Annotated in this window: 111 protein-coding genes, 3 pseudogenes and 2 riboswitches (1 of these 116 cut by a window edge); of the genes and pseudogenes, 76 read left to right on the top strand and 38 right to left on the bottom strand. The window is 54.8% G+C overall.

Annotation, left to right across the window (positions count from 1 at the left end; translation table 11 throughout):
* A protein-coding gene (locus ACT3UM_RS09520; RefSeq protein WP_498898193.1) for an MFS transporter crosses the window boundary here: on the top strand, positions 1-984 show its 3' portion. It extends 219 nt beyond the left edge of the window; 984 of the gene's 1203 nt are visible here — the last part of the coding sequence; the start codon falls outside the window, past its left edge; its stop codon occupies positions 982-984.
* Positions 985-1058: 74 nt separating this feature from the next.
* Here ACT3UM_RS09520 and thiC read toward each other — a convergent pair whose 3' ends face one another.
* The 4 genes from thiC to ACT3UM_RS09540 all read right to left on the bottom strand — a co-directional run bounded on the left by thiC (position 1059) and on the right by ACT3UM_RS09540 (position 5606).
* A complete protein-coding gene (gene thiC, locus ACT3UM_RS09525) occupies positions 1059-2963 on the bottom strand; it encodes a phosphomethylpyrimidine synthase ThiC (RefSeq protein WP_498898195.1) in 1905 nt (634 codons plus the stop codon).
* Between the two features lie 32 nt (positions 2964-2995).
* Positions 2996-3694, bottom strand: a complete 699-nt coding sequence (gene tenA / locus ACT3UM_RS09530) for a thiaminase II (RefSeq protein WP_498898197.1) — start codon at positions 3692-3694, stop codon at positions 2996-2998.
* Positions 3695-3772: 78 nt separating this feature from the next.
* Positions 3773-3934, bottom strand: a riboswitch (TPP riboswitch).
* A gap of 289 nt (positions 3935-4223) precedes the next feature.
* The gene (locus ACT3UM_RS09535) at positions 4224-4526 is read right to left on the bottom strand and encodes a putative quinol monooxygenase (protein WP_498898199.1); all 303 of its coding nucleotides are present in this window, start codon (positions 4524-4526) and stop codon (positions 4224-4226) included.
* 60 nt (positions 4527-4586) lie between these two features.
* A complete protein-coding gene (locus ACT3UM_RS09540; protein WP_498898201.1) occupies positions 4587-5606 on the bottom strand; it encodes an NADP-dependent oxidoreductase in 1020 nt (339 codons plus the stop codon).
* A 107-nt stretch (positions 5607-5713) separates the two neighbouring features.
* Between ACT3UM_RS09540 and ACT3UM_RS09545 the strand changes: the two genes are divergently transcribed.
* On the top strand, positions 5714-6598 hold the full coding sequence (locus tag ACT3UM_RS09545; protein ID WP_498898203.1) for a LysR family transcriptional regulator: 885 nt from the start codon (positions 5714-5716) through the stop codon (positions 6596-6598).
* A 99-nt stretch (positions 6599-6697) separates the two neighbouring features.
* Here ACT3UM_RS09545 and ACT3UM_RS09550 read toward each other — a convergent pair whose 3' ends face one another.
* The gene (locus ACT3UM_RS09550) at positions 6698-6916 is read right to left on the bottom strand and encodes a hypothetical protein (protein WP_498898205.1); all 219 of its coding nucleotides are present in this window, start codon (positions 6914-6916) and stop codon (positions 6698-6700) included.
* A riboswitch (TPP riboswitch) is annotated at positions 6913-7071 on the bottom strand. It overlaps the preceding gene by 4 nt.
* A gap of 205 nt (positions 7072-7276) precedes the next feature.
* Between ACT3UM_RS09550 and ACT3UM_RS09555 the strand changes: the two genes are divergently transcribed.
* From ACT3UM_RS09555 to ACT3UM_RS09565, 3 genes are all read left to right on the top strand, one after another.
* Positions 7277-7465, top strand: coding sequence for a tautomerase family protein (locus ACT3UM_RS09555; protein ID WP_035577320.1), 189 nt, complete (start codon positions 7277-7279; stop codon positions 7463-7465).
* A gap of 289 nt (positions 7466-7754) precedes the next feature.
* Positions 7755-8117 (top strand): DUF1304 domain-containing protein, encoded by a 363-nt coding sequence (locus tag ACT3UM_RS09560; RefSeq protein WP_498898208.1) that lies wholly within the window; start codon positions 7755-7757, stop codon positions 8115-8117.
* 118 nt (positions 8118-8235) lie between these two features.
* Positions 8236-8820 (top strand): HD domain-containing protein, encoded by a 585-nt coding sequence (locus tag ACT3UM_RS09565; RefSeq protein WP_498898210.1) that lies wholly within the window; start codon positions 8236-8238, stop codon positions 8818-8820.
* A 65-nt stretch (positions 8821-8885) separates the two neighbouring features.
* On the opposite strand, the gene ACT3UM_RS09570 is transcribed toward ACT3UM_RS09565, so the two are convergent.
* Positions 8886-9137 carry a type II toxin-antitoxin system Phd/YefM family antitoxin gene (locus ACT3UM_RS09570; RefSeq protein WP_498898212.1) on the bottom strand — a complete coding sequence of 84 codons (252 nt, stop codon included), beginning with the start codon at positions 9135-9137 and terminating at the stop codon, positions 8886-8888.
* A 208-nt stretch (positions 9138-9345) separates the two neighbouring features.
* Between ACT3UM_RS09570 and ACT3UM_RS09575 the strand changes: the two genes are divergently transcribed.
* Complete coding sequence (locus ACT3UM_RS09575) at positions 9346-9771, top strand: GNAT family N-acetyltransferase (protein WP_498898214.1); 426 nt, start codon at positions 9346-9348, stop codon at positions 9769-9771.
* 288 nt (positions 9772-10059) lie between these two features.
* Positions 10060-10644, top strand: coding sequence for a hypothetical protein (locus ACT3UM_RS09580; protein ID WP_498898216.1), 585 nt, complete (start codon positions 10060-10062; stop codon positions 10642-10644).
* 662 nt (positions 10645-11306) lie between these two features.
* On the opposite strand, the gene ACT3UM_RS09585 is transcribed toward ACT3UM_RS09580, so the two are convergent.
* A complete protein-coding gene (locus ACT3UM_RS09585; RefSeq protein ID WP_035577335.1) occupies positions 11307-12311 on the bottom strand; it encodes a LacI family DNA-binding transcriptional regulator in 1005 nt (334 codons plus the stop codon).
* Positions 12312-12580: 269 nt separating this feature from the next.
* Between ACT3UM_RS09585 and ACT3UM_RS09590 the strand changes: the two genes are divergently transcribed.
* The 4 genes and pseudogenes from ACT3UM_RS09590 to ACT3UM_RS09605 all read left to right on the top strand — a co-directional run bounded on the left by ACT3UM_RS09590 (position 12581) and on the right by ACT3UM_RS09605 (position 16998).
* Positions 12581-13498, top strand: coding sequence for a dihydrodipicolinate synthase family protein (locus ACT3UM_RS09590; protein WP_009287219.1), 918 nt, complete (start codon positions 12581-12583; stop codon positions 13496-13498).
* A gap of 101 nt (positions 13499-13599) precedes the next feature.
* Positions 13600-14871, top strand: coding sequence for an Nramp family divalent metal transporter (locus ACT3UM_RS09595; RefSeq protein ID WP_498898219.1), 1272 nt, complete (start codon positions 13600-13602; stop codon positions 14869-14871).
* Between the two features lie 38 nt (positions 14872-14909).
* Positions 14910-16121, top strand: a complete 1212-nt coding sequence (locus tag ACT3UM_RS09600) for a DcaP family trimeric outer membrane transporter (RefSeq protein ID WP_498898221.1) — start codon at positions 14910-14912, stop codon at positions 16119-16121.
* A 347-nt stretch (positions 16122-16468) separates the two neighbouring features.
* Positions 16469-16998: pseudogene (locus ACT3UM_RS09605) on the top strand (AAA family ATPase).
* 229 nt (positions 16999-17227) lie between these two features.
* Here ACT3UM_RS09605 and ACT3UM_RS09610 read toward each other — a convergent pair.
* The 4 genes from ACT3UM_RS09610 to ACT3UM_RS09625 form a co-directional block, all read right to left on the bottom strand.
* Positions 17228-17899 carry a DUF6064 family protein gene (locus ACT3UM_RS09610; RefSeq protein WP_498898223.1) on the bottom strand — a complete coding sequence of 224 codons (672 nt, stop codon included), beginning with the start codon at positions 17897-17899 and terminating at the stop codon, positions 17228-17230.
* Positions 17896-18771 carry an aldo/keto reductase gene (locus ACT3UM_RS09615; protein ID WP_498898225.1) on the bottom strand — a complete coding sequence of 292 codons (876 nt, stop codon included), beginning with the start codon at positions 18769-18771 and terminating at the stop codon, positions 17896-17898. Before ACT3UM_RS09615 ends, ACT3UM_RS09610 begins: the two co-directional genes overlap by 4 nt.
* Positions 18772-18839: 68 nt before the next feature.
* Positions 18840-19253, bottom strand: a complete 414-nt coding sequence (locus ACT3UM_RS09620) for a hypothetical protein (RefSeq protein ID WP_498898227.1) — start codon at positions 19251-19253, stop codon at positions 18840-18842.
* 37 nt (positions 19254-19290) lie between these two features.
* The gene (locus ACT3UM_RS09625) at positions 19291-20112 is read right to left on the bottom strand and encodes an aldo/keto reductase (protein ID WP_498898229.1); all 822 of its coding nucleotides are present in this window, start codon (positions 20110-20112) and stop codon (positions 19291-19293) included.
* A gap of 135 nt (positions 20113-20247) precedes the next feature.
* Between ACT3UM_RS09625 and ACT3UM_RS09630 the strand changes: the two genes are divergently transcribed.
* From ACT3UM_RS09630 to ACT3UM_RS09640, 3 genes are all read left to right on the top strand, one after another.
* On the top strand, positions 20248-21039 hold the full coding sequence (locus ACT3UM_RS09630) for an alpha/beta hydrolase (RefSeq protein WP_498898231.1): 792 nt from the start codon (positions 20248-20250) through the stop codon (positions 21037-21039).
* 125 nt (positions 21040-21164) lie between these two features.
* Entirely contained in the window at positions 21165-21842 is a 678-nt protein-coding gene (locus ACT3UM_RS09635; RefSeq protein WP_498898233.1) for a TVP38/TMEM64 family protein, read from the top strand.
* A 167-nt stretch (positions 21843-22009) separates the two neighbouring features.
* Positions 22010-22693, top strand: coding sequence for a DUF899 domain-containing protein (locus ACT3UM_RS09640; RefSeq protein WP_498898235.1), 684 nt, complete (start codon positions 22010-22012; stop codon positions 22691-22693).
* A 126-nt stretch (positions 22694-22819) separates the two neighbouring features.
* Here the strand turns inward: ACT3UM_RS09640 and ACT3UM_RS09645 are convergent, their stop codons facing one another.
* On the bottom strand, positions 22820-23707 hold the full coding sequence (locus ACT3UM_RS09645; RefSeq protein ID WP_230804514.1) for a LysR family transcriptional regulator: 888 nt from the start codon (positions 23705-23707) through the stop codon (positions 22820-22822).
* Between the two features lie 150 nt (positions 23708-23857).
* Between ACT3UM_RS09645 and ACT3UM_RS09650 the strand changes: the two genes are divergently transcribed.
* Positions 23858-25066: an MFS transporter gene (locus tag ACT3UM_RS09650; RefSeq protein ID WP_230804513.1), complete on the top strand. Its 1209-nt coding sequence runs from the start codon at positions 23858-23860 to the stop codon at positions 25064-25066.
* Between the two features lie 109 nt (positions 25067-25175).
* Here ACT3UM_RS09650 and ACT3UM_RS09655 read toward each other — a convergent pair whose 3' ends face one another.
* Positions 25176-26099 (bottom strand): LysR family transcriptional regulator, encoded by a 924-nt coding sequence (locus ACT3UM_RS09655; RefSeq protein WP_230804512.1) that lies wholly within the window; start codon positions 26097-26099, stop codon positions 25176-25178.
* 109 nt (positions 26100-26208) lie between these two features.
* Between ACT3UM_RS09655 and ACT3UM_RS09660 the strand changes: the two genes are divergently transcribed.
* From ACT3UM_RS09660 to ACT3UM_RS09675, 4 genes and pseudogenes are all read left to right on the top strand, one after another.
* Complete coding sequence (locus ACT3UM_RS09660; RefSeq protein WP_498898239.1) at positions 26209-27423, top strand: MFS transporter; 1215 nt, start codon at positions 26209-26211, stop codon at positions 27421-27423.
* A 5-nt stretch (positions 27424-27428) separates the two neighbouring features.
* Positions 27429-28460: an aldo/keto reductase gene (locus ACT3UM_RS09665; protein WP_498898241.1), complete on the top strand. Its 1032-nt coding sequence runs from the start codon at positions 27429-27431 to the stop codon at positions 28458-28460.
* Between the two features lie 94 nt (positions 28461-28554).
* Positions 28555-28812: pseudogene (locus ACT3UM_RS09670) on the top strand (type II toxin-antitoxin system Phd/YefM family antitoxin).
* Positions 28800-29105 (top strand): type II toxin-antitoxin system RelE/ParE family toxin, encoded by a 306-nt coding sequence (locus ACT3UM_RS09675; RefSeq protein ID WP_498898243.1) that lies wholly within the window; start codon positions 28800-28802, stop codon positions 29103-29105. The pseudogene ACT3UM_RS09670 and the gene ACT3UM_RS09675 overlap by 13 nt, the downstream one beginning before the upstream one ends.
* Positions 29106-29396: 291 nt before the next feature.
* On the opposite strand, the gene ACT3UM_RS09680 is transcribed toward ACT3UM_RS09675, so the two are convergent.
* Positions 29397-30278 carry a helix-turn-helix domain-containing protein gene (locus tag ACT3UM_RS09680; RefSeq protein WP_498898245.1) on the bottom strand — a complete coding sequence of 294 codons (882 nt, stop codon included), beginning with the start codon at positions 30276-30278 and terminating at the stop codon, positions 29397-29399.
* 168 nt (positions 30279-30446) lie between these two features.
* Between ACT3UM_RS09680 and ACT3UM_RS09685 the strand changes: the two genes are divergently transcribed.
* The 8 genes from ACT3UM_RS09685 (at position 30447) to ACT3UM_RS09720 (ending at position 39556) form a co-directional block, all read left to right on the top strand.
* Entirely contained in the window at positions 30447-31346 is a 900-nt protein-coding gene (locus ACT3UM_RS09685; protein WP_498898247.1) for a DMT family transporter, read from the top strand.
* Between the two features lie 584 nt (positions 31347-31930).
* Complete coding sequence (locus ACT3UM_RS09690) at positions 31931-33037, top strand: oxidoreductase (protein WP_498898249.1); 1107 nt, start codon at positions 31931-31933, stop codon at positions 33035-33037.
* Positions 33038-33855: 818 nt separating this feature from the next.
* Positions 33856-34824 carry an AraC-like transcriptional regulator QhpR gene (gene qhpR, locus ACT3UM_RS09695; protein WP_498898251.1) on the top strand — a complete coding sequence of 323 codons (969 nt, stop codon included), beginning with the start codon at positions 33856-33858 and terminating at the stop codon, positions 34822-34824.
* Between the two features lie 125 nt (positions 34825-34949).
* Positions 34950-36332, top strand: coding sequence for a type III glutamate--ammonia ligase (gene glnT / locus ACT3UM_RS09700; RefSeq protein ID WP_498898253.1), 1383 nt, complete (start codon positions 34950-34952; stop codon positions 36330-36332).
* A 59-nt stretch (positions 36333-36391) separates the two neighbouring features.
* A complete protein-coding gene (locus ACT3UM_RS09705) occupies positions 36392-37252 on the top strand; it encodes a phytanoyl-CoA dioxygenase family protein (RefSeq protein WP_498898256.1) in 861 nt (286 codons plus the stop codon).
* Positions 37252-37986: a type 1 glutamine amidotransferase gene (locus ACT3UM_RS09710; RefSeq protein WP_498898258.1), complete on the top strand. Its 735-nt coding sequence runs from the start codon at positions 37252-37254 to the stop codon at positions 37984-37986. Before ACT3UM_RS09705 ends, ACT3UM_RS09710 begins: the two co-directional genes overlap by 1 nt.
* Positions 37987-37996: 10 nt before the next feature.
* Positions 37997-39352, top strand: a complete 1356-nt coding sequence (locus tag ACT3UM_RS09715) for an ammonium transporter (protein ID WP_498898260.1) — start codon at positions 37997-37999, stop codon at positions 39350-39352.
* A gap of 15 nt (positions 39353-39367) precedes the next feature.
* Positions 39368-39556, top strand: coding sequence for a hypothetical protein (locus ACT3UM_RS09720; RefSeq protein ID WP_498898262.1), 189 nt, complete (start codon positions 39368-39370; stop codon positions 39554-39556).
* 146 nt (positions 39557-39702) lie between these two features.
* On the opposite strand, the gene ACT3UM_RS09725 is transcribed toward ACT3UM_RS09720, so the two are convergent.
* The 3 genes from ACT3UM_RS09725 to ACT3UM_RS09735 all read right to left on the bottom strand — a co-directional run bounded on the left by ACT3UM_RS09725 (position 39703) and on the right by ACT3UM_RS09735 (position 42751).
* Positions 39703-39834 (bottom strand): putative transporter small subunit, encoded by a 132-nt coding sequence (locus tag ACT3UM_RS09725; RefSeq protein WP_022520569.1) that lies wholly within the window; start codon positions 39832-39834, stop codon positions 39703-39705.
* Between the two features lie 72 nt (positions 39835-39906).
* On the bottom strand, positions 39907-41559 hold the full coding sequence (locus tag ACT3UM_RS09730) for a sodium:solute symporter family protein (RefSeq protein WP_498898265.1): 1653 nt from the start codon (positions 41557-41559) through the stop codon (positions 39907-39909).
* Between the two features lie 592 nt (positions 41560-42151).
* Complete coding sequence (locus ACT3UM_RS09735; RefSeq protein ID WP_498898267.1) at positions 42152-42751, bottom strand: manganese efflux pump MntP; 600 nt, start codon at positions 42749-42751, stop codon at positions 42152-42154.
* A 508-nt stretch (positions 42752-43259) separates the two neighbouring features.
* Between ACT3UM_RS09735 and ACT3UM_RS09740 the strand changes: the two genes are divergently transcribed.
* Positions 43260-44111 (top strand): diguanylate cyclase domain-containing protein, encoded by an 852-nt coding sequence (locus ACT3UM_RS09740; RefSeq protein ID WP_498898268.1) that lies wholly within the window; start codon positions 43260-43262, stop codon positions 44109-44111.
* Between the two features lie 190 nt (positions 44112-44301).
* Positions 44302-45657: a diguanylate cyclase domain-containing protein gene (locus ACT3UM_RS09745; protein ID WP_498898270.1), complete on the top strand. Its 1356-nt coding sequence runs from the start codon at positions 44302-44304 to the stop codon at positions 45655-45657.
* Positions 45658-45711: 54 nt separating this feature from the next.
* Here the strand turns inward: ACT3UM_RS09745 and ACT3UM_RS09750 are convergent, their stop codons facing one another.
* The gene (locus tag ACT3UM_RS09750) at positions 45712-46671 is read right to left on the bottom strand and encodes an AraC family transcriptional regulator (protein WP_498898272.1); all 960 of its coding nucleotides are present in this window, start codon (positions 46669-46671) and stop codon (positions 45712-45714) included.
* A gap of 509 nt (positions 46672-47180) precedes the next feature.
* Between ACT3UM_RS09750 and ACT3UM_RS09755 the strand changes: the two genes are divergently transcribed.
* The 4 genes from ACT3UM_RS09755 to ACT3UM_RS09770 all read left to right on the top strand — a co-directional run bounded on the left by ACT3UM_RS09755 (position 47181) and on the right by ACT3UM_RS09770 (position 53895).
* Positions 47181-48266, top strand: coding sequence for an efflux RND transporter periplasmic adaptor subunit (locus ACT3UM_RS09755; protein ID WP_498898274.1), 1086 nt, complete (start codon positions 47181-47183; stop codon positions 48264-48266).
* 6 nt (positions 48267-48272) lie between these two features.
* Positions 48273-51458: an efflux RND transporter permease subunit gene (locus ACT3UM_RS09760; protein WP_498898276.1), complete on the top strand. Its 3186-nt coding sequence runs from the start codon at positions 48273-48275 to the stop codon at positions 51456-51458.
* 324 nt (positions 51459-51782) lie between these two features.
* Positions 51783-52250: an Lrp/AsnC family transcriptional regulator gene (locus ACT3UM_RS09765; protein WP_197671946.1), complete on the top strand. Its 468-nt coding sequence runs from the start codon at positions 51783-51785 to the stop codon at positions 52248-52250.
* Positions 52251-52254: 4 nt separating this feature from the next.
* Complete coding sequence (locus tag ACT3UM_RS09770) at positions 52255-53895, top strand: aminotransferase class V-fold PLP-dependent enzyme (RefSeq protein ID WP_498898279.1); 1641 nt, start codon at positions 52255-52257, stop codon at positions 53893-53895.
* A gap of 49 nt (positions 53896-53944) precedes the next feature.
* On the opposite strand, the gene ACT3UM_RS09775 is transcribed toward ACT3UM_RS09770, so the two are convergent.
* Complete coding sequence (locus ACT3UM_RS09775) at positions 53945-54886, bottom strand: sodium-dependent bicarbonate transport family permease (protein WP_035577409.1); 942 nt, start codon at positions 54884-54886, stop codon at positions 53945-53947.
* 109 nt (positions 54887-54995) lie between these two features.
* On the opposite strand from ACT3UM_RS09775, the gene ACT3UM_RS09780 reads away from it, so the two are divergent.
* The 4 genes from ACT3UM_RS09780 (at position 54996) to ACT3UM_RS09795 (ending at position 57713) form a co-directional block, all read left to right on the top strand.
* Positions 54996-55955 (top strand): LysR family transcriptional regulator, encoded by a 960-nt coding sequence (locus ACT3UM_RS09780; protein ID WP_498898281.1) that lies wholly within the window; start codon positions 54996-54998, stop codon positions 55953-55955.
* A 175-nt stretch (positions 55956-56130) separates the two neighbouring features.
* Complete coding sequence (locus ACT3UM_RS09785; RefSeq protein ID WP_498898283.1) at positions 56131-56601, top strand: GFA family protein; 471 nt, start codon at positions 56131-56133, stop codon at positions 56599-56601.
* Between the two features lie 143 nt (positions 56602-56744).
* Positions 56745-57074: a four-helix bundle copper-binding protein gene (locus ACT3UM_RS09790; RefSeq protein WP_035577415.1), complete on the top strand. Its 330-nt coding sequence runs from the start codon at positions 56745-56747 to the stop codon at positions 57072-57074.
* A gap of 252 nt (positions 57075-57326) precedes the next feature.
* Positions 57327-57713: a cupin domain-containing protein gene (locus tag ACT3UM_RS09795; protein ID WP_035577416.1), complete on the top strand. Its 387-nt coding sequence runs from the start codon at positions 57327-57329 to the stop codon at positions 57711-57713.
* A 194-nt stretch (positions 57714-57907) separates the two neighbouring features.
* On the opposite strand, the gene ACT3UM_RS09800 is transcribed toward ACT3UM_RS09795, so the two are convergent.
* On the bottom strand, positions 57908-58633 hold the full coding sequence (locus ACT3UM_RS09800; RefSeq protein WP_498898286.1) for a CDP-alcohol phosphatidyltransferase family protein: 726 nt from the start codon (positions 58631-58633) through the stop codon (positions 57908-57910).
* 363 nt (positions 58634-58996) lie between these two features.
* Here ACT3UM_RS09800 and ACT3UM_RS09805 point away from each other — a divergent pair, with 363 nt between their 5' ends.
* The 4 genes and pseudogenes from ACT3UM_RS09805 to ACT3UM_RS09820 all read left to right on the top strand — a co-directional run.
* Positions 58997-60016, top strand: coding sequence for a zinc-dependent alcohol dehydrogenase (locus ACT3UM_RS09805; RefSeq protein ID WP_498898288.1), 1020 nt, complete (start codon positions 58997-58999; stop codon positions 60014-60016).
* A 27-nt stretch (positions 60017-60043) separates the two neighbouring features.
* On the top strand, positions 60044-60442 hold the full coding sequence (locus tag ACT3UM_RS09810; RefSeq protein ID WP_498898290.1) for a 6-pyruvoyl trahydropterin synthase family protein: 399 nt from the start codon (positions 60044-60046) through the stop codon (positions 60440-60442).
* Complete coding sequence (locus ACT3UM_RS09815) at positions 60439-62391, top strand: glycosyltransferase (RefSeq protein WP_498898292.1); 1953 nt, start codon at positions 60439-60441, stop codon at positions 62389-62391. The genes ACT3UM_RS09810 and ACT3UM_RS09815 overlap by 4 nt, the downstream gene beginning before the upstream one ends.
* An 85-nt stretch (positions 62392-62476) precedes the next feature.
* Positions 62477-63307, top strand: a pseudogene (locus ACT3UM_RS09820) (lysylphosphatidylglycerol synthase transmembrane domain-containing protein); the annotation flags it as partial.
* Between the two features lie 60 nt (positions 63308-63367).
* On the opposite strand, the gene ACT3UM_RS09825 reads toward ACT3UM_RS09820, so the two are convergent.
* Positions 63368-64210 carry a RibD family protein gene (locus ACT3UM_RS09825; RefSeq protein WP_498898409.1) on the bottom strand — a complete coding sequence of 281 codons (843 nt, stop codon included), beginning with the start codon at positions 64208-64210 and terminating at the stop codon, positions 63368-63370.
* Between the two features lie 148 nt (positions 64211-64358).
* On the opposite strand from ACT3UM_RS09825, the gene ribA reads away from it, so the two are divergent.
* Positions 64359-65462 (top strand): GTP cyclohydrolase II RibA, encoded by a 1104-nt coding sequence (ribA, locus tag ACT3UM_RS09830; RefSeq protein WP_035577426.1) that lies wholly within the window; start codon positions 64359-64361, stop codon positions 65460-65462.
* A gap of 48 nt (positions 65463-65510) precedes the next feature.
* On the opposite strand, the gene ACT3UM_RS09835 is transcribed toward ribA, so the two are convergent.
* The 3 genes from ACT3UM_RS09835 to ACT3UM_RS09845 form a co-directional block, all read right to left on the bottom strand.
* On the bottom strand, positions 65511-66284 hold the full coding sequence (locus ACT3UM_RS09835) for a creatininase family protein (protein WP_498898295.1): 774 nt from the start codon (positions 66282-66284) through the stop codon (positions 65511-65513).
* A 33-nt stretch (positions 66285-66317) separates the two neighbouring features.
* The gene (locus ACT3UM_RS09840; RefSeq protein ID WP_498898297.1) at positions 66318-67100 is read right to left on the bottom strand and encodes an FkbM family methyltransferase; all 783 of its coding nucleotides are present in this window, start codon (positions 67098-67100) and stop codon (positions 66318-66320) included.
* A gap of 72 nt (positions 67101-67172) precedes the next feature.
* Positions 67173-68618 (bottom strand): OpgD/OpgG family glucan biosynthesis protein, encoded by a 1446-nt coding sequence (locus tag ACT3UM_RS09845; protein ID WP_498898299.1) that lies wholly within the window; start codon positions 68616-68618, stop codon positions 67173-67175.
* Positions 68619-68975: 357 nt separating this feature from the next.
* On the opposite strand from ACT3UM_RS09845, the gene ACT3UM_RS09850 reads away from it, so the two are divergent.
* Positions 68976-70580, top strand: coding sequence for a sulfatase-like hydrolase/transferase (locus tag ACT3UM_RS09850; protein WP_498898301.1), 1605 nt, complete (start codon positions 68976-68978; stop codon positions 70578-70580).
* Between the two features lie 8 nt (positions 70581-70588).
* Here ACT3UM_RS09850 and ACT3UM_RS09855 read toward each other — a convergent pair whose 3' ends face one another.
* From ACT3UM_RS09855 to ACT3UM_RS09870, 4 genes are all read right to left on the bottom strand, one after another.
* A complete protein-coding gene (locus ACT3UM_RS09855) occupies positions 70589-70939 on the bottom strand; it encodes a DUF4870 family protein (protein ID WP_498898411.1) in 351 nt (116 codons plus the stop codon).
* Positions 70940-70952: 13 nt separating this feature from the next.
* Positions 70953-71888: a lysophospholipid acyltransferase family protein gene (locus ACT3UM_RS09860; RefSeq protein WP_498898303.1), complete on the bottom strand. Its 936-nt coding sequence runs from the start codon at positions 71886-71888 to the stop codon at positions 70953-70955.
* A 2-nt stretch (positions 71889-71890) separates the two neighbouring features.
* On the bottom strand, positions 71891-72280 hold the full coding sequence (locus tag ACT3UM_RS09865; protein ID WP_498898305.1) for a DUF4870 family protein: 390 nt from the start codon (positions 72278-72280) through the stop codon (positions 71891-71893).
* Positions 72281-72389: 109 nt separating this feature from the next.
* Positions 72390-72773: a VOC family protein gene (locus ACT3UM_RS09870; protein WP_280106077.1), complete on the bottom strand. Its 384-nt coding sequence runs from the start codon at positions 72771-72773 to the stop codon at positions 72390-72392.
* A gap of 40 nt (positions 72774-72813) precedes the next feature.
* Here ACT3UM_RS09870 and ACT3UM_RS09875 point away from each other — a divergent pair, with 40 nt between their 5' ends.
* From ACT3UM_RS09875 to ACT3UM_RS09925, 11 genes are all read left to right on the top strand, one after another.
* A complete protein-coding gene (locus ACT3UM_RS09875) occupies positions 72814-73458 on the top strand; it encodes a class I SAM-dependent methyltransferase (RefSeq protein WP_498898307.1) in 645 nt (214 codons plus the stop codon).
* Positions 73459-73639: 181 nt separating this feature from the next.
* Complete coding sequence (locus ACT3UM_RS09880) at positions 73640-75013, top strand: MFS transporter (RefSeq protein WP_498898309.1); 1374 nt, start codon at positions 73640-73642, stop codon at positions 75011-75013.
* A gap of 123 nt (positions 75014-75136) precedes the next feature.
* Positions 75137-76924 (top strand): acyl-CoA dehydrogenase, encoded by a 1788-nt coding sequence (locus tag ACT3UM_RS09885; protein ID WP_498898311.1) that lies wholly within the window; start codon positions 75137-75139, stop codon positions 76922-76924.
* 123 nt (positions 76925-77047) lie between these two features.
* Entirely contained in the window at positions 77048-78679 is a 1632-nt protein-coding gene (locus ACT3UM_RS09890; protein WP_498898313.1) for an acyl-CoA synthetase, read from the top strand.
* 36 nt (positions 78680-78715) lie between these two features.
* Positions 78716-79564, top strand: a complete 849-nt coding sequence (locus tag ACT3UM_RS09895) for a 3-hydroxybutyryl-CoA dehydrogenase (RefSeq protein WP_498898315.1) — start codon at positions 78716-78718, stop codon at positions 79562-79564.
* Between the two features lie 116 nt (positions 79565-79680).
* A complete protein-coding gene (locus ACT3UM_RS09900; protein ID WP_035577456.1) occupies positions 79681-80454 on the top strand; it encodes an enoyl-CoA hydratase/isomerase family protein in 774 nt (257 codons plus the stop codon).
* 118 nt (positions 80455-80572) lie between these two features.
* A complete protein-coding gene (locus ACT3UM_RS09905) occupies positions 80573-81190 on the top strand; it encodes a LysE family translocator (RefSeq protein ID WP_498898317.1) in 618 nt (205 codons plus the stop codon).
* Between the two features lie 51 nt (positions 81191-81241).
* A complete protein-coding gene (locus tag ACT3UM_RS09910) occupies positions 81242-81931 on the top strand; it encodes a glutathione S-transferase family protein (RefSeq protein WP_498898319.1) in 690 nt (229 codons plus the stop codon).
* A 69-nt stretch (positions 81932-82000) separates the two neighbouring features.
* The gene (locus tag ACT3UM_RS09915; protein ID WP_035559495.1) at positions 82001-82540 is read left to right on the top strand and encodes a YaeQ family protein; all 540 of its coding nucleotides are present in this window, start codon (positions 82001-82003) and stop codon (positions 82538-82540) included.
* A gap of 250 nt (positions 82541-82790) precedes the next feature.
* Positions 82791-83780, top strand: a complete 990-nt coding sequence (locus tag ACT3UM_RS09920) for a lipid A deacylase LpxR family protein (protein ID WP_498898320.1) — start codon at positions 82791-82793, stop codon at positions 83778-83780.
* 110 nt (positions 83781-83890) lie between these two features.
* Positions 83891-84208 (top strand): DUF6693 family protein, encoded by a 318-nt coding sequence (locus ACT3UM_RS09925; RefSeq protein WP_498898322.1) that lies wholly within the window; start codon positions 83891-83893, stop codon positions 84206-84208.
* A 99-nt stretch (positions 84209-84307) separates the two neighbouring features.
* Here ACT3UM_RS09925 and yghU read toward each other — a convergent pair whose 3' ends face one another.
* Positions 84308-85180, bottom strand: coding sequence for a glutathione-dependent disulfide-bond oxidoreductase (gene yghU / locus ACT3UM_RS09930; RefSeq protein ID WP_498898324.1), 873 nt, complete (start codon positions 85178-85180; stop codon positions 84308-84310).
* 105 nt (positions 85181-85285) lie between these two features.
* On the opposite strand from yghU, the gene ACT3UM_RS09935 reads away from it, so the two are divergent.
* Positions 85286-85981 carry an aspartate/glutamate racemase family protein gene (locus ACT3UM_RS09935; RefSeq protein WP_498898326.1) on the top strand — a complete coding sequence of 232 codons (696 nt, stop codon included), beginning with the start codon at positions 85286-85288 and terminating at the stop codon, positions 85979-85981.
* A 15-nt stretch (positions 85982-85996) separates the two neighbouring features.
* Here the strand turns inward: ACT3UM_RS09935 and ACT3UM_RS09940 are convergent, their stop codons facing one another.
* Together ACT3UM_RS09940 and ACT3UM_RS09945 are read right to left on the bottom strand one after the other, a co-directional pair.
* The gene (locus tag ACT3UM_RS09940) at positions 85997-86431 is read right to left on the bottom strand and encodes an organic hydroperoxide resistance protein (protein WP_498898328.1); all 435 of its coding nucleotides are present in this window, start codon (positions 86429-86431) and stop codon (positions 85997-85999) included.
* A gap of 119 nt (positions 86432-86550) precedes the next feature.
* Positions 86551-86994 (bottom strand): MarR family winged helix-turn-helix transcriptional regulator, encoded by a 444-nt coding sequence (locus ACT3UM_RS09945; protein ID WP_064234615.1) that lies wholly within the window; start codon positions 86992-86994, stop codon positions 86551-86553.
* 205 nt (positions 86995-87199) lie between these two features.
* Between ACT3UM_RS09945 and ACT3UM_RS09950 the strand changes: the two genes are divergently transcribed.
* The 6 genes from ACT3UM_RS09950 to ACT3UM_RS09975 all read left to right on the top strand — a co-directional run bounded on the left by ACT3UM_RS09950 (position 87200) and on the right by ACT3UM_RS09975 (position 92822).
* Positions 87200-88273 (top strand): TRAP transporter substrate-binding protein, encoded by a 1074-nt coding sequence (locus ACT3UM_RS09950; RefSeq protein ID WP_498898331.1) that lies wholly within the window; start codon positions 87200-87202, stop codon positions 88271-88273.
* 71 nt (positions 88274-88344) lie between these two features.
* Positions 88345-88938, top strand: coding sequence for a TRAP transporter small permease (locus tag ACT3UM_RS09955; protein ID WP_498898333.1), 594 nt, complete (start codon positions 88345-88347; stop codon positions 88936-88938).
* Between the two features lie 2 nt (positions 88939-88940).
* Positions 88941-90221 (top strand): TRAP transporter large permease, encoded by a 1281-nt coding sequence (locus tag ACT3UM_RS09960; protein ID WP_498898335.1) that lies wholly within the window; start codon positions 88941-88943, stop codon positions 90219-90221.
* A gap of 17 nt (positions 90222-90238) precedes the next feature.
* The gene (locus ACT3UM_RS09965; RefSeq protein ID WP_035577477.1) at positions 90239-90766 is read left to right on the top strand and encodes a gluconokinase; all 528 of its coding nucleotides are present in this window, start codon (positions 90239-90241) and stop codon (positions 90764-90766) included.
* A gap of 120 nt (positions 90767-90886) precedes the next feature.
* Entirely contained in the window at positions 90887-91882 is a 996-nt protein-coding gene (gene gntR / locus ACT3UM_RS09970; protein ID WP_035577479.1) for a gluconate operon transcriptional repressor GntR, read from the top strand.
* A 91-nt stretch (positions 91883-91973) separates the two neighbouring features.
* The gene (locus tag ACT3UM_RS09975; protein ID WP_498898338.1) at positions 91974-92822 is read left to right on the top strand and encodes an MOSC domain-containing protein; all 849 of its coding nucleotides are present in this window, start codon (positions 91974-91976) and stop codon (positions 92820-92822) included.
* Here the strand turns inward: ACT3UM_RS09975 and ACT3UM_RS09980 are convergent.
* On the bottom strand, positions 92776-93681 hold the full coding sequence (locus tag ACT3UM_RS09980) for a DMT family transporter (RefSeq protein WP_498898340.1): 906 nt from the start codon (positions 93679-93681) through the stop codon (positions 92776-92778). The two genes, ACT3UM_RS09975 and ACT3UM_RS09980, sit on opposite strands and share 47 nt — an antisense overlap.
* Positions 93682-93878: 197 nt before the next feature.
* Here ACT3UM_RS09980 and ACT3UM_RS09985 point away from each other — a divergent pair, with 197 nt between their 5' ends.
* Positions 93879-94301, top strand: a complete 423-nt coding sequence (locus ACT3UM_RS09985; protein WP_498898342.1) for an OsmC family protein — start codon at positions 93879-93881, stop codon at positions 94299-94301.
* Positions 94302-94472: 171 nt separating this feature from the next.
* Here ACT3UM_RS09985 and ACT3UM_RS09990 read toward each other — a convergent pair whose 3' ends face one another.
* Positions 94473-94904: a PRC-barrel domain-containing protein gene (locus ACT3UM_RS09990; protein WP_498898344.1), complete on the bottom strand. Its 432-nt coding sequence runs from the start codon at positions 94902-94904 to the stop codon at positions 94473-94475.
* Positions 94905-95367: 463 nt separating this feature from the next.
* Here ACT3UM_RS09990 and ACT3UM_RS09995 point away from each other — a divergent pair, with 463 nt between their 5' ends.
* Positions 95368-96324 (top strand): L,D-transpeptidase family protein, encoded by a 957-nt coding sequence (locus ACT3UM_RS09995; RefSeq protein WP_498898346.1) that lies wholly within the window; start codon positions 95368-95370, stop codon positions 96322-96324.
* Positions 96325-96358: 34 nt separating this feature from the next.
* Here ACT3UM_RS09995 and ACT3UM_RS10000 read toward each other — a convergent pair whose 3' ends face one another.
* Together ACT3UM_RS10000 and ACT3UM_RS10005 are read right to left on the bottom strand one after the other, a co-directional pair.
* A complete protein-coding gene (locus tag ACT3UM_RS10000) occupies positions 96359-97027 on the bottom strand; it encodes a 2OG-Fe(II) oxygenase (RefSeq protein ID WP_498898348.1) in 669 nt (222 codons plus the stop codon).
* The gene (locus tag ACT3UM_RS10005; protein WP_498898350.1) at positions 97024-97695 is read right to left on the bottom strand and encodes a CoA pyrophosphatase; all 672 of its coding nucleotides are present in this window, start codon (positions 97693-97695) and stop codon (positions 97024-97026) included. The genes ACT3UM_RS10000 and ACT3UM_RS10005 overlap by 4 nt, the downstream gene beginning before the upstream one ends.
* Positions 97696-97789: 94 nt before the next feature.
* On the opposite strand from ACT3UM_RS10005, the gene ACT3UM_RS10010 reads away from it, so the two are divergent.
* Positions 97790-98347, top strand: coding sequence for an NUDIX hydrolase (locus tag ACT3UM_RS10010; RefSeq protein WP_498898352.1), 558 nt, complete (start codon positions 97790-97792; stop codon positions 98345-98347).
* A gap of 16 nt (positions 98348-98363) precedes the next feature.
* Here ACT3UM_RS10010 and ACT3UM_RS10015 read toward each other — a convergent pair whose 3' ends face one another.
* Positions 98364-98675 (bottom strand): NGG1p interacting factor NIF3, encoded by a 312-nt coding sequence (locus ACT3UM_RS10015; RefSeq protein ID WP_498898354.1) that lies wholly within the window; start codon positions 98673-98675, stop codon positions 98364-98366.
* Positions 98676-98802: 127 nt separating this feature from the next.
* On the opposite strand from ACT3UM_RS10015, the gene ACT3UM_RS10020 reads away from it, so the two are divergent.
* From ACT3UM_RS10020 to ACT3UM_RS10075, 12 genes are all read left to right on the top strand, one after another.
* The gene (locus ACT3UM_RS10020) at positions 98803-99753 is read left to right on the top strand and encodes a sugar-binding transcriptional regulator (RefSeq protein WP_498898355.1); all 951 of its coding nucleotides are present in this window, start codon (positions 98803-98805) and stop codon (positions 99751-99753) included.
* Between the two features lie 181 nt (positions 99754-99934).
* On the top strand, positions 99935-101257 hold the full coding sequence (locus ACT3UM_RS10025) for an ABC transporter substrate-binding protein (RefSeq protein WP_498898357.1): 1323 nt from the start codon (positions 99935-99937) through the stop codon (positions 101255-101257).
* A 109-nt stretch (positions 101258-101366) separates the two neighbouring features.
* Positions 101367-102257: a carbohydrate ABC transporter permease gene (locus tag ACT3UM_RS10030; RefSeq protein ID WP_498898359.1), complete on the top strand. Its 891-nt coding sequence runs from the start codon at positions 101367-101369 to the stop codon at positions 102255-102257.
* Positions 102258-102286: 29 nt separating this feature from the next.
* Positions 102287-103153, top strand: coding sequence for a carbohydrate ABC transporter permease (locus ACT3UM_RS10035; protein WP_498898361.1), 867 nt, complete (start codon positions 102287-102289; stop codon positions 103151-103153).
* 12 nt (positions 103154-103165) lie between these two features.
* Entirely contained in the window at positions 103166-104317 is a 1152-nt protein-coding gene (locus ACT3UM_RS10040; RefSeq protein ID WP_498898363.1) for an ABC transporter ATP-binding protein, read from the top strand.
* Positions 104314-104994: an HAD family hydrolase gene (locus ACT3UM_RS10045; RefSeq protein WP_498898366.1), complete on the top strand. Its 681-nt coding sequence runs from the start codon at positions 104314-104316 to the stop codon at positions 104992-104994. The genes ACT3UM_RS10040 and ACT3UM_RS10045 overlap by 4 nt, the downstream gene beginning before the upstream one ends.
* Before the next feature lie 48 nt (positions 104995-105042).
* Entirely contained in the window at positions 105043-105828 is a 786-nt protein-coding gene (locus ACT3UM_RS10050; RefSeq protein ID WP_498898368.1) for an L-iditol 2-dehydrogenase, read from the top strand.
* Positions 105829-105835: 7 nt separating this feature from the next.
* Positions 105836-106456 carry a nucleoside/nucleotide kinase family protein gene (locus ACT3UM_RS10055; RefSeq protein ID WP_498898370.1) on the top strand — a complete coding sequence of 207 codons (621 nt, stop codon included), beginning with the start codon at positions 105836-105838 and terminating at the stop codon, positions 106454-106456.
* Between the two features lie 86 nt (positions 106457-106542).
* Positions 106543-108048 (top strand): mannitol dehydrogenase family protein, encoded by a 1506-nt coding sequence (locus ACT3UM_RS10060; RefSeq protein WP_498898372.1) that lies wholly within the window; start codon positions 106543-106545, stop codon positions 108046-108048.
* Positions 108048-109538, top strand: coding sequence for a xylulokinase (gene xylB / locus ACT3UM_RS10065; protein WP_498898374.1), 1491 nt, complete (start codon positions 108048-108050; stop codon positions 109536-109538). The genes ACT3UM_RS10060 and xylB overlap by 1 nt, the downstream gene beginning before the upstream one ends.
* 34 nt (positions 109539-109572) lie before the next feature.
* A complete protein-coding gene (gene tal / locus ACT3UM_RS10070; RefSeq protein ID WP_035577517.1) occupies positions 109573-110526 on the top strand; it encodes a transaldolase in 954 nt (317 codons plus the stop codon).
* A gap of 47 nt (positions 110527-110573) precedes the next feature.
* Positions 110574-111416 carry a fructosamine kinase family protein gene (locus ACT3UM_RS10075; RefSeq protein ID WP_498898377.1) on the top strand — a complete coding sequence of 281 codons (843 nt, stop codon included), beginning with the start codon at positions 110574-110576 and terminating at the stop codon, positions 111414-111416.
* 18 nt (positions 111417-111434) lie between these two features.
* On the opposite strand, the gene cynS is transcribed toward ACT3UM_RS10075, so the two are convergent.
* Positions 111435-111875, bottom strand: a complete 441-nt coding sequence (cynS, locus tag ACT3UM_RS10080) for a cyanase (RefSeq protein WP_498898379.1) — start codon at positions 111873-111875, stop codon at positions 111435-111437.
* Positions 111876-111933: 58 nt separating this feature from the next.
* On the bottom strand, positions 111934-112746 hold the full coding sequence (locus ACT3UM_RS10085) for a formate/nitrite transporter family protein (RefSeq protein WP_498898381.1): 813 nt from the start codon (positions 112744-112746) through the stop codon (positions 111934-111936).
* Between the last annotated feature and the right edge of the window lie 234 nt (positions 112747-112980).

Consider the following 112980-nt stretch of genomic DNA (forward strand, 5'->3'; position numbering starts at 1 on the left):
GTTCGCCATTTTAATCCGCGTATGCCGATTATATTGGGCGGCATGACCGCAACGCTGGGTATGCTGTTGGTCGCGCTGGCGGGTAACCCGGTATGGTTAGCATTGGGGGTGACGCTTGCCGGTTGTAGCCCAGGCCTGGCGTATCCACCGCTTTCTGATGCTATCAAGCAACTCTGTCTCGCTGAAAAGCAAAGCCGCTATTACGCCATTATCAATTCCGGCACCAGTTTTGGGGTGATGGTTTCTGGCCCATTGGCCCTTATTGCGGGTCCTCAATGGCAACTGGCTTGGTTGTGCTTTGCATTTATCGCGCTGATCGCCACGCTATGGAATTTTTTTATAATGCCGGGCAATGCACCTAACCATGAGCTCTCAAACAGAGTGAAGTCGGGTGCCTCCCAGGAGCCTATGTTTACCCTTGTGAGACGCAAGTTGAAAGATAGTTCGGTGCGTCGCCTACTGCTGGGTGCGCTTCTATTCGGGCTGGTAACCTCAATCTATTGGACGTTTTCGGTTGAGTTGATCGCGGGAGAGAAGAGCCTTTCTGATACCGGCCGGGTGATCTTCTGGATTGTCGTGGGCATTGCCGGTGTGGCGGGTGGTTTGGCCGGAGAACTGGTGACTCGCTTTGGACTGACCAAGGCATTGAAGTGGGCGACGCTGGCCATAGCTGCCTCGATAGCCTTACTCACCATTGCGAGTGACGGGATACTGATGCTAACGCTATCGGCGGTTTTGTTTGGCGCTACGTTTATTCTTATTACGGCGTTATACGGTATTTGGAGTGTCAGTTGCTTTCCAGAAGCTCCGTCCACTGGCTTTGGTCTAACCTTCTTTCTTATTTCTGCAGGACAACTGATATCGCCCACCCTCGCCGGGCTTGGTGCAGAGATTTGGCAATTGACAGCGGTGTTTCAGGTCACCGCGATACTCTGTTTAGGTATCTTGTGGCTACTCCCGACCCAGGATGTATGGAGTATGTGACCAATAGCCTAAGCCCGTTACCCCAGCACCCCGTCATCTCGACGGGGTGCTGGTTTGATAGCGAGAGGCGAAGTTTAAACCTCCTGATACAGCTCGCTACCTTTCTGGCGAAACTTCTCCGCCTGCTCTTCCATGCCCTTCATAACCGCTTCCTGATCGCCGTTTAGCCCGTGCTCATTAGCATAGTCACGCACCTCCTGGCTGATCTTCATGGAGCAGAACTTCGGCCCGCACATGGAGCAGAAGTGGGCTACCTTGGCGGAGTCCTTGGGCAGGGTTTCGTCGTGGTACTCCCGGGCAGTATCCGGGTCTAGCCCCAGGTTGAACTGGTCTTCCCAGCGGAATTCAAAGCGCGCCTTGGATAGTGCATTATCGCGCCGCTGTGCTGCCGGGTGGCCCTTGGCGAGATCCGCCGCGTGGGCAGCAATCTTGTAGGTAATGATGCCGGTTTTGACGTCGTCTTTATTGGGCAGGCCCAGGTGCTCTTTGGGGGTGACGTAGCAGAGCATGGCGCAGCCAAACCAGCCGATCATCGCCGCCCCAATGCCGGAAGTAATGTGGTCATAGCCGGGGGCAATATCCGTTACCAGCGGCCCTAATGTATAGAAGGGCGCTTCGTCGCAGTATTCCAACTGCTTATCCATGTTCTCTTTCACCAGGTGCATGGGCACATGGCCGGGGCCTTCGATCATCACCTGCACATCGTGCTTCCAGGCGATATGGGTCAGCTCGCCCAGGGTCTTGAGTTCGGCCATTTGCGCTTCGTCGTTGGCATCGGCCACCGAGCCGGGGCGCAGGCCATCGCCGAGTGAGAATGCCACGTCATACTGCTTGCAGATCTCGCAGATGTCTTCGAAGTGGGTGTACAGGAAGCTCTCCTGGTGATGGTACAAACACCACTTGGCCATGATCGAGCCGCCGCGGCTAACAATACCGGTGACCCGCTTGGCGGTGAGCGGCACATAGCGTAGCAGTACGCCCGCGTGAATGGTGAAGTAGTCCACCCCCTGTTCGGCCTGCTCGATCAGCGTATCGCGGAAGACTTCCCAGGTGAGGTCTTCGGCCACGCCTTTAACCTTTTCCAGCGCCTGATAGATAGGCACCGTGCCAATCGGCACCGGCGAGTTGCGCAGTATCCACTCGCGGGTTTCGTGGATGTTCTGCCCAGTGGAGAGATCCATGATGGTGTCCGCGCCCCAGCGGATGCCCCAGGTCATCTTATCCACCTCTTCTTCGATAGAAGAAGTCACCGCTGAGTTACCCAGATTACCGTTAATTTTGACCAGGAAATTACGGCCAATAATCATCGGCTCGCTTTCTGGGTGGTTGATGTTATTGGGAATAATCGCCCGCCCTTTGGCGACTTCATCACGCACAAACTCAGGGGTGATTTCTTCCGGCAGGCTGGCGCCAAAGCTCTGGCCTTTGTGCTGATGGCCCAGAATGCGCTCTACTTCAGCGGTACCTAGCGCTTGACGGCGCTGGTTTTCGCGTAAGGCAATAAACTCCATTTCCGGAGTGATGATGCCTTGGCGGGCATAGTAAAGCTGAGTAACATTTTTCCCAGGCTTGGCCCTGCGTGGAGTACGAGTTAAATCAAAACGCAGCTGGGCAAGGGTGGGGTCGTTAGCGCGGCGCTTGCCGTAATCAGAGGTGTGGCCTTCCAAAAACTCGGTGTCATCGCGCTCTTCGATCCAGGCACGGCGTAGGGCAGGCAAGCCTTTGCGTAAATCATTGATGGCATCTGGATCTGTGTAGGGGCCGGAGGTGTCGTACACCAGCAGCGGCGGGTTCTCTTCATCGATGCCGGTGGTTTTAGTCGGCGACAGGGAGATCTCCCGAAACGGCACGCGGATATCCGGTCGCGAACCTTCAATATAAACCTTACGCGAGCCGGGCAGTGGCGCGATGGCAGCGGCATCGACCTGGGCGGTTTCGGCTAAAAAGTGACTGGTTCTATTGTTGACGGACTTAGTCATTATGGTCTCCAAACGATTGTTGTTTTGCAGGGTTAGTGAGTGCGGGTTTCGTCTTTTAGGTCTTGGTCTATCAGCGCTAAGCCCATCTGCCAGAAATCGATTTCCAGGCGGGTGGCATCGCGGAAGATTTTGCTCAGTTCGGCAAAGCGGGCGGGGGTGACATCGGCAAGGCGAGCGTTGAGCCACTCAAGCTCCGCCTGCATGGCGGCCTGAAACTCCTCGCCTTCGTACATGGCAATCCAGGCGTCATATGGGTTTTGGCTGCCGCGCAGGGTAGAAGGCTGGGCGTTCAGCCAATTGGCGATTTCGCCGTAGCCCACCAGGCAGGGGGCCAGCGCCACGTGCAGATCCAGCAGGTCGCCGCGGCTGCCGGTATCCAATACATAGCGGGTATAGGCCAGCGTGGCCCTGGCTTCGGGAAGCTCTGAAAGCTCTTGTTCGGAAATTCCCCACTCCTGACAAAAGCCCACATGTAGGCCCAACTCCACATCCACAATGGCTTTCAAGCCTTCATGGGCCTGGCGAAGATCGGCGAGGGTGGGGCTTTTATAAGCAGCCAGCGCGTAGGCGCGGGCGAAGTGAATCAAAAACAGGTAGTCCTGCTTCAGGTAGTGGCGAAACGACGCCTCAGGCAGCGTGGCATTGCCCAACTGACGCACGAAATCGTGCTCAATATAGGCGCGCCAATCTTGCTGGCAGGCGGTGGTGAGATCAGTAAAGCGGTAGCCCATGATGCCTCCGGTGGTAATGATCCGGAGGGTGGGCGAATAAGATCGAGGAAATGGCGCGGAAGGTGGCGTGAAATGAAGCCGTGGCCATCGCTTGATCCCTACGCCGGTACCCGCGCTGCGACTTGTGTAAGTAGCAGCGCATTAGCCGGATCAGGTTCAGCGGGACCAGCGCTCGGCAGCATTAATTGCTACGCCCTGCGCCATCTCAGCCGGATTTCACCGGCACCCCGTCAAGCTGTTCGTTGGTGGAGTGTAGGAGGCGGGTGGGCGAGATGCAAGGGGCTGGCTATTGCTCTTGGGTAAAGGTGGAAGTTGATGTGATAGTGGTAGGCCGTCGCTATGCTGAGGCTATAGCGCCTAGCCCTATGGCTGCAGAAGGCGGACTGGAGCGCGCTTGCGACAACGGAGAAGAGGTTCGTTAAATTTGCTTAACGAGCTGCAATGCACCACAAACACTTCTTAGTCGGGCTGCTTCACAGGTGTAACGGATATAGTCCAGCTATGCGCGAAGGCTTTGTTTACAGAGTTTCTAATCCTCCCTGAGGCCACGTTCATTCAATGCATCGTACTTGCGGATATCAGCGCGCATCCTCCCGCTCCATTGATGGACAAACTGTACGGTCTTGTCGGCGTTTAGGTGGGCAGTCAGTGCGGCTTGATCAACCCAACGCTCCGAAACTATCAATCGCCCGGCGTCCGCGTCATCCACTGCAGCGTCATAAGAAATGTTGCCATCACGCCGCCGCGTGATGGCGGCAAGTACTTTTAGGTGGGTCATAAATCGCGCTAATTCAGCCGGGGCGACGTATAAATATCCGGTAACGATGAGCATGTTTTATTCCTCATAATACCGCCGCTGGAGCAAGGAATTGCTTTGATCAGCGGCAACAATTTACTGCTTAACGATAAGCACGACCGTACCTTGAACGCCGCCTTGCATAGCTCTCTGATGCGCAGCCGATGCTTCTGCCAACGAATAGGTACTGTCGATCACGACCCGAATGGTACGGTCGTCGAGCAAGCGACCGGCCTGCAACAGCAGCATTCCGTTTGATTGCACCTGTAGCGAGGAAACCGTAATCCCTAGCCTGTCGGCTTCATCCCTGGCAGAAAAGCCCAAGGGGTTGACCAGAAAGAGCGAGCCGCCTGGTTTAATAATGCTGAGGAAGCGTTCCATGTTCGGGCCACCCACAGCGTCAAGCACCAGATCCACGTCGTGTGCGACCGTTTCGGCGGCTGCCTTGGTGTAATCAATGAAGTCGTCAGCACCCAGCTCGCGAAGAAGCCCTTCATGCTTACCTGAAGCAACCGCGATCACACGCGCCCCTTTCCATTTAGCGACTTGAACCGCTAGATGCCCCACGCCACCGCCAGCCCCATTGATCAAGGCGGTCTTGCCTTCGAGCGGGACAGGCACATGCCGGAATGCCTGGAATGGGTTGAGTCGGTCATGACCAGGGTCAACCAGAAATTGCCAAGCAGTAAGCAGTGACATCGGGGCGCCTGCTGCCTCGACATGAGAAATGCCTTTTGGCTTCAACGCTAGGTGGCTTTCAGGAACGCTGACATATTCAGCATAGGTGCTGCTGCCCGTCATCAGGTCTTCGGGAAAACGCACCATTGCAAAGACGTGGTCACCTACGCTGACTTTGGAAACCTCGTCGCCAATGGCAGCAACGACCCCTGACACATCAGTGCCCAATATCAACGGGAAATGTGGGCTAGGCTGCCATTCTGGAGGTAGCGCCCGATAGCCGTCGCGCAGGTAAAGGTCTGGTGGGTTAAGACTTGCCGCATTAACTTGGATAAGCACTTCACCGGTTTGTACTTCGGGTCGGGGCGTATCTTCGTAAAGCAAGACCTCTGGGCCACCGAAACTATGCAGTTGCACTGCTTTCATCATGTCGTTCATCACAACCTCACTCAAGAATAGTCACATGGCAAATAGTAAGGAAGTTCCTTGTCATTGATAATGGTGCGTAGATTCGTTTTAATAATTCCATGAAGGAACAAATCGGATTGGAACGCCTCACGGGGCTTATCGCATTTGCACGCGCTGGCTCCTTAGGCAGCTACACCGCTGCGGCGCGCTCGCTGTCTGTTTCGCCCTCTGCGATAAGTAAAAGCATCCAGCGGTTGGAGCGTCACTTCGGCGTCTCTCTTTTTACTCGCACGACACGATCATTGTCTTTCACGGCCGAGGGCCGCGACTTGCATGGACGTGTGCTAGAGCTGCTGCGCCAGGCAGAAGAGATAGAGCAGGTGGTGAAGTCTGCTCGTTCCGAGCCCGCAGGCACGTTACGAATTGCGACATCACTTCCACTGGGCCTGCATCTGATTGCTCCTGCTATTACGGATTTTCGAAAACGCTACCCGAAGGTAACGATCGACCTGCGGCTGAGCGACCACATCGTCGGTATGGCTGAAAAGAGCATTGATCTTGCAGTACGGATCGGTGAACTTGCGGATTCGTCACTTTTGTCCAGGCGACTCTCACCTTACAGGCTCTCTTGCTACGCTTCGCCAGACTACCTGGCTAGATGTGGTGCTCCCGAGCATCCAGATGAACTGGTGGGGTACGAAACGATCAATTTGCGCTACCAAAGTACGGGGCAAATGTTTCGCTGGCCGTTCCGGATCGGCGAGAAGGAGATCGAAATAGTGCCATCTTCCTCTGTTATCGTTGATTCAAGCGAAGCCGTCATAGCTGCTATGACTATGGGTGCAGGTATCGGGATAGCTGCAAGTTTCATGGCTGCCCCGCGGGTTAAGCGAAAGGAACTGGTACCAATCCTGCCCGACTTCGAGGTAGAGCGGCATAATATCGTTGCGCTATGGCCGCAGAGTCGTCGCACCAACCCTGCTGTACGCGCCTTTATCGATATGTTGATCGAACGACTTTGAATACCTAACACTTGATACACACAAACCTCTGGAATCAGCGAACAGCAGTTTTACATCGTTCAGCATAATTGACATACATACAGCTCAGTAGTGCTTGTGTTAAGTAGGATTTGTCAGTGCTTCCGGCAGCGTTTCAGTGCTTCGCAACAGTCCAGCATCGCGCTCAATAAGGGCGCGCCAGTCTTGCTGGCAGGCGGCGGTGAGATCAGTAAAGCGGTAGCTCATGTTGCCGCCGGTGGTAATGATCTGGACGGTAGGCGAGAAAGATCGAGGAAATGGAGCGGAAAGGTGGCGTGCGATCGCGAGAGAGCTAGCCATGGCCATCGCTTGATCCCTACGCCGGTACCCGCGCCGCTCGTCATATGAGCAGCGCATTAGCCGGATCAGGTTCAGCGGAACCAGAGCGCTTGGCAGCAACATTGCTACGCCCTGCGCCATCTCAGCCGGATTCACCGGCACCCCGTCAAGCTGTTCGTTCGCGGAGTGTAGGAGGCAGGTGGGGGAGATGCAAAGGGGAGGTTGATACTGCCGAATTAGGCTTTGCTTGGTTGTGAGAGTGTGGAGTAGAGTCAAGATCGAGTTAATAGAACTTCAATGGAAGAGCCGTCAGGTGTAATAAGCTTGCCCTGCGTGCCTCATTTAATCCTATATATACCTTTGGTTTTTTAGGAGAGCTATATGCCAATCGTAACCGTTCAGCAGTCTCCAGGCAGGACTAAAGAGCAACGTGAGCTCTTAGTGCAGCGGATAACCGAAGCATTTTCAGAAGCATATGGAACCAGCCCTGAGGCAGTCACAATATTCTTGCAAGATTTTGATGATGAGCATTGGGCTAAAGGTGGGAAGCTACATTCTGATCGTTCCTGAGTAGCTTTCCCCGAATGGTCAATGGTGATCAGTGGGGAAGGTCGAGATATTGAATCCGTATAGCGTTTGATTCTGAGGGTAGCCTTCACCCGCTCCAACAGTTTCATAGGGGACGCTCCCTACAAAATGTGTGCTTATATACAGCGTTATCGAGTTGAGCAAAACGCGCAAGCACCCGAATCTTGGATGTGCTGCCGAAATTTTCTTTGCCACCTGAAGAATCAATGGGGTAGAGTTAATTTTGATGGCTACATGAGCTCAATTATGTCTCAAAAGTAGGTAAGTGCACATGGCAATGATTACTGATTTGGTAGTGTTATTGGTAGCTTTGCTCCACGGATATTTCTTGATATTGGAGATGTTTCTTTGGGATAAGCCGATGGGCTTTAAAGTCTTTGGTCATTCCAAAGAGCAAGCCGCAACGACAAAAGTTTTGGCATCGAATCAAGGTCTTTATAACGGTTTTATTGCAGCCGGTCTTTTGGTTGGTATCTTTCAAGGTGCGGCAGGATACGATTTCAAGTTATATTTCTTGGCGTGCCTTGTTGTGGCCGGAATCTACGGTGCAGCAACAGCAAACCGGAAAATTCTATTTGTCCAGGCATTGCCAGGAGCAATTGGTTTGCTTTTAGTTCTCTTCGCTAATCATTAAGTGCAGGTTCGCCATAACAACTCGCATCAGTACGCGGCCTGCGGCCGCCGGGCGCCCTTTCATGGCTCCTTCGTCACCATTTCAAGATCGCCGCTGTGCTCGGAGTTAGGAGAAATACGTGACCAAAAAAGTCACTCAGATATCGGAGTTTTTACTTCAGTTTGATGCGTTAAAATCGGTAAACCGCAAAACCTACATCAACTGCGGAGAGCGAGTTGAGAACTCAGCAGAACATTCGTGGCACTTGGCGATGGCTTGCTGGGCTTTTGCGGAGCAGTCACAGGAAGACTTTGACCTCTTAAAATTACTCAAACTGGCCCTGGTGCATGATCTTGGTGAGATTGGTGCAGGAGATACATTTCTCTATAGCGCAAACCGCAATGATGCCCACATTGAAGAGCGTAAGTATATCGAGAAACTGGCTTCTCATCCCGGTAACCCAATCGGAGATCTTCCGGAGCTCTGGGAAGAGCAAGAGACTGGGGAAACTAAGGAAGCAAGGCTTCTGAAAGTCATCGACCGTCTATTACCCTTTCTGCACAATGTAACGAGCGAGGGCCGTGCCTGGAGAGACCATGGCATACGGAAGAGCCAAGTGCTGAAAATACATGGGTTCATAGAGCAGGAAAACCCAGAAATATACGACTGGTTTATTTCAAAGGTTGAGTACGCCGTGGATCAAGGCTGGCTAAAGGACTCCTGACAAGTGCAGGCACCGCGACGCTCTTTACATTATGCCTTCGGCTCCATTCTCGGAGAAGATCAGTTTCATTCAAGAAATTCCTTTTCCTGACCACCACCGTGCTCCAACTCGGTAACGGATTCTAGCAAACGGCGGGCGTTCTTAGGTGCGCGCAGAAGATAGGCTGTCTCTTGCAGCGCTTCATAATCTTCGAGAGAGATCATTACCACGGACTGCGACTTGCTCCGTGTGATGATCACCGGAGAATGGTCTTCACAGACCTGTTCCATCGTTTTTGCTAGGTTGGTTCTAGCGGCTGTGTAGCTGATGGCATCCATTAAGTCGCACCTGTACAGGATTCTAGTCATGTGCAGGACGTACCTTGGTGGGGTTAACAATCGACTGCACAGCGACCGATTTTCCGCTGCTTCGTGGCTCTAACCGGCGTGTGAGCGGGACATTAAATCTAATACCGAGTTTCGGGGGTAAATACCGTTGCGAATAGACGAAGTTCCACCTTCAGAGGTTCCGATAGACCTACTTCTTTTGGCAGATCCGTCTGAAAATGCCATCAAAGAGTACCTGAAACAGGCAAGGTGTTTTGTTGCATTTACCAACGATGAGGTGATCGGATCTTGCGTTCTAAAGCCACTCGGAGGGGGGATATTGGAATTGATGAATATTGCTGTTTATCCATCGAATCAACAGCGTGGCATCGGAACGCAGCTTCTAGAAACAGTTATCGATAAAATGAAGGAGGCTGGTGTAAAGAGCCTAGAGGTCGGAACCGGCATTTTCGGTTACCAACTGACCTTCTACCAAAGGCAGGGTTTTAGAGTGGACTGTATTGATAAGGGTTTCTTTTTGAAGAACTATCCGGAGCCAATCTTTGAAAATGGAGTTCAGCATAAAGATATGCTGAGATTGACTCTCGAGCTTTCTGACGATACGACATGCCAACGAACCGTTTAGCAATGCACGCGACAAGCGCGTAATTGTTGCTTTGCCACAAACACAATGAGCCTTCGGCGAGAATGATTAAAGCGAATGGTGGAAGCCTGGAGTCTGAGATTCTCTATGACGGAAAGGTTGTCCAGCGCTATGTGGCCATTGCTCCTTAACAATCGCAAGCAATACGGCCCTTCGGGCCCGGACGTCGCTGAGATAGATTCCCAGTGGCCTTTGCAGGCTTTCAAGGAGCGGTTATTTATGGTGGTGCGAGTTACTCTACAGTAGATTTTTGTTTTCCCAGGAGGAACCATGCCCTTTCCCAAACGCGGTGCAAATCTCATCGCCACCCTGTTAGCAAGTTTGCTGGTCATCACTTTGATCACCGGCTGCTCGAACCCGTCCTCGGACGCAGAGGAAGAGGCGGCGCAACCGTCGTCGACTCCGCCGTCAGCCGAGGCACCCAATGATTCCGACAAACAGGAAAGTGCCGCTCCCGCAGGGCAGGCCCAGGGTGGTGATGGTTCCGAGATTACACTGAATGCTCTTACGGAGGAGGACATGAACGAGGCCAGCCTTCCCGGTGAGCTGGGGTGCCAATTCACCACGGATGATAGGGAGGTTTTACTGATTGCCATGGGCAATGTGGGGTCGTCCGATGCGGCGCAGGGGGTGGTCAAGGTCGCCGGTTATGTGGAGCGCGTGTCGGCACCTGGTGGTTTTAATGGCATTACGGAGTCTCCAACCTTCAATGGCAAGGGCAAGACCGTCCACATTGAGGTCACCGGTGATCCCTCCGAAGGCGGGGAGTCGCCGCCAAGGCCGGCGACGTTGACATATGACCGGGCCGACGGCGCTCAGCGTGACTGGCAGGGCGAGTGGCGTTGTGGGCCTTAAGGCGCTGGGCGTCAAAGTGAACCGTTTTCGTTGCGGCTTCGTCCCCAGTAAAAAGACGTGCATGCTTGCAGCGTTAGATGCGGAGCTTTCAACTGTGGTGTGTCATGACACAAAAAGTATTGGCATACCCGTTGAAATGACATCGGTGCCTGACTCATGGTGCGCCGAGCCTGGAGGCTCCCGCGAGGGTTGCCTTTTTCGTCGTTACCCAAAGGCCCACTTCACAGGGCCGGTGAATCAGGTCAAGGAAGTGAATATACCCACGATTGCTGAGTAAGGTCATGAAACATCCAGATATTGGCCTGCACATACGTACCTATGATGATGAAGTGAAAAGACACTCTCACGACCATCATCAACTGTAGTGGTCAAGTAAAAACTGGCCAGCGCTTGGAAGTGAGTGCGGATGAGCGCTTAGCTATGTCCAGCACCTTTAAAACGCTGGCCTGCGGCGCGCTGCTGGAGTAGGAGGATGAAGGGTTACGTGGTTGCCGAAGGCCTGTTTCGTGACGACATGCCGGTTGACGGGTTGATCGCGGGCAGAACCAGTGCGAGGTATGGCTCGCGCCCGATTAGTGCGATTATTTGACCGCCGGAGCAAGCGCCCATCCAGATAATGCGACTGAGTTGGTTCGTTTGATCTCTTTTATTTGATAAATACTTTATATATGTCGGACTGATGATGATCTCGGGATCAAACTAGGCATAGCCACTCTACTGATCGACGAGCCAGAGTGTTTATCGTTAAGTAGTAAGTCGACAGCCTGTTGTGCAATATAGTCAAAAGGTATGTATACAGACGTAAGCGGCACAGGAAGGCGACTGGCAAGAGGGATATCGTTATATCCGACTAATGAAAGCGTTTTGCCCACCTCAATGCCAAGTCTATGTGCAGCAGCCATCACGCCAATAGCGAGGTTATCGTTGACTGCAAAAATGGCTGTTGGCTTCTCATCCTGTGAGAGCAGAGCCAGCCCTGCTTCCTCGCCAGCTTCGATTCCATAGCCTGACTCGATAATCCATGACTCACGCACAGCAATCCCAGATTCGCTCATTGCTTTGCGGAAGCCTTTTTGTCGGTCACGAGCGCTCGAGGTAAAGCTAGGCCCTGCAACAAGGCCAATGTCGCGGTGCCCTAGGTCGATGAGGTGCCGGGTAGCAAGGTATCCACCTTGAATATCGTCACCCAAGGCAGAAGGGCTTTTACCATCGGTACGAAGCACCAACGAGTGCGGAACTCCCCTTTCACGCAGTTGAGATGGCAACTGGTCATCAAGTCGGCTGGTAGCCAAAATTAGGCCATCCACACGTCGATTAAGAAGCAATTCAACCGCTTGACGCTCGCTTTCAGGATCGTCACCACTAGTTGCTACGATAGCGAAATAGTGACGTTCTTGAGCAACTTTAGAGATCGCTTCGTAGATAAGAGCCATGACTGTATCGCTCAGTCGAGGCACCAGTACACCAATAGTGCCTGTACCACCTCGCCTCAAGCTGGAGGCAAGAATGTCACGCTTATAGCCGAGTTCTTCCGCCGTTTTTTTAACCCGTTGAGCGGCTGGGCTATTGGAAGGCGGAAGGCGCTCATCAAGAACGCGAGAGACTGTAGACGTGCTGACGCCCGCGGCTTTGGCGACGTCTTGCATAGTTATAGGCTTACCGTTCATGAATATATTATTCCATGACGTGAGGTGGATTACTGAACCTCTATGTTGGCTCGCATAAACAGGCATTTAGGCGAACCATTCTATCGGTTTTACAGCAATCTTATAAGCGATATGACGCTAACCCCACTGATTTACTATTAGTTTGCTTTCCGTAGCCACACATCATTTGTGAGTCGTAGACTAACGTCTAATTTTCGATGTGGTGTATTTGGTGAAAGGATTGCAATCGTTCCCAGGAACGATAACACAACCATATAAGAGGAAGCATCATGTCTCTCGATCTCCGAGGTTTGACCCCCGCACCGGTTACTCCTTTCACTCGCGATGGCGAGGTTGATTTTGCTGCAATCAAGAAGCTTGGCTCTTGGTTGGGCGGCATCGACGGCGTGAAAGGTCTCGTTGTTCTTGGCCACGCTGGTGAGGGTACATTCATGACCTCTGACGAGCAGAGGCGCGTTATTGAGGCATTTGTTGAATCGGTAAAAGGTGAGATACCTATTATCGCGGGCATCACTCGCGAAGGTGACCATGTTGCAGCCGAAGAAGCAAAACGTGCTGTCGAGGCGGGCGCATCTGCTGGTCTAGTCTACCCATCTCATGGCTGGCTCAGGTTTGGTTATCAGGAGGGAGCGCCTCAAGAGCGCTATCGCCGCATTCATGAGGAAAGTGGGTTACCGCTGATTCTTTTCCAGTATCCGGACAACACGAAAGCCACTTACAACCTCCAGACGCAGCTTGATATTGCGGCTCAACCTGGTGTGTTTGCGATGAAAAATGGTGTTCGCAATATGAAGCGCTGGGATACTGAAATTCCTGTCATTCGCGCTGAGCATCCGGATCTACAAATTCTGACTTGTCATGATGAGTACCTGCTTCACACCATGTTTGATGTCGATGGTGCGCTAGTTGGCTATGGCTGTATTGCACCGGAGCCTTTGATCGAACTGATCAAAGCTGGAAAAGCCAAGGATTATGCTAAGGCGCGCGAATTGCATGACCGCCTCCTGCCCGTTACCAAGAATGTCTATCACCGTGGTTCGCATATGGAAGGAACTGTGGCTCTGAAGTGGGCCCTAGTAGCCCGGGGGATTCTTGATCACGCTACTGTGCGCTCTCCGCTTCGTCCGCTTGCCGAAGGCGCAGATCGTGAAATTGCTGCTGCTATGAAACAAGCCGGGTTAGCCTAACCGAGATTGACTACTTCTTAGGCGCTGGGCGTCCCCGAACGGTGATGCCAATGAGGCATCACCTTATGCATCCTAAATAACAAATTTAATAGGAGCGTAGGATGAGTATGAATACCAAACATGATTCAGGGCCACTTTCCCCTGCGACAAACAACGCTCGAAATCGGTTTTCTCTGACGTTGCCGCAAATGCTTGCGCTAATGGGGCCTGCTTTTGTCGCTGGCGCTTGGCGTTTCGGACCCGGTGCGCTGACATCCGCTGTCCAGGCAGGCAGCCAATATGGCTACATGCTGCTTTGGGTAATTCTTGTGTCTGCAGTGCTAATGTTTGTGTTTAATGATATGGCCGTGCGAATGGGCCTTGCATCTGGTGACTCGGTGGTTCAAGTCACCAAGCAAAAACTTGGTCGCCCAATCGGTGTCATGGCTGGCTTCGGTGTTTTCTCTATCACTTTGATGTTTGCTGTAGGCAATGCCGTTGGCTCTGGTTTAGCGCTAAGCCTGCTTTTAGGAGGTTCGGTAGTAGGCTGGACGCTCGCTAGCACTGTAGCGGTAGGCTTATTAATAGCCATGCGGAATACTTATAAGGCGATGGAGCGCTTGTTGGTCGCTTTGATTGGGCTTATGTCTGTAGGTTTTTTAGCATCAACCATACTGAGTGACCCAGATTGGGCGGCTGCTGCGCAAGGTCTTATTCCTAAATTTCCTGCTGAGGCCAGCGTTCTTTTAATTGCTTTGATCGGTACAAATTTCTCCATTAACTCAGCTTTTTATACTGGCTATGCCATCCATGAAAGAAAGCTGAATAGGCAGCAGTACCGAGCTATTACGTTAATGGATACTCTCCCGGGGAATGTAGCAACCGCATTTATGGCGATGCTCATCATCATTGTAGCCTCAGCGGTACTTCACTCCACTGGTACTGTAGCTACGACTTTTCCACAGCTGGCAAGCGTATTGGAGCCACTGGCTGGAAAGGTGGGTGCGGTACTGTTCAGCCTTGGGTTCTTCGCAGCAGCCTTTTCATCAATGGCGGCAAATGCTTCTGCGGGAGGAACGCTATTAGCGGATGCGTTGGGCTGGAACAGCAGTTTATCCGGATGGAGAGTCAAGCTGCTTGTATATGGGGTGTTGGCTTGGGGAGCTACGGTTGCTGTGGTGGCGAAAGGTTCTCCCATTGAGCTAATTATCATCGCTCAAGCCCTAACCGTCCTAGTAGCACCTTTTTTGGGAATTATTCTCTTTCTTTTGACAAGACGTGAAGATGTGATGGGGGATCTAAAAAATGGCCCTCTACAAACCACGCTTGCTCTAGTGGGGTTGGTGACCATTTTCGCAATGTCTTCTCAGCTTGTCTTTAGGCTCCTGGGTTAAGTTGAAAATAAAAGTATTACAAATATAGAGATAAAGATATGAATAAGTTTTTGTTGTGGCGCAGAGTGTTTCCTTTCTTAGGCTATTCTTTTCTATTCGTTACTCCTTCTGTATTTGCAATTGATTATGATGTGAATGGAACCAACGTTTCTTTATACGGTTACGCTAAGCTTGATGTGATGTATGACATTGGCGACGTTAAGGCCGAGAATAGTAGTGGCATGGGCGATAGTGTGAACTTCTCTAAAATTGCTGTGGATGGCCAACCAAATACAAGTGGGCATTCGAATCTGCATGCTAATGAGTCACGCCTGGGTATCCGGACTACAACGCCGACAGAGAAAGGTGACTTGTTTACCAATATCGAGGGCGATTTTTTCTTCGGTAATCTCCGGCTGCGTCAGGCCTATGGCTCATGGAACGGTATTACGGCAGGACAAACGTGGAGCAATTTTCACACCTTTATAAGCACTACTCCTACTCTTGATTTTACTGGCCCCGCAGGTCGCGATGCATTCCTTCGACAAGCACAATTGCGGTATTCAGTAGATAATTTTCATGTTGCTATTGAGGATCCGAGTGGTGCCATGTCTGGCAACTCTTTTGACGGAGGCTACGATGCAGTGACTGGTGGTAGATCCATTGCTGGTACTGATGTTGATCGTAAAGATGGCTTGCCAGACATTACGCTTCGGTACGAATCATTGGCTGGCGCATTACGTTGGGCATCAGCTGCCATGATTCGAGAAGTGGCCTTTGACGATGGTGCAGCAAAGGACTCAAAGATCGGGTGGGGAGCTTTTGTCGCGGCTAATTACGCTCTTACGCCAAATACGACGTTGCGTGGTCAAATAACCGGCGGTGAGGGGATTGGGGCTTACATGAAAGTAAACCCGGCACCCTCAGCTTATCGAGCAGGCAACGAGCTAGAGACCATCTTTGCATGGGGGGGAACGATTGGCATTAGTCACGATATAGGCCCTGGTGCTTTCAACGTTTCATACTCACTTGTTAATGCAGATTGGGATAATGCCGAGCGCGATGGCGTTTCTCTTGTTAATACTGGTAGTTCAAGTGAGTTTATAAGCGCTTATGATGAAGAACGTGAACTTGTGCATATTAATTACCAATGGAGTCCTGGTCATAACGTAACCTACGGAATTGAGTTGGCTCATGCTGCACGGGATACGGTGGATGGCCGTAGTGGAAGTGTCGATCGTCTACAAGGGAGTGTTATCTATCGGTTTTAACCTGCGGCTTCGGCCTGAATAAAAAGTTGTAATTGATTATATGTCTATGGCTAGTTGTGCGTATAGTGATCTGAACCTTGCTGCATCGTAAGGTTGCTTTAAGCGTTAGTATTTTTGCTAACGCTTTTTTTAGTTAAGTGGGCTAGAAAAGTCTTTAAAAAGGAGCACTGCGTTGATATAAATATCTAACATCTACGCCAACAGAGTACACCTATGAAACATGGTGTTTTGTGCGAGTGGGCGAGCAGATAGATGAGATCATGGGGGAGCCTGGGCTTTTATTGTGTTGGGGGAGACAGCATCTCACTCAATAGCGTTTTCCTTGTCTGCTGTAGGGCGTTAATAATATGAACCATCTATTCGTACTCACCGGTGGCCCCGGTGGTGGCAAAACTGCTCTCCTTGATGCCCTAGCGGAGCGGGGCTATCGCGTTCTGAGTCTGCCCGTAGCATCATCAAAGAGCGGTTGGCGGCGGAGCTATCACCTCGGCCAGACCCGGTCGCTTTCGCTCAGGATATTCTGAAATCCGATATTGAAAAGTACCGAAGTGTCGCTGTTGGCGAGCAGGCCACGTTCTTTGATCGTGGGGTGCTGGATGCGCTGTACATGCTGAATGCGGAGAGTGCGTTGTCACGGTCGGACATCGCCAACTATGTTCAAATGTTCCCCTATAATCCCGTTGTCTTTCTTCTGCCGCCATGGGAAGACATTTACTCTATAGATTCAGAGCGTGATCAAACGTTCGAGGAGTCCCTCGAGGTATTCGAGGGGATGAAAAGCTGGTATTCGCAATGGGGTTACAAAACGCTGGAAGTGCCGCGTGGCACTATTGATGAGCGCGTGTCGTTTATTTTGCAGCGTTTAGAAAACCTTTAAATAGTCATTGTTAGCGGGCACTGTTTCGCGCTTAACGCTATAGTAGGAACATGAAGACAGTTTATCGAAGATAAACCCATCAAGACGCTCAAGCGCTGGTTCTGCTAATGGCGCAGCTTGGGTATAACACCAAGCGCCGCTTAAATATCGAACAAAACCGTTAACCAAGCGTGTCACGTGATTCCTTTTCCTCCGCGTAAACGGCACCGGCTGCACCAGCGATGCAACGCTATCGCTTGGTCTCAATACTTTTCCAGACCACCCCAACCAGCGCGATCGCCAGTATGGCGAACAGCACGGCGGCGCCCGTCGAATCCAGCACTTGCAGGGTCAGGCCTGACACGACCAGCCAGAGCGTTGGAATGATGACGGCGATCCAGAGGGCAAACCCCCGGAGCATGATAAGCACCAAGCCCAGCGTGGTCACCGCCGTGGGGTCGGCGTGTATGCCGAACACTTCCGCTTGGTACCAGGAACCGCCGCTTAGCGGCGCCATCAGCGGCATTAATATCAGGCCGAAGAGGGTGATAGCTATGCCCATAACGATGGATGGGCTTGTGCGGCGCGAGGCTTTATCCATTCCCCATCCCGTTTGCGCCATCACTACCAGCAGCACGGCCTGGGCGATAAAAGCGTAACCAACATAGCCCCCGGCCCAGTTAAGTTCTGCATAGCGCTGAATGAAAAACGCGACGGCGACAAAGGCCCAAAGCGGGGCGGGTAGCAGGCAGGCGAGTTGCGTGCGGTGTTTCAGCGCCAGTACCAGGGTGGCGGCGCCCAGCGCGAGGGTCAGCAGATGCAGCGGCCAGAAGGTTTCACCCATGCGCTCCAGCAGGCGAAAGTAAACCTCCGCGGTGAATGGAATAAAGTCCTGAAGTTGGTAGCTTGTCCACTCGTTCATAGCGACTCGATAGTGGCGGCCATCCGCTGCCGGGCATCGGCCGAAGGCATGGGGGCGTGGCCGGCGCGCATATTCTCGCGCATGTGCTCAACCTGGGTGGTGGCGGGGATCGCGCAGGTGATCGCCGGGTGGCTGACGATAAACTTCAGCAGAAAGTCCGCCCAGGTGTCGCAGCCGCATTCTTTCTTCGCCCATTCGGGCAGTGGCGCGTCACGGCGCTTGAGGTTTTTGATTAGGCTGCCACCATCGTAAGGCCGGTTGGCGATCACGCCGATGCCCCGTTCTTCTGCGAGGGGCAGTAGCCGGTTTTCGGCCTCGCGGTGGGCGATGTTGTAGGTCAGCTGAACGAAGTCGATGTCCTCTGATGTCATGATCTGCTCGATCTCGCTGTGTCGGCGTCCGTGGGAGGTGGTGATGCCGACATGGCGGATGGTGCCTTCGGCTTTCATCTCCTGCAGCGCGGCCAGGTGCTCGCGCCAGTCGGTTAGGTTGTGTACCTGTACCAGATCGAACTGCTCCACCTGCCAGCGGTCTTCAAGCTCGGCTACCTGCTCGCGGGCGGAACCACCGGCGGGGCTCCAGACCTTCTCTGCGGCAAACAGGCTTTCGGGCGTGCCCAACTGCTCCAAGGCATAGCCCATCACGTCCGGCGCCGAGCCATACATGGGCGAAGAGTCGATCAGGCCACCGCCATGTTCAAAGAATGCTTTGACCACCTCGGTACGCGCATCGAGCAACTGTGGGTCGCTGCCAACGTTGAAGGTGCGCCAGGTGCCCATGCCGATAACGGGTAGCTTTTTGTCAGTGCCCGCAAAAGCCTTCTGTTGCATCCCGCCCGCGTTGGCAAGAAGCGATGCGGTCGGGAGCGTCATGGCGGCGAGCGTGGCGCCGATGAGCGTAAGGCTTTGTCTGCGCGTGATGCGATGCTTGATGTGAGGCTTCATAGCGGTCGCTCCTTCAGGTTTTTCTGAATCGGCACCGTGGCAGCCAACACCAGCACAAAGCATGTCAGCACAAATACCTTATTCACAAACCAGTTGGTGCGCCAGATCGACCACTCTGGGTCGGCTAGAAAACGGGCGAACAGGGTACAGATGATGAGGATTTCAATGACGGGCATGCCTACCGCCAATGCACGCGTATAGCGAGGCCGTTCGAGTAGCGCCCAGCCTAGCCAGACGTGGGCCACTGGCCAAAGATCCCAATAGATATACCGCGCCCAATGCTCCCCGTATGCCAACGCATAGCCAACGGGAAACAGGTATTTGATGAACAGCGTCCACGCCGCGAGGATAAACAATAGGTGGGCGAGAAAGCTGATCCAGGGGGTTGGTTTTGGGGCGGGCAGGGACATGACATCGCTCCAGTGCTGGGCTGTTAATGGCTCGGACTCACACCATCTTCAAAGTCTGCTTGCGCGTTGGCTGAGGATAGGTGGCATCGATCTGTGCCAGATCATCTTCATCGAGTCTGACGTTATCTGCATCAAAGTTCTGTTTGAGGTGATCCAGATTCACGGCTTTAGGAATAGCAATCACCCCCGGGTGGCGCAGTGCCCAGGCGAGGGCGACTTGCGCAGTGGTGGCGCGGTGCTTGTCGGCGATGCGTTGCAGGGCGGCGTCATGCAATAGCGCCCCGCCTTGCCCGATCGGGCAGTAGGCCATGAGCGGCATTTTTTGTTGTGCTTGCCAGGGCAGCAGGTCGTATTCAATGCCCCGTGCTTCGGGATTGTAGAGCACCTGATTGGTGGCGCAAGCTGGCGCGTCGAGCTCTGCCAAGTCGTCAAGGTCAAAGTTCGACACGCCCCAGCCTAGAATCTTGCCCTGCTCGCGCAGCCGCTCAAACGCTTCCACTGTTTCGCTCAATGGATACTGGCCGCGCCAGTGCAGCAGGTACAGATCGATAGTGTCGGTGCCCAATCGTCGCAGGCTGCGCTCGCAGGCGGCTTGAACACCCTGGGTGCTGGCGTTGTGCGGGTAGACCTTACTGACCAGGTACACCTCATCGCGCCGACCGTGGATAGCTTGGCCAACGACCTCTTCAGCACCGCCCTCGGCATACATCTCTGCGGTATCGATCAGGGTCATGCCCAGATCCAGACCTTCACGCAGCGCCCTGACCTCAGCCTGCCGCTGGCCGACATTCTCGCCCATATGCCAGGTGCCCTGGCCTATGCGGGGTACGCTTTCTCCGCCTAGTTCGATCGTCTGCATAGTCTCTTCCCGGTTGTGATGCTGTTCCGACTCATGTTCATTAAATGCAGTAACCACCCGAAGGAGTATAAGCTACCAATCAACCAACACGGCAATCCATCGGACGCTCCTTGAGTATGCTCAACGAGCGACATAATGTTGAGAATCTTATTGAGCGAGGAAATTGAAATGACGCATAGAAAGCAAGCGGTCGTTCTTATTCACGGTTTGTTTGGCTCTTTGCACGATCCGAAAATATTGGCAGAGTTCGATCAAGTAGAGGTGCATGCGCCTGACTTGATTGGCTACGGCGCGCTTTCCCAGCAAGAAACAGCAGGCATCGATTTACTCGCTCAAGCGGAACACGTTGCTAAGTACATTTTAGACGCCGGAATTGAACAGGCTCACATCGTAGGACACTCGGTAGGAGGCGCAATTGCAGTTTTGCTGGCCGATCGTTTTCCAGAGCTAGTGGCGTCTTTAATCAGCGTGGAAGGAAACCTCACTATTAAAGACGCTTTCTGGTCTGCCGAATTGGCCTCTATGCCGATAGAGAAAGTTGAAGAAATAGTGGCCGGTTATAGGCACGCGCCATCTGATTGGTTCGCGAGCGCCGGCGTGCCTATTACGGAATGGACGTCGCGTTTAGCTACCTCCTGGCTTTCCAATCAGCCAGCGACGACCATAAAAGCGCAAGCCAAAGCGGTAGTCGAAGCGACGAAGCCGAGTACGTATCTCCAAACCCTCTCTCGCCTTATCGATTCTGGCCTTGCCGTCAGTTTAATTGCTGGCTCTCGATCGCCTGATGGTTGGGACGTACCCGATTGGTTAACTCGGACATGCACGATGCGAATCAACATTGCGGACACAGGGCATCTAATGATGGCGGAGAGTCCGGCTCGATTTTCGAGTGCTGTTCAAACGTGTGTCGCGTACAACAGGCCATAACGTAGTGTCTTAAACTACTGCGCCTTCTTACTATGCGGTTATTTTTACTAGTTACCGCACCGAAGGTGACAGCAGATATGGCGGCCCGCATGACACCATAACCTTGGATAAAAAAATGAGAGTTCATGATGTTCGAAGATGGTTCGCTAAACCGCTCCTGGCGCTGGGTGGCGATTGGGGCCACGTTACTCATGGCCAGCTACATATGGATGTGGCATCCCCCTGAAGTCCTTAACCTGCGGCGTTGGGTTGGCGAGGCCCCGTATCATCCTCTGGTGGTTATCTCGGTGATCATGATAATGGCGGTGACGTTGGGGGTTGGCCTGCCGGGCGGTATCGGGCTGTGGCTGATTGCGCCTTTTTATACGCCATTGGCGGCGACACCGATGCTGATTGTCGGTAGCGTAGCGGGGGCGCTCGGTGCGTACTATCTGTCCTATCGTTTCAGCGACCGCTGGACGCCCACTGGGCGGGCCTATTCGGTGTTGGTACAGTTGGAAAAACGCAGCGATTTTTTAACGCAGTGTGCCTTGCGTGTACTGCCGGGTTTTCCTCACGCGATAATCAATTTTGCCGGTGGCCTGTTGCGTTTGCCGTTGATGACCTTCGTGATGGCGGCCCTCATCGGCCTGGGGATGAAGTGGGCCGTTTACGCCAGCGCTATTTACGGAACACTGGAAGCGGTGGAAAAAGAGAAGGCTATCGGCCCAAGTGTGATCCTACCATTAATTGCGCTAACGATGCTGTTTCTCGCCGGGGCTTGGGTCAGACGAAAAATAATGCCCGGTGACTATTCACCCTAGCAGGCACGCGAGCCTAACTCGAGCTACGTGCCTGAGGGCATGAGCAACGTTTGTGATAGCCGTTTGGATAATGCGCGGTTGGCGCGTTTGGTCTGGCGCCATGCATAGCGCTTTTGGGTAGGTTGACTACGCTATTATATCGAAGCTGGTTAGTGAGAGTCTCTAAGATGCCATCCAACAAGTCTTCTTTACCGCCGGTCGCCTCCCTTGAAGAATGGGAGGCGGCTCTCAGTCAGTTGCTCATTAAAGAAAAAGAACACACCAGGGCACGTGATGCTTTGAGCGCTGAACGGCGCAAGCTGCCCATGGTGAAAATGGAAAAGCTTTATGTCTTCCAGGGCGATGAGGGCAGTGTGTCCTTCCTTGACTTGTTCGCTGGGAGACGTCAACTGATTGTTTACCATTTTATGTTTGCCCCCGATTGGAAGGCGGGGTGTGATGGGTGCTCGTGGGTGGCCGATGCCATGACGCACCCGGCGCACCTCCATGCACGTGACACTTCGCTGGTCATGGTGTCACGCGCTCCGCTAGAGAAAATCAATCAATATAAGACGCGCATGGGTTGGGCGATTCCCTGGTACTCCTCTTACGGAAGCGACTTCAACGAGGATGTCGGCGCAACGACAGAGGAGGGCGAAAAGCATGGCGCGAGTGTCTTCCTCCGCGATGGAAACGACATTTATCGCACCTACTTTACCGGTGCCCGTGGCGTCGAATATTTAGGTAGCCACTGGACATACCTGGATTTGACGCCGTTTGGTCGCCAGGAAACCTGGGAGGACTCACCGGAAGGTTGGCCACAGACGAAGCCGTATGTGTGGAACCGCCGCCACGACGAGTATGGCGGCTGAAACTCATATGTGAGCTAAACAACCATTGAAGTGAGGCGTTTTTTTGCAGATTGTGCATGCGTTTCAAAGGCCGTTCTGCTTCAGTCTGATCACCTCGGTTTGCAATCTTATAAGGAACCGAAAAAGCTAAGCCTTAAAAAGCTCTTCAACCAAAAAATCAATAAATACCCGTAGTTTGGGGGCCAAGTGTTTGCTGGAGGGCCATAGCATGCGAAATGTTCCTTGATGCTCGATATGCTCATTCAGGACAGTAACCAGCTCTCCCTTACTGATAGCTTCTCTCACCATAAAGTCCGGTAGGCACGCGATGCCCAGTCCTGCACGGGCCACTGCGATTAACGCTTCAGAGGTGTTGCACACCATGGCTGTATTTAGCGTGGGAGTTGTTTCGTTGCCAACTGCCCGAAGCGGCCAAGCCTCATATTTACCGGTACTGGGAAACTTGTGCTGCAAACAAGCATGATCGACCAAGTCAGCGGGTGTTTGTGGGTGACCGCGCTGGGATAGATACTCCGGTGAGGCCACAAGCACCAGGCTATAGTTCCCAAGTGGGCGTGACATCAAACGAGAATCTGCTGGCTCTCCGGTGCGAATAACGGCATCGAACCCTTCCTCGATTACATCTACCATCCGGTCTGAAAAATCCACATCTAGCTCGATCAAAGGATAACGATGCATAAAGGAAGTCAGCACTGGCATCACAAGCTGCCCAACGAGTGGAAAACTCACCCGAAGTTTGCCCTTGGGCTCCGTATGTATCTCTGACAACTCCAGTTCTGCTGCTTCCACCTCGCTTAATATACGACGGCAGCGCTCAAGAAAGAGTACTCCCTCCGCCGTCAACGTGATACTGCGAGTGCTTCGATGAAGTAAACGAACACCCAGGCGAGTTTCTAGTCGGGCTACGCTTTTTCCTACTGCTGAAGAAGACACGCCCAGGTTTCGCCCAGCTGCAGAGAAGCTACGGGTTTCAGCCGCCTGTACGAAGTACTCAATGCCGCTTAATACATCCATATTTTTCCATTAAGGAATTTTGTTCCGATATATTCGGAAAATTAGCATTATTCTCCTAAATACTCAATATGCCTAATGTGAGTGCCTATTCTCACATGCGGTAGGTAAGCGTGCTTTAGCACCTGAATCTTCGCTTTAGACGGGGCAATAATGATGTCTACATCGGAAATGAGTAACTTAGATCGGGAGAGAAGCGAAACCGAACAATCGGATCGACTGCCCATTACGGCTTTGCTCGCACTTGCATTAGCGGGTTTCGTGACTATCTTGACCGAGGCTTTGCCAGCGGGCCTGTTGCCCCAGATCGGAGCAGGACTGGAGGTTTCAGAATCTCTTGCTGGCCAGCTTGTCACCCTCTATGCCATCGGCTCCTTAGTAGCCGCTATTCCATTGATGGCAGCCACGCAGGGGGTGCGGCGTAGGCCCTTATTGCTGGCCGCTATCGTGGGCTTTGCTATCGCCAATACGATCACGACGCTTTCAACGAGCTATATCTTGACGATGATGGCCCGATTTCTCGCTGGTGTAGCAGCAGGCCTATTGTGGGCTCTATTGGCAGGCTATGCCGCTCGAATGGTGCCAGAGCATTTAAAAGGGCGCGCTATTGCTATTGCGATGGTGGGAACACCATTGGCACTCTCTTTGGGTGTCCCGGCTGGCACGTTTCTAGGCACACTGATGGGGTGGCGCGCTTGCTTTGGAATAATGACGCTTATGGCGCTGATCCTGATCGTGTGGGTTCATACAAAGGTGCCTGACTTCGCGGGTCAATCCGTTGGTAAGCGGCTAACGCTTAGGCAGGTATTCACCCTTCCAGGTATTCGTCCGGTGCTATTTGTAGTACTGGCCTTCGTGCTCGCGCATAACATCCTTTACACCTATATCGCTCCTTTTTTGGCTGATGCTAATCTGGCTGAGCGAACCGATCTGGTCTTGCTGGTATTCGGTATTGCTGCGTTGGTCGGCATTTGGGTCATTGGCGTGTTGATTGATCGCTATCTTCGTGTAATGACGCTCGCCAGCACCTCCCTGTTCGGGGTAGCGGCACTGATGCTTGGTATCGCAGGTGATATGCCTGTTGCCATTTATGTAGCTGTCGGCGCCTGGGGACTCGCATTTGGGGGAGCTGCCACGCTGTTCCAAACAGCTCTCGCCAAGGCGGCTGGAGAAGCGGCAGACGTTGCGCAATCGATGCTGGTTACTGTCTGGAACTTGGCTATCGCTGGCGGTGGTGTCATCGGCGGCGTGCTTTTGGATCGCTTTGGTGCTGGTGCTTTCCCGCCCGCGCTCTTGGTGTTACTGACGGCAACTCTGTTGGCTGTCTGGGCCGCTCGAAAGCATGGTTTTCCAGTTTCGTAGCGTTAAACAGGACGACCGCTGGGTGAAAACTTTTTGATAGGCAAGATTGGTGAAAAGCACTGGTCGGCTCACATCGATGGATCCATCTCGATCTAGATGCAATTGACACTTACTGATCTTCCCGCCGCAACGCCCAGACAGGATGTTCAGCGAGCCGCTCTCCCAGAAACGCCACAAACGCCCGCACCCGAGGTGGCACCAACTGGCGCTGGGGCATCACCGCGTAGATGCTGGTTTCCGTTAACCGGTAATCCGGCAATACCACGCTCAATTGACCGCTGTGCAGGTATTCGTGGATGTGCCACACCGAGTGCTGTGCGATGCCCAAGCCGCCGAGTACCCCTTCGGTGAGCATTTCTCCCTGATTGCTGCGTATGCGGCCGCCTACCTGTACCGCCTCGCTTTGCCCTTGTTTGTCGGTGAGATGCCAGATGTCCTGCCGACGCCGATTGCTGGAAAGTACCAGGCATTGGTGATCGACCAGGTCGCTGGGGCGTTGCGGGGTGCCGTGGCGGGCCAAGTAGCCGGGAGAGGCGCACAGTACCCGCTCGTCGTCGGCCAAGCGCCGGGCCACCAGGCTGGAGTCTTCCAGAATGCCGATGCGAATGCCCAGGTCATAGCCCTCGCCGACCAGGTCGACCACCTGATCCGTCAGGCTGACATCCAGGTTCAAGCGGGGGTAGCGGTTAAGGAACTCGGGTAACAGCGGTGAAATGTACTGACGCCCGAAGGAGTGGGGCAGAGTAACTCTCAGGGTGCCGGTGACGTTGTCGGCGCCGCTGCGTAGATCCTGGGTGAGTGCTTCCAGCCCCTCCACTAGATCGCGGCCCTGTTCCGCCAGTGCCAGCCCCTCGGGGGTGGGGTGAAGGCGTCGGGTTGTGCGATGCAGTAGTCGTACATTGAGGCCCTTTTCCAACCGCTGCAGACGTTGGCTGGCCACGGCCACCGAGAGGTCAAGGCTGCGGGCGGCGGCGCTGATCGTACCCAGATCCACCACGCGAAGAAAGAGAGCGATGTCGCTTAGACGATCCATGATGGTCTCATTATCAATAAAATATTGAAAGTCATTAAAGATCCTAAAGGTATCAAGGAGGGTGATGCAGGTCTAGCATTCGCCTCATCATTCCCTGATGGACGTTTTGATGATGACTTCAACCTCTTCGCGCCCGATCCCCTGGGCGCTCTACGCTTTGACCATTGGTGCCTTCGGCATCGGCACCACCGAGTTCGTGATCATGGGGGTGCTGGAGCAAGTGGCCGCCGATCTGGATGTGAGCATCCGCCAAGCGGGCCTGCTGATCTCCGGATATGCCCTGGGTGTGTTCGTGGGCGCGCCGTTGCTCACCATTGCCAGTGCCCGCTGGCCTCGCAAGAAGGTGCTGGTGGCGTTGATGGTTATTTTTACCCTCGGCAACCTGGCCTGCGCGCTGGCTCCGAACTACTCGATGCTGATGGTTGCCCGGGTGGTGACCTCCCTAGCACACGGCACTTTTTTCGGCGTCGGTTCGGTGGTCGCCACTGGCCTGGTGGCGCCGGACAAACGGGCCAGTGCCATCGCCACGATGTTCACTGGTCTGACCGTGGCAACGCTACTGGGGGTGCCCGCTGGCGCCTGGTTGGGGCACGAATATGGCTGGCGCACCACCTTCTGGGCAATTACCGGCGTTGGGGTACTGGCAACCCTGGTGATCGCCCTCATGGTGCCTCGCAACAGCGGTGACGGAGAGGTATTGGGTTGGCAAAAGAGTCTGGCGTCGATCGGTCGACCCACGGTGTTGCTGGGGTTGCTGATGACAGCGCTTGGCATCGCCGGGGTGTTCACCGTGTTTACCTACATCCAGCCGATGCTGACCGGCATCGCCGGTTTCTCCCAGGATGCGGTGTCGCTGATTCTGCTGGTATTCGGCGTTGGCATGATCGTCGGTAACCTGCTCGGCGGGCGTCTCGCGGATCGGGGGCTGGCACCGGCCCTGATTATCACATTGGCAGTGCTGGCGGCGGTGCTGGGTCTGTTTCCTTTTGCGCTCGGCTATCAGTGGACAACGGTGGTCTTCGTCGGCCTGCTGGGCATGGCCGGTTTCGCTACGGTGGCGCCCTTGCAACTGTGGGTACTTAACCGGGCGGAAGGCGCGGCCAGCCTGGCGTCCAGCTTCAATATCGGTGCGTTCAATCTGGGCAATGCCATTGGTGCGGGCTTGGGCGGTGTGGTGATTGAGCGCAGCGGCAGCTTTACCGCCGTGCCTGGCGCCGCCGCACTGGTTGCTCTTACCGGACTGGCGGTGGCCGTTTGGGCCATCAAACGTGAGCATGGCGAGTCCCTTCGGCCCGCCCCGGCAATTTCCTGCGAACAGGAGTGAGTGTGATGGAATATCGTTATCTAGGGCGGTCTGGTTTCAAGGTGCCTGCATTGGGTTTCGGGGCCGGCACCTTCGGTGGCAAGGGGCCGCTGTTCAGTGCCTGGGGCAATACCGATGTTGAGCAAGCGAAGCGGCTGATCGATATATGTCTGGACGCTGGGGTCAATCTGTTCGACTCCGCAGATGTTTATTCCGATGGTGCATCGGAAGCGATCCTTGGTGCGGCGATCAAAGGCCGTCGTGACCGGGTGATCGTGTCCACGAAACTGTCACTACGCAGCGGGGATGACGCCAATGACGTGGGCAGCTCTCGACACCACTTGATCCGCGCCACCGAGCGCGCACTAAAAAGGCTGGGAACCGATTATATCGATGTGCTGCAACTGCATCACTTCGATGCCATGACCCCGGTGGAGGAGGTGATGTCCGCACTGGATGATCTGGTGCGGGCTGGTAAGGTTCGCTACTTAGGGGCATCCAACTTCTCTGGTTGGCAGTTGATGAAGTCCCAGAGCGTTGCCGAGCGTTATGGCTATGTGCGCTTCGTGGCGAACCAGACGTATTACTCCCTGGTGGGCAGGGATTACGAGTGGGAGCTGATGCCGTTGGGGCAGGATCAAGGCCTGGGTGCTCTGGTGTGGAGCCCGCTGGGCTGGGGCCGCCTAACCGGTAAGATTCGTCGCGGCCAACCACTGCCCGCCGGGAGCCGTCTTCACGAGACCGAAGGATTCGCGCCACCTGTGCCGAATGAAAGACTGTACCGGGTACTGGACGTGCTATTCGAGATCGCTGACGAAGTCGGCAAGAGCGTGCCCCAGGTAGCGATTAACTGGTTGCTGCGCCGTCCGACGGTGTCATCGGTTTTGATAGGTGCCCGGGACGAAAACCAGTTACGGCAGAATCTCGGTGCGGTTGGCTGGCGCCTTGATGAGTCTCAGGTTGCACGATTAGATGTGGCGAGCGTGGTAACTCCGCCTTACCCCTATTATCCCTATTGGAACGGCCAGTTTACCGAGCGTAATCCACCCCTGGTATGACGGTGTTGATGTATAGGCTGCATTACAGCCTCGTTAGCTGTGATGGCTCCATCGATACTATAGTGCCACTATTAGTCTGACTCAGGGTGAGCCCATGAAAGTTGAGCTTGTTACCAACCTCAAGCGCCAAGCCACAAAGATTCTGGCAGACCTGCATGCGTCAAAGTAGTCGGTACTGATCACAGAGTATGGTCAGCCATCCGCCTATCTTGTCGATGTGCAGGACTACGAGTTTATGCAGCGACGGCTTGAGCTGCTTGAGGGGCTCTCACTGGGTGAGCGTGTTGTACTTGAAGGAAGAACGGTCAACCAAAGTGAGACCAGGGAGAAAATGAGTAAATGGCTGACGTAATCTGGACGGAGCCCGCCCTCCAGGAACTAGACGCCATCGATGAGTACATTGCTCTGGATAATCCTGCCGCCGTAAGCCATTTGGTCAGAGAAGTTTTCGATAAAATCGAGGGTTTGGACGATTTTCCCCAATCCGGGCGAGTTCCTCCGGAGCTCCCTAATTCGGTATACAGGGAAGTCGTAGTTCACCATGTCGCATTTTTTATCGTGAAGATGGGAGTCGGGTTCTTGCTCTCTATATCATGCGAGAGGAGCAGCAGCTTCGCGCGTACATGCTTGGGAGCATCTAGCTAGGCGCGTCACTCGAATGCCTCCGCTTCGATACGTCAAAGTCACCGTTGCGCTTTGGCGTTATAAATGAAGGGGCAACTATGTACCTAAAAAATCATTTTGAGTTGCTGGCTGACTACATCAGTGGATGAATTCAAAGTTTCAAACAGGCGAAGACGTTGGGGTTACCGAGCCATTCGTTCAGATTCCTGAAGAAACTTATGTATAACGACTCGCAGCAGTGTGTGTCTGATGTTCGCTCGCGACCTTACGCTGCGGTGCCTGTTCGTTACGATAAACAAGAGGTTGACCGGATTAGCTGCGTTGTTGTGCCCGATACTCCGTAGGGCTGACACCTGTCTCTGCGCGAAAGCGGTTGCTGAAATGACTGCTGGAGCCAAAACCGCAGCGCAGTGCGATTTCAGTCATATTTAGCGATGTTTCCGCCAGCAAGTGTCGTGCCCGGGTAAGGCGATGGCGCAGCACATAGCGATGGGGCGGGTAGCCAGTGGTCTGTTTGAACATGCGGGCGAAGTGGAAGTCACTAAGTCCGGTGATACCCGCCATGGCTGTCAGCGTGAGCGACTGGTTCAGATGATGCTCAATAAACTCCACCACGCGTTTTAATTGCCATGCAGGCAGGCCACCAGTGGGGCGCAAAGTCGGCAGGCGGCGCTGACTGTAGTGGCGTAGGGTATGGATCAATGCCGTTTGGGTGGCGGAATCCAGCGCTAGTTGATCTAGAGGGTCTTGCCAGTTGCTCTGGCCAAGGGTAGTGCAAAACAGCTGAGTGAGCAGGGCGTCCTCAGCAAAGTCGATTTCGTCCAGTTGTACACGTTGGCCATCTTTATCCCATACCTGTTCGATCAACTGGCTCAGGTGAGTGTCGCTGAAATAGAAATGCAGTAGTGAGATAGGCCCGCGTACTTCCCAATTGGTGTCCAGGTTGGCGGGCATTAAACACACGCTGTTGCTGGTCGCGCTGGCAATGGTTTGTGAACCCTGCCAGCGCAGGGAGTTCTCTGCACCGTTAAGATAAACGCTCAGAGTGTGGTGGTTTGAGTGAATGTTCTCAATACGGTCTTTTAAGTTACTCCAACGTGCCAGCGCCATGCCGTTTTTTAGCTGGGTGCTACTCACCAGACGCGCCTGCGTCTGTCTCATCCTGGGATAGTGGTTCAAGGTATCGGTGAACATTGGCGGCTCCTGGGCACTGTGTTAACAGTACTCAGGCTCAGTTCGAAACTCAATCCAACGGATCATTCAACCGCAAGAATAGACAAACAAGGGCAATCGCTGGCAAGCCAGTCTGTACCTTGGAAGCGACACTATGGCTGACGCTAACCACTCAGGGAAGGGCAAGCCATGAATAGCTTTTTATATATCTCAACGGTTCTGATCTGGGGATCGACCTGGTTGGCTATTGCCTGGCAAGTGGGCGACGTGGCGGTGCCAGTCTCGGTGTTTTACCGCTTCCTCATCGCTGCGCTGGTGTTGCTGGGCGGGCTTGCGTTGTTTCGCAGGCGTCAGGCTCTGCAAGCCAGGGATCATCTTTTTTGCCTGTTGCAGGGTGGCTGTGTGTTTGGGCTGAATTTCTACTGCTTCTATACCGCTGCGGGTTATCTACCCAGCGGCCTGATTGCTATCCTGTTTTCGATGTCGATACTGTTTAATGCGGTCAATGGCTACCTGTTCTTTCGCACACCGGTTCCGCGGGTGTTCTACCTGGCGTTGGCCCTTGGTCTGCCGGGTATGGCGCTGATTTTCTGGCAGGATCTGGTCACCGTTGAGGCTACGTGGGAACTGCTGGGCGCCATTGGCTTGGCGTTGCTGGGCACCTACGGGTTTTCGCTGGGTAACATGGTGTCGGTCAGGCACCAGCGGCGGGGTCTGAAAATCAACACTACCAACGCCTTTGCCATGCTGTATGGGGGAGTGCTAATGGGGTCGATTGCATGGTCGCAGGGGGCCAGTTTTAGCCTGCCAGCGGAACCGAGATACTTGGGAGCCTTGGTTTATTTGGCGGTAATAGGCTCGGTAGGAGGCTTTGGTGCCTACTTTATGCTGGTCGGTCGGATCGGTGCCGGTAAAGCGGCCTACGCTACGGTATTGTTTCCTTTGGTTGCGCTGGCGCTGTCAACGGTGTTCGAGGGTTACCAGTGGCATGCGGATGCACTTATAGGGCTAGCAATGATTGTGAGTGGCAACTTACTTATGTTTAATGCTCATCGTTTCGTCTGGCGGTGGCGACAACCTGCTCAGTAACTAAAACCCAGTGACTGAAACATAGTGACTAGAAAGAGGGCAGTCGTATTCCCGTTGGTGTGATTGCACGCTCCAGCGCCACGCTTCAGGCACACCACAAAGCTGGGCCATTTGAACCTTCTATTTATATGCGGCGCCAATAGATTTCGCAGTCCGACGGCTGAACGTGTCTTTTCAGCTTATCCTGGTATTCAAGCAATTGGTGCTGGGACAGTTTCGAATGCTAAAACCCCTGTTTCCTGGGGCTTAAACTGAGCGTGGATCCTGAGCTTGCTGACCATATTCACCTCCGTGTGATACGTGAAGGCACGTAGACAGGCCGCATCTGCATCCAACGTAGACCTTGATCTATATCATCACAAGGTCGATGATCTTTTGAAGGCTATGAGGCGGTGCGTTGCTCAGGCGCGCGGTTCAAAAGTAACCGTTCGCTTTGGGACTGATTCCTCTCGCCGACTCTGTACACCGCATTAAGCAAGCATAATCGTTCCGAGCAGCCGTCATTAAGCCACCTAAGGCTCAGGGTTGATTGTGCCAAAAATTGGCGCGGCTCAATTCAGTGTTAGCTACTCAGAGTAATGTCTATGATGAAAGGTTCAGGTTCGAGCCACCGCCTTCAAAGTACGCTGGCGCTTCCTTGTGGTGCGATTCTAAAGAATCGACTGGCTAAGTCGGCAATGTCAGATTCGCTTGCTGACGGTGAGGGAAATCCGACCGAAGCGCAGATTCGGCTTTACGAAAGATGGGCGGAAGGCGGCGTCGCGGTGTCCTTCGTCGGTGAAGTACAGGGGGATCCGCGCTTTCCAGAGAAACCGGGAAATCTCGTCCTAGGATCACACTCCGATCAGCCTATGCTTCTGTCCCTAACCAGTAAGGCGGTGATTAAGGGCACTCACTTATGGGCGCAACTCGGCCATGCCGGAGCCCTTGCGCACTTGCCGATCAGCCAGCCTAAGGGGCCGTCTGCGCTGAACCTTGATGGCCTTCAATGTGCGGCGATGTCGCCGGATGAGGTTCAAGCATTACCCGCCATGTATGCGAGAACCGCATTACACGCAAAGACAGTGGGCTTTAGCGGTGTGCATATTCACGCGGGACACGGTTTTTTACTCAGTCAGTTCCTTTCTCCACTGTTTAACCATCGAAACGATGGTTACGGCGGTTCAGTCGAAGCGCGATGTCGCATCGTACTTGATGTAATCCGTGAAGTAAGACGTGCTGTTGGCCCGTTGTTTCCAGTCGGGATCAGAATTAATTCGACGGATCAACTGGAAGGTGGATTGACCGACACCGAGGCGCTGGAGGTAGTGCGTCTTCTTGATCAAACTTCGATCGATCTAATTGATATAAGCAGGGGAACCTATTTCCCTGGGGCAAAAGCAAGCTCCGGTGGGGCGAGTTCAGGGCCGTACTTTGTTGATTTTGCGCGACGCGCAAAAGGGGTAACGAATATTCCTTTAATGCTGACGGGTGGATTCAAACGGCGTGATCAAGCAGTGGAGGCAATCGCCAGTGGCGCTGTCGACCTAGTGGGGGTGGCCCGCGCGATGGCGCTTAATCCGCGGCTTGCAGATACCTGGTTAAGCGAGGAAGGGGGTGACTCGAAATTCCCGAGGTTTGAATCTGGTCCTCCTGGGGGGATAACGGCTTGGTACACCATGCGGCTAACAGCTTTAGGCGAAGACCGCTAGAATGATTTTGAACTGGATCTTCCAACTGCCATTAAAGAATACGAGGAGCGTGATGCACAGCGGTGTATTAGATGGAAAAATAAGTTTTCTGGTTTTTGTTAATTAAGATGAATATCGGTTCGCACCGCGTTATATATGATGTTTATGAATCCAACTTATAGAAAATACAGACCTGAAGATCTACAAACGCTGATCCTGCTGATGGCGCAGCTTGGATATGATCACTCTGAAAAGACGCTTTTAGATAATATTGTCGCAGTTCGCGAGAAGGGCGGATAGGTATTTGTGGCGAAGGTAGCTGGAAAAGTACGCGGCTGTGTATCTGACATTATTGATGTGCGCTTAGCCGAGGGGGTTAAGGGCGAAATCGTTAGCTTGGTGCCTGAATTCATAGAATAACTTAAAAAACCGCTGGTCGATGCCTTTTGGAGCTTGATGTAGGCCTGTAAGCCACGACAATCATTTGCCGCACCTCTTTTCCCTTAGCAGTGTAACTCTTCATCCCTTTTGTTTGGCTGGTGTGTCGACAATTATACTAACTCTGCGCCCGCAAGAACCTGGGGATAGACTATGGTTGCCTCTTTTGTTAGCAAGCAGATCGAAGATTGCACCTTTCCAGAGCATCGTTCTTGACGCCATTTAAACAACAGCGACGTGCTAAGCCTATTTTTGGGCCTGCGCGCAGGTTTGGTCTGTTTTATGCAGGTTTCAATTTGTTCACCTGTGTTTATAACAAATATGAGGCTTGCACTATGGATCTCGCTAGGCAGAGATTTTCCAGAGGCACCGTTCCATCTAGTGTTTTGGCGTCCGTAACGATGGGGTTAGAAGAGTTCATCGATGAGCAGGGTGGGCGCAGTGCACAGGTGTTATCGAGAGCCGGCTTAACATCGGGGCTCTACCAAAGCCCGAATCGTCATATTTCCCTCAAACACTATATAAATTCCATGCACGAGGCGGCGCTGTCGACTGGCAACGAGCACTTTGGACTATGGTTCGGCGAGCAGTTCGAGCCGGAAGGGTTGGGGTTATTCGGATTCCATGCGATGACATCGACGGATCTTCGTTCGGCTATTGAGGGCATGCAGGAATATTTTCCTGTATTCCAGCGCAATAGCCTGCTTCAGATGGAGGTGAAAGAGGGTATCTGTCAGTTGGAATATCGGTTACTCGACGGTGAGATCATGGATCGTCGGCAGGATGCCGAACTGACACTGGGGATGCTAAACAATGTACTGAAGCGGGCCATGGGGGCGCATGGATCCCCTCTTGAAGTTCATTTCCAACACCCCGCCCTGGTGGATGCCCAGCAACATCGTCAAGCATTTCACTGTGATATTCGCTTTCATCAGGAACGCAACGTGATCCTGTTTCGAGAGGCGTGTCTTGACCTGCCCATGCCGGATGCCCACCAGATGTTGAATAATGTGACCCTCGGCTCCATCCGTGAACTTGCCGGATTGGTTGAGCAGACATTGACGACCGTGCAGCGAGCCAAGAGCGAAATTATCGCACTCCTGCCCGACGGTGAGACCAGTTTGGATCATGTCGCCCGGCGGCTAAATCTCTCCTCTCGCACGTTGCAGCGGCAGTTGGCGGCCGAGAAACATTCATTCAAGCGTCTGGTCGACGAGGTACGCGAAGAGCAGGCCGTCTGCTACCTGAATTACGAGCGCCTTAGTGTGTCCGAAATCGCCTACCGTTTGGGTTACTCTGACGTCAGCGCGTTCACCCATGCCTTTATGCGCTGGAAAGATGTGAGTCCGAGTGATTGGCGTATGCAGTAGCGCTTCTATTGATGCCGGGTGCCATCGGAATGGCGCCAAATCACAAAACTTCCGTTTCCACGCACAACGCCTTTCCCCATCCTCCCTGAGACACTGAGACCGTCCAACATTAAAGGATGGGAATCATGACTCAGATGCCTAACGTTTTGCCCTCCGTATGGGTATGCCCTGACGAGAATGCGCTGGAGGAAGCCCATATCTTCCTGAAGTGTCATACCGTCAAATATATCCTTGTCCAGTTTGTCGACTTGCACGGCGGTATCAAAAGCAAGTCGGTTCCGGTTCATTGTCTCCGCGATCTGTCAGAGGGCGGTGCCGGTTTTGCCGGTGGCGCGATTCTGGGCTTCGATATGCAACCCAATGATCCAGAGTTCATGGTAGTGGCTGATCTCGCGACCCTGACGTTGCTGCCCTGGCTGCCTGGTTATGCCTGTGTGCGAGGCACCGGTATGGTCGGGGGAACGCCCTATCCGCTGGATCCGCGCAATGTGCTGGCGAAACAAACCATGCGCCTAAAGGAGCGGGGCCTGCGCTTCATGACCGGGCTGGAGCCAGAATTCTACCTCCTCAAGAAGGACAGCGAGGGCAGGGTTGTACCTTTCGATTCTACCGACACTCTCGACAAACCCACCTATGACTACCAGGGGATTACCCGTAACGCCGCTTTTCTTGAAGGCTTATACGACGCGCTGACAGTGATCGGATTGGACGTCTACCAGATCGACCATGAAGATGCCAACGGACAGTTCGAACTTAACTTCAAGTACGACGAGGCGCTTAAGTCCGCTGATAGCATGCAGTTTTTCAAGATGGCCGCCAAAGAGGTAGCTAATAACCTTGGCGCTATTTGCAGCTTCCTGCCCAAGCTGTCAGCGACGACCACGGGCAATGGTATGCACGTGCACTGCTCGCTGGTGGATGACGAAGGCAATTATCTATTCCACGATGACAGTGATCCGAGCGGGATGGGGCTGTCGAAAACCGCTTATCAGTTCATCGCCGGTGTCATCGAACATGCTCCGGCACTGACAGCGCTTCTCTGTCCGTCGGTGAACTCCTACAAACGGCTGATCACCGGGACGCCACAAAGCCCGAGCTGGGCACCGGTCTTTATCGCTTATGGCGACAACAACCGCTCCGCCATGGTGCGCATTCCTTACGGGCGCATTGAGGTGCGTATCGGTGACAGCAGCATGAACCCCTATCTGGCGACGGCTGCCATTATCGCGGCGGGCCTTGACGGCATAGACCGCGAGTTGCAGGCGACCAGCGCCCATTCGGTCAATTTCTACGACCTGAGCCCCAAGCAGGTTGAAGAGCTGGATGTTGCTCGCTTACCTGAAAACCTGAATGAAGCCCTGAAGGCGCTGGAAGCGGACAGCATACTCACTGACGCCCTTGGTGAACGCCTGGTCGCTAGCTTCCTTGGCCTGAAACGCCAAGAGTGGAATGCGTATCACTGTGCCGTGTCCGAATGGGAAATCAACCGTTACCTCACCTTCTACTGATTCAACCTGCCAACTGGCTCAACTCGCTTTGCTGATTCTATTGATAAGGATACGTGACCATGCTCGAACTCACTCAAGAACAGATTGCACAATTTCGCCAAGACGGCTTTTTAATCGTCGATAAAATTATTGAGCCTGAAGCTGCCGCTGACATTCTAGAAAACTTTGCCGGCGTTTTTGACGGCACCTATCAAACCGGCATTAAGCCGGATGAAGTAAACCTGCCGGTCGGTGACCCGCCTTATACCAAACAGATTTGTAATGCCTGGAAGTCGGATCTCAGCGTTGCGCGGCACATCTTGTCGGAGAACCTGGGGCGAGCCTGCGCGCAATTGGGTGGCTGGGAGGGAAGTCGCCTAATGATCGATAACCTGCTCTGGAAACCCGTTAAAGGTCGCTCTATCGGCTTCCACCAAGACAGTATGTACTCACTCTGGATCAACAAGCCCGCATTGGTTAGCTGCTGGGTGGCGCTGGATAAAACGACATCTGATGGTGGCACCCTGGTGTATATCAAGGGGTCACACAAGTGGGGTGAAGCCAAGCCAATCATGCAGTTCCACGGCCCAGAAGATGACCTTAAGGAGGTCCGCGAATGGGCCGAGTCTCATGGGCTTGAACTGGAGCTGGTGCCGGTTGTGGTGCCGCCAGGTGGTGGTGCCTTCCATGATGGCTGGTTATGGCATGGCTCACGCATTAACCAGGCAGCGGTGCCTCGTAGGGCGCTGGCAGCGCACTTCTTCCAGCATGATATCGAGTTCAATCCCGAACTGATGACTGTCGGTAATGGGCCGATCTACGGCAAGTACAAGAAGTTCGGATCTAATGAGGTCGATGAAAGCTATTTTCCGATCACCTACCGTAAAGATGGTTACCGAACGCCAGGGCTGGACGAGTATCTAGCCAAAGGAATTGTGTAATGAACATTGTTGCCATCATGGCCGGCGGGATGGAGGGCCCCGCCGAGTCTGGCCGAATAGGCGAGGTGGTGGCAGAGTGCGGTGGTCGTTTGCACTGGTTCTACCGACGTCGCGGCGACCACTTACCTCATGACATTGAGGACTACGATGCCTTGATTGTCTTTGGTGGAGAAGTGAGTGTTCACGATCCACACCTACAAGACTACTTCAATGAGCTGGCAGGGTTAATCCACCGTTTTGCCGCGTCTGGGAAGCCGATTCTGGGTTCCTGCCTCGGCTGTCAGGCGATTGCCTACGCCTTTGGCGCTAACGTAGAGCCTCAGGGGTTTCTGGAATATGGCTTCACACCACTGGCGCTGACTGAGGCGGGTCTCAATGATCCACTTTTGGATGGTTTGCCGCCCCAATCAATCCTTTTTGAGATGCACTCGGACACCTTCGAACTGCCAGAAGGCGCCACTCTTTTAATGTACGGAAAGTCGGTCAAGCATCAGGCCTATCGCTTGGGGGACAAAATCTATGCGTTCCAATGTCACTTTGAGGTGACCCCGGAGATAGTCGATACCTGGAATCGACGAGAACTGATTGATAACCCCACTCACGACCAGGATCGAATCGCAGACATGATGGCCGAGGCGAAAAACGGCTTTAAGCAGTATCAAGTGGCGCAAACTGCGTTTGCTAGCACCGTGGTGCGCCGTTGGCTGGATCTTATTGACACCCGAGCGGTGTAAGGAGAGCCCCATGGGCACTGAAACGCTAACACTTGAGAGCCTGCGGGCTTCTCTTGACGCGCAACAAGCGATTATCGAGATGCATCAGTCGATGAATATGGAGGTGTTCTACTGGTGGTGTACGGCGCTGATGTTAATGATCCATGCAGGTTTTCTTGCCTATGAGATGGGCGCGTCGCGTAGTAAGAATGCGCTGGCAGCAGGAGTTAAAAACATTCTTGCCCTCGCGATGATTATACCCGTGTTCTATCTGGTGGGATGGTGGATCTACCTTTCCTTCCCGGGGGGCTTGATACCCGTGTCGGTGTCTGCAGCATTGCCCTGGTCGGCCAGTATGGGGCCGAACCTGGATGAAATGGGGACTGGTGTATTCTGGGCAGCGTTTGCACTTTTTGGTGCAACTTCCGGTTCCATCTTGTCCGGCGCGGTAATAGAGCGAATCCGGGTGAGTGCTTTCCTGATTCTCACCGTTTTGGTGGGTGGCATCGTATGGATATTGGGCGCAGCCTGGGGGTGGCACCCAGACGGATGGATGCTGGCCAAACTTGGCTATCACGATGTGGGGGCCTCTGGTGTCGTTCATGCGGTAGCCGGATTCTTTACGTTGGGGGTGCTTATCAACCTTGGGCCGCGTCGGGGTAAGTTTATTAATGGCATCGCTCAGACGATCGCGCCCCATAGCCTGCCAATGACGCTAAGCGGCTTGATGATGATCATTTTTGGGTTCTTTGGCTTCCTGGGGGGTTGCATCATTTTCAATACCGGTGACATTGGCTGGACGACCATCTACAACACACCAACCAATCTCTCGGCGTTTGCCTTCAATACCTTGATGGGCTTTGCTGGTGGCATTGTTGGTTGCTATTTTGCGACTCGAGACCCGTTTTGGACGATGTCAGGGGGACTGGTTGGTATCATTTCTGTTGCGGCGGGCCTTGATCTTTATGATCCGGCGTTGGCTTTCATCGTGGCGGCTGGTGTCGGCGTGATGGCGGTCAAGTTTGCTCAGTTACTGGAACGTCGAGGTATCGATGATGCCGTGGGTGCGGTTGCCGTGCATGGTTTCGCAGGCGTGGCGGCGTTGATTCTGGTCGGTGTATTGGCAAGTGGTACTCCGAATGCGAATGGCTATCCGCCTATTTCACTCAGCGGCCAAATGATCGCATCAGTCGTGATGGCATTGGTTGGCTTCGTTCCAGGCTACGGGGTCTCTTTAGCGCTCAAAAAGCTCAACCTGCTGCGGGTGCCTGAAAAGGTGGAAGACCTGGGTATTGATGAGGTTGAGTTGATTGCCAAGTCCTATCCAGAGGCCAACGTGCCTGCCACCGTACAGAGCGAAGTTCCCAATAAATTGGGTAATGCTTGAAACAGGAGATGAACAATGGGTACATCATTCAACAGTTGGGATGAAGTCGCTGCCTACTTTATGTTCGCCGACAAGCTGATAGTGTTGATAATACTCGCCTTCATATTGGCCTTAATGTGTGTTGGCCTGGTCGCCTCAATAAAACGGCACGAAGACGAAGCATTTGCCGAACATCTTAATGAGGAGGTGGAAAAGACGACCTAGGTGTCCGCTTGGGAGGAACGACTCTTGGCATAACAAACTAGGTTTCTACACTACTAAGGCCTGTTGACGTTTCCTCCGCGACCACGGTGAAGTGTCAATAGGCCCTAGTGCTGCTTAGCTACCACCTTGAACTGTTATTAACTACGTCACACCAGTTCACGCTTATCACGTCGTGCAATGCGAATGTCTTTGACGGTGGCGATGCCAATCACCGCGAAGATGACAAGTGAGATCAACGGCCAGATCAGTACATATAACGCCAAGATAAAGGTTTGCATGGGCTTTCCTATTGTCTGGGCTGGTGCGCTTGGCGCACCAGCGGATGAAGTGACTCTAACGTAATGCAGGGCTTAGCTTTGCGTAGCAGACTGGGCCGGATCGTAGTTGATCACTTTCTGATCGATCTGCGAGAAATCGAACTTTTTCGAACTCATCAGGCTGACCGCGATGCAGACGATGGTGCTGACGCCGTAGGCCATTAATGAAGCCAGTAGCACCGTGTAGTCGCGCAGGAATCCAAGACTGAAGTAAGCAAGCGCGATCGCGCATAGCGCGCCGACGACCAAGCCAACCCGGCGTCCGCAAAACCCGAAGGCCATCAAACCGAGCACCACACCACCACCGACGGCGGCGAGTAGTTCAAACAGCCCCGCAGTGATGCCCACCATGGGTACTAGCTCGAAGCGTGCGACGCAGAACATTACCAGGCCCGCGATCACCGCAGAGGTGAAGGCCTTGTTGGTCACGCGGTCCCAGAAGCAGCTGGCGATGACCGGGAACACAATCGCGCCCCAGAGTGCACCAACAAAGACCAGCATGATCAGAATGTCCATCGAGAAGCTGGCGAGAATCACCCCGATCAGCGTTGCAACGATCATGGTTAGCCTGCCGATAAACAGCATTTTGGTCGGGTCGGGTTTGTTTTTGGCGATATTCTTGCCATACACGTCGGCCATCACAATAGCGGACATGGCGGAGAGATCCGAGTCAGCGGTAGAGGAGAGCGAACCGATTACCAGAATGAAGAACAGCCCGATAAACACCGGCGAGAGGTACATCGAAACCATCTGCGGGATCAGATTGTTCATGTCGCCATCAATCGGCTCCATGCCGGTCATCAGCGCCATCAAACCAATCATGCCCAAACCGATGACGATCGCACCGTAACCAATGGTCGCGGTGATAAAGGTCGGTTTAATGTGGTCTTCACGCACGGCAAATAGACGCTGGGAAATAGTCTGGTTGCCAATCGCGTAAGCCAGCACCGCCACAAAGAAGGGCGCACCCTGATTGAGGATCGCGTCCATCGAGAACAGGTTGGCTTGTTCTGGGGTAAGAAGGCTCATGCCATCTGACAGCGTTTCTGGGCCACCGAGAGCGAACATCACCGCTGGAATAATCAGAATGGCCACGGCCATCATCGCCATTAGCTGGGCGAAATCCGTTAGCACCGAGGCGCGGAAGCCTGACCACAACGTATAGGAGAGCACCCCGACCCCGGCAATAACCACACCGGCCTGGAACGAGAGTGGCGAAAGCACCGAGACCAGCGCGCCGGAAGCCGTGAAGTTGACCATCAGACTGATAATGCTGCCCAGAATGTTGGAGGACGCGAGTATCAACTGGCTGGAAGAACCATGGCGAGCATGGATAAGCTCACCCAGGGTATGGGCATTGGGCGCCAGTTTGCGAAAGCGACGACCAAAGGGGTAGATGAACAGAATCATCAACGCGCCCCATAGGCCGTAGTGCAAAGGGCCGGAAATGCCGTAGGTATAACCCGAGGTAGCCGCACCGTAAAACGAGGCGGCCCAGATCCAGGTGGCGGTCATACTGGCAGCGCCAAGACCAAAGCCAATCTGGTGGTTGGACACCATAAAGGCGTCGGTATTTTCCTTTTTCTTCTTAATCAGCAGGGTCAGCAGGTAAGTGCCGCCGTAAAAAGCCGCTAGCAAAGCGAGGACAGTCAGGGTCGAGAACTGATAAAAACTTTCTTCGTTCATGGAATACCCATAGGCTTTGCAGCCTTAGCATCCTTCATCACAACCAGAGTTCCATTACGGAGAGGCGTCAGAGGACGTAAGCAAAAACAGAACATCTTTCTAAGTATGTCTGTAGCGAGATGAGACCACGGTTGGCAGTCTGGTAGTGCAATATCCGGCGTTGGAGACGCCTTGGTAAGGGGGCCGAATTGACGCACACAGTGAACTACAACAAAGCGCTGGGAGGATCGATCCGGTTGGCTACCCTACTCCCTTAAGCATGAACAGTACAGGTTGTTGCCCTAAAGGGTAGGGGGATAGATAGATAGGTTGGGATGGGTGAAGACTACACTTACACTAGGCACTTGAAAAATTTTTAGGCTCTTCGTCATTCGGTATGGAATTATTTCTGACAGGTGACCTGTGGGAGGTAGCTTTAGCTCGCGTCCGTTTAGGCTGCCAGCCTGACAACACCGGGGTACCTTTGGTACCCTTCGCCCGCTGGAAGCGGCCTCCCACAACAGACAGTTGGCTTGGTGGTTCTGTCTGAACCGTGAGGCACAAAATGTGCCGGTTAATATTAAATCCACATTAGATGACGAATAACCAATTTTTATAACAGGGAATCAAAACTCGGTAATAAGTACAAATATTCAAAATACGCTGTGTGCTCCGCCAATACTGCCAAGCCAATTCCGATTAACACAACGCCACCGATAAGCTCCGCCCAGTGGCCAACAAACTTACCGAGCTTATGACCAAGCAGTGTACCAATGGAGGCCATGACGGTGGTGGCGAGGCCGATAGCCAGACTGGTGGCGATGATACTGGCATCGATCAACGCAAGGCTAGCACCGACGGCCATGGCATCAATGCTGGTAGCAGTGGCGGTTAGGATTAATAGCCAGAGTGTTTGTTTACGGTGCTCTATCTTGTGCTCTTTCTTGAGCCCGGTATAAATCATATGCAAGCCAATCACCGACAACAGGGTAAAGGCTACCCAGTGATCCCAGGCCTGCACATACTGTTGCGATACCATCCCAGCCGCCCAGCCGAGTAAAGGAGTGATGGCTTCGATTACGCCAAATACCAAGCCAATACCGATAGCATGGCGGAATCGGGGCTTTTGCAGTTCAGCACCTTTGCTGATGGAGGCGGCAAAAGCATCCGCTGACATGGAAACAGCCAGGAATAATAGGGTGATGGGGGTCATGAAATATACATGCTCTCGCTGAATAAGTACCGCGTATATAAACCCAAGGTCACGGTGATAAAAACCATGTCTGAGTGTAAATGTAGGGCGTTTAATAGAGCGAATCCTAGCATGATTTAATGCTTAAAAAAGCTAAGAAATTAAAAATAAAGTTTGTAGTAGTGAACTAATGTAGCCTTGGCTAACAATCTTTATATAAGCTTATTTTGTTGGTCTTTTTAATGTTTTAATGGTTTTTTATTCATCTGTTTGAGATGGCGTTTTTAGTTGTTTTAAAGCTAAGGATTAATAATGGCAATGTGTTAGAGCAACCATTTAGCCGCTGGACTGCCCCTATGCGTTGGAGAAACCATGCTTGGCCATTCAGCGCACGTGCTAAGGTGTGTCGCAATGGATTTCTGATGATTTGCGTCAACATGCAGAGCATGACTAACACCGGGATTAAAAGTAAAAAGTCGTGTATGGCGTACGTCTCCCTTGATCCTCTCTGCTATCGGGAGCCAAAGCAATGTCGAAAAATATGCGCTTAGCGGCGTTTATTCGTGCTGAAATAGAACCGATTCTTCAGGATTGGGAAGATTTCGCCAAAACCATCCTTCATGCGAGCCATATGAATACGTCCGGTCTGCGCGACCACGCCAGAAACATGCTTCTGGTGATTGCTGATCAGTCCAGTTTCCGAGGTAAGTTCGTTCATACCTTTGCTTCAGACCAGGGTGAAAGGTACGAGTATCTACTTGCGCCCGTGCTGGACGAGCATTTAAATACCGAAGCCACCGTTTGTATGCTCCGAGATATTACCGAACAGGCACTCGCTGAAGAGAAAATATGGCATAACGCCCATCATGACCTTCTGACCGGACTACCGAATCGACGCCTTTTCCTGGATCGTCTGGATCAGGAAATTAAGCATGCTAAGCGCCTTGGTAAGCCTATTTCGCTTCTATTTATGGATCTTGACGGTTTCAAACAAGTCAACGATTCGCTTGGCCATGAAGCGGGGGACAGGTTGCTCTCCGTAGTAGCCGAGCGTCTTAATGGATGTGTCCGGGAAAGCGATACGGTTGCGCGTCTAGGCGGTGATGAATTTACCGTGATTCTCACCGGCGTTGAGCAGCGCAAGGATATTGAGCGCGTGGCTCAGAACATTGTGGAGGCACTGGCTATGCCATTTCCCGTCGAGCCACGGCCTGTCCATATTTCTGTCAGCATTGGCATCTCATGCTACCCCCAGGCCGCATCCACCCCGGGTGCGTTGCTAGAAGCCGCGGATAAGGCCATGTACAGAGCTAAAAAAGCGGGATCTAATCAAATGTGTTTTTACGACGCGCTTGATAAAAAAGACACAGCTTCGCCCTAGCTTTTTCTTCGCGGATAAGCCATTTCCCCAGATCCAAAGCCTACATCGTACTTCGACATTCCTTGCTTGTGCTAAGGTGTTTACAAAGTAGTTGGCTAATAAGTTTAGTTAACACGCTATCAAACATGAAATATTAATTAAGCACAGTCAATTAGAGTTTCTCTTTTCTAGTTTTAATTGGTAGCTAAAAATGTCAATAAACATTCGATTAGCGACGTTTATTCGGTTGGAAATGGAGCCAATCCTGCTGGCTTGGGAAAAATTTGCCAAAACTCTCCTTCATGCCAGGTATATGGAAAAGGCTGAGCTGCGCGCCCACGCCAGGGATATGCTTCTTGAGATTGCCGACGATCTAGAGTCAAATCAAAGTGAGACAGAGCAGGTTTCCAAGTCGCAAGGATTAGCACCAGACGATGGGGAAGAGTCTTGGGCAGAGGTTCGCGCTGAGGGGCGGCATGCCAGCGGCTTTAGCGTTATTGAGGTGATTTCTGAGTTTCGCGCCCTGCGTGCCAGCGTGGTATCACTCTGGTCTAAAACTTATCCAAAAATTTCTGTTCAGCAGCGCGAAGACCTCTCCCGGTTTCATGAGGCGATAGACCAGGCCGTTGCTGAAACGCTGCAGCAGTATGCAACTACGAATGATATGGATACTAGGCTGTTCGGTGCCATTCTGGTCGCCTCACCCGATCCGATTTATGTGTTGGATCTCGAAGGTAAGTTCATTTATGCCAACAGAGCCAGTGACAACCTTTTCGCTCTTGAACCTGAGGCGATCATTGGCAAATCGCCCTTAGATCTTGGGTTTTCATTCGCTTGGGATTTTCACCGCCACTTTGAGAAGGTGATTACTGATCAGGTCATCTACCGAGGTAGGTTTGTCTATTCATTTGCTTCTGGCGATGGCGAGCGGTTCGAGTATCTGCTTGCTCCCGTGCTGGATGAACAAAAGAACACCGAGGCGGCTATCTGTATTTTCCGTGATATCACCGAACAGGCGCTCACGGAAGAAAAAAATTGGCATAGCGCTCACCATGACCTTCTGACGGGGCTGCCGAACCGGCGGCTTTTCCTGGATCGCTTGGAACAGGAGATCAAACATGCAAAGCGTCATAGCCAATCTCTTGCACTGCTTTTCTTGGACCTTAATGGTTTTAAAAAAATCAACGATTCCCTCGGCCATGAAGCGGGAGATCAGGTATTAACTACAGTAGCAAACCGCTTAACTGAGTGTGTCAGGGAGAACGACACGGTGGCCCGTTTGGGAGGAGATGAATTTACCGTGATTCTCGCTGGCGCAGGGCAACGTAGAGATGTGGAACGGGTGGTTCAGAAAATTCTTGAAGCACTTAAGCAGCCTTTGCTTATCGCGCTAGAGCCTGTGCAGATTTCCGCAAGTATTGGCATCTCCTCTTACCCTCAAAGTGCATCTACTCCCAATACTCTGCTAGATGCTGCGGATCAGGCTATGTACAGAGCCAAGAAATCCGGCTCAAACCAGATGTGTTTTTATGATTCCTTTGATAAAAAAGACACAACTTCGTTTTAAATTTTTTATTGATCAAGACGTATCTGCAGCAACTGCTGCCGACCGTGCTGTTGTTCAGGCGGGCTGTGGTACCGCTTGTTGCCCCCGTAATTGGCTGACGTCAGCGCGAGGTGGCGCGCCGAACATGCGGCTATATTCGCGGCTGAAGTGTGAAGGGCTTTCGTAACCCACACGATAGCTGGCGGTGGCCGCTTCCAGTCCTTCTGCCAGCATCAGCCGCCGGGCTTCATGTAGGCGAAGCTTCTTTTGATACTGTAGAGGCGACATGCGAGTGACTTGGCGGAAGCTGTGATAAAGCGTCGATTCGCTCATGTTGGCGGCATCTGCCAGCTCACGGATCTTAAGTGGCTGGGCAAAGTGCTCTTTAAGGGTGTAGATAACCTGCGCAATCCGATTAGCTTGAGAGTCCGAGGCGGCAAACCGGCGCATATGTGGCCCCAATGCGCCCATTAATGCCCGGTAGATCAGCTCCCGCCGGGCCAAGGGTGAAAGCACCTTAATATCTTCTGGGGAATCGAGCAGGCTTAATAAGCGAAAGAGCGCGCCCTGCATACGGGCATCCATGGGAGCCGACTTTAATCCGCAGTCCATCTCGGAACAGATAGCATCACTCCCCGAGAGCGGTGCCTTATCACCCAGTTCCAGTATCAGTCCCGCTACTTCCTGAGGATCCACAGAGACTTTTACCGCCAGAAAGGGTTTTTCTGAGGAGGCATGGTCAATCCTGCCTACCACTGGCAAGTGAACGGCGCTCGCCATGTAGCTGGGGCCGGTGTATACGATCTCCTTGTCACCCAGTAACACGGTCTTGCTGCCCTGAATGACAAAGCACAAGCACGGTTCATAGACGGCGCAGTGAAAACTGGTAGGGGCGTCAGTGCGCACCAGTTGAACTTCGGCAATCGCCGTGTCCTGAAGTGCTTCAAGGGGCGACCAGCGGCGGACGACTTGGCTCAATTGTTGCGGCAGGCTGTCGCTGAAATGGGTGATCTGTTCAGGTGCGATAACGGTCACGGGGCTCTCCTCCTTAACAGTTTGCAGTATATGCCCTCGCTTGACGAATCGAAGGCTTTTCGGCTGGTTTTGCAGAATCAGGCAAGCACCCCGTAGAAACCGACAATTCGCATTAAGTGTCATCACGTTGTCATCGTGGCTATGCACCGAAATAGGTCGTTAACTCGCCTCACCCTCTTATTTGCGCTTTTACTCGCCACGACAGAATTAGGCAATCTTCCCGCAGGAACCTGATACCTCCCACGCTCTCCCTTCACTTATGTTAGCTGATATCCGGTCGGTGCTTGGTCTCTGGTCGAATCTGGCGCTGCTTAACCGACTACATAACTGCCAACGCGACACCCATCTATATAACGAACGCCGCTATCGGATGCCGGTAGCCAGGGGAGCAAGTCATCATGGGAAGTCTGTCTCAAAGAACCCGCTTTGCAAGCAGTCGGACGGTGATCCCGTTTTTGCTAATAACGATCCTACTAGCTGGCTGTGAGGCCAAGAGCGAGGAGGCCGCCGTGCCTTCGCAGCCGCCACCGGAGGTTGACGTAGCGGAAATCGTCGCTCAGCCGGTAGTGTTGAGTGAGTCATTTACCGGACGGGTGGAAGCGGCTGAAACGGTAGAGCTAAGAGCCCGGGTTAGCGGCTATATCCAGGAAGTGGCCTTCGAGGAGGGAGAGCTGGTAGAGCAGGGGGATCTACTCTTCCTAATTGATCCGCGTCCATATCAGGCCCGTGTTAATGCCGCCCAGGCGGATCTAGCCCAGGCCAGGAGCCAGCAGGCTCAGGCTGGCAGTGAAGCCGAGCGTGCCCGAGTGTTGCTGGGGCGTCAGGCCATTTCCCAGGAGGTGCATGACCAGCGTCAATCGGCCCTGAGTAATTCGCGTGCCATGGTCGATGCCGCCACGGCAGCGTTGCAGACCGCCGAGCTTGACCTTGAATACACCCGCATTACAGCGCCGGTCAGTGGCCGTGCCGGTCGGGCAATGGTGACCCGAGGCAATTTAGCTAACGCTGACCAAAGCCTGCTGACAACCGTCGTTAGCATCGATCCAATCCATGTTTACTTCGAAGCGGATGAACAGGCCGCCTTTGCCAGTCAGGCACTAATGGTCGATGGCGAGAGCAGCCTGAAGATTGAGCTGGGCGGCGACCCGCAGCGCCAATACGCGGGCACCCTGGACTTTATCGACAACCGTTTAAATCCTAATACGGGAACTCTGCAGTTTCGGGCGCTACTGGCTAATGCGGATGGTCGCATTCGGCCGGGAGAGTTTGCTCGGGTCGCAATGCCGGTGTCCCGTTTGGATCAGGCACTGTTACTGGATCGCAAGGCGATCCTGACCGACCAGGATCGCCGCTACGTGTATGTCGTTGATGGAGACAATCGGGCTGAGCGTCGTCAGGTGGCCACTGGCCGTCAGATGGGAGAGCAGGTGGTGATTACCGAGGGGCTCAGCCCCGGAGACCGAATCATCGTCAACGGGGTGCAAAAAGTGTTCTTCCCCGGAATGGAAGTGAGCCCGCAAAGCGTAGCGGCCGCCCCGGCGGCTGATGCCCCTATTTCCGACGATCAGCCCACCATTGCGGCCAGGGAGGAGTAAAGCGCTATGAATTTCTCCCGTTTCTTCGTTGACCGACCGATTTTTGCGGCGGTGCTGTCGATCATTATTCTGGCGGTGGGGCTGATTTCCATTCCCAACCTGCCGATCAGCGAGTACCCCGACGTGGTTCCTCCCTCGGTTGTGGTGCGCACGGTCTACCCTGGTGCCAACCCGAAGGAGATCGCCGAGACCGTAGCGACGCCGCTGGAAGAAGCCATCAATGGCGTCGAGGACATGATGTACCTCAAGTCTGTTGCGGGTTCTGATGGCGTGCTGCAAATGACCATCACCTTCCGTCCCGGCACCGATGCTGAGCAGGCCGCCGTTCGCGTACAGAACCGCGTTAGCCAGGCCGAGGCTCGACTGCCGGAAGCTGTACGTCGTCAAGGTGTCACTACCCAGAAGCAGTCGCCGACGTTTCTGATGGTCGTTCACCTAACCTCGCCGAGCGGTGAATATGACACCCTTTATTTGCGCAACTATGTGCGGCTGAATGTTCGTGACCGCCTGGCCCGGCTCGAAGGGATTGGGGATGCGCAAATCTTCGGCGGGGGGGACTACGCCATGCGGGCGTGGCTGGATCCCGATCGGATCGCTGCACGCGGCCTGACAGCCAGCGATGTAGTTGGGGCTATGCGAGAGCAGAACGTCCAGGTGTCCGCCGGGCAGTTGGGAGCCGAACCCATCGCGGATAGTGATTTTCTCACCCTGATTAACGCCCGTGGGCGGCTTGAAACGGTGGAAGAGTTTGGTGACATCGTGCTGAGCCGCGGTGACAGCGGCGAGATACTCAGGCTTTCGGATGTGGCCCGGCTGGAAATGGGCGCCGGGGACTATACGCTACGCTCGCAGTTGGACGGTAACAACGCGGTGGGGGTGGGAATATTCCAGGCACCGGGTGCCAATGCGCTGGATATCCGGGAGCAGGTGATCGCCACCATGGAGGAGCTGTCTGAGCAGTTCCCGGAAGGTGTTGAGTACGAAGCCGTCTACGACACTACGATCTTTGTTAATGACTCTATAAAGTCAGTGATAGCCACTTTACTTGAAGCCGTGCTGCTGGTGGTGTTGGTGGTCACGCTGTTCCTGCAGACCTGGCGTGCTTCCATCATCCCATTGCTTGCGGTACCGGTCTCGGTGATAGGCACCTTTGGCGCGCTCTACCTACTGGGTTACTCCATTAACACTCTGACCCTGTTTGGCCTGGTGTTGGCCATCGGTATCGTGGTGGACGACGCCATCGTGGTGGTTGAAAACGTGGAGCGGAACATTGAGGAGGGCCTGAAGCCCCAGGCCGCTGCTCATCAGGCTATGCAAGAGGTATCCGGCCCTATCATCGCCGTGGGGCTGGTGCTGTGTGCGGTGTTTATTCCCATGGCCTTCCTGTCGGGGGTGACCGGTCAATTCTATAGTCAGTTCGCGGTGACGATTGCCATCTCCACGGTGATCTCCACCATCAACTCGCTGACCCTATCGCCTGCGTTGGCAGCGATGCTACTCAAGCCCCATGACGCGCCCAAAGATCGCCTCACCCGAGTGATCGATAAGCTGTTCGGCTGGATTTTCCGTCCTTTCAACCGTTTCTTTAACGCCAGCTCCAACAAATACCAGGGCGGCGTGGCTCGCTCCCTGAAGCATCGTGGCGCGGTGTTTGTGGTCTACGCGCTGTTGTTGCTGGGCACCGGCGTGATGTTCAAGGCGGTGCCACCCGGCTTTATTCCAGTGCAGGACAAGCTTTATCTGATCGCGGGCGTCATTCTGCCGGAAGGCGCGTCGCTGGAGAGAACCGACCAGATGCTTCAGGACGTCGTGGACATCGCCATGGAGACCGAGGGCGTGGAGCACGCCATTGCCTTTCCCGGCCTGAACGCGCTGCAGTTCACCAATACCTCCAACACCGGGGTGGCCTTTCTTACCCTCAGCGCCTTTGGTGAGCGCAGCCTTAGCGCAGCGGAGATAAACGCCCGCATTAATCAGGGCATTGGCGGCCTGAAAGAAGGCTTCGCATTCTCCTTCATGCCACCGCCGATTCTGGGGCTAGGCAATGGGTCGGGCTTCCAGCTGTTCATCGAGGATCGCGGCAATCTTGGCTATGGGGCGCTGCAGCAGGCGGTGAACCAGCTCCAGGGGGCTATTTCGCAAACGCCGGGAATGGGCTTTCCGATCAGCAGCTATCAATCCAACGTGCCGCAGCTGGATGCCGAGGTGGATCGGCTGAGGGCCAAGGCTCAGGGCGTGCCGTTGACCGAGCTGTTCGACACTCTGCAGACCTATCTTGGCTCGACCTATGTGAATGACTTCAATCGCTTTGGGCGCACTTGGCAGGTGATCGCCCAGGCGGACGCTCCCTACCGGAGCAGCGTGGAAGATATCGCCCGCCTGCGCACCCGCAACGACCAGGGAGAAATGGTGCCTATCGGCACGATGGTGAACATCACGCAAACCTTTGGGCCAGACCCGGTGCTGCGCTACAACGGCTACCCAGCAGCAGACCTAGCCGGCGAATTTGACCCCCGCGTGCTTTCTTCCGCCCAGGCGATGGACGCCATCAACGCTCTGGCGGAAGAGGTGCTGCCGCCGGGCATGGCGCTGGAGTGGACTGACCTGAGCTACCAGCAATCCACTCAAGGGAATGCGGCGCTGGTGGTCTTCCCGCTGTCGATTCTGCTGGTATTTCTGGTGTTAGCGGCCCTCTACGAGAGCTGGACGCTACCGCTGGCGGTGATTCTGATTGTGCCCATGTCGATGCTGGCGGCGTTGATTGGTGTCTGGTTTGGTGGGGGTGACAACAACATCTTCGTGCAGGTGGGGCTGGTGGTGCTGATTGGCTTGGCGTGCAAGAACGCCATCCTGATCGTGGAATTCGCCCGGGAGCTGGAACTGCAGGGCAAGGGCATAGTGGAAGCAGCCCTGGAAGCCTGCCGGCTGCGGCTGCGGCCGATCATCATGACTTCGATTGCTTTCACCGCGGCGGTGTTGCCTTCGGTAATCGCTACCGGAGCAGGCGCCGAGGTAAGGGCGGCACTGGGTACGGCGGTGTTTGCCGGCATGATCGGCGTCACCCTGTTTGGCCTATTCCTCACCCCGGTGTTCTACGTGGCGCTGCGCAAGTTGTCAGGCCCACTGGTCAGCCATCACAGCACTTCTTTAGACGCCGATCAGGGTAATTTGCCTGAAGGTAGCCATGGTTAAAAACGTTTAGTTCTGCTATGAAAATCCACTGCTCCTCTTTCGCTAATCAATTGGGCAGTGGGTTTCCCCTTTCCGGTTAAACGGCTGCCTAATGGCGGTTTGGATAAGTAAATCTCAAATTCTAGTGTTTAGTTTTATGCATATTTTAATGTGCTTATTTTTTTTAAAATTACTTTTGGAGCGCCCGCTTAATGGTGCGCTTTAAAAATTTAACGTGGTGTTGAGAAAAACGCTATGGGGCATGAAAAAAATATTTCATTTATCCCTTGATAAAACGCTTTTTTTAGAAAAAAATGCTCAATAAGTTCGCCATGGGGAAATAAATTGCTTATTGATCGTTTCGATTTGAAAATTCTTGAACAGCTGCAGCGCGATGATACTCTTTCTATAGCACAGCTCGCAGAGGGGATTGGACTCTCTGTTACGCCATGCTGGCGGCGAATACAAAGACTGGAAAAAGACGGCGTCATTGAAAAAAGAATTGCCGTATTGAACCCTGAAAAGTTGAATCTTGGGCTCACCGTGTTTGTGATGGTTAAAACGGATAAACATAATCAGGCTTGGCTTAATGCATTTCAGGAAACCGTACAGGCATTTCCTGAAATTGTAGAGGTGAATCGCCTGGCAGGTGAGTACGACTACTTACTCAAGGTCATTACGCGTGATAACCAGTCTTATGACGCCTTTTATAAAAGGCTTATTGCGAGAATAGAGCTTAGTAATGTCACATCGTGCTTCTCAATGGAACAAGTCAAGAAAACCAACGAGCTCCCCCTCGGCGATCTCTCATGAGTGGATGCAGTGCCTGCAGAGCGGGGTGATTGGTGAAGGGCGTTTGATCCCTGGCCCGTTTGGCGCATGCCCCTTGCTCTATGCCGATTACACGGCATCGGGAAGGGCGCTAGAGATAGTGGAGCGCGCAATTCAGAAAGAAGTGCTGCCTCTCTACGCCAACACCCATACCGAAACCTCTTACACCGGCAAGATGACCACGCGGCTGCGGGAAGCCGCCCGCCAGGCCGTCGCGGAATCGGTCGGTGCCAATCACGAATATGCGGTTATTTTTGCTGGCGCCGGGGCGACAGCGGCGATAGATCGCTGCTGTCGGATCCTTGAGTTGACGCCTGAGCAGAGGACTTCGCAAGCGGCCAAGCCCGTGGTGTTTGTTGGCCCCTACGAGCATCACTCCAATGACCTGATGTGGCGAGAGTGCGATGTGGACGTGGTACGCATTCCGCTTGGCGGCCATGGCCTCCCTGATCTCATGGTGCTTGAACAGAAGTTGCAGGCCTATGCTCAACGGGATGTCAAAGTGGTAGCGTTTTCGGCCGCTTCCAACGTAACGGGCATTTTGACACCGGTGCACCAAGTGGCAAGGCTAGCGCATCAATACGGCGGCTTGGCTATCTTCGACTATGCGGCGAGCGGGCCCTATGTGAAGATCAATATGGCAGGCAGCGGCCACGATGATCACCTGGATGCCATCTTCCTATCGCCCCATAAGTTTGTTGGCGGGCCGGGCAGTTCCGGCGTATTGGTGATTCGAAAAGCCCTGTGCCGCAATGCCAAGCCATCCATAGCCGGGGGCGGCACAGTCTCCTATGTGACGGCGACCCATCACCGTTATGTGCGCAATGTTGAGCGCCGGGAGGAGGCGGGAACACCGAATATCCTGGGTGATATTCGAGCCGGGCTGGCGTTTCGTATTAAGGAAAGCGTTGGGATCGAGGCGATTGAGTCACGCGAGCAAGCGCTGGTAGCGATGGCCGTGGCACGCTGGCAAAAAGTCGCTAACGTGCGTCTGCTGGGGGCCCTTGATGTGCCCAGGCTGGCGATTTTTTCTTTCAACATTACTGCCGGTGGCAAGGCTATTCATCATAATCTGGTGGTTGCCATGTTGAATGACCTGTTTGGTATTCAGGCGAGAGGGGGGTGTTCCTGTGCAGGGCCTTATGGTCATGAACTGCTCGCCATTGATAGTGAGACCGCAGCAGAGCATGAAGCTTTAGTCCAAAAGGGTAGAAGCATATATCGCCCAGGCTGGGTAAGGCTCGGATTTAACTTCTTTTTTAGTAATGAGACGGCTAACTATATAATATCTGCAGTCGAGTTTATTGCCCGTTTTGCGCCGGTATTGCTGAAATTATATTCCGTCGATGAAGCCACCGGTGTCTGGGTCGCTCAGTATCAGGAACGGCCTACTCAGCCTGAGGCGCCAGTGACACCACAACTGTTGGATACGCTTTTGCATCAGGACGCTTTAACAGAACCAGCCGAGACGCAGGAATCCGTGGATTGTTTTGCCCGAGCGCTTGCGTTGGTCGAACAGGCGAAAGTCCTTCCTTTACCCGCCAGCCGTCACGATGACGACGTACCCGTTCGCTGGTTCTGGTGGCCCCATGAAGCAGACCAGGCTGATGCACTATATTGCCATTAACGAGAATTGTTTCTCTGATGAGAATCAACAGATTATTCTCGCGGTGGGTTCACCCTGCCAGCCATCCCCAAAGTTGATGATAGAGCGGAATGCCAATTAGCACATTGAAGGGGAAGGTGAGTCCCAGTGACGCCAGCATGGCAAGGCCAATGTTGGCGTCTGGAATCGCGGCACGAATAGCCACAGGCGCGGCAATGTATGACGCGCTGGCAGTAAGACTCGCCAGAATAACCGCGGAGCCTGCGGGTAGCCCAAGCCAGTACGCCATCATCAAACCTAAGCAGGAGAGAGCAATGGGCGCTGCCATAGCAAAGATGATTAGGCGGCTGTGCCCCCAGCGCAGGCTGCGCAGTGTCTCTGCCGCGACCAGACCCATCTCCAGCAGAAACAGCGCCAAAATACCCTTGAAGGCGTGGGTATATAGGCCAGTCACCGATTCGCCTGCATTCGGGCCGTAAAGCCAGCCAATCAGAACACCGCCTACCAGCAGAATAACGCCGCGATTGGTCAGGGTTTCGTGCCATAGGCCCGCGGCCGAGCTGGTTGTGCCATTACGGCTAAAACGCCGGTAAATCATCAGCCCCAGCATAATGGCTGGAAGCTCCAGCAACACCAGGTAAAGGGTGACTTGCCCGCCGGTCACCAGGTTATGCGCTTCGGTATACGCTAGTGCAACAGCAAAAGTACCGGCACTCACCGAGCCATAGTGGGCCGCGAGACTGGCGCTGTCGGCAATAGACAACCGTACTAGGTAGCGGCCGACCGGAAAGATAACCAGCGGAATAATGATCCCCAATAATGTGACACCGGCCAACTCGATAAGCAGTGAAAGGCTCAAGCTGCCGTGCAACGCCATGCCGCCTTTAAGGCCGATGGTGAGCATCAGCAGTAGGCTTAGTATGTCGTAAGCGGCTTTGGGAATGCTGAGATCAGAGCGCACCACACCGGCCACCACACCTAGCACAAAGAACATGACCACAATATCCGGCACGGAAGATCTCCTTTACAGGGTTTTAAAGCGGCTACTTTAGCGACCTAAAGAGATTGATGAAAACAAATAAACTTTATACAGTCATAGATAATTATCTATGGTGTAAAGGATGAAAGTACGACAACTGACCTTCCGCCTGCTGCAGGTTTATGCCGACGTGGTACGCACAGGCTCGATTACCGCCACCGCGAATCGGCTCCACCTGACTCAACCTACGGTGTCTCAGCAGTTGAAACGGCTGCGGGAAATTGTCGGTGAACCTATTGCGCGCCAGGAGGGTGGTCGCGTGGTGCCCACTGAAGTCGGACAAGCGCTCTATCAGCTAAGCCAGGACTTACTCAGCCGTGCCGATGTGTTTAGCCAGTATCTGGGCGAATACAACCGGGGTGGCCGCGGCCATTTTAGTATTGGCCTGGTCAACACAGCCCAGTACGTGCTGCCCCGTCTTTTAGGGCCCTTTAGCCAGGCTAACCCGCAGGTAGACGTCACGGTGGAGATCGGTAACCGTCAGCAGATGCTTAATCGCTTTGAGCGTCACGAAGACGATATCTATGTCTTTAGCCACCCGCCCAGCGATGACGCGGTGCTCGCCGCGCCTTTTCTGAGCAACCCGCTGGTCGTCGTGGGGCCGACGGATTGCCGTTGGGCAGGCATGGAGGGCCTCACCATGGCGTCTCTCAAAAATGAGCGATTCCTACTGCGCGAACCGGGATCCGCGACCCGGCATACCTTTGATGCCTGGTTATACAGTGCGGGTATCGAGCTGCGCTCCACTCAGCAGATCGCTAGCAACGAGGCGATCCGGCTTGCAGTGGCATCGGGAATGGGGTTGGCAGTGCTGTCGCGACATGTGGTTGCGGACTCCCCTAAAGGTGTTCAAGAGCTGCCCTTGCAGGATTTTCCGCTGAAAAGCCGCTGGCACTTTGTGGTGCGTCGGGAGCGTCGCTTACCGCCCGCCGCCTATCGCTTTTTGAGCTTTGTGCAAGGCTCGCTGGCTCAAGCGTTTGACGAACCCGAAGGCGAATTGGCCGTGGCTGAACTGCTGCAAGCCTTAAAGGATGAGCGCTGACACGTTGACTTGCTAACAGCGTCAATCCCTCCCGTTGAAGGCGCCGGATAACCTATGCGCTAAAATGTTAAGAGAGAGCTTAAAAAGAACTTAAAAGAGAGCTGAAGACCGCACGTGGTTCATGCAGTCGCGCTTCGATACTCATGTTGAGTAACCGCTGCAAACGGAGGTAACTATGCTGCTCAAAGGATCATGTCACTGCCAGGCCGTGACGTTCAATGTAAGGTCTCAGCATCCCTATCCATTCAACCGTTGTTACTGCTCTATTTGCCGTAAAACGGCGGGCGGTGGCGGCTATGCCATCAACCTCAGCGGTGATAGTAAAACCCTAAATGTGAGTGGCGATGAGCACATCTCGGTCTATCGAGCGGTCATCGATGGCGTGCAAAGCACGGGCGAGCGGCATTTTTGCAAGCATTGCGCCACGTCGCTATGGGTTTACGATCCCGACTGGCCCGAGCTTGTGCACCCTTTCGCATCAGCAATCGATACACCACTGCCGACACCACCCAAGCGAACACACATGATGTTGGGAAGCAGGGCGGATTGGGTGGAGGTAAATGCGCAGTTCCAAGACAAATGCTTTGATGAGTACCCGGATGAAAGCCTTGCTGAGTGGCACCAGCGCCTGGGGTTGGAACGCTAGGGCTAGAGGGAGGGGGCCCGCTTGTTTCATAAGGTATCTGTACTAACCTTCTATACGAGCTCCGCAGGGAGCTCAGAGTGCAACTTGTAACTGATGTTCAGGTGACAGGTTGTGCATTCGTTGTATAAAAGGAGGTTAGGAAGATGGAATTTGAAAAATATAAGTCGTGTATCGAAGCGTGCAATATCTGTGCGGTTTATTGTGAATCTTGCGCCACTGCCTGCTTAAAGGAAGATGATGCAAAAATGATGGCCGAGTGCGTTCGTCTAGATCGCCAATGTGCTCAAATATGCCGTTTAGCGGCGTCATTCATGGCACAGGGTAGTGAATACGCCAAAGATATCTGCCGGATATGTGCTGATATTTGCAAGGCTTGCGGTGATGAGTGCTTCAAGCACGACGCCAAGCATTGTCAAGAGTGTGCCAAAGCGTGTCTGCATTGCGCTGATGAATGCACTGCTATGGCTGCCTAATATATTTAAAAACAGAAAGTTAACTACCTTAACTGAGCTAGCCAGCTTCCTATGCACACAGGAGGCTGGCTTTTTTATTGGCGGTAGCTGTTTGCTCTGACGGCGTATTCTGTCGCTGCCCTGGATAGAACTTTAGTGCAGGAGGAGGCACCAGAAATTCTGGAATCACTGCGCCCGTATGGCTTTTAACCTCCACTCGGCTACACTTTTTATGGGCCAATTGGCCCTATACCTCGAAAAGGAGGGCGTGCTATGCATATTGCAAAAGAAGACATTCCAGTCCAGATAGACTTACCCGGAGCAGTCGCCCGACAACAAAAGGATTTTGGTGATGTAACAGGGTTTGGGAAGATGGGTGCTGAGTATTTCTCATTTGGCAACGGTACTGATATCACCGATTTGTTGCACGGCCTGGAAGGGGATAGTTGTCAAAGCCCGCACTGGGGTTATGTAGTAAAAGGCTCCATTACCGCGTTGTATTCCGATCACACAGAGGAAACTTCTCGAGAAGGCGACATGTTTTACTGGCCTCCTGGGCATAGCGTTCGGGCGGAAGAAGATACGGATATCGTGATGTTCAGCCCTCAACATGAGCATGGCCTAGTCATTGACCATATCAAACGCAAAACGGCTAGTTAATCCTTGCCTAAGGCTTTGGGGCTGCGCTGTCTCTATTGACGCAGCTCCTCACAAGCACAGGATAAAATAGAGTCGTACCGACATTGCAGACACTATCTTCAGAAAAAAGCCTTCATCAACATCAGGCTTGCTTTCAAGGCTTCAAGCACATGAGCTTTTAGTTTTACCGCCCCTGTATTGTAATATTGAGTGGCTTAACGGTGGCGGTGCCGATAAAGCCACCAGATATCAAAACCAAACGAATAGGTTAAAGATATCAATGCGCTAATGGCCAGCAGGCTGGCGACAAGGTGCGAAGTAAGCGGTGTTAATGCCAGCAGCAGTGCGACTACTTGCCAAACACACACCGCCTTGCGGCGATAGCTTGCAAACAGCGGCTGTGAGAGCCACGGGAACTGCCAACTGGCAGCGATAAACAGGTAGCGCATCCCGCCGATTAACAGTACCCAAACGCCCAGTGACTCCAGCCGCAGCAATCCCGCACAAAGCAGTAAAATCAGTAGGGCATCCAACTCCATATCAAAGCGGGCACCGAACGGTGTGTGGCTTTTGGTGCGCCTGGCAATCCAGCCGTCAACGCCATCCAGCAGTAGGGCGAACACCGCGATAGCCAGCCACTGGCCTATAGCCCCTGTAAACGTATTATCGGCGAGCGCGCCCGCTACCAGGGCAACCAATACCGCACGGGCCAGCGTGACCCGGTTTGCCCACCCCAGTGAGCCGTAGGGCCAGAAAAATATGATCAGGGTGGATATAACGGTGTAGAAGGCAATGGCCACCCCCCAGTTAGCCGGCGTCGCCATTAATAGTGGCAGGCCTTTGCCCACGGCGATTAGCAGCAAGCCGGCCAGCAGTAGCTCTGCAGCGCTGTAAAGCCGCTTGGGCTGGGGTGAAAGGGAGGCATTAGTGAAAAGCGGCATGGTCTCTCACGAAGCGGCGTTGCTATCCGCAGTTAAAATAAATGATGCAACTATTTTTATATGTACCATTCTTGTAGAAGAAGGTAGGGTTGTCCATATGATCAAGAGTTTGACGGATTAGTTGCAACTGGTTAATCGAATATTTTCTTTTCACCCGCTACGCTGAAGATGGTGAACCATTGAAAACTGTTCTGCCTAGGGCCATACAATATGCGGTCAATCATTATGGTAAGTGGCCGGGCAAGAGGCTAAGACACACAGGGTCTCCCTTAGTCTTAACTTGCAGCCTAATGGTGCCACGCCACATTCAACGGAATGAAACAGAGCCCAGACTATGTGGGCTCGTAACGAAAAGGAACGCTCATGTCGGCGCCTGACGAGGTTGGCGAAACTTCCTATGATTGCCCAAAAAACTGGGCCGATGCCTTCTGGGTGACTCACCCAGCACAGGGCGAGTTGCGGCGTGAACAGCTTACTACGCCCGCTTCAGACGAGGTGTATGTGCGCACCTTGTACAGCGGTATCAGCCGCGGCACCGAGTCGCTGGTGTTCAATGGCCGCGTGCCTGAAAGCGAATTTTCGCGCATGCGGGCTCCCTTTCAGTCGGGGGAGTTCCCTGCCCCGGTTAAGTATGGCTACTGTAGCGTTGGTCGCGTTGAGCAAGGGCCAAGCGCTCTACTGGATAAAACCGTTTTCTGCCTGTTTCCCCATCAGGATCGCTACATTGTGCCTGCTTCGGCGGTGCTCGAAGTGCCCGCCAATGTACCTGCGAAACGCGCCGTATTGGCTGCTAATATGGAAACCGCCATTAACGGCGTGTGGGACGCAGAGCCCATGCTGGGTGAACGAATCTGTGTGATTGGCGCCGGTGTTGTCGGTGCACTGGTGGCTTATCTGTGCGCCCAGGTGCCCGGTGTGACCGTCCAGTTGGTCGATATTAATTCAGAGCGTCGCCCATTGGCCGAGAAACTGGGTGTGGCTTTCGCTACGCCTGAACAAGCCTCCCTTGACCAAGATTGTGTGATCCACGCCAGCGGCCAATCAGCGGGTTTACGCCAAGCGCTTGAATTAGTCGGTAGTGAAGGGCGCATTATTGAAATGAGCTGGTTTGGCGAGGGGGATGTTGCCATTCCGTTGGGCGGTGCTTTCCACTCTCAGCGACTAACCCTCAAGGCCAGCCAAGTCGGCCAGCTACCGTCCAAACTACGCCCCCGCTGGGACTACCAACGCCGCCTTCGGTTAGCGCTGAGCCTGCTGGTGGACGAGCGGTTGGATGCCTTGATCAGCGGCGAAAGTGAATTCGCGCAGCTACCAACGCTGGCCCCTAGGCTGTTTGGCCGCGGCAGCGTTGAACTCTGTCACCGCCTGCGCTATCCCGTATAACTCATTTGCTCATTTTTTGGAGACGCTATGTTTCGTTTATGTGTTCGTGACCACTTTATGATCGCCCACAGTTTTAATGGCGAGATCTTTGGCCCCGCCCAGCGCACCCATGGCGCTACCTACGTGGTGGATGTGGTCTTTCAGCGTCCTGAGCTGGATGAGGATGGCCTGGTGATCGATATCGGCCTGGCTAGCGAAACGGTGAAGGCAGTCCTCGCCGGTTATAACTTCAGCAACCTGGATGAAGTGCCTGAGTTCGCGGGTAAAAACACCACTACCGAGTTTATGGCCAAGGTGATCTTCGACCGGCTCGCTAAGGCGATCGGTGAGGGCAAAATGGGCACCACTGCTCAAGGGCTTACCCATATGGAGGTCAAGCTGCATGAATCCCATGTGGCCTGGGCCAGCTACGAAGGCGCGCTATGAGTCGGCGTTTTACGTTAATCGTTGCCGGTGACCCTGCTCAACGCACCGGCGGCTATATCTACGATGCGCATATCGTCTCGGCCTTACGTGACCAGGGCTGGGCGATTAATGTTGTCGGCTTGGCGGGTACCTTTCCTGACGCGGATGCCGAGGCAGCCGCAGCCCTTGCCCAGGCACTTAATGCGCTACCCGATCATGGGGCGGTAGTCATTGACGGCTTGGCCATGGGCGCATTGCCCGAAATAGTGGCTCAGCATGCCCAGCGGCTGGATATCACTGCCTTGCTGCATCACCCCTTAGGCGATGAATTGGGCCTGAACGAAGCCGATCAGCAGCGTTTTCATCGCAGTGAGTTAACCGCGCTTGCCCCCGTGGCGCGGATTGTTGTCACCAGCCACTTTACCGCCCGACGCTTGCCCGAGCTGGCTGCCCACTACGCTCTACCCCTAAACGCTAATGTAACAGTGGTTGAGCCGGGCGTAGCCCAGGCGCCGATCAGCCCTGCAGCAGAACCCGATGAAAACCTACGTTTGCTGTGTGTGGCAACGCTAACGCCGCGCAAGGGGCAGGATGTGCTGGTGCAAGCGCTGGCGGGCGTTGCCGGTGATCACTGGCAGTGTGACTGCTACGGCGGCGCACGTGACCCTGAGTTCACTCGGCGCGTAGAGCAACTGATTGAGCAGAACGGCTTGCAGGCCAGCGTGCACCTGCATGGCGAGTGCGATAGCGAGACGCTGGAAGCGGCTTATCGTGGGGCCCACGCGCTGGTGCTGCCCTCCTGGTATGAAGGCTACGGCATGGTGGTCACCGAAGCCCTCGCTCACGGCCTGCCGGTGATTACCACCACTGGCGGGGCGCTTCGCGATACCTTGCCGGAAGGTGCAGGGTTAAACGTTGAGCCGGGCGATGCTGACGCTCTTCAAGACGCGTTGAGTCGCTTTTGCCATGATGCCAAGTTGCGCCAAAAACTGCGCCAGGGAGCTGCCCTGGCCCGCGACGGTCTTAGCGACTGGCAGCAGTCGGGTGTTGAGTTCGCCACGGCGTTAACCGCGCCAATCGATGCCCCGACTTTGCGCGCAGGCAGCCAGTTTGCGTCCGATTGGCTAACGCTGCGAGAGGCGGCAGATGTCGCTTCCCGCAGCCAGCGCCTTGCGGGGCTTGCTGCGGAGTGGCTGAGCACGCGCAACCCAACGCCACTGATCGCGGATCTTGGCTGTGGCCGGGGCAGTAATATGCGCTTTCTGGCCCCGCGCCTGAGCGGCCAACAGCGCTGGAAACTGATTGATCACGACGCCATCTTGTTAGCCCAGGCGCGCCAGCGAGCCGCTGGGTTAAGTGATCGTCAAGGGCAGCCCGTGGCGGTGGAGACTCACTGCGTATCGCTTGAACCGCTTGCCGATGTGCCGCTCGATGATGCGCATCTGGTGACCGCCTCGGCGCTGCTGGATTTGGTTTCCCAGCAGTGGATTGATGCCTTGGTGGCCAGCATTGCCGAGCAGCAGCAGGCGCTGCTGATAGCACTTAGCGTGACCGGCGAGTGGCATTTTATCGACCTGCAAGGCGCGCCGGTACTGGATGATGAAGATCACTGGCTGCGGGCCATGTTTATTGCCCATCAGCAGCGCGATAAGGGCTTGGGTGATGCGTTGGGCGGTCAGGCCCACCAGGCGTTAGTCAGCGCGCTAGAGGCAGCCCATTATCGCGTTGAACAAGCGGAAACGCCGTGGCTACTCGCCGCGGATAGCCACGCTCAGCAGCCGCTAATGATGGCGCTGCTTGAGGGCTGGGCCGAAGCCGCCACCGAACAAGCCCCGCAAGCCTCAGCACGTATTGCCACTTGGCTGCAACTGCGTCAGCAAGCAGTGGCCAATGGCGAACTGGGTATTAGGGTAGGGCACCGCGATCTGTTTGCGACGCCTCTTTTTGCTAAGCCCAGGGAAGAGGCTTAAGCCTATGAGGCCTGTTCAGCGGATGTTCAGTGTTTCTAGAAGCATAGGCTTGCAAAGCCCATGGCTACGTCGCGTGGTGGTCAGCATGGCATTGCTGGGTGCGGTGGCGCTGTGGGTTGAGCCCCAGGCTATCGTAGCAGAGGTGCAGGGCTTCTCCGCTGAGTGGGTCGTGCTGGCGTTATGCATCAGCACGCTACAGATTATGCTCTGCGCCTGGCGCTGGCAGTTTACTGCCGGGCTTATTGATGTGCCGCTGCGGTTTGCTTACGCCCTGCGTGAATACTACTTGGCGCTGCTGGTCAATCAGCTGTTGCCCGGCGGGGTATTAGGCGACGCCGGGCGGGCGCACCGCCATGCCACTCAAGCGCAGTCTAGGGGCCGCGCTTGGCGAGCGGTGATTATCGAGCGCGCCTCGGGGCAGGTCGCCGTGGTAGTGCTAACGCTAACGGCGCTGCTGTTTTCACCGCTCTGGCATACCGCGCTGGGTGGGTCAGTGATTACGGCGGTGGGCTTAAGCGTGATGGTAGGCCTTGCGCTGGCCATCGTCAGCGGCCTGCTGCTGCGTCAACGTTTTAGCCACTGGCTGACCAGACTGCCGAGCTGGTGCCAAGCCCTGGCTCGTGATGTACGGCGTGGCCTGTTCCAGCACGGCGTATGGCCCCTACAGTTGCTGTCATCGTTAGCGATTGTGCTGAGTTATGGCCTGGTCATGGTGTGCGCCGCCAGGGCGATTGGCGTTGAGCTACCGGCGCTGCAAGTGCTCGCGCTTACCCCGGTATTGCTGCTGGCCATGCTGATTCCGTTTTCGGTGGCTGGATGGGGGCTGCGCGAAGGCGCCGCTGCCGGTGTCTGGACGCTGGTAGGCCTGCCGTCCGCCCAAGGGGTGGCAGTCTCGTTGGCTTACGGTGTGCTGGTGCTGTTGGCGAGCCTACCGGGTATTTGGGTGGCGCTGAGCCGGCGTGAAAAAGCCCACCCGTCAGGCGGTGGTATCCCGCAGTCGCAGGTCGAACAGCGTGTCGTCGCCGCAGCGGAAAGTTCGCGAGGGCGGGCGCAGCGCACTCTCAAGGGTCTCAATGGGCGTCATTTTAAGCCCTGGCCTGCCGGAGCCAATCAGCAGCGGGGCCACCAGCAGGTGCAGTCGGTCAACGGCGCCTGCTTCGATAAATTGAGACACCGTAATGCCGCCACCTTCAATCAGCACCCGGGGCAATCCTTTGCCAGCGAGCAGAGTGATGACGTCGTGTGGGTTGAACTGGCCGCTGGCATTCAGCGGCAATACGCAACGTTCAACGTGGGCCAGGCTCGTTGTCGCCTGCCACTCAGGCCCCAGAACAGGCCCCACAATATGCAGCGTTGGGGCGCTATCGGTATTCAGCAGTGCCAGGTCATTGGGAATACGGCCTCGCGGATCCAGCACCACCCGCGTCGGGTGAGTGCCGCTAACGTGACGCACGGTCAACTGCGGGTTATCGGCGCTGGCGGTGCCCGCACCGACCACCACCGCGTCGACCAAAGCGCGCAGGCGGTGCAGGTGAACCAAACTTTCATGACCGTTGATGTAGTGGGAGTGGCCGCTTTCTGTGGCAATGCGGCCATCCATACTCTGCCCCAGTTGTGCTACTACCCAGGCCGGTCTACTGGCCAGCGGGGTCAGGCAATCGAGCAATTCTCGCGCCTCAGCGACGACCGGCTTGGCCGTATGCCACTCGCCGGTTGGCGTCAAGGTTATCGCTGCATCGCAAGAGTGCCGATGACGCAACGCCAACAGCCATTCCCAGGCATCGGCCAGCGCAATAGTGTTGACATGGGGTTCGGGCATGACGCCTCCGTGCTAAAAAATCCGTCTCATCATGCGGGTGCTACTTGGTCAAGAGCAAGCAGTTCAGGGCAACCATTAGTTCAGTTTAAAACAAATAGCTCAGCGCAAGCGTGCGCCATCCCCCTCGTAAGGAAGCCTGGAGGCCTACATGTACCAGATTGAACGCGCTATTTTCGATATTCGACGTGGCTTGCCCGTGGTGGTAAATGCTGGCGAGCAACGTTTGCTCGTGCAGGCGTTGGAAGGCAGTGAGTCAGTTGAAGCGCTTGCCCTGTTAGCGGGCGAGCGACCTTCTCTGGTGCTTACCCGTCACCGTTTGGCGGCGATGGGTATGAACTTAACCGCTGAGGCTGCCAGCCTGCCGCTGGCCGCCCACGTTAGCACCGATGAACTGCATCGTCTGGCCACTTCGGAAACGTTCTCGCAACCCGCTGGTGGGCTACTCAGTGGCTTGAAACCCGCAGGGTTAGCCGAGCGGGGCGCGGTGACGCTGATGCGCCGTGCTCTGCTGGTTCCTGCAGCGCTGTGTGCCTTTGTTAGCGAAGAGGCCACGGCGGGTATAGAACAGCAATTGGCAGCAGGGCGACTGCTGCAGGTCACCGCTGAAGACGCTGAGCAGTGCCTAGCCGGGGCGCCGGGTATGCTCAAACGGGTAAGCGAAGCGAATATTCCCCTTGAGGATGCTGCCGACAGCCGCTTTGTGCTCTTCCGGGAGCCGGATGGCCTGCGCGAGCACGTTGCCGTGGTGATCGGTAAGCCGGAGCGCTGGGAAGGTGCGGTGCCGCTGCGCCTGCATTCGGCGTGTTTAACCGGCGACCTGTTTGGCAGCCTGCGCTGCGATTGTGGCGAGCAGTTGCGCAATGCCGTGGCGGATATTCAAGCCATGGGCGGTGGTGTACTGCTCTATTTGGCGCAAGAGGGCCGGGGCATTGGTTTAGCCAATAAGTTGCGCGCCTACACCTTGCAAGATGGGGGCTTGGATACCGTGGATGCGGATCAGGTACTCGGTTTTGGCGACGATGAGCGCCAGTACGCGGTGGCGGTGGATATGCTCAATGCGCTCGATATTGATCAGGTTCAACTGCTGACCAACAACCCGTTGAAGATGGAAGCGCTGCGCCAGGGGGGCATTGAGGTGGTCTCACGTCAGGCGCTGTATGGCAGTGTTACCGACCATAATCAGCGCTACCTGAATGCCAAAGCAACCCGTGGCGGGCACTTGTTGGAAGACGTGTTAAGCGATCAGCGCTGAACGCAAAACGGCCACGAGCTAAAGCTGTCTTCCATTGATAAAGCGGTTTTAGTTGGTCAGTGGCGGTAGGTGGGCGGTTTCTGTCACCACTGCCGCTAACTGACGAGCATAGTGCTGCACCAACCGCTCGCCTAATTCAGCGCTGGCGTGGCTGGCATCCCCGGCCACGCCCTGGGCACTCAGGTCTTCCGCCAACCAAGCAAATGCTGCGGCCCCTTCGGCACTGACTAATGCATCACCTTGGGGCGCCGCGGGCGGTGCCGCTTGGTAGCCGTCTAGCTGTACCAGAGTGGGGGCTAAATAGCGCATCATCGCGGTTTCGAGCAGTCCACCGTGCAAACCGTAGCGCAATTCGTCGGCATCAATAGCCGCTTCCAAAGGCGGTAGGCGGGTATAGGTGGCCTTGACCACGCGCATGGCATGCCGCCGCCGCAGGGTTAACCCCGCTAGATCCATCACCGCTTTATTGCCGCCGTGGCTGTTAAGCAGCACCAGGCGGCGAATGCCTGCCCTGGCTAAACTGTCGCCGTAGGCTTCTAGGGTGGCAATCGCCAGCGGAGCGGGCAGGCTGAGTGTGCCGGGAAAACTGGCATGCTCGTCGCTGGCTCCGACCGCAATCGGTGGTAGGCAGATAACGTTCAGGTTCGGATCTAGCTCCTTCAGCATAGCGGCCTGCAGTCCCTCGCCAATGGTCAGGTCGGTGGCTAGCGGGAGGTGAGTGCCGTGCTGTTCAATGGCGCCGAGTACCAGTACCGCTACCGGGTCGTGCTGAGCGAATTCGGCTAACTGTGGAGCGGTCAGGGTTTGCCAGTGGTGAATCATTGCGTGACGTGCCTATAGGGGTATTCAAAATAATCAAAGTAAATTCAACAGCAGCGGATGGTCTGAGCGACAGGCGTAAAGATCCCCAGAGGGCAGGTCTTCGGCCCCTGCACTTAGCCACTCGCTAATCGCTTGCGGCGTTTGCCACTCGGCCCAGCGGAATTGCCGCTGCTCACCGGCCACCACATTATAACGGTACTCGCCAAGGCGGCTTAAATGGCTCACGCAGGCGTGACTTACCTCTAATGTACCGCCTACAAACTCCACCGAAAGCGCCGCCACCGGGCAGCTTAGCCCGGCTAGAACCTCCGCTTCAAAACCCTCAACGTCGATTTTGATAAAGCTAGGTTCGCCGTACTCGTCAATTAACGCATCCAGCGTGGTCACCGGCACGCGTAATTGTTGTTCCCAGCGTACTTGGCTAAAACCTGGGTTGCGTTGGCCAATCTGCTCACGCCATTCGGTGGCAAGCGTGGCGAGGGTTGGGTTACTGGGGCTAATCGCGATCTCGGCGAAGCCCGCCGTTGGGCCAGCCGCCACTGGCAGCAGGGTGATAGTCGGCGGCTTCACCAGGCGTTTAAACCACTTGGCGAGGTCGGGCTGGGGCTCTAACGCCACCACCCTGGCGCCCAGCGCATGAAAAGCCGTGCTGCGGTCACCTAGGTGGGCGCCAATATCAAAAGCGATATTGCCGGGCTGAATAAACGGTTGATAAAGTCGTTTTAGCCCCCGCTGGCGCCCCGGCCGCCAATAAATAAACAGCGAGCGGGCTAGCCCACCCGCGCTACGCAGCCGTTGCAGTGCCATGCGCCGCATTAGCTGGGCTCTCTGAATGGGCGTGCCTTTATCCGCACAGACGCTGGCGATATAGGGAGTGCTTTATCAGTGCTATTGGTCATCGGGATACCACACGTAATTCCAGGTTTCGCTAATCGGTTCTCCGTTTAAGGTGAGCCTTAGGCGAACATCACTGGGCTGGTCGCTAGCGGGCAGCCGGAAACTAGCCCGCCAGCCATTGTCGTCAGGTAACGCGGTGACCTGAGGCAACAGAACCTCACCGGGTTGGGAACTGATAGCTAACTCCACGGGCTGGTCGGCGCTAATATCCGCTAACGCTCCGCCCTGAAAATCGACGATAAATTGGCGTTGATCTTGTGAAGGGGAGTCCGCTTGCCCCGGCACGCCTGCGCTGCCATGACGAGTGCGAATGGCACGGCCAAGGTTATGCGCGTCAGGCTGGGTATTCAGCGTATGGGTGAGGTAGTGCAGGCGGCGGGACTCGCCTGCATCTAGCGTGTCGTCCGCGACCCAATAGGCGACGATATTGTCGTGGGTCTCATCGGGGGTAGGAATCTCGACTAGCTCCACGTGACCCGGTCCCCACTTATCCAGCGGGACAACCCACTGGCTGGGGCGGCGGTGGTACTGGGCTTCGGTGTCCAAATAGCGATTAAAGTCACGCTCCCGCTGCATCAAACCAAAGCCTTGGGGAGAGTCGTCGATAAAGGCCGATGTATGTAAGTGAGCCGGGTTGCTCAGCGGGCGCCAGATCCATTCGCCGCTGCCGGTATGCATCAGCAGACCGTCGGAGTCGTGCACCTGGGGGCGAAAATCGTCCGGCCGTTCGCGGCTTGCTTCACCGTAAGTGAACATACTGGTGAGCGGGGCGACGCCAAGCTTGGCAATATCTTCCCGGGCAAATAGTTCGGCTTCTACTTCAACCTGGGTGTTTTCGCCGGGTTGGATGATAAACCGGTAGGCTCCGCTAACTGAAGGGCTGTCCATTAACGCCAACAGCTCAATCTGTTTGGCATCAGCGTCGGGTTTATACAGCCAAAACTCGCGGAATGCTGGGAACTCTTCGCCTTCAGGGGAGGCGGTATCGATCGCCAGCCCCCGGGTCGAAAGCCCGTAAGCCTGTCCCTGCCCAACGATGCGAAAATAACTGGCGCCGAGAAACACGCCAAACTCATCGTCGTATTCGTTGCTGTTAAGGGGGTAGTGAAGACGAAACCCTGCGTGGCCGCTGCCGGTTAAGTCTTGCTCTTTCAGCGTCGCGGCATTGCCATCGTAGGTATAATCCTGTGCTGAAAAGGGCAGCGGCGCTACCGTATCGTTGTCGATAACGTTCAAGGTAATCGGGGTTTGAAACAGAAAGCCGCTGTGAAATAGCTGCAAGCTAAAGGGGCTCTCATCTTTCCAGTAGGCGTGTTCTGGGTTAAAACGGATTTGCCGGTAGGTATCGTAGTTAAGATCCCGTAACACCTGGGGCAGTGTTTCTTCCGGGGCTTGATAAGCTTCTTCGGCCAGCTGTTGGGCGCGTTCAATGACCATGCTGAAATGTTGATCGTCTTCGGCAAGCGCCGGTAAGGCTAGCGTGCAACTGAGTAAAACTATCCATTTATCGGCCCGCCACCTACCAACCAGCCTTCTAGCAACCAGCTTTCTAGCAAAATAGTTACAACGCATACGCGAAATCCTTTCCGGTGAAGGCCTGCAAAACGCATGATCAAGCAAAGCGTGAAATTTTTACACAATAACTATACGATAAAATATTATAGTACATGATTGTTGTGTTTTTCAGCAGCCTTATTCCTTGCTCTCTTGTCTTGCGACTGGGTACAGCTTTGCTTTGAGACTAAAGGTTATATCTTTGAAACTGTTCGCTAAAGCAGGCACACAGAGGGTGCAATGAGTCGATTATTACTAACGCTGCTAATGCTGAATCTCCTACTCATCGTGCCACTTTGGTGGCGCTTTGGCGATATCAGTACACACCTGCTCGCTTGGGAGGCGCTGATCATCACGCCACTCATGCTACTGCTTCCCGCTGGAAAAGCGCGCCGCATCGTGGCGATTGGGCTGGTCAGTTGGGTGATGCTGGCAACCGCCGCGAATCTTGGCACTGCCGCCACCCACATGGCCTTTGCCCGGCCACTTAATCTCTATCTTGACGTACCTTTGCTGCGCTCAATTTATCACCTATTAGTAGGTAATGTAGGCCAACTGTTGGCAGTTTGCGCAATGCTGGTAGGAGCGGCCGTGCTAATCGCCATTACCCTGGGTCTGGCGCGCCTGCTGCTTCCACCTATCGCTTACTCGATCAAACGGCTGCCTGGAGCGGCCGCATTAACGCTGCTGGTTATTGCCACCACCTGCGCGGCGCTTGAACTCAATGGGGTGCGGCTGGTCGATAGCGCGCGGTTGCCGATGGTGAACACTACGCGCTTTCAGTGGCAGCAAATGACCGATACCCACGCTGCACGCCTCGCCTTTACCGCCCAGCTGGAAGCCGCACCGTTGGAAGCCCAGCCGCTACCGGGGCTTGAGGGCCGCAACGTACTGCTCACCTTTATTGAGTCCTACGGTATCTCGGCGCTGGAAAAACCACGCTATGCAGAGGTTCTGCTGCCTACTTTAGCTGAGATGCAGCAGCGGTTAGGCGAGCGTGACCTCCACGTGGTTTCTGGTCTGATGGCGTCGCCGATTAGCGGTGGGCAGTCCTGGCTGGCCCATGCGACGGCCCTCAGTGGCCGCTGGATCGATAATCAGCTGTGGTATCAGTTGATGTTAGACAGTGGTCACTCGACGTTAATCGATGATTTTCGCGCTACCGGCCAACGCACCCTTGCTGTGATGCCCGCCATTACCATGGCGTGGCCTGAAGGGGAGGCCTATGGTTTCGATGAAATTGCCGCAGCGAGAGATATCGCCTACGCCGGGCCCGCACTGAACTGGGTCACCATGCCGGATCAATTCACCCTCGATTACACCCAGCGTTACTTGCTAGGCGAGACGCCGGTGTTTGCCCAATTGGCACTGATCTCCAGTCATGCCCCCTGGACGCCGATCCTGCCGGTACTGGATGATTGGTCGTCCATTGGTGATGGAGGTATTTTCGCCCCCTGGGAAGACGCAGGTGATCCGCCCGAAGTATTGTGGCAGGAGGTGGAGCGTATTCGCGATCACTATGCCTGGTCTGTTGACTACGCTGTGAAAGTCACTGGCCGCTGGGCTGAACGCGTAGTGGATGATAATACCCTGATGATTGTGCTGGGCGACCATCAGGCCGCGCCGTTGATTACCGGCGACGAGGCCAGCGCGGCCGTCCCGGTGCATATTATCAGCGGTGACCCGGCACTATTGGCGCCTTTTATAAAGCGCGGCTTCGTTCCCGGCACCCTGCCTGCGCTCGAACAGGCGAGTACTGCGCCCAGGATGAGCCAACTTCGCCACTGGTTGCAGGCTGATTTTGGTGAGTTAACGGATGTTGACGACAGCGATAACGATGAGTGACGAGCGAATTACCACAGCCAACTGGCGGGACGTGCAGGGGGTTGGCCCTTGCGCACACTGATCCAGCCGAGCACGCAGCGCACCCCCAACCATACCGCTAGCAGCGGCCAGAGTATGGTGCCAACAATCACGATGCTGAGTAGAAAGGCGATGCAGGCATACAGCGTACCGATCCAGAAGGTGCGTATCAGGTAACGGTAGTGTTGCTGCAGCCAGGGCGCCGCTTCTTTGCGGTAAACATAAGCAATCACCACGCCGATCAGCAGGGTGATATTAGCAGTGACGATGCCCGCTAGGTAAAGCGCGTAAATAATCTGCGGTGGGCGTGTTTCATCGCCCGATAGGTCGTTTTGCATTATCAGTAAGCCCTTGTTAGTAAAGACGATAGTCGCGAAAATTGGCGAGGTTTTGCTGCTCTTGCACCACTTTGCGGTAACGTTTGTATTCCCACTGATACTGCGCAGGCGCCAAGTTGATCGCGGCCTCCACGCTGGCATTTACACCGGTGGCAGACTTCACATCATCGTCGCTATAGACCCGTTCGTCGGCATCCAAAAAATGTATTTCAAATCCTTGACCAGGGATACGTAGCGCAACGCCGGTGACCACGCGTGCCTGAGTCCGGGCGACCAGTTTCGGTAGCAGGGTGGCGGTGTAGGCCTCGCGACCAAAGAACGGCGCAAAAACGCCGCTGCCCCAGTCGGGTTCCTGGTCAGGGAGTATGCCAATCGCCTCGCTGCGTTTCAGCGCTTTAAGCAGCGCCGCCACACCGCGTGGGGTGGTGGGAACAAGGCTTGCTCCCATGCGCTCGCGGCCATGACGAATCACAGGATCAAGGGCAGTAATTTTGGGTGGCTCGTACATGGCGGTGAAAGGGAAATGGCTCGATAGCCAAAAGTTAAGCACCTCCCAATTGCCGAAATGCGGGGCAAGCACAATCACGCCGCGGCCTTCGGTGCGGGCGTTATCGAGTTTGTCGCGGCCATATACCGCTAAAATGCTGGCGTCTACTTTATGAGATTCTGCCATCCAGGCATGGCCCAGCTCTAACATCGTGGCCGTTGAGTGGCGCAAGCTGTGCTGGGCAAGGGTCTTACGTTCTAAACCAGAGAGGCGAGAGTAAACAACGTTTAGGTTGCGCTCAGTCACCTCACGTTCACGCTTATTAAAACGGTAAACCAGGGGGCCGAGTCCCGATGCAATCCACCATAGACGTGTAAGCGGCCAGCGTGAAAGTTGACGCCATAGCCAACTGATGGCGCTGGCTTTGGAAAAGCGCCTACTTTTTTTAGCCCCCTGTGGTGCCATCGTTAAATCAACCAAGTGTCTACGTTGGAAGGCGCGCGTTTCTCTTGTAGTCCTTTGAAGCCTTTAACGCAGCGAATAATGAACCAAACGGCTAGCGCCAGCAAAAGCGGGAAACCGATCACTGCAAAGAGCAATATCGAGAAAATAATACCGTACACCAACCCTATCCAAAAGGTGCGAATCTGGTAGCGGTAGTGTTCGTCCAACCACGTAGGGCCTTTGCCTTTATAGACATAAGCAATGACCACACCAATAATCGACGTAAAGCCAAGAATAAAACTGGCCAGATAGAGCGCGTAGATCACCATGGCCATGGTGGTGTCGGGCTGAGATTGTTGCTCTTCGCTGACGACGTTGCCTGCGAGTGGGGAATCACTTTCGTTATTAAGCATAACGTTTCCTTTCGATAAATCTGTATAAGTGCAGTAGCTGCTGATAATGCCTAGCTAATTTCAGTGAGCGCTGTTTAAGCGCGATATATAATACCTTAATTCATTAGACTTAGCGTGAGGCGGGGCGGCAAACCTCTAGCAAGTTGCCGTCTGGGTCGCGTAGGTAGATCGACTCGATCGGCCCATTGGCGCCTTGGCGGGCGACTGGGCCCAGCTCAACCTCAATCGCCAGGGCATCCAAATGCTGCTTGAACTCATCCAGCGGCAATTGGCAACGCAGGCATAGATCCAGACTGCCAGGCGTAGGCGTTGCTGAAATGGGGGCAATGTCGGTATCGGTTTGATGCAGGCGTAACGCCGTATCTCCGAGCATTAAATCGACCCGTTGCGCATCGCGATAGCGGACGTCTAAGCCAAGAACACGAGAGTAAAAATCGACTGCGCGACCCATGTCGGTCACGGTAACAACAAGATGATCCAGACCTGATAGCATGCCACCTTCCTTAATACCTAACGATAAACCAGAGAATACGATGATGCGTCGCTGCCCGCTATGCGCGGAATCCACTACTGCGCTCTACCACCAGGATAGGCGTCGTGACTACTACCAGTGTGCCACGTGCGAGCTGGTATTTGTCCCCCCCGAGCATCATTTGAGCGCTGCTGCAGAAAAGGCCGAATACGATAAACATCAAAACTCGCCGCATGATACGGGATACCGACGCTTTTTAGGGCGTTTATTTACCCCGCTGTTAGCGAAGCTTGCAGCGAATGCCCGCGGCCTCGATTTTGGCTCTGGGCCGGGGCCAGCGCTGTCGGTGATGTTCGCCGAGCAGGGCTTCCCGATGGCCATCTACGACCCTTTTTATGCCCCTGATGCCTCGGTTCTCACCCAGACGTTTGATTTTATCACCGCAACAGAAGTAGTTGAGCACTTGTCGCAGCCTGGCCAGGTGCTCACTCAATTAGTGGCTCAACTTGCACCAGGCGGCTATCTGGGGCTGATGACCAAGCGCGTCGCCTCGCCGGAGGCTTTTGCCCGCTGGCACTATATTAGCGACCCCACGCATATCAGCTTTTTTAGTGAGAAGACCTTTCGTTGGTGGGCACAAAAGAATAATTTAGTAGTGGAATTTCCTGGGTCCGACACCGTTATTCTATGCAAAGCGCTAAGGTGAATAATTGTAACGTTAGAAAAGCATTGACTTTGCCCGCTTGAGGGCAATAATTGCGCGCCGCTATTTCCTGCCTGACTCGATGTGCCAGGTGAGATAACGGTTCCTGTGAACACATTTGTCAGCGTTTTCACGTCTGTTTTCAGCCCCTGTTTTCACCATTTTTAGGCAAGACGAGGTTTTCATGTCGCGGCAACTGCTAGCCATGGCGCTGGCGCCCCTGTTAGGGCTCTTTATTCTCGGGATTGGCAACGGTTTTCTCGCCACCTTAATTACTGTGCGTCTGGATGCCGCCGGTGAGTCGGCCACGGTCATCGGCATTGTCTCGTCGGCTTATTTTATCGGCTTGGCCTTAGGCGCAATGGTGAATGACCGCCTGCTGCTGCGCATTGGCCATATTCGCGCCTACGGCAGTTTTGCCTCATTGGTGGCCGTCACGGTGCTGCTGCAGGGATTGTTCTTCGACCCCTGGGCCTGGTTTGTACTGCGTCTAATTGGCGGTTGGGCCACGGTAGGGGTTTATCTCGTTATTGAGAGCTGGCTACTCACCTCCGGTGATCAAAAAGTCCGTGGCCGCCTGCTGGCGCTGTATATGATTTCGCTCTATGCCGCTGGTGTGTTGGGTCAGCTGCTGCTGGGGGTAACCAACGCTATGGGCGTCAACGCGCCCTTTATGGTGATTGGCCTGCTGGCCTCGCTCTCTGTGCTGCCCATGGCGATGATTCCACGCGTATCGCCAATTATGGAACATGCCGAACCGCTTCCTCCGCATCGCCTGATTACCCTGACGCCCACTGGTGTAATGGGCAGCTTAGGCTCTGGAATGGTGGTTGCCGCGGCGTATACGCTACTGCCACTCTACCTACAGCGAAATGGCATGAGTGTCAGCCAGGTTGGGCAGATGATGGCCGTGGTGATTATGGGGGCCATGCTGCTCCAGTACCCGATTGGCCGCTGGTCGGATCGCCATGATCGGCAAATGGTGCTGATCGGTATTAGCGGTTTCTGTGTGCTTATCTCCGCGGCGATGCTTTGGCTGCCGCTCTCGACGCCACTGCTGGCGCTGCTGCTGTTCTTGCTCGGCGGTGGTGTGTTCGCGCTTTACCCGGTGGCAGTGAGTCACGCCGCCGACCGTGCTCCCGCAGGGGCACTCGTGCGCATGAGTCAGGGGCTACTGCTGATCAACTCCATTGGCGCCACGATCAGCCCGCTAATGATCTCCCCGGTGATGACCGTGATGGGCGATGCGGGCCTGTTCTGGGCTTTCGGTTCACTCAGCCTATTCTTCTTAATGTTCTTCTCCTGGCGCCGCAGCGTGCGCCCAGCGCCGGTGCCCGTGGCGCCGTTTACGCCTACGACGCCGATGACCGCTGCAGGTGCTGAGCTGGTGGTGACCGAAGAGTTGATGCAGGGCGCGCTGGAGCATGAGCACTTGGAGGACCTGTCCGATGCCGTATGGGACGTTGACGCCGCCGAACCGGTGGTGGGGCCGCCCGCAGAAGATGAAAGCCATATCACCTACTATGATGATGTGGAGCAAGCAAATGAGCGAAAATAAAACCGAGTGGAGACGTTATTGGTAGCGGGTGATACCTTGGGCTAATGGTGCACGTGAGAGAGTATTACTACTATCTAGGGCATACTTTCAAACAATTGTTTAATTTTCAGCCCGAGGTTCGCCATGAATGTTTACGCCGCACCGGTACGCGATTTGCGCTTTGTACTTGAAGAGCTATTAGCGCACCGTTCGCTCAGCCTGCCGGGCTTTGAAGAAGCCACGCCGGATTTGGTCGAGGCGGTGCTTGAAGAGGCCGCAAAGCTAGCCGGCGACGTCTGGGCCCCGCTCAATAAGAGTGGTGATCACCAGGGAGCTAAGCGCCTTACCGATGGCAGTGTAACGACCCCGGAAGGCTTCGCGGCGGCTTATCAGGCGTATGTCGACGGTGGCTGGAACGGGATTGGCGTCTCCGAGGCGTTGGGCGGTCAGAACCTGCCTGAAGTCGTCGCCAGCGCCGTTCAAGAGATGCTTCACGGCGCCAATATGGCGCTAGGGCTCTGCCCTATGCTGACCGCCGGAGCCATTGAGGCGCTGGCCCACCACGGCAGCGATGAATTAAAAGCGACTTACTTGCCCAAGCTGGTGGAAGGTACCTGGACGGGCACCATGAACCTTACCGAATCCCAAGCGGGCTCGGACCTCTCCCAAGTGCGCACCCGCGCCGTACCTGAAAACGACCACTACCGCATCAGTGGTCAGAAGATCTATATCACCTGGGGCGAGCACGACGCCGCCGAAAACATTATCCATCTGGTACTGGCCCGCAAGCCTGACGCACCGGAAGGCAACAAAGGCATCTCGCTGTTTCTGGTGCCCAAGTTTCTAGTTAACGACGACGGCTCTCTGGGTGAGCGAAACGACGTCACCTGCGCCTCAATTGAGCACAAGTTGGGCATTCATGGCTCGCCTACCTGCACCCTAAGCTTTGGCGAAAATGGTGGCGCCATTGGCTATTTAGTCGGTGAAGAGGGGCGTGGCCTGAACCATATGTTCACCATGATGAACGAAGCGCGTCACAAAGTCGGTATTCAGGGCATTGGCGTGGCCGAACGCGCCTGCCAGCACGCCTTTGCCTACGCGCTGGAGCGTCGTCAGGGGCGCTCTCCAAAAACGCGGGGCGGCGCTGAATGCACCATCAGCGATCATTTAGACGTGCGCCGTATGCTGCTCTCCATGCGCTCACGCACCGATGCGCTGCGTGCCCTGGCGTTGTACTGCGCCGCCGAGCTGGATACTGCCCGCCACGCTGAAAGTAACGATGCTCGCCAGGCTGCCCAAGCCTGCGCCGATATTCTTATTCCGGTGATCAAAAGCTTTTCTACCGATCAAGCGGTAGACATCGCCTCCATGGGGATTCAGGTACACGGTGGGATGGGCTACGTGGAAGAGACCGGCGCCGCCCAACTGCTGCGCGATGCGCGCATTGCCCCCATCTATGAAGGCACGAATGGTATCCAGGCGCTCGATTTGGCAGGCCGTAAACTCCAGCGCGACAACGGCGAAGCGCTCACTGCACTATTGCATGAGGTTGCCGCCACCGTGGAGCAGTTAAACGCCGACCCGGCACTTAAAGCGTTGGGCCGCGGCTTGGACGCAGGTTTGAAAGATTTAAAAGCCGCCCAAGCGATGGTGCTGGAACAAGGCAGCGATCCTGACAACGGTGCGGATGCGGTGCAGGCCTACGCCACACCGTTTCTCACTTTGGCAGGTCACGTGCTGTGTGCATGGCAAATGGGTCAGGCGGCGCTTAGTGCCCAAGCAGCCCTTAACAACGGCAGCGATGATCCCTTCTATACGGCCAAGATGCGCAGCGCCGAATTTGCGATCACTCAATGGCTGCCGGTAGGCCGTGCTCAGCGCGCCGTGATTGAGGCGGGTATACAGTGTTTAAGCGATTTTGAGGTTCATTAACGCTAATGTTTAGCTTCGCGCCGCCGCCCCTTGAGGCGGCGGTGTTGTTTCCAAACGATCAAAACGACTATTTAAAACGATCGCTTTTAATAACAACGATTTCCACAATGCCAGGAGCCGACCATGACCGCTATTTTCGAGCAAGGCTTACCCAAAACCGTAGCCAACCATGTACCCCTTTCCCCGCTGACGTTTATTGAGCGTTCGGCGTCGATCTATCCCGACTACCCTGCGGTGGTGCATGGCAGTACGCGGCGCAGCTGGGGCGAGACCTGGGAGCGCTGCCTCCAGCTTGCCTCTGCACTCGAAAAGCGGGGCATTCAGCCGGGCCAAACCGTCGCGGCGATGCTGCCCAATATTCCCGCCATGTTTGAAGCGCACTTCGGTGTACCGCTGGCTGGCTGTGTATTAAACACGCTGAATATTCGCCTGGATGCCGAGGCGATCAGCTATATGCTCGAGCACGGCGAGGCGAAAGCTATTCTGGTCGACCCCGAATTTGCCGAGGTCATCCAACAAGCGGTTGCCAAGCTAGAGCATAAGCCGCTGATCATTGATGTGGCTGACAGCGAGTTTCTTGGCGAGGCTCAGGGCATCGGGGAAATTGAGTATGAGGCGTTGCTTAACGAGGGCGACGCTGACTTTGCCTATCAACTGCCTGCCGATGAGTGGGATGCGATCTCGCTCAACTACACTTCTGGCACCACCGGCAAGCCCAAGGGCGTGGTTTATCACCACCGCGGCGCTTATCTCAATGCGGTGAGCAATATCATGGAGTGGGCAATGCCCCACCACCCGATCTACCTGTGGACGCTGCCGATGTTCCACTGCAACGGCTGGTGCTTTCCCTGGACGATTGCCGCCAACGCCGGGGTGAATGTCTGCCTTCGCCGCGTTGATCCCAAAAAGATCATGCAGTTGATCGCCGATGAAAAGGTCACCCACTTCAGCGGGGCGCCGATTATTCTTAATGGCCTGGTGAATCTACCGGCTGAAGACAAATGCGAGTTTAATCACCCTGTGAAAGTGACCACCGCCGGTGCTGCGCCGCCAGCCTCAGTGATTTCAGGGGTCGAAAAGCTAGGCATTGAGGTCACCCACGTATACGGCCTGACCGAAGTATACGGCCCGGTAACGGTGTGCGCCTGGCGTGAGGCGTGGGATGAACTACCCATTGAAGCGCGGGCCAAAATCAAGGCCCGCCAGGGCGTGCGCTACCATATGCTCGAAGCGCTCTGCGTTGCCGATCCGCTGACCATGGAGCCCGTCCCCAAAGATGGCAAAACCATGGGCGAGATACTGATGCGCGGCAACAATGTCATGAAAGGATACTTAAAGAATTCTGAGGCCACCGAACAGGCACTGGCCGGTGGCTGGTATCACACCGGCGATTTGGCGGTGTGGCACACGGATGGTTATATCGAGATTAAAGACCGCTCCAAGGACATTATTATTTCCGGCGGTGAAAATATCTCCACCATTGAAGTAGAAGACGCGATTTACGGCCATCCTGCGGTTGAAGAGGCGGCGGTAGTGGCCAAACCTGATGAGAAGTGGGGGGAGACGCCCTGTGCCTTTGTGAAGCTTAAAGTCGGTTATGGCGAAGTCACCGAGGCGGATATTATCGCCCACTGTCGCGAACACCTGGCGGGCTACAAAGTCCCCAAAACGGTCATCTTCAGCGAGCTGCCGAAAACCTCAACGGGCAAGATCCAAAAATTCGTTTTGCGCGAAGAAGCCAAGCAGCATGGATAATCGCCTAATGTTGATAATCGATAGAGGAGAGAGTGTATGAGCGACCAACTTATTGGCGTTGTAGGCGCAGGCACCATGGGGCAGGGGATTGCCCAAGTGGCGATTGCCAGTGGCTTTCACGTGCGCCTTTACGATGTGGCCGAGGAGCAGCTAGGCCGTGCTAAAGCGAATATCGATAGAGGCTTGGGCAAGCTCGTCACTAAAGACAAGCTTAGCGAGGCGGATAAAGACGCCGCGCTGGCACGACTCTCCACCACCACCGAGCTGGACGCGCTAAGCGACTGCGCGGTGATTATCGAAGCAGCCCCAGAACAACCCGAACTCAAAGAGAAGCTGTTTCGTGACCTCAGCCAGTTGAGCAGTACCGCCATTCTGGCCTCCAACACTTCTTCGCTATCACTCACCCGTCTAGCGGCAGTGTGCGAGCACCCCGAGCGCGTAGTGGGTATGCACTTCTTTAATCCGGTGCCGGTGCTCAAGCTTGTGGAAGTCATTCGTGCGGAGCAGACCTCGGACGCGACCGTGGCTGAAATTGAAACGCTCGCTACGGCGCTGGGCAAAACCGCCGTGCCGGTTGGCGATGCCCCGGGTTTTGCGGTCAATCGCTTGTTGGTGCCCATGATCAACGAAGCCGCGTTTATCGTGCAGGAAGGCACCGCGACCCCTGAAGCGGTTGATAACGCCATGAAGCTCGGCGCGGCTCACCCCATGGGGCCGTTAGCGCTGGCGGACTTGATCGGCCTGGATGTCTGCCTGGCGATTATGGAGGTGCTTCAAGAGGGCTTTGGCGACCCCAAATATCGCCCTTGCCCCTTGCTCAAACGCATGGTTGCAGCGGGCTACCTAGGGCGTAAAAGCGGGCGTGGTTTTTATCACTACGATTAGCTTGCGCTGACGTAAAGCGCGTGGCGTAAAGAAGTCATTGCCACTCAACCAAGCGTTCGCTAGGGTTGGGTGGTGTTCACTTAATGTTCAATAACAAATCAAATAAGGAGTCCGCTATGAGCGAAGCAGTCATCGAGAAGGTTGATAATGATGGGATGGTACAGCTGACCATCAATCGTCCTAAAGCGCTAAATGCCCTTAACAGTGAAGTGCTTGCCGCGCTGGAAGCGCACTTAGTAGAACTTGAATCTCACCCCAGCCTACGCGGTGTAGTGATTACCGGCGCGGGCGAGAAGTCCTTCGTAGCCGGTGCTGATATCACCGAAATGCGTGATAAAACGCCAGAAGAGGCGCGGGCCTTTGCCAGCCAGGCGCTGCGTACCATTAAACGCCTAGAGACACTGCCCGTGCCGGTGGTCGCGCTGGTGAACGGGTTTTGCCTTGGCGGCGGCTGCGAACTGGCGCTGGCCTGCGACTGGGCGGTAGCCAGCGAGAACGCCGTCTTCGGTCAGCCGGAAGTGCTGCTGGGCGTCATTCCTGGCTTTGGGGGTACACAACGCCTGCCACGCCGCGTCGGGCCTGCCATGGCGATTGATCTGGTCACCACCGGGCGCAAAATCGACGCCCAAGAGGCGCTACGTATCGGTTTGGTGAACCGGGTAATGCCGCAAGCGGAGCTAGAAAACTACGTTGAAGAGTTAACCAAGCAGCTCAAGGGTAACGGCCCGCAATCGGTGCGTGGCGCCAAGCAAGCTGTTCACGACGGGTTAGATCAAGACCTGGACAGCGCGCTAGCGCTGGAAACCAGCCTGTTCGCCTTCTGCTTTGCCGGTAACGAGCAGAAAGAGGGCATGTCGGCCTTTATCGAGAAGCGTAAAGCTAACTTCTAGGCTTTTATTAATTACAGCTTTATTCGTTCCAGTTTTGCTTATTTAGGGGGTGGCGCTTGCGCCACCCCCGTTTTATTCTCAAAGGCTTCTTACTACTAATCTCTTCGGAGTTGCCACGATGCAATGGGTCGCATTTATCTTCGCCGCGCTTGGTTTTGCCTATCTTCCAGGGCCTGCGATGCTATACACCGCAGCGCAAACCCTAGGGCGTGGCCGACGAGCAGGGTGGTTAGCGGTTCTGGGAGTGCATATAGGCTGCTATGTCCACGTTATTGCCGCCGCTCTTGGCCTGGCGCTGCTGTTTGCGGCGATTCCGCCTGCCTATATCGCCATGAAAATTATCGGTGGGCTTTACTTGCTGTGGATGGGGCTGCGCCTATGGCAACAGGGTATCCGTGCCCAAGGCGATGAAGTTCCGTTGGCCACCACTAAACGCGTGCTGCGCGATAGCTTTCTAGTGGAAGTGCTCAACCCTAAAACAGCGCTCTTCTTTGTCGCTTTTCTGCCCCAGTTTGTGCAGCCCGAAAGCGCGATGCCGGTGGCCTGGCAACTGCTCTGGCTAGGGATTGCCACCAATGTGCTGTTTTCATCTGCGGATGTCGTGGTGGTGCTACTGGCGAGCCCCTTACGTAAATGGCTACAAAAATCCCACGGCTCTTCCCGGCTGATTCAGCGCATTGGCGGTGGCGTATTAATGGGGCTGGGCGGTAACACGCTGGCGCAAGTAGCGCGTTAAGGATGCCTGCCCAAACCAGCGAATTGTTTACCCTCATATAAGGAGCGCTGCATGTTTGATTTGTATATTGCCAACAAGAATTACTCGTCCTGGTCGCTGCGCCCTTGGGTGCTGATGGAGGCACTGGAAATTCCGTTTAACGAGCATCTAATGCCCTTTGAAGGGGGCACCGGTGCGAGCCACGACACCTTTATCCGCTTTTCACCCTCGGGCTTAGTGCCTTGTTTAGTGGATGACGAGCTGGCGGTATGGGACTCCTTGGCGATTGTCGAGTATCTGGCTGAGCAATACCCTAACGTCTGGCCGAGCGATAAGGGCGCCCGCGCCTGGGCGCGCTCAGCTACTGCCGAAATGCACAGCGGGTTTAGTGCTCTGCGTGACGAATGCTCAATGAACTGTGGCATGCGAGTGGCGTTAAATAGCTTGTCGGCCAAGCTCAAAGCCGACGTGGCTCGCCTGGATACGCTATGGCAGCAGGGGCTTGAACGCTTTGGCGGGCCGTTTTTAGCAGGCAAAGGCTTCACTGCGGTCGATGCGTTTTATGCGCCCGTGGCGTTTCGCGTGCAGACGTTCAACTTACCGCTCAGTGACGCTTCCCAGGCGTATGTTGAGCACTTATTAGCACTGCCTGCCATGCAAGCCTGGTATCAAGCCGCGCTTGAGGAGCCCTGGCGCGAGCCCATGCATGAGACTGATACGCTGAAAAATGGCCAAGCAATAGCTGATCACCGTAAACTTTAACCCACTTGGCAATTCACCAGGGGTACCCAGCATCGGGTACACTGACGCAAATTTCGTTTGGAAACGTCCATGGCTCTTAGCGCAACGCCCTACAAAGTTGATATTAATCTGACCGACCTGGATCGCGGGGTATATGAAACGCTGCGCTTTACCGTGGCTCGTCATCCCTCAGAGACCGAAGAGCGCATGACCGCCCGCTTACTGGCTTATGTGCTGTGGTACAGCGAAACGCTGGCCTTCGGGCGCGGGCTTTCCGATGTGGACGAGCCAGCGCTATGGGAGAAAAGCTTAGATGGGCGTTTGCTGCATTGGATTGAAGTAGGCTTGCCGGATGCTGAGCGTATCACCTGGTGCTCGCGCCGGGCCGAGCGCGTGACGCTGCTAGCCTACGGCCGGGTAGACCTATGGGAGAGCAAAGTACTCGCCAATGTGGCATCGCTGAAAAATGTGCACGTGGCGGGGCTGCCCCAAGAGGCGCTCGCAACCATCGCTAAAGATTTGCCAAGGGCTATCAATTGGGCGGTAATGATCAGCGAAGGCTCGCTGTTTATTACCGATGAAAACGGTCAGCATGAAATTACCCCGCAGTGGCTGCTGCGTGACAGATAGTGATTATTCTTGATCATTAGCCTACCAACTTTCGTCTAGTCGACTACGCTATAAATCTAAGCAATCAACAGCATAAGGGTGGCCTATGAGCCATCCTTAATTTTTAGTGTCTTAGCCTTTTTGTGTAGAAATTTGCAAAAGTATGCTTGCTATCTTTTTGCACAATTACATACAATCAACAATGTTTGTTGATGTTCATCAAAAAGCAGCCTCCAAAAACGCTCCCTAGAAAAATCTCAAGGAACGAGTAATGAAAGCAATGACCCCTTTACGATGGCAGCTATTCCCGCTAGTGGCTGTCGTAAGCTTGCTGTCGACGCTGGCGCAGGCCAACGATAGCGTCCTCTCGATTAAGCACGAAAATGATGGCATGGCCAGCAGTGATGATGGCCACTTTACCAGCGGTTTTGAGCTCAATTGGGCGTTTGAACCCGAAGCGCAAAGCTGGACACAGCGCCTGGCGACTGCTTTGCCCGATAGCCTGATTGGCAACGCTGATATGGCCGCTTTCCGGCTCGTGCATCAAATTTATACGCCCAACAATATTGAGCAGCGTGGGTTGATCGAAGATGATCGCCCCTACGCAGGGATTGTTTACGGCGGTATATCGCTCTATGAAGATGTGCCCATGGGGAGCTGGCGACAAGCGACTGACCTGCATCTGGATATTGGTTTGGTTGGGCCCTCGTCACTTGCCGATAGTATTCAGCGTGAGGTACACAGGGTGACCGATAGTGATCGCCCCAATGGCTGGAAGAATCAGCTTGGCGATGAAGCGATCGTCAACGTAGCCATGCGGCGCCAGTGGTGGCACAGCTCCCCATTAATCGGCAAGCAGTTTGCCCATGGCCCTAGTGTCAGCGCCGCTTTGGGCAACCTCTACACCTACGCAAGTGCTGGGTATAGCGTTCGCTGGGGAGATGAGGCGCCCGGCATACCTACGCTGACGCCAAACCCCGGCAGTCGCTACCATATGACCGCTAAAGAGGGCTGGCAGTGGTACCTGTTTGCCAGCCTAGACGGCTACTATATGGCGCAGAACCTAACGCTTGATGGCAACACATTCAGAAATAGCCACTCGGTTGACCGTAAAGAGTGGGTAGGAGACGTCTCAGCGGGGCTGGCGCTGGCCTGGGAAGATTGGCAGGTGACCTACGCCGTAGTGCAGCGCTCACGCGAGTTTGATGGGCAAGAAGAACAGGATAAATTTGGTTCTATCACGCTATCTAAGCGCTTCTAAATGGCAAAGAGGTAGCCGTTGCAGAACACCCTTCTTACGCTAATTTTTATTAACGTTTGGGGCTTGCGGTGTTACTCTCTGCCGCTTTCCACGCATACTAAGGGCAACCTGTGAAAATTAAAGCAGACCTATCGATTCTCGATATTATGGGCCATCTCATTATTTGGGTGGTGCTGAGTGTTATCACGTTTGGCATAGCGCTATTTTTCTTCCCTTATTCGTTTGCGCGGTTCGTCATTAATCGCACGTCGGTTGTTGATGCCAGCACTGGCGTCGAGCGAAAAATGGTTTGCGATATCAATCTATTCAGCAATGTCGGCCACATCATCCTATGGATGCTGATTTCACTGGTCACCTTTGGCTTAGGGTATATTTTCTACTTCTATCGGGTTTGGAACTATGCTTTGAATAACTCGCGCTTTGAATAATTCGCGGGTTGAATAGCGTTAAAGAGAGCAAACCCGTGTTTAGCATCCATGAGGGCCTACGTTGAGAGATCAAGCGTAGGCCCTTTTATTGGTGGCTACTTACTCGCTAGCAGTCAGTTTGTCCTGCGTTTTGAGCTCGAAGTCGCTGGCATCATGGCGTTCGTGCAACTGCTCATGGGGCTCGCCAAAGGAGCGGTTGACCATCCGACCGCGTTTAACGGCTGGGCGCTCATCAATCTCTTCGGTCCAGCGTAGAACGTTCTTGTAAGTGTGGGCTTCCAAGAATTCAGCCGCTTCATAGACACGATTTTTCACCAGCGCGCCGTACCAAGGGTGAATCGCCATGTCGGCAATGGTGTACTCATCGCCCGCCATAAAGCGGTTTTCCGCCAAATGGCGGTCAAGTACATCAAGCTGGCGCTTTACTTCCATGGTGTAGCGGTCAATCGGGTACTGATATTTCTCCGGCGCGTAGGCGTAAAAATGGCCAAAGCCACCGCCTAGCATCGGGGCGCTGCCCATTTGCCAGAACAGCCAGGAGAGGCACTCGGTACGTTTCGCCGGGTCGCTGGGTAAGAATTCGCCAAACTTTTCAGCCAAGTAAAGCAGGATAGCGCCGGACTCAAATACCCGTTGAGGTGGATGAGTAGAGTGATCCATGAGTGCGGGGATTTTGGAGTTGGGGTTCACCTCGACAAAGCCGCTGCTGAACTGATCGCCTTCGCCAATTTGAATCAGGTAAGCGTCGTACTCGGCGCCTGCTACGCCTCTTTCCAGCAGCTCTTCCAGCATCACGGTGACCTTGACGCCGTTGGGTGTGGCCAGCGAGTAGAGCTGTAAAGGATGTTTGCCCACCGGCAGTGCCTTGTCATGGGTAGGACCTGCTATGGGGCGATTGATGTTGGCAAATTTACCGCCGTTGCCAGGTTCCCATTTCCAAACGCTCGGGGGAGTATAGGTGTTGTCGCTCATTAGTTTCCTCGCTATAAATATTCTATCGGTGACAAAGCGGCTACAAGGGTTAGCTAGTGCTTAGCCTGATAATAAAGTAGTTCATTTTCCCAAATGAGGTGGCGGATGCGTGTTATTGGTGTGCTAGGCGGCATGAGCTGGGAATCTACCCAAGGCTACTACCGAGCCTTAAATGAGGGCGTAAAAGCAGCGCTGGGTGGCTTTCATTCGGCTAAGATCGTGATGGTTAGCGTCGACTTTGCCGAAATCGAAGCACTGCAGCAACAGGGAGACTGGAACGCCGCTGGTGAACTACTGGCCAGCGCCGCCCAAAGCGTTGAGCGCGCGGGCGCCGACTGTCTGCTGATTGCCACCAACACCATGCACAAGGTATCACCCGCTATTGAACAGGCGATTACGATTCCGTTGCTGCATATTGCCGATGCCACTGCTGAACAACTCAATGCCGACGGCATTACGCGCGTCGGTTTATTAGGTACGCGCTTTACCATGGAGCAGAACTTTTATACCGGCCGCTTAGAAGAACAGTTCGGCATTGAGGTCGTCGTGCCGGATCAGGCCGAGCGCGATGTCGTTCATCAGATCATTTACCAAGAGCTCTGCCAGGGCCGCATTGAAGATGACTCACGACAGCGCTATTTGGCCATCATCGATTCACTGCATGCCCAAGGAGCCCAGGCGGTAATTTTAGGCTGTACCGAAATCGCCATGCTGGTGAGCCAGCGCGATACCTCAGTGCCGCTTTACGACACCACCGCTCTGCATGCTCAGAAAGCAGTGGTGTGGGCACTCAGTGATTAATCCAACTAATAACGCTTAGACCAGTGTCAGGGTGACGTTGATATTGCCACGGGTGGCGTTGGAGTAAGGGCAGACAACATGGGCTTTATCAACCAACTGCTGGACAACGTCTTGCTCCAGACCGGGCAGGCTGATTTTTAGCTCAACTTCGATACCAAAGCCGGTCGGAATGGCGCCGATACCCACATGGCCATCAATCTTCGTATCCTGGGGAAGCTTAACTTTTTCCTGGCCGGCCACGTGCTTCAGTGCGCCTAAAAAGCAGGCCGAGTAGCCAGCGGCAAACAGCTGCTCGGGGTTGGTGCCATCACCGCCTGCACCGCCCAGTTCTTTAGGCGTGCTGAGTTTAACGTCCAGCGCTCCGTCGGATGATTTGGCGTGGCCTTCACGGCCACCCGTAGCGGTAGCATGGGCACGGTAAACAACGTTCTCGATAGTGGTCGTCGTCATTGTGAATCTCCTGTTAGCTTTAATAATTATGAACTTGCATCTTTAATTTAGCGCAGCTTTATTTTGTGCGCAATATAAATGGCAAATAAAAGCTGAATCCTTCGATAGCCGACGAAGGGCTACTGGTTTTTTTGTAGGCTATCGCGTAGTTGCACCAAATCTTCTTTCAGCGTGGTCAGTGCCTCAATTGACTGCTCGCTGGCATGCACGACACAGCTAGGAATATGGTACGCCTGTTCGCGCAATGCTTTTCCTTTATCAGTGAGATAAAGCTCTACCACACGTTCGTCTTCATGGCTGCGTTTGCGATTCAACAACTGATCGGCTTCAAGACGCTTGAGCAGCGGCGTCAGTGAGCCAGGGTCAGTTAGTAGGCGCTTACTCATAGTGCCTACTGTGATGCCATCGTTTTGCCACAATACCAGCATGGCCAGATATTGCGGGTAGGTAAGCCCAAGCTCTTTGAGCAGGGGTTTATAAACTTTGGTCATCATCAACGAGGTTGAATAGAGCGCAAAGCAAAGCTGGTGATCGAGCTCTAATTCGCTACAAGATGGTTGCACAAGTATGGGTTCCGATTCGAAATACGTCGCCTAATGTAGCGCGGGAAACAGTAAGTGGCTATCCCTAGACGTTGGTCGTAAGTTGGTAGTTTTGTTTTGACACGCACAGGGCAGGTGGCTAGCCTTCGCTTACTGAATGTTACCGGTAACAAGTTCCGGCCTTTAAGTTCGCTATAAACAACAATGAGTATTTGGAGATAACGCTATGACCGCTATTTGGCGCAACACACTGACCTTCGTCGGCGCGACCACGCTGACATTGGGTATGGCTCACGCCCAGAGCCCAGAGCTCTCTGATCCACCTGAGATCAAAGGCGACATCGTCGGCGATCACGGTACGCATACTTTGCGTATGGGCATTGGTCTTGCGGAAAGTTCACCCCAATATCTGTCCAGCCAATACTTTGGTGAGATTCTGGAGCAGCGCACCGACGGCCGCATCACGGTAAACGTCTTCCCTAACAGCCAGTTAGGTGACGACGTACAAATGATGGAAATGCTGCAGACTGGCACGCTGGATATGACCTACCCATCCAGCTCAGCTGCTACCGGTTACGTAGAAGAGCTGGCGGCTTTCGACCTGCCTTTCCTGCTGCCTAGCCGTGAAGCTGCCGTGGCGGTCATGCAGAGCGATGTGGCTCAGGGCATGCTGGACGCCTTTGAAGGTACCGGTCTGAAAGCACTCGCCTTCTCTGAAAATGGCTATCGGCAGCTCTCTAACAGCGCTCGCCCGGTATCTAGCTCTGACGACGTTGCCGGTCTTGATGTGCGCGGTTTAAGCGTTCGCACTATGGAAAACCCGGTGCACTTGGCAATTTGGGAAGCTTTGGGCGCCAACCCCACGCCAATGGCGTTTGGTGAACTGTTCTCCGCGATGGAGCAGGGCGTTGTTGATGGCCAGGAAAACCCTTGGAGCACTATCCTGACCTCTAATTTTAACGAAGTGCAGGATTACGGCACCGAGACGCGTCACGTCTATACTCCCTTTATCATGATGCTTTCCGAGCGTACCTGGGATCGTATGGCACCTGAGTATCAAGCGCTTGTGCAGGAAGCCGCGCGCCAGGCCGCAGCGTACGAAATTCAGCTCTCTGCTGAATACGATGATTGGTCTCGCGACCAGCTGGCAGAGCGTGGTATGGAAATTACCCGCCTGGACGACGAGCAGCTTGCCGCGTTCCAAGACGCCGTTCAGCCGGTATACGAAGAGTGGGCGCCGCGCATTGGTGAAGACCTGATCGCCGACATTCAAAAGATTGTTGAAGAGAGCAGCAACTAAACCTTACGTTTAGCGCACGACTCGGGCAGGCCATTGAGCCTGCCCGACGTGTCAGTGCCTTTGGAGCTCCTATGTCACTCTCCTCTACACCCCCCAATACGCCTACGCCGATTGAAGACCCCTCGGTGTATCTGGATGACCCCAACCGCAAATCGCTGGAAATCGATACCGATACCCGGCAAGGGCCAGCCCTGTTCCGCTGGCTGACCTTAGGGATGGAGTATCTGATCGGGGCTATTTTAGTGGCGTTGATTGTGTCCGTTTCCTGCAACGTGGTGGGGCGTGCGCTGTTTAATTACTCGCTGCCCTGGGCGGATGAGCTAGCGCGCATGCTGTTTATATGGCTGGTGTTTATCGGCGCCGCTGCCGCTTTTTCCCGCTACGAGCATATTGCCGTTGACGCACTGGTGCGGCGTCTGCCGCTGCGTTTGGCGCATATGCTCTATCTGCTGCAGCACCTGATTATTACCGGCCTGATGGTGGTAATGATTTGGGGCGGCTACCAAGTGCTGGCACGCTCTAGTGGGCGTTCAGCGATTATGAACGTGCCGCTGAGTTTTATCAGCCTTTCGCTGGTGCTGTGCGTTATCTTTATTGCGGTGGTTTCGATGTGGCGGATGTGGGTCAGCCTGAACGTTATTCGCCACCCTGAGCGGGAGCGCTAATCATGTTATGGATTTTTCTGGCCATTTTATTGGCCTCCATCGTTATTGGGCTGCCGATTGCCTTTGGTTTAGGCGTTGCAGCGTTGGTGATGGCAGTACTCTCTGATATTCCACTGTCGATCATGATCGAACAGTCTATTCGCGGGGTGAACAGCTTTCCGCTGCTGGCGATCCCGTTCTTTATTTTAGTCGGCGAGGTGATGAGTAATGGTGGCATCGCGCGTCGCTTGATGGAACTGGCGGCTGCCTTGGTCGGCTTTATGCGCGGCGGGTTGGGACAGGTAGCGATTACCGGCTCGATGTTCTTTGGCGGTATCAGTGGATCTGCAGTGGCCGATACGGCTGCCACCGGCGCGATGATGATTCCCTCGATGAAAGAGCAGGGCTACACGGCGGCCAATGCCACCGCGATTAATACCGTCTCGTCGGTGATCGGAATCATTATTCCACCCTCAATTCCGCTGATTCTCTACGGCATTGTCACCGAAACCTCCATTAGCCGCCTGTTTATCGCCGGCATCATCCCCGGCCTGTTGATTGGCTTTGCACTCATGGTGACCACCTATATTCTTGCTAAAAAGGATGGCGGTGGCGTGCAGCAGTTTCGCTGGGATCGTCTTTGGAAAGCCTTTAAAGCTGCCTGGCTGGCGCTAGTGCTTCCGGTCATTGTGATTGGTGGTATTATTTTTGGCGTGTTTACCGCGACCGAGGCGGCCGTTGCGGCCCTGCTCTATGCCCTGGCTATCTCGCTGGTGGTCTATCGCGAATTCAAGCTTAAAGAGCTGGTCGGTATGCTGATTCGCACGGCTCGTTTGACCGGTATGGTGATGATGCTGCTGGCGTTCGCGACGGTGATTGCTTGGTTTCTTACCATCAATATGGTGCCGCAGACCCTGGTCAGCCAAGTGCAGGCGATCACCCAGGACCCATTTATGCTGCTGCTGATTGTGGCAACGTTGCTACTTTTGGTGGGTTTCGTAATGGACTTAACCCCGGCGATGGTGATCATGGCACCTATGCTTGCGCCCATTGTGACCTCGGTGGGCGTCGATGCCGCTTACTTCGGTGTTCTGATGGCCTTTGTATTGGGCATCGGGCTATTAACGCCACCGGTGGGTACCTGCCTCTATGTGGGCTGCGGTGTCGGTAAAGTCTCCATGGAGTCGCTGGTCAAAGCCATGCTGCCCTACTACGTGGCGCTTTTGGTCGTGCTAGTGATCCTGATTGCTTTCCCCGGTATCGTCACTTGGCTGCCTGATCTTACTGCCGTACGCGGCAATTAAATAATAGGAGAGCCTCTGTGAAGAACCTCTCGCAGCGTATTTTAGTGATGGGCGTGTCTGGGTGTGGGAAGTCACATGTTGGGCAGCAACTGGCAGACACCCTGGGCTCGACCTTTATTGACGGTGACGATTATCACTCACCGGCCAACGTGGCCAAAATGGCCAGTGGTACGCCGCTTAACGACGATGACCGGAGCGAGTGGCTGGATACCTTGGCGGCGCTGTTCGCCGAATATCGGGCAAGGGGGGAGTCGCTGGTGATTGCCTGCTCGGGGTTGAAAAAACGCTACCGTGATCGACTGAGACAAGGCGACCCCGCCCTGCAGATCCTCTATTTAGCGGGCAGCCGGGAGCTACTGCTTGAAAGGCTTGAAACCCGAGCAGGCCATTTCTTTAAAGGCGATACCATGTTGGCCAGTCAACTGGCCGACCTGGAGCCGCCTAGTGAAGAGGAGGCCTTCAATGCCTCGATCGCCTTATCGCCCCAAGAGATCGTGACGCAATTTGCTGCTACGCTGCCGCCGCCCAGCCGCTCGTCCGTTTAGAGGAAAATAAGCGCAAGGGAGGTAAGTTAAAGGACAGTCAATTAAAGGAGATAATGGGCATTGGGGTCGCCCCTTTCAGGTAGGTCTCAATGCTTACACCTTGTATAAGGCAGCCACTGTTTGAAGAAAAAACGCCCCACCCTACAGGATATAGCCGACCACGTAGGGGCTACCAAAATGACGGTAAGCCGCTGCCTGCGTGATCCTGAAACCGTCTCGGAAGGCCTGCGTGAACACATCTTCTCGATTGCCGAACAGATTGGCTATATTCCCAATCGTGCGCCGGACTTGCTCTCCAGGTCGACCAGCCACTCCATCGGGGTGCTGGTGCCGTCGCTCACCAACCAGGTATTCGCCGATGTGATCCTCGGTATCGAAACGCTGACGGAGCCTGCGGGCTATCACCTGATGCTTTCTCACTATGGCTATAGCCCCGAGCTTGAAGAGCGCAGCCTCGCCTCGTTGCTCTCCTATAACGTCGACGGAATCATTCTTTCGGATCGCGACCATACCCCGCGCAGCCTGAGGATGTTGGAAACCGCCGGTATCCCGATTGTGGAAATCATGGATACCCACCGCCCGCCACTGCAGCAGGCCGTAGGCTACGACAATGTTCAAGCCGCGTACGACATGGTGAGTGAGATGATCAGGCGCGGTCGCCGCCAGGTGATTTATCTAGCGGTGCGCTTGGATGAGCGTACCCGCCAGCGCGAACTGGGCTATCGCCAAGCCATGCAAGAGCATTCATTAACGCCCGTTACTCTGCAAAGCACTCAGCGCTCCTCGTACAGCGTAGGGGCGGCGCTGCTGCAACAGGTGATTGCCGATTACCCTACTGCGGATGGACTATTCTGTACTAACGATGACGTCGCGGTAGGCGCCTACTTCGAGTGCCTGCGGCGCGGCATTGATGTGCCTGGGAGGATGGCGCTGGCTGGCTTCCACGGCCACGATGTAGGGCACGTGATGACCCCACGGCTCGCCAGCGTGGTCACCCCGCGTCAGGCTATTGGTGAAGCTGCCGCGGGGGAGCTGCTTGCGCGGCTTCGCGGTGAGCCGTTGACCCAACAAGTCGTAGATTTGGGCTATCGCATCGAAGCAGGCATGACGCTCTAGTACAGCGGTGTTAGCAAAGCGGCGCGTTTTCGAGTAGCCGCGAATGTGGGGAGTGGCTAAAGTAGTGTTTTACATATGTCGCGAGGCCACCGTGCAGATTACTCAACTCAACATCTACCCCGTTAAATCGCTCAAGGGCATCAGCCTTGCCCACAGTGCTGTGCATGAGCACGGACTAGCCTGGGATCGGCGCTGGATGCTGGTGGATACGCAGCAGCGTTTTGTTACTCAGCGCCAACTCCCGGCGCTGGCCACCGTCGAGGTCGCGTTGACCGACGAACACTTAGTGTTGTCGCATCCCAATGTCGAACCGTTGAACGTGCCACTGACCCAGCCTGAGGGAAATCTGCGCTTGGTTAGCGTGTGGAATGACCACTGCAAAGCGCTGCCGGAGAGCGAAGAAGTCTCGCGCTGGCTGGTTGCCGCCTTGGGCGAACAGGCCCAAGGGCTTAGCATGGTGCGTTTTGCCACCGAGTTTACCCGTGCCGTTGAAGAGGATTTTCTGGATGGCGGCGCGGCGCATACCTACTTCTCCGACGGCTACCCCTTTTTGATTGCCACCACGGGCTCATTAGATGCTCTTAATCAAGCTTTGGTAGCGAAGGGACAGACGCCGGTACCCATGAACCGCTTTCGGCCCAATATCGTGATAAAGAGCGATGAGGCGTGGGCGGAGGATCGTTGGGCAACGCTGGCCGAGCAAAGCGGGGCCTTTCAGTTGGCGCTGCGTAAGCCCTGTAAACGCTGCAAAGTCACCACCATTGATCAGCATACGGCGGCAGTGCCTGCCCCTGCAGAGCCGCTGAAAACGTTGATTGAGCTCAATACTCAACCCACCCAAAAAGGTGCGCACTTTGGCCAAAACGCCACGCTGCTTGAAGGTGCAGACAGCGTTATTCGTGTGGGGGATAGACTGGTGGTGACGATTCGCGACGCCTGATACGCAGTAATTTGGTGGCGATGGCCGTGCCGATCAGGGTAATCACCATCCCGGCGATAATCTGTAGGTTCAGGGTTTCGCCAAGCAATAAATAGCCCCATATCAGCGCACTAACCGGTACCAGAAATGTCACCGTTGAGGTAGCCGTGGCGCCCGCGCTGGCGAGTAAGCCAAAGTAGAGCAGGAAGGCCAGCGTGGTACTGAGCCCAGCCAGCGCCAGGGCGTTACCCCACGCCAAAGGGCTGATCGGGTCGTTTGGCCACAGCAATATGCCGGGAATCAGCAGCACAAGTGCCGACATGGCACTACTGCCTGCGGCTAGCACACGCGCCGGTAGGTGGCTCAGGCGCGTTTTGGAGTAGTTACTCGCAATGCCGTAGCAAAACGTCGCCCCCAGGGCGGCTAAAATAAACCAGCCGTCCCCGCCCAGGGCAAAGTCGAGCCGATTGGCAGACAGTATGTAAACACCCAGTAGCGCCAAGGCGAGCCCCACGTACTGTTGACGCTGTATCGCGGTAGCGAAGAACAGCGCGCCAAGCAGCGCAGTAAAAATCGGCGTGGTGGCGTTAATCAGTGAAGTGAAGCCCGCCTCAAGTTGCGTGGTGGCGAGCGCCAGTAGTGAAAAAGGCAGTACATGATTGACCACCCCTAACAATAACAGCGGCCCCTTATGCTGCCAGATGAGTCGCAGATAGTGCAGGCTGATCAGCAGCGGCATCAAGAGCAGGGCACCAATCCCCATGCGTACCAGCACTAACGGCACCGCGCCAAACTCGGGGGCGGCCACGCGCATAAAGATAAATGACAACCCCCATAGCGAAGAGAGCAGTATCAAGCGCAGCGTATCAGCCGACGACATGGTGAGTCCTTAACGTCTAATCAATTAGGTAGCTAACTAGCTTACGGCTGAATAGAGGGGGATGGAAGCTATTGAGCACGCGGGTACAGCAGAACCGTAAAAAATCAGCTACGCTGGTTAGGTGGTCGAGCGGCAACCGTCGTTAGGCCCTGTCTGACAACATGTCTATGCATATTGGCACACACAAGGAGTTGTTCATGGATCGTAAAGCTAGCGCACGTTGGGAAGGTGGTCTCAAGGATGGTAAAGGCACCGTTTCAACCGAAAGTGGCGTTTTAGATGCCAAGTACTCCTTCAGCAAGCGCTTTGAAGATGAAAAAGGTACCAACCCCGAAGAGCTGATTGGCGCGGCGCACGCCAGCTGTTTCTCAATGGCCCTGTCAATGATTTTGGGCGAGAAAGGCTACACCGCTGATTCTATCGAAACCAGCGCCAAAGTGACCCTTTCCCAAAGCGATGCTGGGTTTGATATCTCGAAAATTCACTTGGACGTTGTGGCTGACATAAGCGGCGCCGACGATGCCGCTTTTCAGGAAGCAGCGGAAACGGCAAAAGCTAACTGCCCTGTTTCCAAGGTTCTTAATGCAGATGTAAGTATGACGGCTAAATTAAAAGGCTGACGATAAGCTTGTTGATAGCTTACGTTTTTTAATAGCATAAGTTATGGTGCCGCCACATTGATTGATGTGGCGGCATTTTTAATTATTTTTATTGTCTGAACGAGTAGAAAAGAGTGTTGGTAATAAAAAAGCCTTGGCAAATGCCAAGGCTTTTTTGGAACTAATTAGCGTTTACTCATCTTCGCTTTTATCTTCGCTACGGTGATACTCTTCAGCAGCTTCAAGTGCATCTTCTGACGCATTAACGGTAATGACATAATCTTCGCCATCTTCTGCTTTGGTCAACTCAAGTGAGTCCCATTCGATAGCGACGTTTTTCTCGCCCATCCCAAGGAAACCACCGACACCAACGACAACAGCATTAATTTGGCCATCTTCATCGATCACCAAGTCAGTGATGGTGCCGATATCTTCGTCATCTTCGACACTGCTTTTGACTTGGTTGCCGGTTAAAGCATCGGAATGGAAAGTACCTGCTGGCGTTTCCGTCAGGTAAGTCGCTTCCATGGTGGTGGTATTCTCTTCGGCGTTAACAGTGCCTGCGGCGAACATAACGGCCGGCACCATGAGAGTAACTAGAATAGCGGGTTTGATCATTTTCATTTTGCTTGCTCCTTGCGATTTTATTGGGGCTTAACGACTCCGCGTCACAACCCAAATAAATCGATAGCGACGGTACTGACTTCGTTTAATAGAAGCGATATCAACGCCGGTGCTATCATTCCTGATTGTGTTAATTGCGCCTATGCACTTTATGCTTGGTATTTAATACATAGTATTTAATACATGGCATTTAATGCATTGGCTTAATTAACGCTATCTTGCGCGTCACTGCGCTAAGACAAATATTAGATTAGTCGCTGTGCTCAGAAATACAACTACTAATATGAATTTTTCGGTAACAGAATCGCTTTGGGCTCACGCCTGGCGGCGCCACTGGGCCGCCGTGCGACAGTCTGTCGAGTTGACCTGCTCCCGCCCAGTGTTCATATTCGTCTCTAAATGGCTCGCTTTTCATCCCTGTCTTGAGAAAAGTGAGGTCGCATAAAAAGGAGACTCCCTGACCATGACTTCCCACCCTTTGCAGACGTTAAAACAGCTCTGCGTCAGCAGCGTTGCGCTAGGTGCATGGCTGTTAGCCTTGAGCGCTGCAGCCGATAGCAGCGAGCTGCCCAAAGGTCATTTTCTGCTGCCTGAAGAGGGCAATATGGTGGGCCAAGTGTATACCGTCACGGCGACCGAAGAGGACACGCTGCTGGATATTGCTAAAGCACACAACGTGGGTTACGAAGAAATTCGTATGGCTAATCCAGATACCAGCCTATGGGTGCCAGGAGAGGGAACCGAGGTGAAGATCCCCGGGCAGTTTATTTTGCCCGATGAGGCGCGAACTGGGATTGTCATCAACGTGGCGGAGCTGCGCCTTTATTATTACCCAGAGGTAGAGGCGGGCGAGACGCCACGTGTTGAGACGTACCCCATTGGTATTGGGCGCGATGCCTATAATACGCCGCTGGGGATTACCGAAACCACCATGCGGCTTGAAAACCCGGCCTGGTATCCACCTGAGTCGATTCGGCGTGAGGCCGCTGAGCGGGGCGACCCAGCCCCTGCGGTGGTTCCCCCCGGTGCTGATAATCCCTTGGGTGAATATGCTATTTTGCTGGATATTCCCGGTTACCTGATCCATGGCACTAACCAGCCAGATGGCATTGGTATGCGTGCCAGCCGTGGCTGTATCCGTATGCATCCAGAGGATATTGAATCAGTATTCTGGCGTGTGCCGGTGGGCACTCAGGTCAATATTATCGATTCACCGATCAAAGTAGGCTGGAGTGAAAGTGGGACAAATTACATCCAAGCCTTTACCGCAACGGATGAACAGGCATTTGGCATGGATATGCTGTTAAACGTTGTGGGTTTGGTTGAGCAACACGAGGGTGGCAACTCATCTAGCGTTGACTACGAACAGGTGCGCGAAGTGCTGGAGCAGGCCAACGGTCAAATCGTTCCGCTTAGTTAGTCAACTGGGGTTAGCCTGTTGGGGGCTGAAAATGCTAGCGGGCTGGATCTAGCACGCCACCCAGCGAGGCATTGCGCCGAAACCAGCCCGCGATACTGGTTCGCGGGCAGCGAGTAGGCAGCACTTCGTGGGGAATGGTCTCAGATAAAAAACAGGCGAAGGTGCCCGCTTCGGGTACCACCCGGGCGACCTCTTGGCTGGGGTCGTCCGGGTGGTAGACCACCATCTCACCGCCACCGTCGCTGGGCCAGTCCGGCGTCAAATAGCCGACCGTGGATATCACGCGGTTGGCCCGACCGCGAAAGCTATCCAGGTGACGTTGATAAAAAGCGCCAGGTGGATAGTGGGCAAAGTGAGCCTCGTACTCAAACAGGCCCAAAAACAGCGCGTGGTTAAGCGCTTGCTGTAGCTCGCTCATGGCATCTAAGTAACGCCGCTGAGCAGCGCTCTCGCGATCAAGCCAGTGAATAGCGTCACCGCGGATATCTTTACGCAGCAGGTGCTGTTGGCCGCGGCCAATGCCCGCTTCATCCAGTCCGTTATAGGCCGCCCGGTGCAGAAGTTCGTGATTCAGCGCGTCGCATAGGCCTAAATCAATCACCTCGCGGCCCACATACCAACCCTGCTCAACCAGCGCATCCACAAGGGCGACCTGAGTCGCTGGCTGCAGTGCAGGTGACGAAGTAGCAACACTGGGGGTCATTTGCTGGTTCTCGATGGCGCCGGGCGCGAAGTGTTCGTGGAGGATTTTGAGAGACGGCTTGTGCGTTCAGGGTAGTGGCGCAGCGGCCCAGCAGGTCGTTGATACAGATCAATCGGCATACCAAAGCCTTCGGCCAGTAACTCCACTAACATCATCGCCGAGAGCCCCCAGATAACGTGGCCGTCTACGTGGTAGCTGGGCACGTAGTGGGCAACGCCATCCACGGTAATCACATCGGTATGCGTTCGGTGGTCGTCTAAAAAGTGACTCAGCGGCACTTCAAAAATGGCGTCTAGCTCGCCGGGGTCGGCAATCAGCGGTAAATCCGGCGGAATAATGCCGACCCAGGGAGTAACGCGAATACCGTGCAGCGAAATGACGTCCGATAGCCGTCCCAGGGGTTGCACCAGACCTGGGTCGAGGGCAATCTCCTCTTCTGCCTCGCGCAGTGCCGTGGCGTATAGGTCGCTATCAAAGGACTCGCGCTTGCCGCCTGGGAACGCCACTTGGCCACTGTGGGTGCTCAAGTGGCTGGCCCGGCGAGTAAACAGTAAGGTAGGCGCTGGGCGTTCGACAATCGGCAACAGCACAGCGGCCTCGGGCATCACGATGTGATCCAAGCGTTGAGGCGTCAGCTGTTGCAGCTGTTTACGTAGTTTCTCTAACATGGGACATCCAGTTACTTTGTTCTCTTTTACCCAGCAGCGGTCATTGACGTCAAGCGCGTCGAGGCTTCTATTCACTAGCCGTTGAGAATACGCGATGAACTTTTGCAGCCAGTGTGGTGATAAAGTACGTTTTGCCGTCCCGGAAGGCGATGACCGCCCGCGCTACCTGTGCGCTGCCTGCGGCACGATACACTATCAGAACCCGCGCATCGTGGCGGGTACGCTGCCTGTTAGCGGTAGTAAAGTGCTGCTCTGTAAGCGGGCGATCTCACCGCGCAAAGGCTACTGGACGCTGCCCGCTGGCTATATGGAAAATGCCGAATCAACTCAGCAGGCGGCCTCCAGAGAGACCCGTGAAGAGGCCTGTGCCGAGGTTGAACTCGTCAACCTGTATACCCTGATTGATCTGCCGCATATCAATCAGGTGTATATGATCTTTCGCGCCGAGTTAATCGGTGGGTTCAGCGCCGGACCGGAAAGCCTGGAAGTCGCGCTGTTCGAAGAGCACGAAATCCCCTGGGACGAGCTGGCCTTCACTACCATTGAGCGCACGCTCAAACACTTTTACGCTGACCGCGTCTATAACGAGTTTCCGCTGCATACCAGCGTGGTAACGCCTGAAGATCGCGAACGTTACTTTGGTAGCGCTTAACACTTTAACGGCTTGGTTATAGGTCGGCTAACTGCCACACATCATACGCGACTTCTTCGTAAGGGTGGGCAAGCCTCAAGGCGGCGATGGCGCCGTGGATATGCGCTTCATCGCACAACAATTCGACCTTGAACTCTTCGACTGTTTCCAAACTGCCCACCGAGCCGATATGCGGGTGGGCGCCTTCCGTGGGGCGAAACTGGCCTGTACCACGGGTTTGGAAACAGACATTTTCATAATCGCCAATACGGCCTGCACCAGCTTCAAATACGGCTCGCTTAACGCTTTCGGCATCTTCCACAGGAACAAAAAAAGCCAGTTTGTACATGCTGTATCTCCAAACGGTCGATCCATTGTGAAACGCGTAATTCTGGCTATGTTAGCGGATAGGCGACTATTGGTCGCGGGGTTAGCTTTGTATGATGATGCCTGATCAACAATACGGGAACCATCGAATGGATAAATTCGAGGTAAAGCTGGATCAGGCGGCCAGAGCCGCTTGGATGTCTTATGTAGGTGGAATGACCCAGGATGAGATCGCCAGCCAGTTGGGCGTTTCACGGCCAGGCGTGCAGCGCCTATTGGCGTTGGCTCGCCAGGAAGGGTTGGTCAAAGTCCATATCGATCATCCGATCTCTAACTGTATGGCGCTGGGTAGCACGCTGCGCGATCATTTTGGTTTGACCTACTGTGAGGTGGTACCCGCCGATAATCATGCCGCCGACAGTGCCGCTTCCTATTTGGCCGTGGCTGCCGCCGAGCGCATTGCGCAGTTGGTTGAGCGCAGCGAGCCGTTGACCCTGTCGTTAGGTACCGGGCGTTCGGTACGGGCAGCGGTTGAAGCGCTCAGCCGCGTTGAACGGCCTCAGCACCGCTTTGTGTCGCTGGTGGGGAATGTTGCTCGGGATGGTTCAGCTAACCGCTACGATGCGGTAATGGTGATGGCGGATAAAACTGGCGGTGAACGCTTTTTACTGCCCGCGCCGGTCGTTGCCGAGTCACTGGCTGAAAAAGAGGCAATGTTGGCGCAGCGTCTCTTTAAAGCGATTGCCGATGTGGCGCGGGAGTCAGAGGCTGCGTTTATTGGTATTGGGCGCATCGACCGACAGGCCACGCTGTTTCAAGACCATTTCATTAGTGAAAGCGAACTGGATGAATTGCTGGGCCTAAAAGCGGTAGGTGAGCTGCTTGGCTGGCCGCTGAACCGTGATGGCGAGGTGATCGACTGTTCGATTACGCGGCGGGTTACCAGTCTTCCTCTGGAGCGCTTTGGTAAGCATCATATGGTAGCCATTGCGGGAGGATACGAAAAAGCCTCGGCGATACATGCCGCGCTGCGCGGCGGTTGGCTGAAAGGTTTGGTCACCGACGAAGTAGCCGCACGGCAGATTGTTGAGGCGCTATAAGTTGAGAGGGGTTGGAGTGTTGGCGCGTGCGCTGCAACATGCGTCAAAGGTGATAAGTTAGCGTAAAGTCTAAGTTAATCGGCTTTGCTTTTTTTTGGCTTACGTACGATCATTTGTTCGATAGATGATCAATAAGATCAAGGCGACAACAATGCCAATACCAGCCCACTAGGAGTTCTTTATGCGACTCGCACGTCACTTGCCCGTCTCCACGCTAGCGGCCGCCATTGCCATATCGGGCCACGCCCAGGCGCAAACTGAAATTACCGTGGCCACGGTTAATAACAACGACATGGTGATAATGCAGAGCCTCACCGATGCTTTCGAAGAAGCGCACCCCGATATCACGCTGGACTGGGTGGTGCTGGAAGAGAATGTGCTTCGTCAGCGCATGACTACCGATATTGCCACCGGTGGTGGCCAGTTTGACGTCATGACCATCGGTACTTACGAAGTGCCTATTTGGGCTGAGCGCGGCTGGCTGTCACCGTTGGATAATTTACCCGACGACTACAACGAAGACGACCTGCTGACCTCAGTGCGCGATGGTTTGAGTCTGGACGGCACGCTCCACGCGCTGCCGTTTTATGCCGAAAGCTCAATGATGTACTACCGCCAGGATCTGTTTGAGAAAGCGGGTATTGAGATGAGCGAACAGCCCACCTGGGAAGAGGTACGCGAGTGGGCGGGCGAACTGCACGGCAGCGAAGAAGGGCTGGCTGGCATCTGCCTGCGCGGCAAGCCGGGCTGGGGTGAGAACATGGCATTTATTACCACGCTCGTGAACACCTACGGGGGGCGCTGGTTCGATGAGGAGTGGAATCCAGAGCTTAACTCTGAACCATGGACAAAAGCTGTCCAGTTCTATGTCGACCTGCTGAATGATTACGGCCCGCCAGGGGCAAGCTCTAACGGCTTTAACGAAAATCTGGCGCTGTTTGCACGCGGCAACTGTGCTATGTGGGTAGATGCCACTTCAGCCGCCGGCAAGCTGTTCGACGAAAATGAGTCCGATGTAGCAGACAGCTTAGGTTTTGCCCCGGCACCGATAGCAGAAACCCCCAAAGGCTCACACTGGTTATGGTCTTGGGCGCTCGCGATTCCGGCCTCTTCCGAAAAACAGGAAGCAGCGCTTGAGTTCATTACCTGGGCCACCTCAGAAGAGTACATTGAGTTGGTGGGTGAAACGGAAGGCTGGACCAGCGTTCCCCCCGGCACGCGCGAGTCTACTTACGCGAACGAGCAGTACACCGAAGCGGCACCTTTTGCTGATTTCGTTCTAAAGGCCATTCAAGAAACCGACCCGAATGACTCAACCCTAGAACCCAACCCCTACGTTGGCGTACAGACGGTCAATATTCCTGAGTTCCAGTCGATTGGTACTCAAGTAGGCCAAACCATTGCCGCTGCGTTGACTGGCGACACCACGGTAGAGCAGGCGCTAGACAACGCCCAGCGCGCCACAGAACGCACGATGCAGCGAGCTGGCTACATCGAGCGATAGAAGTGACCAACGCCTGCCTGTCCACTTGGCTATTGTCAGTGACGGCAGGCGTTTTATCGCTGTGTTCTAGCCGTTTTCGTAAAGAGCCTCGTATTTCGCAGGTAATCCCATGACTAAAACCCGTGCTTCCGGCCGTACCGTCGGCGGGCTGAGAACGCTTTTTCTTCAAGCGCCAGCCGTCACGCTACTGCTGCTATGGATGATTGTGCCGTTAGGCATGACGCTGTGGTTCTCCTTCCAGTATTACAACCTGCTTATGCCCGACATAGCCGGTTTTGCCGGGGTGGAAAACTACCAATACCTGTTAACCGATCCCGCGCTGTGGACCGCTATGGGCAACACGCTGCTACTGGTGGGATGGGTGCTGGCGATTACCGTAGTGGGTGGCACCCTGCTGGCGGTGTTGTTTCAGCAGGATTTCGCGGGGCGTGGGATAGCCCGTGTGCTGGCGATTTCGCCGTTTTTTGTCATGCCCACCGTCAGCGCCCTGGTGTGGAAAAACATGATGATGCACCCCTCTAATGGCGTGCTTTCGTGGTTGTTTGAGTCCGTCGGCCTGCCTGCGCTGGACTGGTTTTCAGCGCTACCGCTGACCTCCATTGTGATTATCGTCGCTTGGCAGTGGCTACCGTTTGCACTGCTGATTCTGCTCACCGCCATGCAGTCACTGGATGAGGACCAAGTAGAAGCGGCAAGAATGGATGGCGCGGGGCCCGTGGCGATTTTCTTCTTTATTACGCTGCCGCACTTAAAGCGCGCGATCAGCGTGGTGATCATGATTGAAATGATCTTTCTGCTGACTATTTTCGCGGAAATTTTTGTGACGACCTCAGGTGGCCCTGGTTTAGCGACCACCAATTTGGCCTACCTGATTTATATCCGTGCGCTACTCGATTTTGACGTGGGCACTGCGTCCGCCGGTGGGGTGATTGCGATCATTCTCGCCAATATCGTGGCGATCTTCCTGGTCCGTATGGTGGCCAAAAACCTGGAAGACTAGACTGGCACTTGTGTCTTGGGAGTACTTCGATGACAACATTAAGTTCCAAAACGGCTGCGCCGCGCTCGGTATCGGGATGGCGCTCAGCACAAGCCAAGCGGGCAATGATAACGGTGCTGGGATGGTCGGTTGCCCTGGTGATCTTTTTTCCGATTTTCTGGATGATATTGACCGGCTTTAAAACAGAAACAGCGGCAATTGCCGACCCTACGCTAATTTTTTCGCCCACTTTAGAGAGCTACCAAGCAGTGCATGCGCGCTCAGGCTATACACGCTTTGCGCTTAACAGCGTCGCGGTGGCGTTTGGCTCTACCTTCTTCGCACTGTTAATTGCCATTCCTTGCGCCTACGCCATGGCGTTTTTGCCCACCAAGCGCACCAAGGGCACGCTGCTGTGGATGCTCTCCACCAAAATGCTGCCGTCGGTGGGCGTGTTGGTGCCGATTTATCTGATCTTTCGTGACGTTGGCCTGCTCGATACCCGCACAGGGTTAATCATCGTCTATACGCTGATGAACCTGCCGATTGTGGTGTGGATGCTCTACACCTTCTTTAAAGATATGCCCAAAGACATTCTTGAAGCAGGGCGTATGGACGGTGCTTCGACGCTACAGGAAGTGTGCTTTCTGCTGCTGCCGCTGACGCTACCGGGCATCGCTTCAACGGGCCTGCTGTCGGTGATTCTGAGCTGGAACGAGGCGTTCTGGAGTCTCAATCTCACCACTTCGAGTGCCGCACCGTTAACCGCTTATATCGCCTCATTCTCAAGTCCTGAGGGGCTGTTCTGGGCCAAGCTGTCCGCCGCTTCCACCATGGCCATTGCGCCTATTTTGATACTTGGTTGGATGACCCAAAAACAAATGGTACGTGGCCTGACCTTTGGTGCCGTCAAGTAAAGGATATTCCTCATGGCAACACTACAACTGAAAAATATTACCAAGCAATTTGGCGATACCGAAGTGATCAAAGGCATCGACCTTGAGGTGAATGACCGTGAATTTGTGGTCTTCGTCGGTCCTTCGGGCTGCGGTAAATCGACCCTGATGCGCATGATTGCCGGGCTGGAAAGCGCCACAGATGGTGACATCCTCATTGATGGTCAGCGGATCAATGATGTTGGCCCGGCGGATCGCGGCCTGGCCATGGTGTTTCAGAGCTATGCGCTTTATCCCCACATGACGGTGGAAGGCAACATGGGCTTCAGCATGCGCCTGGCGGGTGTTCCCAAGGAGGAGCGGCGCGCCAAGGTGCTGGAAGCGGCCAAGATTTTGCAGCTAGAACCGCTGTTAGACCGTAAGCCCAAAGCGCTCTCCGGCGGTCAGCGCCAGCGGGTGGCAATCGGCCGGGCGATTGTGCGTAACCCCAGCATCTTTCTGTTTGATGAGCCGCTCTCCAACCTGGATGCCGCGCTGCGGGTGCAGATGCGTATCGAGCTGGCGCGCCTGCACGATGAGCTGGACGCCACCATGATCTACGTCACCCACGACCAGATTGAAGCGATGACAATGGCGGATAAAATCGTCGTGCTCCACGACGGCGTGGTGGAGCAGGTGGGCTCGCCCATGGCGCTCTACCATCATCCGCGCAATCGCTTTGTGGCCGGCTTTATTGGCTCACCGAAAATGAATTTTCTACCGGTAACACTGACCGGCGTAACGCCTGAAGGAGTGGGTATTCGCCTGCCCGGTGGCGGTGAGCGCAGCGTACCGGCTGATGGTGCGCACTTGGATGCTAACGCGACCCTTGAGCTGGGTGTTCGCCCTGAACACCTAGTGCTTGATGAACAGGGGCCGTTGAGCGGTGAAATCAAGGTGCTGGAGCGGCTAGGTGGCCAAACCTCGCTCTATGTCCAGATGGACGACGAACTCATCACGATTATGGCCGATGGCGACGTGGCCTATCGGGTCAACGATACGGTGCATTTCGGCTTTGCCCCCGAGCGCGCCCACCTGTTTGACGCTGGCGGCCTGGCCTTGCCCAGCTTGCAACAGCACCCCTTGGCAGGGCTAACCCGACACGATAACCGCGCGCCCGGTTCGCCTTCCGAGGAGCCTGCATGAGGACACTCATCTTTGATTGCGATGGCGTGCTCGTGGATAGCGAAGCGCTCGCTGAAGGCACTCTTGTGGAGTACCTCTCCCGCTGGCTGCCTGACCTGGATATCGACCAGGAACTTGGTCAGGCCTTGGGGATGACCACGTCGGCGATTCTCGCCCATCTTGAGGCGTTAAGCGCCCACTCGCTGCCTCTGGATGCTACCGAGCAGGTGGATACCGCCATTGAGGCGCGCCTGGCGCGGGAGCTTAAAGCCATAGACGGGGCCGATAAGGCCATTCGCGGCATCAGTTTGGAAAAGGCAGTGGTTTCCAACAGCCGTCGTAGCCGCGTGTTGGCGTCGCTGGCGACCACGCACTTGGCCGAGGCGTTTGGCGAGGTCGCCATTTTTACCGCTGAGCAAGTCGCCAACCCCAAGCCTGATCCCGCGCTCTATCGTTTGGCGGCGTCTCAGTTAGGTCAGGTGCCACGAGACTGTCTTGTGGTAGAAGATAGTGTGGCCGGGGTAACCGCCGCCCATGCTGCGGGTATGTGCGTGATTGGTTTTGTCGGTGCCAGCCACGTAGACGCGGAACAGTCTACGCGGCTGACTCAAGCCGGTGCCTGGCGCATTTTAGCGCATATGCATGGCCTGGAAGCCTTGGTGGATGAGTGGCAAGCCAATGGCCATTTATCCACTTGATAAAAGCTTCTTGACCATAACGGTGCAGTGAACAGTGAGAGCATAACAATGAAACTAAATAACAAAGTCGCGGTGATTACCGGCGGCGCTCGGGGCATCGGTTTGGCCATTGCCCAGCGCTATTTAAGTGAAGGTGCCAGCGTGGTGGTGGCGGATATTGATGGTGCCGCCATTGAGGCGGCTTTGACAACACTGGGCCAGCAAGCCCCCGCCGAAAAAGCCATGGGCATTGAGTTGAATGTCTGCGATCAGTCAGCGATTAACGCTATGGTCGACGCGGTGACGCAGCGCTTCGGCGGCATCGATATTTTGGTCAATAACGCCGCTGTCTTCGATATGGCGCCGGTGCTTGAGGTGACTGAAGCGAGTTTTGATAAGCAGTTTGCTGTGAATACCAAAGGCATGTTTTTTACCCTTCAGGCGGTTGCCCGTTCCATGGTAGACCGTGGCCAGGGCGGCAAGATTATCAATATAGCCTCCCAGGCAGGCCGTCGCGGTGAAGCGTTAGTAAGCGTTTACTGCGCCAGTAAAGCGGCTGTCATCAGCCTTACCCAATCCAGTGGGCTGGATCTGATCAAACACGGTATCAACGTTAACGGCATTGCCCCCGGGGTTGTGGATACGCCGATGTGGGAAGAAGTCGACGCGCTGTTTGCCCGATTTGAGGGCCGCCCACTCGGCGAGAAGAAGCGCCTGGTCGGTGAGGCGGTACCGTTTGGGCGCATGGGGTTGCCCGAAGACCACACCGGCGCGGCGGTGTTTTTGGCCAGCCAAGACAGTGATTACGTGGTCGCCCAGACGCTTAATGTCGATGGTGGCAACTGGATGAGCTGAGGTCGCTATGAGCCCTGATCTTGATACCTTAGCCAGTCAGATTATTGGCGCGGCCGAAGGTGCATCGCGCTATCTGGTGGCGCTGGCTGGGCCGCCGGGGGCGGGTAAGTCTTATCGCAGTGCCCAGCTTTGCGATGCGATTAATCTGCGCCTGCCAGTTCAAGCTGGGCTAGTGCCCATGGACGGCTACCACTTCGACAACGCCGTGTTGGGCGAGCAGCAGGTGTCGGTTAAAGGGGCTCCCCATACCTTCGATGTGGAGGGTCTGCGCTGCGACCTTGAACGTATCCGCCAGGCTATTCACCCGGTAGCGGTGCCGGTATTTGACCGCCCGCTGGATCTCGCCCGTGCCGGTGGGCGCCTGATTACCCTTGAACAGCGCATTGTCATTGTTGAGGGTAACTATTTGCTGCTTGACCGCTCTCCCTGGCGCGAACTGCGACCGCTGTTTGATTGGACGCTGTTTATAGATGTCGACGACGTCGTACTGGTTGAACGGCTGGTCAGCCGCTGGCTTGAGATGGGCCAGGATCGCACCGGGGCGCTTGAGCGCACCCACCACAAAGACATGCTCAACGCGCAGTTAGTGAAAAGTTGCTGTTTACCGCCTGACCAGCGCTGGCGCTAGTACTTTGTGTTAGCACACTTAAACCGTACCTTTTACCTGTCTTTATTCACCCCATCGCGCCAAGTAGGCCTTGGCTGGAGAGTCCCATGACCCGTCTTAACAATCACAACCTGGGCAAGCTAACCGACGATGTTGCCAAACCAGATTACGTTGCCAAACCTCAGTATGACCGCCAGACGCTCACACCCGGTATCGTGCATATTGGGGTTGGGGGCTTTCACCGCGCCCACCAAGCAATGTATCTGGATGCATTAATGAACCAGGGCGAAGCACTAGATTGGGGCATTGTGGGCGTGGGCGTGATGCCCGGCGACAAGCGCATGCAGCAGGCACTGGCCGCGCAGGACTATCTCTACACCCTGGTGGTTAAGCACCCTGATGGCCAGTATGAGCCGCGGGTCATTGGCAGTATGGTCAATTATCTATTCGCACCGGAAGAGACCGAGGCGGTGATCGAGCAGATGGCTGACCCAGCGATTCGTATTGTGTCATTGACGGTGACCGAAGGCGGTTACAACTTTCACCTGGTAAGTGGCGAATTCGATCTCGATAACCCCCAGGTGCGTGGTGATCTTGCTAACCCTACTCAGCCTACTACCAGCTTCGGGCTGGTGGTGGAAGCGCTGGCCCGCCGTCGCGCCCGGGGCATCGCACCGTTCACCGTAATGTCCTGTGATAATATTCAAGGTAATGGTGACGTGGCCAAACGCATGTTCGGCGCCTATGCCCAGGCGCGGGATGCGGAGCTAGGCGCCTGGCTGGAAGCAGAGGTGGCCTTCCCCAACGCTATGGTGGATCGTATTACCCCGGTAACATCGACCACGGATATTGATGAGCTGACCCAGCGCTTTGGCGTTGAAGATGCCTGGCCGGTGGTCTGTGAGCCCTTCTCCCAGTGGGTATTGGAGGATCACTTTCCCCTTGGCCGCCCGGCGTTTGATAAAGTGGGCGTTCAAGTTGTTGAAGATGTCGAACCCTACGAGCTGATGAAGCTGCGTCTGCTCAACGCCAGCCACCAGGCGTTGACCTATTTTGGCTATTTAGCCGGATACAGTTACGCCCACGAAGTATGCCAGGATCCGCTATTCGTCGATTTTTTGCTGGGCTATATGCGCGAAGAGGGCACGCCGACCTTGGCTCCAGTGCCGGGGGTTGATTTAGAAACCTACCGCTTAACGCTGATTGAGCGCTTCGCCAACCCGCAAATCAAAGATACCTTGGCACGCCTCTGCGCCGAGAGCTCTGACCGCATTCCTAAGTGGCTAGTGCCGGTGATTCGGCAGCAGTTGGCGCAAGGTGGCGAGATAGAGCGCAGCGCCGCTGTGGTGGCCAGCTGGGCGCGTTACGCTGAAGGGGTGGACGAGCAGGGCGAGCCGATTGACATCGTTGACCGCTTGAAGGCCCCGCTGATGATGATTGCCGCTGAGAACCGCGCTCGTCCCACGGCCTTTATCGAAAATCGTGAGCTGTTTGGCGACTTAATCGACAGCACCCGTTTTGTAGAAGCCTATTTAGCGGCTCTAAGTTCACTGCACGAACGCGGCGCGCGCGCTACGCTAGAGGGTCTGGCGTCGTCCAAAGGAACATTGTGATGTATATCGGGGTAGATTGCGGTACCCAGAGTACCAAGGTAGTGGTAGTAGACGTTGAGCAGGGCAAAATTCTTGCGGAAGCAAGCCGTGCTCATCACCTGGATGAAGGCGAGAATGGCCGTCGCGAGCAGGCGCCTGCTGAATGGCTGGCGGCCTTGAAAGCGGCGTTTTTTGCCGCACTCGACAAAGCCGGTGTCTCGGCTAGCCAAGTGCAAGGTATCGGCGTTTCCGGCCAGCAGCACGGTATGGTGGCTCTCGATGCAGAGGGCGTGCCGGTCTACCCCGCCAAGCTTTGGTGCGACACCGAAACGAGTGCCCAGAACGCCGATTTAGTCGCCCGCTTGGGCGGCGAGGCGGGCTGCCTGGAGAAGCTGGGGCTGGTGCTGCAAACCGGCTATACCGCCTCCAAAGTCGCCTGGCTGCGTGAGCAACAACCGGACGCCTATCAGCGTATCGAGAGCTTGCTACTGCCCCACGATTACCTCAATTTCTGGCTCACCGGTGAACGCGTCACCGAAGCGGGCGACGCTTCAGGCACCGGCTACTTCGATACCCGCCAGCGCTGCTGGCAGTTGGATGTTTTTGCTGAAATTGCCCCCGAATTAGACCCGGCGCGGGTACTGCCCCGGGTGCTGGAGGCGCATGAGTCGGTAGGCGTTGTGCGCCCAGGGGTGGCCCGGGAACTGGGGCTGGGCGACCAGGTGGTGGTCTCCTCAGGCGGCGGCGACAATATGCTCGGCGCTATTGGCACCGGCAATATTACCCCAGGGCTGATCACGCTGAGTCTGGGCACCTCCGGCACTGTTTGCGCCTACTCAGCGACCCCCGTGGAGTGCGATAGCGCCATGGTCGCCAACTTCTGCTCCAGCACCGGCGGCTGGCTGCCGCTGATTTGCACCATGAATGTCACTTCCGCCACAACTCGGGTGCGCGAGCTGTTTGGCTTGGACTTGGCGGCCTTTAGCGAGAAAGTGGCCAACGCGCCAATCGGCGCTGAGGGCGTTACCGTACTGCCATTTTTCAACGGCGAACGGGTGCCCATGCTGCCGGATGCCTCAGCGGACTTCCTGGGTCTGACCAGTCTTAATACCACCCAGGCTAATATGTGCCGGGCGGTGGTGGAGGGGGCCACTTTCGGGCTACGCTATGGGTTGGAATTGCTGGGTGATTTAACCGCCGGGGCCAGCCAGATTCGCCTGATCGGTGGCGGTGCTAACAGCCCCGTATGGCGGCAGATGGTCGCGGATATTACCGACACTCAGGTAATTTGCCCCGAGATTACCGACGCGGCCGCCCTGGGCGCGGCGATACAGGCGGCCTGGTGCGACCAGCGTTCAGAGGGGGTCACCCTGGAAGCGCTGTGCGAAAAATTAGTCCATCTGGATACGCAGTCACTGGCCGACCCCCATCCAGAACGGGTGGCCGCCTACCAACCGATTTATGCGCGTTACTGCGCAGCACTTGAACAACGCCATGGCGGTGTGAAGTGATTATTAAGTATTAGACGGATATTAAGGAGATGTTATGACCAGTCAGCTGCAGCAGTTAAAACAACATTCGCTCGTCGTCGCCGACACCGGTGATCTTGACGCTATTCGTCGTTATCAGCCTCAGGATGCCACCACCAATCCCTCGCTGCTGCTGAAGGCGTTTAGCCTGTCCGGTTACCAAGCGCTGATTGACGAAGAACTCAGCAGTGTAAAAGCCTCCGGCGGCAGCCGTGAAGAGCAGGTCAAATATGCCGTTGACCGCTTAGCGGTGGCCATGGGCAGCGAGATTTCCGCCGTTGTTCCGGGGCGTGTTTCCACCGAAGTGGCTGCGCGGCTGTCGTTTGATACCCAGGCCAGCATAGCCAAGGCCCACGAGTTAATCGAGCTGTATGATGCCCGCGGGGTGTCCCGTGACCGCGTGTTGATTAAGCTGGCCTCTACCTGGGAAGGCATTCGTGCCGCCGAGGTGCTTGAGCGTGAGGGTATTCAGTGCAACCTGACGCTGCTGTTCAGCGAAGCCCAGGCCCAGGCCTGCTTTGATGCTGGCGTGTTTCTGATCTCGCCCTTCGTGGGGCGCGTGACCGATTGGTACAAAAAAGCGACCGGCAACGACTACACGCCAGAAAACGACCCGGGCGTTCAGTTTGTTCAAGGCGTTTGCCAGCGTGCCAACCAAGGTGGCTACGACACCGTGGTAATGGGCGCGAGCTTCCGCACTACCGGCCAAGTACTGGCCTTGGCGGGCTGCCCACGGCTGACGATTTCGCCAGCGTTGCTGGAGGAGCTGGAAGCAACAGAAGGCAGCGTCAATGCGCAGATTCAATCTGGCGAAGGTCGCGGCAAACCGACTGAACCGTTAAGTGAATCGGCCTTCCGCTGGGGCCACAACCAGGACGCCATGGCTAACGATAAGCTGGCGGAAGGCATCCGTCGCTTCCACGATGACCAGCTTGAGTTAGAGAGCCTGATTGATAAACGGTTAGGCTAAGCCATAAGCCAGACGATCGACTTACATTCGAGCAACGGGAGAGTGACATGGATGCCACCCTAAACCAGCTGTTGGAGTCCATTGAGTTAACTCCCAGCGGCGACTTGCAGTCGCTCAGTGGGGGAGATATCGCCGCTGTGTATCGCCTGGATACTCGCCAGGGACAGGTGGTGATTAAACACGACGACGCGGCACGGCTGCGCGGCGAAGCCGAGGGGTTACGTGCGCTGGGTAGCGCCTGTGAGCAGTTGGCGGTGCCGGAGGTATTAGGTTTGTCAGACGGCTGGCTGGTCATTGAGTCGTTAGACACCGTACCCGGTGGGCCGCAACACGAAGCAGCGCTTGGCGAAGGGCTGCGCGGCTTGCACGGCGTGATTGGCGATGCCCACGGTTGGCATCAGGATAATGCCTGTGGGCAAACGCCCCAGCCCAATGCACCGCTTAGTGACGGGCGGGCCTTCCAGCGCGAGCGCCGTTTATTACCCCTGTGCGAGGCGAGTCACCAGCGTGGGCTATTGGACGGCGAGTTGCGGAGGCGTATCGAGCGTTTGGCTCACGATTTGGAGAGTTGGCTGCCGGATGCGCCGCCCAGCTTGCTCCATGGTGACCTATGGTCGGGGAATGTGCTCTGCTCTACAAAGGGGCCAGCGATTATCGACCCGGCAGTGTATCGCCACTACCCGGAAGTAGATTTAGCAATGCTGACGTTATTTGGCTCGCCGGGCGAGGCTTTTTTTGACGCCTACTGGAACGGCAACGCCCCGGCCGACTGGCCGAGGCGTGAAGCGCTGTTTCAGCTTTATCCGCTGCTGAATCACTTGCTGCTGTTCGGTGCCGGTTATCGTTCGGCGGTTGAACGTAGCGTGGCGAGGCTCGAGTCTTTCGCTTGACTTGCCAGGACTTACGTTTTACCAAGATTTATAGGGCAAAAACTTACCATTCAAAGTTAATAGTACCCGGTCACCTTTGGGGTCTTCGATTTTGTCGACTTCCATGGTGAAGTCGATGGCGCTCATAATGCCGTCGCCAAACTTCTCCTGGACCACATCTTTTAAGGTCTCCCCGTACACACCGACGACCTCATAGAGACGGTAGATAAACGGATCCTGTGGGATCGCTTCATCCCAGGCTTTGGTGGGAAAAGCTACCAGCGCATCGGCGACCTCGCTTTCCACGCCTAGCGTGTCGCAAAGCTTAGCGGCAATCGCTTGGCTGGCGCTGTTCATGCCGTAACAGGCGGAGGCGACCCATACCGGCGACATGCCAACCGCTTTACCAATATCGTCCCAGCTCATTTTTTTGCGCGCTTTAGCGGCGAGCAGGGTGTGACGCATTTCGAGCTTATCCATCATGGTTCTCCTCTAGAGTAGCGAGCGAGTGACGCCCTTTTTGACTTATCAGATTGAATCAAGACAGCACTTTTTTGGGCTGAGTGCGCACGTGAGTGGTATAGAGCACCAAACCAACCAGAGTCAGGCCGCCTACCAAGTTGCCCAGTACCGTGGGGATTTCGTTCCACATTATGTATTGATACAGGGTGAAGTCAGCGCCCAGCATGAGGCCAATCGGGAACAAGAACATGTTGACCACGGAGTGCTCAAAACCGAGATAGAAAAACACAATAATCGGCATCCACATGGCCATGATTTTGCCGGAAACCGTTGTGGAAATAGCGGCGCCCACCACGCCCATGGATACCATCCAATTACAGAACATGCCCCTTAGGAAAAGCACAATCCAACCAGCAAATCCCGCCTCCTGGTAACCCACTGTGCGACTTTCACCGACGGCCATCATCGTTTGGCCAACGGCGTTTATCTCCTCGGTGCCGCCCATGGTGAAATTCAGGTAGCCAAAGGTGGCGATAAACAGGGCGCCACCGAGATTACCGAGTCCCACCAGCGCCCAGCACTTCAGCATCCGAGGCAGGGTGACCCCAGGCCTTTTGTCCAGCCATGCAATAGGCACTAGCATAAAAACCCCGGTAAGCAGGTCGTAGCCCATCAGGTAGAGCATTACAAAACCCACGGGAAAGAGCAGCGCCCCAATCAGAAAATGGCCTGTTTGGGTGGCGATGGTAATGGCAAAAATAACCGCCAACGCCAGAGTCGCCCCCGCCATAAAGGCGCGGATAAGCGTATCCCGGGTGCCCATATAGACTTTTGATTCACCCTGATCCACCAACTTAGTGACGAATTCACTGGGCATTAGATAAGACATAAGTATGTCTCCTGTGTCATTTCGGTTAATTAACGTCTGGCCCAAGAGTTTTAGTGTTGCTCAACCGGAGCAATAAAACCGATGGCTGCGCCGTTCTAGTGCGAAAGGGATTCAGCGTGCGACGCTATTGCGCTATCCGTACATGTATTGCGATTTGTGTGCCAACTCACGTTTTGTGTTTTTATCTATCTGTTTTTAATGATTTAAATTTTATTTTCGTTAATGTTTCTGAAA

The sequence above is a fragment of the Halomonas sp. AOP13-D3-9 genome (assembly GCF_052379125.1).
Taxonomy (GTDB): Bacteria; Pseudomonadota; Gammaproteobacteria; order Pseudomonadales; family Halomonadaceae; genus Vreelandella.

Coding starts and splice junctions, on each gene's coding strand:
- thiC (WP_498898195.1), bottom strand. CDS start 2,963: ATGACTAAGTCCGTCAACAATAGAACCAGTCACTTTTTAGCCGAAACC.
- tenA (WP_498898197.1), bottom strand. CDS start 3,694: ATGGGCTACCGCTTTACTGATCTCACCACCGCCTGCCAGCAAGATTGG.
- ACT3UM_RS09535 (WP_498898199.1), bottom strand. CDS start 4,526: ATGCTCATCGTTACCGGATATTTATACGTCGCCCCGGCTGAATTAGCG.
- ACT3UM_RS09540 (WP_498898201.1), bottom strand. CDS start 5,606: ATGAACGACATGATGAAAGCAGTGCAACTGCATAGTTTCGGTGGCCCA.
- ACT3UM_RS09550 (WP_498898205.1), bottom strand. CDS start 6,916: ATGGCTAGCTCTCTCGCGATCGCACGCCACCTTTCCGCTCCATTTCCT.
- ACT3UM_RS09555 (WP_035577320.1), top strand. CDS start 7,277: ATGCCAATCGTAACCGTTCAGCAGTCTCCAGGCAGGACTAAAGAGCAA.
- ACT3UM_RS09560 (WP_498898208.1), top strand. CDS start 7,755: ATGGCAATGATTACTGATTTGGTAGTGTTATTGGTAGCTTTGCTCCAC.
- ACT3UM_RS09570 (WP_498898212.1), bottom strand. CDS start 9,137: ATGGATGCCATCAGCTACACAGCCGCTAGAACCAACCTAGCAAAAACG.
- ACT3UM_RS09580 (WP_498898216.1), top strand. CDS start 10,060: ATGCCCTTTCCCAAACGCGGTGCAAATCTCATCGCCACCCTGTTAGCA.
- ACT3UM_RS09585 (WP_035577335.1), bottom strand. CDS start 12,311: ATGAACGGTAAGCCTATAACTATGCAAGACGTCGCCAAAGCCGCGGGC.
- ACT3UM_RS09590 (WP_009287219.1), top strand. CDS start 12,581: ATGTCTCTCGATCTCCGAGGTTTGACCCCCGCACCGGTTACTCCTTTC.
- ACT3UM_RS09595 (WP_498898219.1), top strand. CDS start 13,600: ATGAGTATGAATACCAAACATGATTCAGGGCCACTTTCCCCTGCGACA.
- ACT3UM_RS09600 (WP_498898221.1), top strand. CDS start 14,910: ATGAATAAGTTTTTGTTGTGGCGCAGAGTGTTTCCTTTCTTAGGCTAT.
- ACT3UM_RS09610 (WP_498898223.1), bottom strand. CDS start 17,899: ATGAACGAGTGGACAAGCTACCAACTTCAGGACTTTATTCCATTCACC.
- ACT3UM_RS09615 (WP_498898225.1), bottom strand. CDS start 18,771: ATGACGCTCCCGACCGCATCGCTTCTTGCCAACGCGGGCGGGATGCAA.
- ACT3UM_RS09620 (WP_498898227.1), bottom strand. CDS start 19,253: ATGTCCCTGCCCGCCCCAAAACCAACCCCCTGGATCAGCTTTCTCGCC.
- ACT3UM_RS09625 (WP_498898229.1), bottom strand. CDS start 20,112: ATGCAGACGATCGAACTAGGCGGAGAAAGCGTACCCCGCATAGGCCAG.
- ACT3UM_RS09630 (WP_498898231.1), top strand. CDS start 20,248: ATGTTGAGAATCTTATTGAGCGAGGAAATTGAAATGACGCATAGAAAG.
- ACT3UM_RS09635 (WP_498898233.1), top strand. CDS start 21,165: ATGATGTTCGAAGATGGTTCGCTAAACCGCTCCTGGCGCTGGGTGGCG.
- ACT3UM_RS09640 (WP_498898235.1), top strand. CDS start 22,010: ATGCCATCCAACAAGTCTTCTTTACCGCCGGTCGCCTCCCTTGAAGAA.
- ACT3UM_RS09645 (WP_230804514.1), bottom strand. CDS start 23,707: ATGGATGTATTAAGCGGCATTGAGTACTTCGTACAGGCGGCTGAAACC.
- ACT3UM_RS09650 (WP_230804513.1), top strand. CDS start 23,858: ATGATGTCTACATCGGAAATGAGTAACTTAGATCGGGAGAGAAGCGAA.
- ACT3UM_RS09655 (WP_230804512.1), bottom strand. CDS start 26,099: ATGGATCGTCTAAGCGACATCGCTCTCTTTCTTCGCGTGGTGGATCTG.
- ACT3UM_RS09660 (WP_498898239.1), top strand. CDS start 26,209: ATGATGACTTCAACCTCTTCGCGCCCGATCCCCTGGGCGCTCTACGCT.
- ACT3UM_RS09665 (WP_498898241.1), top strand. CDS start 27,429: ATGGAATATCGTTATCTAGGGCGGTCTGGTTTCAAGGTGCCTGCATTG.
- ACT3UM_RS09675 (WP_498898243.1), top strand. CDS start 28,800: ATGGCTGACGTAATCTGGACGGAGCCCGCCCTCCAGGAACTAGACGCC.
- ACT3UM_RS09680 (WP_498898245.1), bottom strand. CDS start 30,278: ATGTTCACCGATACCTTGAACCACTATCCCAGGATGAGACAGACGCAG.
- ACT3UM_RS09685 (WP_498898247.1), top strand. CDS start 30,447: ATGAATAGCTTTTTATATATCTCAACGGTTCTGATCTGGGGATCGACC.
- ACT3UM_RS09690 (WP_498898249.1), top strand. CDS start 31,931: ATGATGAAAGGTTCAGGTTCGAGCCACCGCCTTCAAAGTACGCTGGCG.
- qhpR (WP_498898251.1), top strand. CDS start 33,856: ATGGGGTTAGAAGAGTTCATCGATGAGCAGGGTGGGCGCAGTGCACAG.
- glnT (WP_498898253.1), top strand. CDS start 34,950: ATGACTCAGATGCCTAACGTTTTGCCCTCCGTATGGGTATGCCCTGAC.
- ACT3UM_RS09705 (WP_498898256.1), top strand. CDS start 36,392: ATGCTCGAACTCACTCAAGAACAGATTGCACAATTTCGCCAAGACGGC.
- ACT3UM_RS09710 (WP_498898258.1), top strand. CDS start 37,252: ATGAACATTGTTGCCATCATGGCCGGCGGGATGGAGGGCCCCGCCGAG.
- ACT3UM_RS09715 (WP_498898260.1), top strand. CDS start 37,997: ATGGGCACTGAAACGCTAACACTTGAGAGCCTGCGGGCTTCTCTTGAC.
- ACT3UM_RS09720 (WP_498898262.1), top strand. CDS start 39,368: ATGGGTACATCATTCAACAGTTGGGATGAAGTCGCTGCCTACTTTATG.
- ACT3UM_RS09725 (WP_022520569.1), bottom strand. CDS start 39,834: ATGCAAACCTTTATCTTGGCGTTATATGTACTGATCTGGCCGTTGATC.
- ACT3UM_RS09730 (WP_498898265.1), bottom strand. CDS start 41,559: ATGAACGAAGAAAGTTTTTATCAGTTCTCGACCCTGACTGTCCTCGCT.
- ACT3UM_RS09735 (WP_498898267.1), bottom strand. CDS start 42,751: ATGACCCCCATCACCCTATTATTCCTGGCTGTTTCCATGTCAGCGGAT.
- ACT3UM_RS09740 (WP_498898268.1), top strand. CDS start 43,260: ATGTCGAAAAATATGCGCTTAGCGGCGTTTATTCGTGCTGAAATAGAA.
- ACT3UM_RS09745 (WP_498898270.1), top strand. CDS start 44,302: ATGTCAATAAACATTCGATTAGCGACGTTTATTCGGTTGGAAATGGAG.
- ACT3UM_RS09760 (WP_498898276.1), top strand. CDS start 48,273: ATGAATTTCTCCCGTTTCTTCGTTGACCGACCGATTTTTGCGGCGGTG.
- ACT3UM_RS09770 (WP_498898279.1), top strand. CDS start 52,255: ATGCAGTGCCTGCAGAGCGGGGTGATTGGTGAAGGGCGTTTGATCCCT.
- ACT3UM_RS09780 (WP_498898281.1), top strand. CDS start 54,996: ATGAAAGTACGACAACTGACCTTCCGCCTGCTGCAGGTTTATGCCGAC.
- ACT3UM_RS09785 (WP_498898283.1), top strand. CDS start 56,131: ATGCTGCTCAAAGGATCATGTCACTGCCAGGCCGTGACGTTCAATGTA.
- ACT3UM_RS09790 (WP_035577415.1), top strand. CDS start 56,745: ATGGAATTTGAAAAATATAAGTCGTGTATCGAAGCGTGCAATATCTGT.
- ACT3UM_RS09795 (WP_035577416.1), top strand. CDS start 57,327: ATGCATATTGCAAAAGAAGACATTCCAGTCCAGATAGACTTACCCGGA.
- ACT3UM_RS09800 (WP_498898286.1), bottom strand. CDS start 58,633: ATGCCGCTTTTCACTAATGCCTCCCTTTCACCCCAGCCCAAGCGGCTT.
- ACT3UM_RS09805 (WP_498898288.1), top strand. CDS start 58,997: ATGTCGGCGCCTGACGAGGTTGGCGAAACTTCCTATGATTGCCCAAAA.
- ACT3UM_RS09810 (WP_498898290.1), top strand. CDS start 60,044: ATGTTTCGTTTATGTGTTCGTGACCACTTTATGATCGCCCACAGTTTT.
- ACT3UM_RS09815 (WP_498898292.1), top strand. CDS start 60,439: ATGAGTCGGCGTTTTACGTTAATCGTTGCCGGTGACCCTGCTCAACGC.
- ACT3UM_RS09825 (WP_498898409.1), bottom strand. CDS start 64,210: ATGCCCGAACCCCATGTCAACACTATTGCGCTGGCCGATGCCTGGGAA.
- ribA (WP_035577426.1), top strand. CDS start 64,359: ATGTACCAGATTGAACGCGCTATTTTCGATATTCGACGTGGCTTGCCC.
- ACT3UM_RS09835 (WP_498898295.1), bottom strand. CDS start 66,284: ATGATTCACCACTGGCAAACCCTGACCGCTCCACAGTTAGCCGAATTC.
- ACT3UM_RS09840 (WP_498898297.1), bottom strand. CDS start 67,100: ATGCGGCGCATGGCACTGCAACGGCTGCGTAGCGCGGGTGGGCTAGCC.
- ACT3UM_RS09845 (WP_498898299.1), bottom strand. CDS start 68,618: ATGGTCATTGAACGCGCCCAACAGCTGGCCGAAGAAGCTTATCAAGCC.
- ACT3UM_RS09850 (WP_498898301.1), top strand. CDS start 68,976: ATGAGTCGATTATTACTAACGCTGCTAATGCTGAATCTCCTACTCATC.
- ACT3UM_RS09860 (WP_498898303.1), bottom strand. CDS start 71,888: ATGGCACCACAGGGGGCTAAAAAAAGTAGGCGCTTTTCCAAAGCCAGC.
- ACT3UM_RS09865 (WP_498898305.1), bottom strand. CDS start 72,280: ATGCTTAATAACGAAAGTGATTCCCCACTCGCAGGCAACGTCGTCAGC.
- ACT3UM_RS09870 (WP_280106077.1), bottom strand. CDS start 72,773: ATGCTATCAGGTCTGGATCATCTTGTTGTTACCGTGACCGACATGGGT.
- ACT3UM_RS09875 (WP_498898307.1), top strand. CDS start 72,814: ATGATGCGTCGCTGCCCGCTATGCGCGGAATCCACTACTGCGCTCTAC.
- ACT3UM_RS09880 (WP_498898309.1), top strand. CDS start 73,640: ATGTCGCGGCAACTGCTAGCCATGGCGCTGGCGCCCCTGTTAGGGCTC.
- ACT3UM_RS09885 (WP_498898311.1), top strand. CDS start 75,137: ATGAATGTTTACGCCGCACCGGTACGCGATTTGCGCTTTGTACTTGAA.
- ACT3UM_RS09890 (WP_498898313.1), top strand. CDS start 77,048: ATGACCGCTATTTTCGAGCAAGGCTTACCCAAAACCGTAGCCAACCAT.
- ACT3UM_RS09895 (WP_498898315.1), top strand. CDS start 78,716: ATGAGCGACCAACTTATTGGCGTTGTAGGCGCAGGCACCATGGGGCAG.
- ACT3UM_RS09900 (WP_035577456.1), top strand. CDS start 79,681: ATGAGCGAAGCAGTCATCGAGAAGGTTGATAATGATGGGATGGTACAG.
- ACT3UM_RS09905 (WP_498898317.1), top strand. CDS start 80,573: ATGCAATGGGTCGCATTTATCTTCGCCGCGCTTGGTTTTGCCTATCTT.
- ACT3UM_RS09910 (WP_498898319.1), top strand. CDS start 81,242: ATGTTTGATTTGTATATTGCCAACAAGAATTACTCGTCCTGGTCGCTG.
- ACT3UM_RS09915 (WP_035559495.1), top strand. CDS start 82,001: ATGGCTCTTAGCGCAACGCCCTACAAAGTTGATATTAATCTGACCGAC.
- ACT3UM_RS09920 (WP_498898320.1), top strand. CDS start 82,791: ATGAAAGCAATGACCCCTTTACGATGGCAGCTATTCCCGCTAGTGGCT.
- yghU (WP_498898324.1), bottom strand. CDS start 85,180: ATGAGCGACAACACCTATACTCCCCCGAGCGTTTGGAAATGGGAACCT.
- ACT3UM_RS09935 (WP_498898326.1), top strand. CDS start 85,286: ATGCGTGTTATTGGTGTGCTAGGCGGCATGAGCTGGGAATCTACCCAA.
- ACT3UM_RS09940 (WP_498898328.1), bottom strand. CDS start 86,431: ATGACGACGACCACTATCGAGAACGTTGTTTACCGTGCCCATGCTACC.
- ACT3UM_RS09950 (WP_498898331.1), top strand. CDS start 87,200: ATGACCGCTATTTGGCGCAACACACTGACCTTCGTCGGCGCGACCACG.
- ACT3UM_RS09955 (WP_498898333.1), top strand. CDS start 88,345: ATGTCACTCTCCTCTACACCCCCCAATACGCCTACGCCGATTGAAGAC.
- ACT3UM_RS09960 (WP_498898335.1), top strand. CDS start 88,941: ATGTTATGGATTTTTCTGGCCATTTTATTGGCCTCCATCGTTATTGGG.
- ACT3UM_RS09980 (WP_498898340.1), bottom strand. CDS start 93,681: ATGTCGTCGGCTGATACGCTGCGCTTGATACTGCTCTCTTCGCTATGG.
- ACT3UM_RS09985 (WP_498898342.1), top strand. CDS start 93,879: ATGGATCGTAAAGCTAGCGCACGTTGGGAAGGTGGTCTCAAGGATGGT.
- ACT3UM_RS09990 (WP_498898344.1), bottom strand. CDS start 94,904: ATGAAAATGATCAAACCCGCTATTCTAGTTACTCTCATGGTGCCGGCC.
- ACT3UM_RS09995 (WP_498898346.1), top strand. CDS start 95,368: ATGACTTCCCACCCTTTGCAGACGTTAAAACAGCTCTGCGTCAGCAGC.
- ACT3UM_RS10000 (WP_498898348.1), bottom strand. CDS start 97,027: ATGACCCCCAGTGTTGCTACTTCGTCACCTGCACTGCAGCCAGCGACT.
- ACT3UM_RS10005 (WP_498898350.1), bottom strand. CDS start 97,695: ATGTTAGAGAAACTACGTAAACAGCTGCAACAGCTGACGCCTCAACGC.
- ACT3UM_RS10010 (WP_498898352.1), top strand. CDS start 97,790: ATGAACTTTTGCAGCCAGTGTGGTGATAAAGTACGTTTTGCCGTCCCG.
- ACT3UM_RS10015 (WP_498898354.1), bottom strand. CDS start 98,675: ATGTACAAACTGGCTTTTTTTGTTCCTGTGGAAGATGCCGAAAGCGTT.
- ACT3UM_RS10020 (WP_498898355.1), top strand. CDS start 98,803: ATGGATAAATTCGAGGTAAAGCTGGATCAGGCGGCCAGAGCCGCTTGG.
- ACT3UM_RS10025 (WP_498898357.1), top strand. CDS start 99,935: ATGCGACTCGCACGTCACTTGCCCGTCTCCACGCTAGCGGCCGCCATT.
- ACT3UM_RS10030 (WP_498898359.1), top strand. CDS start 101,367: ATGACTAAAACCCGTGCTTCCGGCCGTACCGTCGGCGGGCTGAGAACG.
- ACT3UM_RS10035 (WP_498898361.1), top strand. CDS start 102,287: ATGACAACATTAAGTTCCAAAACGGCTGCGCCGCGCTCGGTATCGGGA.
- ACT3UM_RS10040 (WP_498898363.1), top strand. CDS start 103,166: ATGGCAACACTACAACTGAAAAATATTACCAAGCAATTTGGCGATACC.
- ACT3UM_RS10045 (WP_498898366.1), top strand. CDS start 104,314: ATGAGGACACTCATCTTTGATTGCGATGGCGTGCTCGTGGATAGCGAA.
- ACT3UM_RS10050 (WP_498898368.1), top strand. CDS start 105,043: ATGAAACTAAATAACAAAGTCGCGGTGATTACCGGCGGCGCTCGGGGC.
- ACT3UM_RS10055 (WP_498898370.1), top strand. CDS start 105,836: ATGAGCCCTGATCTTGATACCTTAGCCAGTCAGATTATTGGCGCGGCC.
- ACT3UM_RS10060 (WP_498898372.1), top strand. CDS start 106,543: ATGACCCGTCTTAACAATCACAACCTGGGCAAGCTAACCGACGATGTT.
- xylB (WP_498898374.1), top strand. CDS start 108,048: ATGTATATCGGGGTAGATTGCGGTACCCAGAGTACCAAGGTAGTGGTA.
- tal (WP_035577517.1), top strand. CDS start 109,573: ATGACCAGTCAGCTGCAGCAGTTAAAACAACATTCGCTCGTCGTCGCC.
- ACT3UM_RS10075 (WP_498898377.1), top strand. CDS start 110,574: ATGGATGCCACCCTAAACCAGCTGTTGGAGTCCATTGAGTTAACTCCC.
- cynS (WP_498898379.1), bottom strand. CDS start 111,875: ATGGATAAGCTCGAAATGCGTCACACCCTGCTCGCCGCTAAAGCGCGC.
- ACT3UM_RS10085 (WP_498898381.1), bottom strand. CDS start 112,746: ATGTCTTATCTAATGCCCAGTGAATTCGTCACTAAGTTGGTGGATCAG.